The 104,434-nt window shown below is 53.6% G+C and carries 100 protein-coding genes, 5 tRNA genes and 3 riboswitches (1 of these 108 running past the window's edge); of the genes, 15 read left to right on the forward strand and 90 right to left on the reverse strand.

Features of this window, described 5'->3' with window-relative positions:
* From FGQ86_RS00260 to FGQ86_RS00295, 8 genes are all read right to left on the reverse strand, one after another.
* Window positions 1-1,496 carry the 5' portion of a response regulator gene (locus FGQ86_RS00260; RefSeq protein ID WP_033124513.1) on the reverse strand. The gene continues 109 nt to the left of window position 1, outside the view, so the window shows 1,496 of its 1,605 coding nt (coding positions 1-1,496); it begins with the start codon at window positions 1,494-1,496; its stop codon lies off the left edge, out of view.
* A gap of 73 nt (window positions 1,497-1,569) precedes the next feature.
* Window positions 1,570-2,490, reverse strand: coding sequence for a homoserine O-succinyltransferase (gene metA, locus FGQ86_RS00265; RefSeq protein ID WP_138302687.1), 921 nt, complete (start codon window positions 2,488-2,490; stop codon window positions 1,570-1,572).
* Between the two features lie 75 nt (window positions 2,491-2,565).
* Window positions 2,566-3,921 (reverse strand): AI-2E family transporter, encoded by a 1,356-nt coding sequence (locus FGQ86_RS00270; RefSeq protein WP_138302688.1) that lies wholly within the window; start codon window positions 3,919-3,921, stop codon window positions 2,566-2,568.
* 211 nt (window positions 3,922-4,132) lie between these two features.
* On the reverse strand, window positions 4,133-4,513 hold the full coding sequence (locus FGQ86_RS00275; RefSeq protein ID WP_138302689.1) for a DUF1540 domain-containing protein: 381 nt from the start codon (window positions 4,511-4,513) through the stop codon (window positions 4,133-4,135).
* A 69-nt stretch (window positions 4,514-4,582) separates the two neighbouring features.
* Window positions 4,583-5,026 (reverse strand): thioesterase family protein, encoded by a 444-nt coding sequence (locus FGQ86_RS00280; protein WP_138302690.1) that lies wholly within the window; start codon window positions 5,024-5,026, stop codon window positions 4,583-4,585.
* On the reverse strand, window positions 5,023-5,886 hold the full coding sequence (locus FGQ86_RS00285) for an aldo/keto reductase (RefSeq protein ID WP_033124630.1): 864 nt from the start codon (window positions 5,884-5,886) through the stop codon (window positions 5,023-5,025). The genes FGQ86_RS00280 and FGQ86_RS00285 overlap by 4 nt, the downstream gene beginning before the upstream one ends.
* Window positions 5,887-5,897: 11 nt before the next feature.
* Window positions 5,898-6,611 (reverse strand): YdcF family protein, encoded by a 714-nt coding sequence (locus FGQ86_RS00290; RefSeq protein WP_138302691.1) that lies wholly within the window; start codon window positions 6,609-6,611, stop codon window positions 5,898-5,900.
* 1 nt (window position 6,612) lies between these two features.
* The gene (locus tag FGQ86_RS00295) at window positions 6,613-7,116 is read right to left on the reverse strand and encodes an SEC-C metal-binding domain-containing protein (protein WP_033124508.1); all 504 of its coding nucleotides are present in this window, start codon (window positions 7,114-7,116) and stop codon (window positions 6,613-6,615) included.
* Between the two features lie 199 nt (window positions 7,117-7,315).
* On the opposite strand from FGQ86_RS00295, the gene FGQ86_RS00300 reads away from it, so the two are divergent.
* The gene (locus tag FGQ86_RS00300; protein WP_138302692.1) at window positions 7,316-7,594 is read left to right on the forward strand and encodes a hypothetical protein; all 279 of its coding nucleotides are present in this window, start codon (window positions 7,316-7,318) and stop codon (window positions 7,592-7,594) included.
* Here FGQ86_RS00300 and FGQ86_RS16175 read toward each other — a convergent pair.
* From FGQ86_RS16175 to cls, 4 genes are all read right to left on the reverse strand, one after another.
* A complete protein-coding gene (locus FGQ86_RS16175) occupies window positions 7,585-7,740 on the reverse strand; it encodes a hypothetical protein (protein ID WP_171031481.1) in 156 nt (51 codons plus the stop codon). The two genes, FGQ86_RS00300 and FGQ86_RS16175, sit on opposite strands and share 10 nt — an antisense overlap.
* A 182-nt stretch (window positions 7,741-7,922) precedes the next feature.
* A complete protein-coding gene (locus FGQ86_RS00305) occupies window positions 7,923-9,452 on the reverse strand; it encodes a sodium/solute symporter (RefSeq protein ID WP_033124507.1) in 1,530 nt (509 codons plus the stop codon).
* A 179-nt stretch (window positions 9,453-9,631) separates the two neighbouring features.
* A complete protein-coding gene (locus FGQ86_RS00310) occupies window positions 9,632-10,912 on the reverse strand; it encodes an adenylosuccinate synthase (RefSeq protein ID WP_033124506.1) in 1,281 nt (426 codons plus the stop codon).
* A gap of 115 nt (window positions 10,913-11,027) precedes the next feature.
* On the reverse strand, window positions 11,028-12,587 hold the full coding sequence (gene cls, locus FGQ86_RS00315) for a cardiolipin synthase (RefSeq protein WP_033124505.1): 1,560 nt from the start codon (window positions 12,585-12,587) through the stop codon (window positions 11,028-11,030).
* Window positions 12,588-12,762: 175 nt separating this feature from the next.
* On the opposite strand from cls, the gene FGQ86_RS00320 reads away from it, so the two are divergent.
* A complete protein-coding gene (locus FGQ86_RS00320) occupies window positions 12,763-13,041 on the forward strand; it encodes a hypothetical protein (RefSeq protein ID WP_243127113.1) in 279 nt (92 codons plus the stop codon).
* Window positions 13,042-13,158: 117 nt separating this feature from the next.
* Here the strand turns inward: FGQ86_RS00320 and FGQ86_RS00325 are convergent, their stop codons facing one another.
* From FGQ86_RS00325 to FGQ86_RS00430, 22 genes are all read right to left on the reverse strand, one after another.
* A complete protein-coding gene (locus tag FGQ86_RS00325; RefSeq protein WP_033124503.1) occupies window positions 13,159-14,568 on the reverse strand; it encodes a PLP-dependent aminotransferase family protein in 1,410 nt (469 codons plus the stop codon).
* Window positions 14,569-14,575: 7 nt separating this feature from the next.
* The gene (locus FGQ86_RS00330; protein ID WP_033124502.1) at window positions 14,576-16,243 is read right to left on the reverse strand and encodes a glutamine--tRNA ligase/YqeY domain fusion protein; all 1,668 of its coding nucleotides are present in this window, start codon (window positions 16,241-16,243) and stop codon (window positions 14,576-14,578) included.
* Window positions 16,244-16,346: 103 nt separating this feature from the next.
* The gene (locus FGQ86_RS00335) at window positions 16,347-17,840 is read right to left on the reverse strand and encodes a polysaccharide deacetylase family protein (RefSeq protein ID WP_243127114.1); all 1,494 of its coding nucleotides are present in this window, start codon (window positions 17,838-17,840) and stop codon (window positions 16,347-16,349) included.
* A gap of 128 nt (window positions 17,841-17,968) precedes the next feature.
* A tRNA-Ala gene (locus FGQ86_RS00340) sits at window positions 17,969-18,041 on the reverse strand.
* Between the two features lie 33 nt (window positions 18,042-18,074).
* Window positions 18,075-18,147 (reverse strand) — tRNA-Thr (locus FGQ86_RS00345).
* Complete coding sequence (locus FGQ86_RS00350) at window positions 18,130-18,312, reverse strand: hypothetical protein (RefSeq protein ID WP_081957931.1); 183 nt, start codon at window positions 18,310-18,312, stop codon at window positions 18,130-18,132. Before FGQ86_RS00350 ends, FGQ86_RS00345 begins: the two co-directional genes overlap by 18 nt.
* Window positions 18,313-18,316: 4 nt before the next feature.
* Entirely contained in the window at window positions 18,317-19,642 is a 1,326-nt protein-coding gene (locus FGQ86_RS00355; RefSeq protein WP_138302694.1) for a hemolysin family protein, read from the reverse strand.
* A gap of 325 nt (window positions 19,643-19,967) precedes the next feature.
* Window positions 19,968-20,594 carry a sigma-70 family RNA polymerase sigma factor gene (locus FGQ86_RS00360; protein WP_033124500.1) on the reverse strand — a complete coding sequence of 209 codons (627 nt, stop codon included), beginning with the start codon at window positions 20,592-20,594 and terminating at the stop codon, window positions 19,968-19,970.
* 47 nt (window positions 20,595-20,641) lie between these two features.
* Window positions 20,642-21,397, reverse strand: coding sequence for a 23S rRNA (guanosine(2251)-2'-O)-methyltransferase RlmB (gene rlmB, locus FGQ86_RS00365; protein WP_138302695.1), 756 nt, complete (start codon window positions 21,395-21,397; stop codon window positions 20,642-20,644).
* Window positions 21,394-21,954, reverse strand: a complete 561-nt coding sequence (locus tag FGQ86_RS00370) for a ribonuclease III domain-containing protein (RefSeq protein ID WP_138302696.1) — start codon at window positions 21,952-21,954, stop codon at window positions 21,394-21,396. Before FGQ86_RS00370 ends, rlmB begins: the two co-directional genes overlap by 4 nt.
* The gene (cysS, locus tag FGQ86_RS00375) at window positions 21,939-23,345 is read right to left on the reverse strand and encodes a cysteine--tRNA ligase (RefSeq protein WP_138302697.1); all 1,407 of its coding nucleotides are present in this window, start codon (window positions 23,343-23,345) and stop codon (window positions 21,939-21,941) included. Before cysS ends, FGQ86_RS00370 begins: the two co-directional genes overlap by 16 nt.
* The gene (gene epsC, locus FGQ86_RS00380) at window positions 23,332-24,042 is read right to left on the reverse strand and encodes a serine O-acetyltransferase EpsC (RefSeq protein WP_033124497.1); all 711 of its coding nucleotides are present in this window, start codon (window positions 24,040-24,042) and stop codon (window positions 23,332-23,334) included. The genes cysS and epsC overlap by 14 nt, the downstream gene beginning before the upstream one ends.
* Before the next feature lie 460 nt (window positions 24,043-24,502).
* Window positions 24,503-25,501 carry a GNAT family N-acetyltransferase gene (locus FGQ86_RS00385; protein ID WP_138302698.1) on the reverse strand — a complete coding sequence of 333 codons (999 nt, stop codon included), beginning with the start codon at window positions 25,499-25,501 and terminating at the stop codon, window positions 24,503-24,505.
* Window positions 25,502-25,507: 6 nt separating this feature from the next.
* Complete coding sequence (ispF, locus tag FGQ86_RS00390) at window positions 25,508-26,089, reverse strand: 2-C-methyl-D-erythritol 2,4-cyclodiphosphate synthase (protein ID WP_138302699.1); 582 nt, start codon at window positions 26,087-26,089, stop codon at window positions 25,508-25,510.
* 3 nt (window positions 26,090-26,092) lie between these two features.
* Window positions 26,093-26,437, reverse strand: coding sequence for a hypothetical protein (locus FGQ86_RS00395; protein WP_138302700.1), 345 nt, complete (start codon window positions 26,435-26,437; stop codon window positions 26,093-26,095).
* 132 nt (window positions 26,438-26,569) lie between these two features.
* A tRNA-Met gene (locus tag FGQ86_RS00400) sits at window positions 26,570-26,643 on the reverse strand.
* Between the two features lie 8 nt (window positions 26,644-26,651).
* Window positions 26,652-26,724, reverse strand: a tRNA-Val gene (locus FGQ86_RS00405).
* A 148-nt stretch (window positions 26,725-26,872) separates the two neighbouring features.
* Entirely contained in the window at window positions 26,873-27,490 is a 618-nt protein-coding gene (locus FGQ86_RS00410) for a sugar O-acetyltransferase (RefSeq protein ID WP_138302701.1), read from the reverse strand.
* A 75-nt stretch (window positions 27,491-27,565) separates the two neighbouring features.
* On the reverse strand, window positions 27,566-28,174 hold the full coding sequence (locus tag FGQ86_RS00415) for a LysE family transporter (RefSeq protein ID WP_033124492.1): 609 nt from the start codon (window positions 28,172-28,174) through the stop codon (window positions 27,566-27,568).
* Between the two features lie 114 nt (window positions 28,175-28,288).
* On the reverse strand, window positions 28,289-29,623 hold the full coding sequence (gene gdhA / locus FGQ86_RS00420) for an NADP-specific glutamate dehydrogenase (protein WP_033124491.1): 1,335 nt from the start codon (window positions 29,621-29,623) through the stop codon (window positions 28,289-28,291).
* Between the two features lie 255 nt (window positions 29,624-29,878).
* Window positions 29,879-33,679, reverse strand: a complete 3,801-nt coding sequence (locus tag FGQ86_RS00425) for a phosphoribosylformylglycinamidine synthase (RefSeq protein ID WP_138302702.1) — start codon at window positions 33,677-33,679, stop codon at window positions 29,879-29,881.
* A 114-nt stretch (window positions 33,680-33,793) separates the two neighbouring features.
* On the reverse strand, window positions 33,794-34,513 hold the full coding sequence (locus FGQ86_RS00430; RefSeq protein WP_033124489.1) for a TIGR01906 family membrane protein: 720 nt from the start codon (window positions 34,511-34,513) through the stop codon (window positions 33,794-33,796).
* Between the two features lie 94 nt (window positions 34,514-34,607).
* Between FGQ86_RS00430 and FGQ86_RS00435 the strand changes: the two genes are divergently transcribed.
* The gene (locus FGQ86_RS00435; protein WP_138302703.1) at window positions 34,608-35,489 is read left to right on the forward strand and encodes a LysR family transcriptional regulator; all 882 of its coding nucleotides are present in this window, start codon (window positions 34,608-34,610) and stop codon (window positions 35,487-35,489) included.
* Here FGQ86_RS00435 and FGQ86_RS00440 read toward each other — a convergent pair.
* The 10 genes from FGQ86_RS00440 to FGQ86_RS00485 form a co-directional block, all read right to left on the reverse strand.
* Window positions 35,471-37,888 carry an ATP-dependent DNA helicase gene (locus FGQ86_RS00440; RefSeq protein WP_138302704.1) on the reverse strand — a complete coding sequence of 806 codons (2,418 nt, stop codon included), beginning with the start codon at window positions 37,886-37,888 and terminating at the stop codon, window positions 35,471-35,473. The genes FGQ86_RS00435 and FGQ86_RS00440 overlap by 19 nt on opposite strands.
* Before the next feature lie 127 nt (window positions 37,889-38,015).
* Entirely contained in the window at window positions 38,016-38,789 is a 774-nt protein-coding gene (locus tag FGQ86_RS00445) for a TIGR03915 family putative DNA repair protein (protein WP_138302705.1), read from the reverse strand.
* Window positions 38,786-40,111, reverse strand: coding sequence for a putative DNA modification/repair radical SAM protein (locus FGQ86_RS00450; RefSeq protein ID WP_195639062.1), 1,326 nt, complete (start codon window positions 40,109-40,111; stop codon window positions 38,786-38,788). Before FGQ86_RS00450 ends, FGQ86_RS00445 begins: the two co-directional genes overlap by 4 nt.
* A 247-nt stretch (window positions 40,112-40,358) precedes the next feature.
* Window positions 40,359-41,189: an Mrp/NBP35 family ATP-binding protein gene (locus FGQ86_RS00455; RefSeq protein ID WP_033124485.1), complete on the reverse strand. Its 831-nt coding sequence runs from the start codon at window positions 41,187-41,189 to the stop codon at window positions 40,359-40,361.
* A 49-nt stretch (window positions 41,190-41,238) separates the two neighbouring features.
* Window positions 41,239-41,616 (reverse strand): Rid family detoxifying hydrolase, encoded by a 378-nt coding sequence (locus tag FGQ86_RS00460; RefSeq protein ID WP_033124484.1) that lies wholly within the window; start codon window positions 41,614-41,616, stop codon window positions 41,239-41,241.
* Window positions 41,617-41,619: 3 nt separating this feature from the next.
* A complete protein-coding gene (locus tag FGQ86_RS00465) occupies window positions 41,620-42,570 on the reverse strand; it encodes an ornithine cyclodeaminase family protein (RefSeq protein WP_033124483.1) in 951 nt (316 codons plus the stop codon).
* Between the two features lie 24 nt (window positions 42,571-42,594).
* Window positions 42,595-43,779, reverse strand: a complete 1,185-nt coding sequence (locus tag FGQ86_RS00470; protein WP_033124482.1) for an iron-containing alcohol dehydrogenase — start codon at window positions 43,777-43,779, stop codon at window positions 42,595-42,597.
* A gap of 63 nt (window positions 43,780-43,842) precedes the next feature.
* Window positions 43,843-44,997 (reverse strand): ABC transporter permease, encoded by a 1,155-nt coding sequence (locus FGQ86_RS00475; protein WP_033124481.1) that lies wholly within the window; start codon window positions 44,995-44,997, stop codon window positions 43,843-43,845.
* Window positions 44,984-46,117 carry an ABC transporter permease gene (locus FGQ86_RS00480; protein ID WP_033124480.1) on the reverse strand — a complete coding sequence of 378 codons (1,134 nt, stop codon included), beginning with the start codon at window positions 46,115-46,117 and terminating at the stop codon, window positions 44,984-44,986. Before FGQ86_RS00480 ends, FGQ86_RS00475 begins: the two co-directional genes overlap by 14 nt.
* Before the next feature lies 1 nt (window position 46,118).
* Entirely contained in the window at window positions 46,119-47,084 is a 966-nt protein-coding gene (locus FGQ86_RS00485; RefSeq protein WP_207742229.1) for an ABC transporter ATP-binding protein, read from the reverse strand.
* 132 nt (window positions 47,085-47,216) lie between these two features.
* Here FGQ86_RS00485 and FGQ86_RS00490 point away from each other — a divergent pair, with 132 nt between their 5' ends.
* Genes FGQ86_RS00490 through FGQ86_RS00500 form a run of 3 tightly spaced genes read left to right on the forward strand, consistent with a single transcriptional unit; the run spans window position 47,217 to window position 51,073 of the window.
* Entirely contained in the window at window positions 47,217-48,311 is a 1,095-nt protein-coding gene (locus FGQ86_RS00490; protein WP_138302706.1) for a histidine kinase, read from the forward strand.
* The gene (locus tag FGQ86_RS00495; protein WP_033124479.1) at window positions 48,308-48,931 is read left to right on the forward strand and encodes a response regulator transcription factor; all 624 of its coding nucleotides are present in this window, start codon (window positions 48,308-48,310) and stop codon (window positions 48,929-48,931) included. Before FGQ86_RS00490 ends, FGQ86_RS00495 begins: the two co-directional genes overlap by 4 nt.
* Before the next feature lie 60 nt (window positions 48,932-48,991).
* Window positions 48,992-51,073: an alpha-amylase family glycosyl hydrolase gene (locus FGQ86_RS00500; RefSeq protein WP_033124478.1), complete on the forward strand. Its 2,082-nt coding sequence runs from the start codon at window positions 48,992-48,994 to the stop codon at window positions 51,071-51,073.
* 73 nt (window positions 51,074-51,146) lie between these two features.
* Here FGQ86_RS00500 and FGQ86_RS00505 read toward each other — a convergent pair whose 3' ends face one another.
* From FGQ86_RS00505 to FGQ86_RS00540, 8 genes are all read right to left on the reverse strand, one after another.
* Entirely contained in the window at window positions 51,147-51,485 is a 339-nt protein-coding gene (locus FGQ86_RS00505) for a hypothetical protein (RefSeq protein ID WP_033124477.1), read from the reverse strand.
* Window positions 51,486-51,767: 282 nt separating this feature from the next.
* A complete protein-coding gene (locus FGQ86_RS00510) occupies window positions 51,768-52,733 on the reverse strand; it encodes a PfkB family carbohydrate kinase (RefSeq protein WP_138302707.1) in 966 nt (321 codons plus the stop codon).
* A 25-nt stretch (window positions 52,734-52,758) separates the two neighbouring features.
* Window positions 52,759-54,252, reverse strand: coding sequence for a glycoside hydrolase family 32 protein (locus FGQ86_RS00515; protein ID WP_138302708.1), 1,494 nt, complete (start codon window positions 54,250-54,252; stop codon window positions 52,759-52,761).
* Between the two features lie 64 nt (window positions 54,253-54,316).
* Window positions 54,317-55,426 carry a glycoside hydrolase family 172 protein gene (locus FGQ86_RS00520; RefSeq protein ID WP_347562458.1) on the reverse strand — a complete coding sequence of 370 codons (1,110 nt, stop codon included), beginning with the start codon at window positions 55,424-55,426 and terminating at the stop codon, window positions 54,317-54,319.
* A 13-nt stretch (window positions 55,427-55,439) separates the two neighbouring features.
* Window positions 55,440-56,267, reverse strand: coding sequence for a carbohydrate ABC transporter permease (locus FGQ86_RS00525; protein WP_138302709.1), 828 nt, complete (start codon window positions 56,265-56,267; stop codon window positions 55,440-55,442).
* A complete protein-coding gene (locus FGQ86_RS00530) occupies window positions 56,264-57,187 on the reverse strand; it encodes a sugar ABC transporter permease (RefSeq protein ID WP_138302710.1) in 924 nt (307 codons plus the stop codon). Before FGQ86_RS00530 ends, FGQ86_RS00525 begins: the two co-directional genes overlap by 4 nt.
* Before the next feature lie 9 nt (window positions 57,188-57,196).
* The gene (locus tag FGQ86_RS00535) at window positions 57,197-58,489 is read right to left on the reverse strand and encodes an ABC transporter substrate-binding protein (RefSeq protein ID WP_138302711.1); all 1,293 of its coding nucleotides are present in this window, start codon (window positions 58,487-58,489) and stop codon (window positions 57,197-57,199) included.
* A 10-nt stretch (window positions 58,490-58,499) separates the two neighbouring features.
* Entirely contained in the window at window positions 58,500-59,948 is a 1,449-nt protein-coding gene (locus FGQ86_RS00540) for a DUF4975 domain-containing protein (RefSeq protein ID WP_138302712.1), read from the reverse strand.
* Between the two features lie 280 nt (window positions 59,949-60,228).
* Here FGQ86_RS00540 and FGQ86_RS16380 point away from each other — a divergent pair, with 280 nt between their 5' ends.
* From FGQ86_RS16380 to FGQ86_RS00550, 3 genes are read left to right on the forward strand one after another with little or no spacing between them, the layout of a single operon-like run.
* Window positions 60,229-60,501: a LacI family DNA-binding transcriptional regulator gene (locus FGQ86_RS16380; RefSeq protein ID WP_243127115.1), complete on the forward strand. Its 273-nt coding sequence runs from the start codon at window positions 60,229-60,231 to the stop codon at window positions 60,499-60,501.
* Window positions 60,502-60,515: 14 nt separating this feature from the next.
* Window positions 60,516-61,283 carry a substrate-binding domain-containing protein gene (locus FGQ86_RS00545; protein WP_243127117.1) on the forward strand — a complete coding sequence of 256 codons (768 nt, stop codon included), beginning with the start codon at window positions 60,516-60,518 and terminating at the stop codon, window positions 61,281-61,283.
* Between the two features lie 18 nt (window positions 61,284-61,301).
* Entirely contained in the window at window positions 61,302-61,934 is a 633-nt protein-coding gene (locus FGQ86_RS00550) for a DUF624 domain-containing protein (RefSeq protein ID WP_138302713.1), read from the forward strand.
* A gap of 93 nt (window positions 61,935-62,027) precedes the next feature.
* Here the strand turns inward: FGQ86_RS00550 and FGQ86_RS00555 are convergent, their stop codons facing one another.
* Genes FGQ86_RS00555 through FGQ86_RS00575 form a run of 5 tightly spaced genes read right to left on the reverse strand, consistent with a single transcriptional unit; the run spans window position 62,028 to window position 67,563 of the window.
* The gene (locus FGQ86_RS00555) at window positions 62,028-63,356 is read right to left on the reverse strand and encodes a glycoside hydrolase family 32 protein (protein ID WP_138302714.1); all 1,329 of its coding nucleotides are present in this window, start codon (window positions 63,354-63,356) and stop codon (window positions 62,028-62,030) included.
* Window positions 63,357-63,404: 48 nt separating this feature from the next.
* The gene (gene ugpC / locus FGQ86_RS00560) at window positions 63,405-64,508 is read right to left on the reverse strand and encodes a sn-glycerol-3-phosphate ABC transporter ATP-binding protein UgpC (RefSeq protein WP_138302715.1); all 1,104 of its coding nucleotides are present in this window, start codon (window positions 64,506-64,508) and stop codon (window positions 63,405-63,407) included.
* A 6-nt stretch (window positions 64,509-64,514) separates the two neighbouring features.
* Window positions 64,515-65,366: a carbohydrate ABC transporter permease gene (locus tag FGQ86_RS00565; protein ID WP_033126583.1), complete on the reverse strand. Its 852-nt coding sequence runs from the start codon at window positions 65,364-65,366 to the stop codon at window positions 64,515-64,517.
* Complete coding sequence (locus FGQ86_RS00570; protein WP_033126584.1) at window positions 65,338-66,237, reverse strand: sugar ABC transporter permease; 900 nt, start codon at window positions 66,235-66,237, stop codon at window positions 65,338-65,340. Before FGQ86_RS00570 ends, FGQ86_RS00565 begins: the two co-directional genes overlap by 29 nt.
* A 3-nt stretch (window positions 66,238-66,240) precedes the next feature.
* Window positions 66,241-67,563 (reverse strand): sugar ABC transporter substrate-binding protein, encoded by a 1,323-nt coding sequence (locus FGQ86_RS00575; protein ID WP_138302716.1) that lies wholly within the window; start codon window positions 67,561-67,563, stop codon window positions 66,241-66,243.
* Between the two features lie 285 nt (window positions 67,564-67,848).
* Here FGQ86_RS00575 and FGQ86_RS00580 point away from each other — a divergent pair, with 285 nt between their 5' ends.
* The gene (locus FGQ86_RS00580; protein ID WP_033126586.1) at window positions 67,849-68,874 is read left to right on the forward strand and encodes a LacI family DNA-binding transcriptional regulator; all 1,026 of its coding nucleotides are present in this window, start codon (window positions 67,849-67,851) and stop codon (window positions 68,872-68,874) included.
* 19 nt (window positions 68,875-68,893) lie between these two features.
* On the opposite strand, the gene dnaJ is transcribed toward FGQ86_RS00580, so the two are convergent.
* From dnaJ to hrcA, 4 genes are all read right to left on the reverse strand, one after another.
* Window positions 68,894-70,078: a molecular chaperone DnaJ gene (dnaJ, locus tag FGQ86_RS00585; protein WP_033126587.1), complete on the reverse strand. Its 1,185-nt coding sequence runs from the start codon at window positions 70,076-70,078 to the stop codon at window positions 68,894-68,896.
* Window positions 70,079-70,274: 196 nt separating this feature from the next.
* The gene (gene dnaK, locus FGQ86_RS00590) at window positions 70,275-72,164 is read right to left on the reverse strand and encodes a molecular chaperone DnaK (RefSeq protein WP_033126588.1); all 1,890 of its coding nucleotides are present in this window, start codon (window positions 72,162-72,164) and stop codon (window positions 70,275-70,277) included.
* 45 nt (window positions 72,165-72,209) lie between these two features.
* Window positions 72,210-72,896 (reverse strand): nucleotide exchange factor GrpE, encoded by a 687-nt coding sequence (gene grpE, locus FGQ86_RS00595; RefSeq protein ID WP_347562459.1) that lies wholly within the window; start codon window positions 72,894-72,896, stop codon window positions 72,210-72,212.
* A 17-nt stretch (window positions 72,897-72,913) separates the two neighbouring features.
* Window positions 72,914-73,957 (reverse strand): heat-inducible transcriptional repressor HrcA, encoded by a 1,044-nt coding sequence (gene hrcA, locus FGQ86_RS00600; protein WP_033126589.1) that lies wholly within the window; start codon window positions 73,955-73,957, stop codon window positions 72,914-72,916.
* A gap of 260 nt (window positions 73,958-74,217) precedes the next feature.
* Between hrcA and FGQ86_RS00605 the strand changes: the two genes are divergently transcribed.
* Window positions 74,218-75,135: an RluA family pseudouridine synthase gene (locus FGQ86_RS00605; RefSeq protein ID WP_138302717.1), complete on the forward strand. Its 918-nt coding sequence runs from the start codon at window positions 74,218-74,220 to the stop codon at window positions 75,133-75,135.
* Between the two features lie 73 nt (window positions 75,136-75,208).
* Here FGQ86_RS00605 and FGQ86_RS00610 read toward each other — a convergent pair whose 3' ends face one another.
* From FGQ86_RS00610 to FGQ86_RS00685, 16 genes are all read right to left on the reverse strand, one after another.
* Window positions 75,209-75,502 carry a hypothetical protein gene (locus FGQ86_RS00610; RefSeq protein ID WP_033126591.1) on the reverse strand — a complete coding sequence of 98 codons (294 nt, stop codon included), beginning with the start codon at window positions 75,500-75,502 and terminating at the stop codon, window positions 75,209-75,211.
* 74 nt (window positions 75,503-75,576) lie between these two features.
* Window positions 75,577-76,512, reverse strand: a complete 936-nt coding sequence (locus FGQ86_RS00615) for an MOSC domain-containing protein (protein WP_138302718.1) — start codon at window positions 76,510-76,512, stop codon at window positions 75,577-75,579.
* A gap of 9 nt (window positions 76,513-76,521) precedes the next feature.
* Window positions 76,522-77,241: a HesA/MoeB/ThiF family protein gene (locus FGQ86_RS00620; protein ID WP_033126593.1), complete on the reverse strand. Its 720-nt coding sequence runs from the start codon at window positions 77,239-77,241 to the stop codon at window positions 76,522-76,524.
* 18 nt (window positions 77,242-77,259) lie between these two features.
* A complete protein-coding gene (locus tag FGQ86_RS00625; protein WP_033126594.1) occupies window positions 77,260-79,167 on the reverse strand; it encodes a molybdopterin biosynthesis protein in 1,908 nt (635 codons plus the stop codon).
* A 20-nt stretch (window positions 79,168-79,187) separates the two neighbouring features.
* A complete protein-coding gene (glp, locus tag FGQ86_RS00630) occupies window positions 79,188-80,420 on the reverse strand; it encodes a gephyrin-like molybdotransferase Glp (RefSeq protein ID WP_138302719.1) in 1,233 nt (410 codons plus the stop codon).
* Window positions 80,350-81,021 (reverse strand): ABC transporter ATP-binding protein, encoded by a 672-nt coding sequence (locus FGQ86_RS00635; RefSeq protein ID WP_081958080.1) that lies wholly within the window; start codon window positions 81,019-81,021, stop codon window positions 80,350-80,352. The genes glp and FGQ86_RS00635 overlap by 71 nt, the downstream gene beginning before the upstream one ends.
* Entirely contained in the window at window positions 81,008-81,691 is a 684-nt protein-coding gene (locus FGQ86_RS00640) for an ABC transporter permease (protein WP_138302720.1), read from the reverse strand. Before FGQ86_RS00640 ends, FGQ86_RS00635 begins: the two co-directional genes overlap by 14 nt.
* A gap of 16 nt (window positions 81,692-81,707) precedes the next feature.
* Window positions 81,708-82,610: a substrate-binding domain-containing protein gene (locus FGQ86_RS00645; RefSeq protein ID WP_033126597.1), complete on the reverse strand. Its 903-nt coding sequence runs from the start codon at window positions 82,608-82,610 to the stop codon at window positions 81,708-81,710.
* Window positions 82,611-82,704: 94 nt separating this feature from the next.
* Window positions 82,705-82,826: riboswitch (molybdenum cofactor riboswitch) on the reverse strand.
* A gap of 68 nt (window positions 82,827-82,894) precedes the next feature.
* A complete protein-coding gene (gene moaA, locus FGQ86_RS00650) occupies window positions 82,895-83,872 on the reverse strand; it encodes a GTP 3',8-cyclase MoaA (RefSeq protein ID WP_138302721.1) in 978 nt (325 codons plus the stop codon).
* Between the two features lie 40 nt (window positions 83,873-83,912).
* Window positions 83,913-84,659: a 2Fe-2S iron-sulfur cluster-binding protein gene (locus tag FGQ86_RS00655; protein WP_138302722.1), complete on the reverse strand. Its 747-nt coding sequence runs from the start codon at window positions 84,657-84,659 to the stop codon at window positions 83,913-83,915.
* A complete protein-coding gene (locus tag FGQ86_RS00660; RefSeq protein WP_138302723.1) occupies window positions 84,656-86,458 on the reverse strand; it encodes an NADH-ubiquinone oxidoreductase-F iron-sulfur binding region domain-containing protein in 1,803 nt (600 codons plus the stop codon). The genes FGQ86_RS00655 and FGQ86_RS00660 overlap by 4 nt, the downstream gene beginning before the upstream one ends.
* A 4-nt stretch (window positions 86,459-86,462) precedes the next feature.
* Window positions 86,463-86,933 (reverse strand): NADH-quinone oxidoreductase subunit NuoE, encoded by a 471-nt coding sequence (gene nuoE / locus FGQ86_RS00665; RefSeq protein ID WP_033126602.1) that lies wholly within the window; start codon window positions 86,931-86,933, stop codon window positions 86,463-86,465.
* A gap of 20 nt (window positions 86,934-86,953) precedes the next feature.
* A complete protein-coding gene (locus FGQ86_RS00670) occupies window positions 86,954-87,229 on the reverse strand; it encodes a MoaD family protein (RefSeq protein WP_138302724.1) in 276 nt (91 codons plus the stop codon).
* A 48-nt stretch (window positions 87,230-87,277) separates the two neighbouring features.
* The gene (locus FGQ86_RS00675; RefSeq protein WP_138302725.1) at window positions 87,278-89,080 is read right to left on the reverse strand and encodes an aldehyde ferredoxin oxidoreductase family protein; all 1,803 of its coding nucleotides are present in this window, start codon (window positions 89,078-89,080) and stop codon (window positions 87,278-87,280) included.
* Window positions 89,077-89,556, reverse strand: coding sequence for a 4Fe-4S dicluster domain-containing protein (locus FGQ86_RS00680; protein WP_033126605.1), 480 nt, complete (start codon window positions 89,554-89,556; stop codon window positions 89,077-89,079). The genes FGQ86_RS00675 and FGQ86_RS00680 overlap by 4 nt, the downstream gene beginning before the upstream one ends.
* A gap of 44 nt (window positions 89,557-89,600) precedes the next feature.
* Window positions 89,601-89,732, reverse strand: a riboswitch (molybdenum cofactor riboswitch).
* A 74-nt stretch (window positions 89,733-89,806) separates the two neighbouring features.
* Window positions 89,807-90,274 (reverse strand): hypothetical protein, encoded by a 468-nt coding sequence (locus tag FGQ86_RS00685; protein WP_033126606.1) that lies wholly within the window; start codon window positions 90,272-90,274, stop codon window positions 89,807-89,809.
* A 196-nt stretch (window positions 90,275-90,470) separates the two neighbouring features.
* On the opposite strand from FGQ86_RS00685, the gene FGQ86_RS00690 reads away from it, so the two are divergent.
* Window positions 90,471-91,211 carry an ABC transporter ATP-binding protein gene (locus tag FGQ86_RS00690; protein ID WP_033126607.1) on the forward strand — a complete coding sequence of 247 codons (741 nt, stop codon included), beginning with the start codon at window positions 90,471-90,473 and terminating at the stop codon, window positions 91,209-91,211.
* The gene (locus FGQ86_RS00695; protein ID WP_033126608.1) at window positions 91,205-92,050 is read left to right on the forward strand and encodes an ABC transporter permease subunit; all 846 of its coding nucleotides are present in this window, start codon (window positions 91,205-91,207) and stop codon (window positions 92,048-92,050) included. Before FGQ86_RS00690 ends, FGQ86_RS00695 begins: the two co-directional genes overlap by 7 nt.
* 91 nt (window positions 92,051-92,141) lie before the next feature.
* On the opposite strand, the gene FGQ86_RS00700 is transcribed toward FGQ86_RS00695, so the two are convergent.
* From FGQ86_RS00700 to ilvB, 3 genes are all read right to left on the reverse strand, one after another.
* Window positions 92,142-93,167, reverse strand: coding sequence for a branched-chain amino acid aminotransferase (locus FGQ86_RS00700; protein WP_033126609.1), 1,026 nt, complete (start codon window positions 93,165-93,167; stop codon window positions 92,142-92,144).
* A 156-nt stretch (window positions 93,168-93,323) separates the two neighbouring features.
* The gene (ilvN, locus tag FGQ86_RS00705; RefSeq protein ID WP_033126610.1) at window positions 93,324-93,833 is read right to left on the reverse strand and encodes an acetolactate synthase small subunit; all 510 of its coding nucleotides are present in this window, start codon (window positions 93,831-93,833) and stop codon (window positions 93,324-93,326) included.
* 16 nt (window positions 93,834-93,849) lie between these two features.
* Window positions 93,850-95,571 carry a biosynthetic-type acetolactate synthase large subunit gene (ilvB, locus tag FGQ86_RS00710; protein WP_138302726.1) on the reverse strand — a complete coding sequence of 574 codons (1,722 nt, stop codon included), beginning with the start codon at window positions 95,569-95,571 and terminating at the stop codon, window positions 93,850-93,852.
* Between the two features lie 598 nt (window positions 95,572-96,169).
* Here ilvB and FGQ86_RS00715 point away from each other — a divergent pair.
* A complete protein-coding gene (locus FGQ86_RS00715) occupies window positions 96,170-96,553 on the forward strand; it encodes a hypothetical protein (RefSeq protein ID WP_138302727.1) in 384 nt (127 codons plus the stop codon).
* A 39-nt stretch (window positions 96,554-96,592) separates the two neighbouring features.
* Here the strand turns inward: FGQ86_RS00715 and FGQ86_RS00720 are convergent, their stop codons facing one another.
* From FGQ86_RS00720 to FGQ86_RS00765, 10 genes are all read right to left on the reverse strand, one after another.
* Window positions 96,593-97,276, reverse strand: coding sequence for a PHP domain-containing protein (locus FGQ86_RS00720; protein WP_138302728.1), 684 nt, complete (start codon window positions 97,274-97,276; stop codon window positions 96,593-96,595).
* A gap of 41 nt (window positions 97,277-97,317) precedes the next feature.
* Window positions 97,318-98,529 carry a glycosyltransferase family 4 protein gene (locus FGQ86_RS00725; RefSeq protein WP_138302729.1) on the reverse strand — a complete coding sequence of 404 codons (1,212 nt, stop codon included), beginning with the start codon at window positions 98,527-98,529 and terminating at the stop codon, window positions 97,318-97,320.
* A complete protein-coding gene (locus tag FGQ86_RS00730; protein ID WP_138302730.1) occupies window positions 98,526-99,026 on the reverse strand; it encodes a dihydrofolate reductase in 501 nt (166 codons plus the stop codon). Before FGQ86_RS00730 ends, FGQ86_RS00725 begins: the two co-directional genes overlap by 4 nt.
* A 27-nt stretch (window positions 99,027-99,053) precedes the next feature.
* Window positions 99,054-99,902 (reverse strand): thymidylate synthase, encoded by an 849-nt coding sequence (thyA, locus tag FGQ86_RS00735; protein WP_033126641.1) that lies wholly within the window; start codon window positions 99,900-99,902, stop codon window positions 99,054-99,056.
* Window positions 99,903-100,092: 190 nt separating this feature from the next.
* The gene (locus FGQ86_RS00740; RefSeq protein ID WP_033126616.1) at window positions 100,093-100,374 is read right to left on the reverse strand and encodes a DUF2325 domain-containing protein; all 282 of its coding nucleotides are present in this window, start codon (window positions 100,372-100,374) and stop codon (window positions 100,093-100,095) included.
* 36 nt (window positions 100,375-100,410) lie between these two features.
* Window positions 100,411-100,845, reverse strand: coding sequence for a flavodoxin (locus FGQ86_RS00745; protein WP_138302731.1), 435 nt, complete (start codon window positions 100,843-100,845; stop codon window positions 100,411-100,413).
* Between the two features lie 34 nt (window positions 100,846-100,879).
* Window positions 100,880-101,476 carry a DUF3793 family protein gene (locus tag FGQ86_RS00750; RefSeq protein WP_033126618.1) on the reverse strand — a complete coding sequence of 199 codons (597 nt, stop codon included), beginning with the start codon at window positions 101,474-101,476 and terminating at the stop codon, window positions 100,880-100,882.
* Between the two features lie 134 nt (window positions 101,477-101,610).
* Window positions 101,611-102,042, reverse strand: a complete 432-nt coding sequence (locus FGQ86_RS00755; protein WP_033126619.1) for a MarR family transcriptional regulator — start codon at window positions 102,040-102,042, stop codon at window positions 101,611-101,613.
* 15 nt (window positions 102,043-102,057) lie between these two features.
* On the reverse strand, window positions 102,058-102,621 hold the full coding sequence (locus tag FGQ86_RS00760) for a folate family ECF transporter S component (RefSeq protein WP_033126620.1): 564 nt from the start codon (window positions 102,619-102,621) through the stop codon (window positions 102,058-102,060).
* A 66-nt stretch (window positions 102,622-102,687) separates the two neighbouring features.
* Window positions 102,688-102,788: riboswitch (THF riboswitch) on the reverse strand.
* Between the two features lie 135 nt (window positions 102,789-102,923).
* Window positions 102,924-104,210, reverse strand: a complete 1,287-nt coding sequence (locus FGQ86_RS00765; protein ID WP_033126621.1) for a homoserine dehydrogenase — start codon at window positions 104,208-104,210, stop codon at window positions 102,924-102,926.
* 148 nt (window positions 104,211-104,358) lie between these two features.
* Between FGQ86_RS00765 and FGQ86_RS00770 the strand changes: the two genes are divergently transcribed.
* Window positions 104,359-104,431: transfer RNA gene (locus FGQ86_RS00770), tRNA-Gly, on the forward strand.
* Window positions 104,432-104,434 lie beyond the last annotated feature (3 nt).

The raw sequence follows: 104,434 nt of genomic DNA on the forward strand, positions 1-104,434 counted from the left end.
ATCGTCTCATTTGTATCGCAGATCATTTCCTTGGCTTTCTCCATGCGGATATTGACAAGATATGCGCTGAAATTGATTCCTGTCTCTTTTTTGAAAAGTACGCTGAAATACACTGGATTAAGCCCGACAATATCAGCCAGGTCTTCCAGTACAATCTTCTCTCCGTAGTGCTCATCCACATACTGTTGTGCCTGTCTGATCGGTTTTGCAGACTCTGCTTCCATAGCCTCCCGGCTTGCGTCCAGGTACCCTCCAAGGCTCTCCTTCAGAAGACTTTTTAACGCCGGAATCGTATAGCAGTGCTGGCAGTTGGACTTCAGTCCTTTTCTGACACTTCTGGACTCATCGTGCTGCATATCGATATGTTCAAAGAAAAGAGTGATCAGAGCTTCAGCCAACTCATAGCATACGGAAAAATCCAGATCGTCTCTCAACATAAATTCACTGTACATCTGATTAATGCACTGTTCCAATTTCTCCCGGGAATAACTCTCGATACTTGTCAGTATATCATTTCTGTATCTGTCAATAAAATCAGCGGAATCTGTCTTTCGTCCGCGGGTAATGGACTCTGCGTAAATGATTCTGCCAACTCCCAGCTTGATCCTGTTTCCGACAGCCTGGTTCGCCTCACGTATAGAAAACCGGATCTCACTGAACTCCGTTCTCTCAGTTCCTACTCCTATCGTCACCTCATACTGTTCAAATCCCATCAGATATTCCTTAACGGATGAGAGGATATCGCTGATCCTGTTCCTGATCTCTTTTGTTTTGCTGCAGTCGTAGTTAAACAGACAGTAGATATGCAGATTTTCCTTCTCGCAGATCAGCACTTCCTCCGCCTCTGTCTGAAGGATACTTTCCACCGAAGAGGTGATTCTCTCAACAGTCAGTTTATCCTGCTTTTTATCATGCTTATTGTAATCCACGTAGTCCAGCTTAATATCAATCCCCCTGTAGATCTCTCCCTCCAGAGGCACCCGCATATCTTCCGGCTGGATTTCGTCTTCCTGCTCAATAATATTTTTCAGGAAATCTCTCTTAATGATCTGACGGCTCTCAGAAACCGCTTCCCTCATCTCCATCTGTTCTATGGACTGCTGATATTTCTCCATAAGCTCTGTGTGAAGCTTTTTCATCACCTTATTGAGCTCGTTCTCATTGATCGGCTTCAACAGATAATCGTCTACGCCATACTGAAGTGCGCGATGCGCATACTCAAATTCCTTGTACCCGCTGATCACAATAAACTTCATCTCTTCATGCAGCTCTCTTGCCTTGCTGATCAGGTCAAGCCCATTCATTTTAGGCATACGGATGTCAGTGATGACAATATCAAGAGGCACTCTCTGTATGAGCTCAAAAGCGCTCTCACCGTTATCCACTACATCCACGCACTCCATATTGAATTCATCCCAGCGAATCAGATGCTTGATCAGCATCCCTATCCGAAATTCATCCTCAACAATTAAAACCTGCCATTTCCTCTTCTGCATTTTTTCTTCCTTCTCAATCGCAAAGATGTATCAGTTACGTTATCATCTGCTGGCCAACACCAAAAGTCTTCTCTTAAAACGGTGTCCCGATCATGTTGTAGGGCGTCACCTGATACACGTAATAATTCAGCCAGTTGGTGTACAGGTTGTTCCCGTGGGCCCGCCAGGTCAGGAGAGGCTTTTTCTGCGGGTCATCATCCGGATAGTAGTTCTCCGGCATCTCAATGGGCAGCCCCTTGGCCAGGTCTCTTTTATACTCCCCGTCCAGGGTGACCCTGTCGTACTCCGGGTGCCCCATGACGAAGATCTGGCGTCCGTCCCCGGCCATGGACAGGAAAGCCCCCGCCTTCTCTGACTCCGCCAGGATGGTGATCCTGCCGTCCGCGCGGATCCTGTCCGCCGGCACGTCGGTGTGTCTGGAGTGGGGTGCCAGGAACACATCGTCAAATCCACGCACAAGGGGGATCTTCCGGTTCAGCACCCTGTGGCTGAAGACGCCGAACAGCTTCTTCTCCAGAGGCACCTTGTCGATCCCGTAGTGGTAGTAGAGGGCCGCCTGGGCTCCCCAGCACAGGTGGAGGGTGGAGGTCACATTAGTCTTGGTCCACTCCATGATCTCGGTCAGCTCCTCCCAGTAGTCCACCTCCTCAAAGGGCATCTGCTCCACCGGGGCGCCGGTGATGATAAAGCCGTCGAATTTCTGATCCTTTACCTCCTTAAAGGGCAGATAAAACTTGTTCAGATGGCTGGTGGACGTGTTCTTGGACTCATGGCTGGACACATTGATGAACACCACATCAATCTGAAGGGGTGTGTTGGACATGGACCGCAGGATCTGCAGCTCCGTGTCCTCCTTCAGCGGCATCAGGTTCAGAAGCCCGATGCGGATGGGCCGGATGTCCTGATGGGTAGCCCGGTGCTCATCCATCACAAAGATATTCTCCTGCTCCAGTATCTCTTTTACCGGAAGATCGTTCTGTACTCGAATTGGCATAGTCTTTTCTCCTTTATCCTCTCTGAATTCTTCTATATATTCACTCTGTTATCTCGCTGTCCTGGCTCTGTTGCCTCACTTCTGGTCCTGCCTGCCGTTTTCCGCCTCGCTGCCCTGCCCGTCGCGGGTATCGCCGGCATCTCCGCCGCCCACGTAGGAGCCGCTGTCATCCACATAGCTCAGCTCGTCATAAAAGTCCGACTGAGTAGGGAGATTTTTATTCTCCAGCCGTCTGTTGACGATTGTCTGGACAATATAGTAGATCACCGCAAAGGTGGGCACCCCCATGAGCATCCCCAGGAACCCGAAAAGCCCTCCTCCCAGGAGGATGGAAAAGATAACCCAGAAGGCGGAAAGCCCTGTGCTGTTTCCGAGGATCTTAGGCCCGATGAAATTGCCGTCCAGCTGCTGCAGGAGGAAGATAAAAATAACAAAGTATACGCCCTTCAGCGGATCGGCCAGCATGATCAGGATAGCCGAGGGGATCGCCCCTATGTAGGGTCCGAAGAAGGGGATCACATTGGTCACTCCCACGATCACGCTGACCAGCATGACGTAGGGCATCCTCAGTATGGAAATGCCGATAAAACAGAGCACGCCGATAATGGCGGAGTCGATGATCTTTCCGATGATAAAGCCGCCGAATATCTCGTTGCTCTTCCTGGTCAGATGGAGGATGGCGTTGGCGTTCCTGGTGGAAAACACCGCGTAGACTGTCTTCTTTGTCTGGGAGACAAACTTCTCCTTGCTGAACAGCACATACACGGACACGATGACGCCGATCAGAGCGTTGAACACCTCGCTGAGGAAGCTGATCACGCCCTCCGTCAGGCTGGCCATCAGGTCGTTGATCCGGGCCAGCAGATCCGTGCGAAGCCAGTTCTGCAGCATATCCGTCCCCTCGCTGAGAGCCCGCTTTACGATATCGCCTATGGCAGAGTCATTCGCGTAGAACCTGTTGAACTCCCGCCCTAGGCTGTTCAGCTGCCCCGGCAGCGTCATCACCAGATCCCGGATACTCTTGTACAGCTCCGGTATCAGCATGTTGATCAGGGCAGTGATCAGGAAGAAGAGGAACACGACAGCCAGGGCGATCCCGGCCGCCCGTGAGAGCTTCTTTGCCTTTGTCTCGTTTTTCATCTTCTTTTTCAGCGCCGGTCCGAGATGCCGGTCCACCTGCTTCACAATGGGGTTCAGCAGGTAGGCGATGATAAGCCCGTACAAAATGGGCTTCAGCACATCCACCACAGTCCAGAGCACATCTGTCAGATTGGTGGCCCGCAGCAGGGCAAAATAAAACATAATTCCTGCTGCCACCACAATAAAATATGTAAGTCCCCGGCCAAACTGCTGGCGGATCCAGGAGGTTCCTCTCCCGCTCCTTGGCCTGTCCTTATTCTCTTTTTTTGTTTCCCTCTCCGTCTCGGTCATATCTATCATTTCCTTTTCATTCTGCGCATATAAACTATTATAGCAATGCCCATCTGAAAAAGCAACGCAGAAAGGAACAGCAGGCATGCGAAGGACATACAGAGAGGAAGGACAGCGCATATGCCAATACATATGCCGTCCTTCCTCTCTTTTTCATGATAGGAAGATTATTCCGTGCTCTCCAGCCGCTCTCGCGCTGCCCGCTCTAGTCTCAGCAGGTAAATGTGGTGCACTCTGTCTGGCTGCTCTGACAGGCATTTCCGCCCTCCACACTGATCTTTCCCGCGTTGCAGTGACAGTTGTCATTGTACTTGCACTGGACTGCCTGACAGTCCACACAGCTGCAGGCGGATGCGCTGCCTGTGCTGTTTCCCATTCCCATGCCGGCGGCGCCGCTGTAGGAATTACTCTGGGAATTGCTGTAGGAGCCTCCGAAGGAGTTGGTCTGGGCGCCTCCTCTTTCCTGGAAGCTGTCGCAGCTTGTCTCCTCCGCTCTCTGGGCAGAATTGCCTCCCACCTGGATCTTGTCCAGCGTACAGTAATAGTTCTGGTTGTGCATGCAGGTCTGTACAGTACATTTTAATTCTGGCATTGATACTACCTCCTTTATCTGTTTATCAGAGATAGTATCTGCACTTTTTTTGAAAAATATTCTTCTTTTTTACTCTGGCTTCTGCTTCCCCTGCTCCATCATCTCCACAAAGAGAGCGTGGATATCCGGGTAATCCTTTTTCAGGGACACGGGACGCCCCTTCTCATTTAGAAAGCAGTGCTTTGTCAGCCCCCGGCAGTGGACCATGCCGGTCTTCTCATCTGTCACCTCGTACTCCAGCGTCAGCTTGATGCCGTTGTACTCCTTCATCCTGGTCTGTATGGACACGATGTCCCCGAAGTGGACCATCCGCAGATAGTCCGCCTCCACTCCCAGGACCGGACTTCCTATGCCCAGGGCCTCCATTCTGTCATATCCCATCCCCATCTGCTCCAGAAGGTCTGTCCTGGCCTCCTCGAACCAGCGAATGTAGTTGGAGTGGTGGACGATCCCCATCTGGTCTGTCTCGTAATACTGCACTTTGTGTCTGTATTCCTGTATCTCTCTCATCATTTTTCCGGCCTCCTCACAGATCCGGCGTCCGGGTGCAGTCCCGACCAGCCGGTCTGGGGCATAGTCCCCAGCCTGTACATGTCTTCTTCCGTGATCTCAAATCCGAACACATCCTGGTTCTGCTTCATCCTCTCCATGGCGGAGGACTTGGGAAGGGGCACGATCCCCCGCTGGATAGCGTAGCGGATACACAGCTGGGCCACGGACACGCCGTACTGCCCGGCCATTTCCTGGAGCATCTCATTATCCAGGAGGGCCCGCCTGCCGATGGGGCTCCAGGCCTGCACCAGAATGTCCTTCTCCTGGCAGTACCTGACTGTCATCTCCTGGGTGTAGCCGGGATGGAACTCGATCTGGTCCACCGCCGGGCGGACGCGGCAGTCCTCCAGCAGATTTTCAATGTGATGGGGGAGGAAATTGCTGACGCCGATTGCCTTCACCTTTCCCTCCTCGTACAGCTCCTCCAGCCCCCTCCATGTCTCTTTGTCCAGCTGTTTCCAGTTACTGTAGCCCTCCTCCGGCAGGGGCCAGTGGATCAGGTAGAGATCCAGGTAATCGGTCTTAAGCGCCTCCAGAGACTGCCGGAAGGCCTCCTTTACATTTTCGTAACCCATCTGGGTCTTCCAGGCCTTGGACGTGATGAAGAACTCTTCTCTTGGGACGCCGCTTCTGCGTATAGCCTCCGCCAGATACTCCTCTGTCCCGTAGAAGGAGGCCGTGTCAAAATACCGGTATCCCGCCTCGATGGCCATCTGGATGATGTCTGCGCTCTTTCCGTCCGCCGCCTTGTAGGTGCCGTAACCAAGGCAGGGATTTTTCACTCCATTGTTCAAAGTGTAGCAGTCGTACATATTTTTCATATTTTTCTCCTTTATCTGCAAATCCACATTTTCCAGACCGCGAAAAATTCTCTTGTCATGTAGTTCAAAAACAGCACCGGGCCGCTGGGCGCCGGTATGGCCCGTGGATTTTGGTATCCTGTTCTCCTGGCATACTCCTTTGCCCTGTACATGTGAAAGCTGTTGGTCACGATCCCCACCGGCGCTGTCCGGTCCGGTATGAGCGGGCTGGAAAAGGCAAAATTCTCCCTGGTGGACGTGGAGCGCTCCTCCAGAATGAGCCTTGCCTGGCTGATCCCCCTTGCCCGCATGTACTCTCCCATGGCTCTGGCCTCGCTGACAGCCTCCTCCCTGCCCTGTCCGCCGGACAGGACAGCCATCGTCCCCGGATGCTCCTTCAGGTAGGAAATGGCTGTATCCAGGCGCCGGCGCAGGGAGACAGTCACCTCTGTCCCCCGGATCTGGGCGCCCAGGACAATGATAAAGGGGCAGTCCGTCTCCCGGTCCGGGCGCATCCCCCGGAGGATCCTGATTTCCACCAGCACAAATACAAAAAGGGCAATGGAAAAAGAACTCTCCACTGCCAGTCTAAGCCAGCGGGGGCCTGCAATGACGGCCGCATGCCCGAGAAGGCACGCCGCCCCGGCCCCGGGCCAGAACCCGGCAAAGGTAGAATTCCATTTTCCCATCGCCTTACAGATGATCAGATAATAGGCCAGACAGAAAACCGCTGCTGCCAGTATCATCTTATCTTCCGCAGCAGTGCTTGTATTTCTTTCCGCTTCCGCAGGGGCAGGGATCGTTGCGCCCTATCTTCTTCGGCTTGCGGATCGTGCCTGACTCCTTCTGCTCCTTGTAGAGGGCCTTTCTCTCCTCCTCAGTGAAAATATTGTCCCACTGGGGAAGATTGTAAAGCCAGTCAGCCTTGGCAGCCACCATGTTCTTATATAACAGGGCTTTATCATACACAAGGTTTACCTGTGTGTCCTCATCCATGGTTTCAATAGGGTTCGGCACCTTCAGGCTCTCGTCAATGCCGTCCAGAAAGCCTACCATAGTCATGACGCTGTGTCCAAATCTCTCCGCCAGCTCCTTGACCGTGCCGCGGACCTCCTCGTCCGGATTGGAGAGCAGCTTCTCATAGATTTCCTTCTCAATCTGGAAATAGGAAGCCCAGAACTTCTGAAGCTGGCCTCTGTCTGCCTTCTCATTGTAAGCGGTAGCCCGCCACTGTTCCAGTAATGTACTCATTTTTATACTCCTTTGTGCTCCTGCCTGTGCAGGTTTTTTTCTGTGCAAGCCCTATTATATACTATTTTCCCCGATTTTCAAAGAGGATGGGTTTGATTTTTTAGCTGTTTCCCGATATAATGATGCCAGGATTGTGAAAGCCCGCAGCACGGAACAATCCGTGGACATCGTAAATATGTTTCTGAAAGGAGCCCCTTCCATGGAAAAGATCAGACGGATCCTGGCGGCCTGCGCAGCCCTGCTGCTCCTCGTCATGTACGGCAGCACCCTGTTCTTCGCAGTCACTGACCATTCACAGACAATGGGCCTTCTGAAAGCCTCCATCGTCTGCACCTTTGTCATCCCCGTCCTTCTGTACGCCTACACTCTAGTGTACAAAAATATCCAAAACAGCCGCCCGCCCTCCGACGAGGAGAGCTCCCCCGAAAATGCGGGGAAGGCTGCAGAAGCGTCTGACCCCGGACAGGATCAGACGTAGAGTCCGGCCCACATCCAGGCCGGGCTTTTTTCCTTCTCCCGGCTCCGTCTGCGCTGCTGTGCCTCCTTTATCTTCTGTCTCTTACTCAAGTATTCTTCCATGGAAATCGCTTCCTGGCTGATGTCTTTTCTCTCGCTGTTTCTCATGATGCATACCTCCACTTCTACTTATTTATACTCCATACTCCGTTTTCCCGGCTTTATTATTATATTGCCGGCTTTCTGTTTTTATGACTTTTTTCTTCTATGCTGCTACTATACTCCGCAAATGTGTCTTCTGTATGGAGAGAACCTAAAATAAAAGTAAGGAATTTCTTAAAAAAGTATTGTCACTGCTCCTCCAGGGAATGCTTTTTCCTGATCACTACCGTCTCATCGTAGCAGGCAAATATCTTCTCAATATGCTCCTTTTCAGGTGCCGGCGTCAGAAGGCTCACAATTGGCACGATGATCATTCCCGCCACCATGGCCAGAGCGCCTGCGTTGATGGGGGAGGCGATATATCCTATGAACATGTTGGACACGGTGATGCCCACGCCGGCGATGAAGCTGGCCCACACGGCCGCCCTTGTGGTCCGCTTCCAGTACAGGCCGTACAGGAAGGGAGCCAGGAATGCCCCTGCCAGAGCGCCCCAGGAAATGCCCATAAGCTGCGCGATGAAGGCCGGCGGGTCCAGAGCCAGCACAACAGACAGGAGGATAAAGAACACGATCAGCAGCTGCATCACAATGATCTGCTTTTTCTCGCTCATCTTCTTCATCACTGTATCCTTCAGGAAATCCAGCGTCAGGGTGGAGCTGGATGTGAGGACAAGGGAGGACAGGGTTGACATGGACGCCGACAGCACCAGGATCACCACAATGCCCACCAGAATGTCCGGAAGTCCCGACAGCATAAAGGGAATGATGCTGTCGTACACCACGGATCCGTCCGCCCCGTAAATCTCCGGGGAGTCAAAGAGTCTGCCAAAGCCGCCCAGGAAGTAGCATCCTCCGGACACCACAATGGCAAACACAGTGGAGATGATGGTTCCCGTCTGAACCGACTTCTCATCCCGGATGGTGTAGAATTTGTGGATCATCTGGGGCAGTCCCCAGGTTCCAAGGGAAGTCAGGATGATCACTCCCAGCAGGTTTAAGGGATCCGGGCCGAAGAAGGATGTGAAGGCTCCGGGCTGCCCCATTGTCACCTCCACGTCGCTGGGGATCCGGGCCATCTTACCTACGGCCTCCATGAAGCCTCCCTGGCCTGAGAGAACCGCCGCGATGACCGCCACAATGCCCGCCAGCATGATGATGCCCTGGATAAAATCATTGATGGCTGTGGCCATGTATCCGCCCAGTATCACGTACACGGCCGTGATCACCGCCATGAGGATCACGCACCACTCATAGGGAATGTTGAAGGCCATCCCGAAGAGCCTGGAAAGTCCGTTGTAGATGGACGCTGTGTAGGGCACAAGGAAAATGAACACGATGGCTGACGCCGCGATCTTCAGCCACCGGCTTCCATACCTCTCCCCGAAGAAATCAGGCATGGTCCTGGAGCTCAGGTGCTGGCTCATGACGCGGGTTCTCCTTCCAAGGACAACCCAGGCGAGAAGACTGCCGATAACCGCGTTCCCAATTCCAATCCAGGTGGAGGCAAGGCCGTATTTCCACCCGAACTGCCCAGCATATCCCACAAAGACGACCGCTGAGAAATAGGAGGTTCCGTAGGCGAATGCTGTCAGCCACGGCCCCACTGACCGTCCTCCCAGCACAAATCCGTCTACACTGCCCGCATGTCTCCTGGCATAGATCCCCACTGCCACCATGACAATAAAAAATAACAGCAGGATCGTAAGCTTGATGATCATTTTTGTTTCCTCCTTTTCTCCGCTTTTTCTTCGTCGCTTTAAACCGCAACGCTTTAACGTGTTAAATTATTTCTCTAAAAGAATACCACAGCCCGGGCTGTCCTGTCAACACAAAATGTACAACGAAAACAGGCGGCATGGCCTGTCAGCCATGCCGCCCGAAGGGGATCAAGATCAAACTATTTATTTCTGTAGATAATGTCTCTTCTTCCCGGTCCGTTGGAGATCATTGTGATGGGGTAGCCGATCTCCCTCTCGATGAACTCAATGTAGTTCCTGCAGTTCTCCGGAAGGTCCTCGTACTTCTTAATGCCCCGGATATCGCACTTCCAGCCGGGGAGAGTCTTGAGGACCGGCTTTGCCTTCTCCAAAAGATGGGTGGTGGGGAACTCTGTCGTCACTTCCCCGTCGATCTCGTAGCCCACACAGACAGGGATCTCATCCAGATAACCAAGCACATCCAGCACTGTGAAGGCCACGTCTGTAGTTCCCTGCAGTCTGCAGCCATACTTGGAGGCTACACAGTCGAACCAGCCCATACGTCTCGGGCGTCCTGTGGTGGCGCCGAACTCGCCGCCGTCTCCTCCCCTGCGCCTCAGCTCGTCCGCCTCCTCGCCGAAGATCTCGCTGACAAAGGCGCCGGCGCCGACAGCGCTGGAGTAGGCCTTGCAGACAGTGATGATCTGCTTGATCTCATAGGGCGGGATACCGGCCCCGATGGCGCCGTAGCCTGCCAGAGTGGAGGAGGATGTGACCATGGGGTAAATGCCGTGGTCCGGATCCTTCAGGGAGCCGAGCTGGCCCTCCAGCAGGATCTCCTTGCCCTCCTTGAGAGCGTTGTAAAGGTAGAGTGATACATTGCACACATAGGGCTCGATCATCTCTTTGTACTCTTTCAGTTCTCTATAAAGGTCAGCAGGATCGATCAATGGTTTATGGTACAGATGCTCCAGCAGCACGTTCTTCTGCTCTGCCACCCGGACAGTCTTCTCCTTGAGCAGCTCATCGTCAAAGAGCTCGCTTACCTGGAAGCCGATCTTTGCGTATTTGTCTGAGTAGAAGGGCGCGATACCGGATTTCGTGGACCCGAAGGACTTTCCTCCCAGTCTCTCCTCCTCGTAGGCGTCAAAATTCTTGTGGTAGGACATCACGATCTGCGCTCTGTCTGACACAAGGATCTTCGGCATGGGCACCCCTTTCTCCACGATGGACTGGATCTCTCCGAAAAGTCTGGGAATATCCAGCGCAACCCCGTTGCCGATAATACTTGTGGTGTGACTGTAAAACACGCCGGAAGGCAGTGTGTGAAGTGCAAATTTACCGTAATCATTTATGATGGTGTGTCCCGCGTTGGCACCGCCCTGGAAACGGACGATTATATCCGCGTTCTCCCCCAGCATGTCGGTAATCTTGCCCTTACCTTCATCGCCCCAGTTCGCACCTACTACTGCTTTTACCATTATCCATTCCTCCTGTGTATCATTTACATTCATGGCTCACAAACAGCCATATGCATTATACTATATTTTTCTCCTGTTGTACAACACTTATTTCCCAACGGGCCTGCTTTGCCGGCTACATGAGAGGAGCAACCAGTCTGAGCACCTGCCCTGCTATCTTGGAGAACAGGCTCCTGTTTCTCAGCTCCACAAGACTGACCTTGTGGCACTTCATGAGTGTCTCCTGAAAATCTCTCTCCACCCGGTCCACCACGGAATTGTTGTATATGAACACGCCGCACTCAAAATGCAGGTAGAGACTCCTGTAGTCCAGGTTGATGGTACCCACCGTGGCCGTGTCATCGTCTGACACAAAGACCTTGGCGTGGACAAAGCCCGGCTTGTACTCGTAGATCTGGACCCCCGCCCGGATGAGCTCCCTGTAGTAGGTCTTGGCCACCACAAAGGCGTACCACTTGTCCGGAATGTGAGGCATGATGATGATGACCTCGATGCCGCTCTTGGCCGCCCTTGTCAGGGTAGTGATCATCTCATTGTCCAGTATGAGGTAGGGGGTCATAATGTGCACGTACTTCTTCGCATGGTTCAGGATGTGGAAGTACACCTCCTCCCCCACATTTTCATCGTCAAACGGGCTGTCCCCGTAGGGGAGCACGTACCCCAGCTCTCTTCGCAGCCCCTGCCGCCTTGGAGTCAGGTAATGCCCGTAGTGCTCCTCCTCCTTCTCGTCCACGTTCCACATCTGGAGGAACAGCATGGTCAGGCTCTGGACCGCGTCCCCCTTCAGCATGACAGCCGTGTCCTTCCAGTGGCCGAACCGCTCCTTCCGGTTGATGTACTCGTCCCCCAGATTGATGCCTCCCGTAAAGCCCACCCGGCCGTCAATGACGCAGATCTTCCGGTGGTCCCTGTTGTTCTGCACGGTGGACAAAAAGGGCTTGATAGGGTTCATCATCTTGCACCGGATGCCCTTTCGCTCCAGCTCCTGGGGATAGTCGTAGGGCAGGTTGGAGATGGCGCAGGTGCCGTCGTACATGAAGCGCACCTCCACCCCCTCCCTTGCCTTCTGCACAAGGATCTTAAGGATGGTGTCCCACATGTAGCCCTTCTCCACGATAAAATATTCCATGAAAATGTATTTGCGGGCTTTTTTCAGCTCAGGGACAAGGGCCTCAAATTTGTCCTCCCCCAGCGGAAAGTAGGTCACCTCCGTGTTCCGGTATGTGGGAAATCCCATGTGATGGGCCAGGTAGTAGGCCAGATTCGCATTGGACGGCTTGCTGGCCCGCAGCGCGTCCACCACGTCCATGTCCTGCATCATGTAGGGATCTGTCTCTATCTTCAGGGTGGCCAGCCGCTTTCCCATCCACCGGGCGCCCACCTGTGTCTTTACATATATATAGAACAGTGTGCCCACCGCGGGAAACGCCATGACGCAGAGCATCCACGTCATCTTAAAGGCAGGGTTTCCCTCCGCGTTGATAATATAGATCAGCACGACAACACCCATTACTCTGAGAATTCCGTTTATAAAAAGCGCGTACGACTGCAGCAGATTTGTTGTCACCACAAAAATTCCAAGCTGTATCAGGATCAGAAGAAGAATAAATCCTGTACGGCTGAATATGATCCTGGAAAGCCCTGACCGCGCCTTTCCCGGTTCGTTTTTTCCCATAAAGTCCTCCTTATCTTGTCTGACGCAATATAGTGTAACACACTTTCCCGGCCTCTACAACCGGACCTGTGCCCGGAATTTCGCCAGTATTTGCATGTTTCCCCTTTCTTTTTTTGTTCAAAAGTATTACAATGTATCATAACATACACGCAGTCTGCAGAAAGGAGTCATGAATATGTCTAAATGGATAAAACGCGTGCTCGGTCTGGCCGCTGTGGGAAGCGCCGCTGCCGGACTTTACTATTATCTGAAAAAATCTTCTTCAGATACCACGGATGACGATATGGATGAGTTTGAGGATGAGGATTTTGACCTTGACAACGACCTGAAGCCGGTAGGCGACCGGGAGTACGTTCCCCTCAACACCCCTCCCAGGGAGGACAGCGAAGAGGATGCGCAGGAGCCTGCCGATAAAAAAGAAGAGGCCGGCAGCGAGGACAAAAAGGACGCATAAAAATCACGTGAAAATGAAGTCATGTAAAAAGCGGGAGCCTTCCCGGTGATCTGCAAGGATCATCCAGGGAGAGCTCCCGCTTTTATGTTTCATTTTCGGTTCGCGCTTCCCTTCTGTTCACACGTCCCGCTTCCATATCCCGCAGAGAATGTCGCAGGCCTCCTTGATCCGCTCCTCAGGCATGTTGGCATAGCCCAGAAGGATGACCGCCTCTCTGCCCGGCTCGCCCACGATGTAGTCTGACATGCCGTACACCCGGATCCCCCGGGCGGCCGCCTTCTCTATCAGCTCTCTCTCCGTCCTGCCGTCGTCAAAGTGAAGGAGAAGGTGTACTCCCGCGTTCTCCCCGGATATCCGGCATGTGTCCGCCAGGGGCTTCAGTCCCGCTATGAGCTGGTCGTGCCTGCCCCTGTACAGGGACCGTGTCTTGTTGAGATGGCGCTCATAGTACCCCTCCTCCAGGAAGCGGCACATGATGAGCTGATCCACCTTGGACACAGTGGAATTGATAAACCCCAGCTTTCTTTCGTACTCCACGCACAGGACTTCCGGGAGCACCATGTAGCTGAGACGGATGGCAGGGGCAATGGACTTGGAAAAGGTACCCAGGTATATGACCTTCCCCCTGGCGTCATAGCCCTGGAGCGCCGGAATCGGCTTCCCCTTGTAGCGGAATTCACTGTCATAGTCGTCCTCCACAATATATCTGCCTCTTTTCGCCTCCGCCCAGGCCAGCAGCTCCATCCGCCGGCGGATAGGCATGACGATCCCGGTGGGATACTGGTGGGAGGGCGTCACGTAGGCGATGTCCGCCCCCGACTCCTCCAGCAGCCGGGTGTCCATTCCCCGCCTGTCCATGCGGATGGGACAAACCCTGTAGGACTGGCTCCGGAAGAGCCGGTAGGCCTGCATGTAGGTAGGGTTCTCCACGGCGATGACATGATCTCTCCCAAGCAGGGAGCAAAGGAGCATGAGGAGGTAGTCGCTCCCGGCCCCCACGACCACCTGCCGGGGTGAGCAGTTCACTCCCCTGGCCTGGTAGAGATAGCTGCAGATCGCTCTGCGGAACTCGTACTCCCCCTGTGGCTCACCCAGCCGGAAGAGCTCTGTCCTGTCATCCAGCAGCACCTCCCTGGACAGCTTCCGCCAGATGTTGTAGGGAAAGCTGTTCAGATCTACCCCGTTGGGCGTAAAGTCAAAGCGGTATCTGAAAGACGGCTTCTTTTCCTCCCGCTTTTTTTCATCCCTGGCCGGGGCCGGCTCCAGATGCCACAGCTCCTCCACCTCTGCCACGAAGTATCCCCTGTATGGGACAGCCTCGATGTAGCCCTCTGAAAGAAGCTGCTCGTAGGCCATCTCCACTGTGCTCCTGCTGACCTCCAGGTGGCTGCACAGAGCCCGGGTGGAGGGCAGCTTCTCCCCACAGGAGATCCTGCCTGTCCTTATATTTTCTTTTATATACCTGTAAATCTGCTCGTACAGCGGCGTGCCGCTGTGAGGCGCAAGATGGATCGTCAGCTCGTTCATGGCACGGCTATTTAGGCAGCTTAAAGGAGCTCTTCAGGGACACGATCCTGTTGAACACGAGGGCATCCGGCCTTGAGTCCCTGGCATCAATGCAGAAATAGCCGTTTCTGACGAACTGGAAGCTGTCGTAGGCCTTTGCATCCTGGAAGCTGGGCTCCACAAAGCAGTTCTTCCGGATCTCCAGAGAGTTGGGGTTCAGGTTCAAAGAGCCGTCCTCCTTATTGTACACACCCTTCTCCTCATCGATCAGGTTCTCGTAGAGACGGATCTCTGCCTTCTGGGCACAGGAGACCGGAACCCAGTGAATGGTTCCCTTGACTTTCCTTCCTGTAAAGCCGGAGCCCGCCTTTGTCTCCGGGTCGTAGGTGGCATGTACCACGGTCACATTGCCCTCCTCGTCGGTCTCGTAGCCCACGCACTTCACAAAGTAGGCGTGCATCAGGCGCACCTCATTTCCCGGAAAGAGGCGGAAATATTTCTTCGGAGGCTCGATCATGAAATCATCCCGCTCAATGTACAGCTCTCTCTCAAAGGGAAGCTGTCTCATTCCCAGCTCCTCGTTCTCCAGGTTGTTAGCCACATCCAGGTATTCCTTCTCTCCCTCCGGGTAGTTGTCGATCACCAGCTTGATGGGATCCAGGACTGCCATCATGCGGGGGCGCTTCATCTTCAGGTCCTCCCGGATGCAGTACTCCAGCATGGCGTAATCCACAGAGCTCTGGCTCTTGGACACACCGCACATCTCCACGAACATCTTGATGGACTCGGGCGTAAAGCCTCTCCTTCTCAGAGCCGCGATGGACACAAGGCGGGGGTCATCCCAGCCGTCCACAATGCCCTCCTGCACCAGCTTCTTGATATAGCGCTTGCCTGTCACCACGTTGGTCAGGTACAGCTTGGCGAACTCGATCTGGCGGGGAGCCGGATCGAATTCACATTCCCTCACCACCCAGTCGTAGAGAGGCCTGTGATCCTCAAACTCCAGTGTGCAGATAGAGTGGGTAATCTTCTCCACCGCGTCCTCGATGGGGTGGGCAAAATCATACATGGGGTAAATGCACCATTTATCTCCCGTATTGTGGTGAGTCATATGGGCCACCCGGTAGATGATGGGATCCCGCATGTTGATATTGGGGGAGGCCATATCAATCTTGGCCCGCAGCACCTTCTCCCCGTCCTTGTACTCCCCGTTTTTCATAGCCTCGAAGAGGGCCAGGTTCTCCTCAACGGAGCGATCCCTGTAGGGACTGTTCTTGCCGGGCTCTGTGAGAGTTCCTCTGTATTCCCGTATCTCCTCCGGGCTCAGGTCGCAGACGTAGGCCTTTCCCTTCTTGATCAGCTTCACCGCGCACTCGTACATGATATCAAAATAGTCGGAGGCAAAATACAGATGCTCTCCGTAGTCAGCGCCCAGCCACTGCACATCCTCCTTGATGGACTCCACGAACTCCATATCCTCCTTGGTGGGGTTGGTATCGTCAAACCGCAGGTGGAAGGTGCCGCCGTACTTCTGCGCCAGCCCGTAGTTTAAGAGGATGGACTTGGCATGTCCGATGTGGAGGTACCCGTTCGGCTCCGGCGGGAACCTGGTACACACATTGTCGTACACTCCCTCTCTGAGATCTTTATCTATCTCCTGCTCAATAAAATTTTTGGAAACCACTTCTTCTCCCATGTCAACCTCCTGATAACAATAATTGATCTGGTCATGAAGAATATCTTACCATACTTCCCGGCAATCCACAAGCACAAGCCGCAAGGTCTGGCGGGAAACCAGGCTAAAAATCCGTGTAGCTCTTTCCGGACAGCAGAGCTGTGTTCTTTGCCGCCGCCATCTCTGACACGGTCACAAGCTGATAGCCCGCCTCCTGGAGCTTTGGTATAAGCTCCAGGGCCGCGTCCACAGACTCTGTATGTATGTCGTGCATCAGGATGATGTCGCCGTCATCCACAGAGCTCATGACCGTGTCTATCGTCTTCCTGGCGTCCCTTGTCTTCCAGTCCAGCGTGTCGATGTTCCACAGGATCATGGGCATCCCCACGTTCCCGGACACGGTGCTGTTGATGGCTCCGTAGGGAGGGCGCATGACCGTGGCCTGGGAGCCGGCGGCCGCCTGGATGTTGTCGTTTGTCCGCCGGATCTGGGAGGACACGCCCCTTTCGTCCAGCTTAGTCAGGTCCGGGTGGTCATAGGAGTGGTTCCCCAGCTCGCAGCCTGTGTCCTTCATCTGCTTTACCAGCTCCGGGTAAGAGGAGACCTTCTCCCCCAGCATGAAGAATGTGGCGTGGGCGCCGTACTTTTTCAGCTGATCCAGTATCTCCCCTGTCCTCTTCCCGGGGCCGTCGTCAAAGGTGAGGGCCACCATAGGACGGGACGGGTCCACCTGGCTCTCCTTCACGGAGAGAAATTTCCCGTCCCCGTCAAAGGAATAGAGGGAGAGGCCCATGTAGACGTCCCCCACAGCCATCTTCCCCTTCTGGTCAAAATAGTACCGGCTCCCCTCTATCTCCTGCCAGCCGGTGAGGGCCCGTCCGTCCGCCCCAAGGTAATACCTGCCGTCCTCCCCGTCCTTCCACTGGCCGGCCTCCATGGCGCCGCTGTCGTCAAAGAAATACCTGCCTCCGCCGATCTCCTGCCAGCCGGTTGCCATGTCCCCGGCAGAGTTAAAATAGTAGCTCTTCTTCTGCCAGGTGACAAAGCTGTCTGTGACCCATGAGCCGTCATACCGCTGAAATTTTCCGTCCTTCCACTGACCCACAGGGTTTTTGACCGTCAAGGTGCCGTCTTTTAGCTGGATCTGCACCTTCTTTTCCCAGTCTCCTCCCAGCTTTTTCTTCAGCTTCCCGCCAAGCTCGATCCGCACGGGGTAAGTCCCCTCCATGGACAGGTCCGCGTCGCACACAAGGGAAAAACCCTCTCCTCTCTCCAGCTGGCGCATCAGCTCCTCTGCCGTCCATTTCTTCTGTTTGTCCAGTCGGATCCTCTTATTGTACTTTTCCGTATCCGAAGTCACCTTTGCAAACAGAGGCGGCTGCTCCTCCCCCACATAGACCTCCTGGTCCGGGGCGGCGATCTGTATCCGGGCCTGCCGCCCAAAGCCGGACAGGACAAGGAGCGTTCCCGCGGCTCCGGCGCAGACAAGCAGGATGGCTGCGGCCACCAGCAGCCTGGCTGTGAGCCGTTTTCTCCTTCTTCTGCGCATCCGCTCCCCTGCCCCGGGTCTGCCATGTATCCGCCCTCTTGTCTCTCTGCTTTTCCCCTTCCTGTTCATTGTCCCTCTTCATCCTCCCCAGACATACTCTTTTCGACAGAGTATAACCTAATCCGACAGGATCCACAAGAAGGGCAATGAATACTTAAGAAATGTAAAGAAATTCTTAAATTTTCGCACAAAAAAAATGGAGCATACGGGACTTGAACCCGTGACCTCCACACTGCCAGTGTGGCGCGCTCCCAACTGCGCTAATGCCCCATTCAACAATATGAGTTCCATTATAAATGGAAAAGCTGCCTAGCGGACTTGAACCGCCGACCTCCGCCTTACCAAGGCGACGCTCTACCTACTGAGCCAAGGCAGCATATATTTCGTAAGCAACATGAACAATATACAATATAAAGCCGGACTTGTCAATGACTTTTTTGAAAATCTCTTTTTCTGTTTTCAGGCCCACGGGAGCATCTGCGGCTTTGCAGACGCTCCCGCGCTCCTGTCCCGTCTTCTCACCGGTCCTCTTTTCAGGCATCAGGCTATTTTCTCTCCTGCGTCTCCTCCTCCGGCTTTTCCTTTTTCCACACAATGGCTTCCTTGATGCGGTGGTTTTCCACGGCCAGAACCCGGATCTCCAGGTCGTCAGTGCCGCAGACAAAGGTCTCCCCGTTCTCCGGGATGCGGTCTATGACGCCGCAGACGTAGCCGCCAAAGGTGTCATAGTCCTGGGCGGGGAGTTCTACCTTCAGCTCCTCAGCCACATCCTCCACGTCCGCGCCTCCCTGGATGCGCCACTGGCCGTCGGCGATCTTCACGATGTCCTCCGGCTCCTCCTCGTCGTCCGGGTCATAGAGATCCCCCACCAGGGACTCCATCAGGTCGTGGAGGGTGATGATGCCGCTGACACCGCCGTACTCATCCACAAGCACAGCAAAATAGATGCGCTTCTTCTTCATGTTCTGGAACAGGGTGTTGGCCTTCATGGTCTCCGGCACAAAGTAGGCCTTCTCCACCGCATTTGCCATGACATTGTCCCTGCTCTTGTCCTCCAGGCGGAAATAGTCCTTCGTGTCCAGCACGCCCACTATGTCCTCCTGGTTCTCGTTGCAGACCGGATAGTGGGTGTGTCTGGTAGAGTGGATGAGGGTCTCCCACTCCTTCATGTCCTCGTCCAGGTACAGGCAGTCCATGTCCACCCTGTGGGTACAGATCTGCTCCACGGAGATGTCGTCAAACTCAAACACGTTGCGGATCATCTCGCTCTCCTCGCTGTCAATATTTCCCTGGGCATTTCCCTCCATGAGGAGCATCCGGATCTCCTCCTCCGTCACCTGCTCCTCCTCTTCCTCCGGGTTGATGTGCAGAAGCCGCAGCATGCCGTTGGTGGATTTGGTCAGCAGGAACACGATGGGCGCAAATACCTTGGACACCCCGTACAGAAGGCCGGACAGCAGAAGGGAGAGCTGCTCCGACTTCTTCATGGCAATCCGCTTGGGCACCAGCTCGCCGAACACGAGGCTGAAGTAGGCCAGTATGACTGTAATGACCACAAGGGCCACCGTTCTCACCACCCGCTCCGGCACAGCCACTCCCATGCTGATGATCCAGTCCGAGAGAGGGCCGGAAAAGCTGTCCGCCGCGAAGGCACTTCCCAGCTGTCCTGCCAGGGTGATGGCCACCTGGATGGTGGACAGGAACTTGGCGGGCTGCTCTGTCAGCGTGTACAGATGGCGTGCCCGGCGGTCTCCGTCCTCCGCCATTTTTTTCAGTTTCGTCTCGTTCATGGAGATCACGGCGATCTCCGCGCTTGCAAAGATCGCGTTCAGCGCGATCAGTACAACCTGTAAAATTAATGGTCCAACCATTTCTTTCTTAATCCTCCCGATCGATCATTAATGTAATGAATGTAATGTCATAAGTAATATCGCAAAAGGGTATAACCCACAGGCCCCGCGTCGTACCGGCGCGCGCCTGCAGGCTATACCCTTATCTATTCATGATATCACATGGATCATTCTCTTCCTGTGCCCACAAATCTGCCGCACACACTGTCATCTGAAAGCATGCACAGCTCTCAGTGTCACTGTCATCGTCCATGTATGTAATCACACCTTTCTTTTCTGCTTGTTCCCGGCATTTGTCAGATTTATACCGGATTGATAAATAAAATATCACACTTCCGGCTGTCTGTCAATCTTTCCCGTCTTCACTGCGCAGGATCTTCTGAGTTTTGGCCTTGATTCTCTGGAGGGCATTGTCCACAGTCTTGGGACTTTTGTCCAGCAGCCCCGCTATGGTCCGGTAGTCTGTCCCCAGAAGATGGAGGTAGAGCACCCTCCTCTCCAGGTCACTTAAAGCTCCCTCCAGCTCCTCCTCGATCCTCCTGGCATTGTCCTTGCTGAGGAAGGCCTGCTCCGGGTCGCTCTCCGTGCCGGCCTGGATGGTGTCCATCAGCTTGGCTCCCTCCCCCTCCTCCGGGTTCTCCCTCTCGTAGAGGGAGATGTAGGAATTTAAGGGGGTGTGCTTCTTCCTCCTGGACGCCTCTATGGCACTGTAGAGCTGCCTTCTGACACAGAGCCTGGCAAAGCTGTAAAAGGATGCCTCCTGGGTCGTGTCGTAGTCCTGGACGGCCTTGAAAAGGCCAATCATCCCCTCCTGGATGAGGTCATCGTTCTCTCCTCCCAGAAGGTACATGGCCTTGGCCTCCTTTTTGACCAGTCCCTTATATTTTTCCATCAGATAGTCCGTGATCGCCCGGTCCCCCTCCCGGAGCCTGCGTATCAGCTGCTCATCTGTCATCTGTTCATACTGAGGCATACTACCTTCCTTTCCGTCCCGCCAAAGCCTCCGGCCCTCTTCGCGCTCTAGCTCATCCTCTGGCGGACGATCTCGTAGGCCAAAACTCCCGCCGCCACCGACGCGTTCAGGGAGTCAATGTCCCCCTTCATGGGGATGGTTGCCGTAAAGTCACAGCTTTCCTTCACAAGGCGTCCCACGCCCTCCCCCTCGTTTCCGATGACAAGGCCGATGGGCCCCTTCAGATCCAGGTCATACATGAGCTCCCCGCCCATGTCGGCGCACACAAACCAGAGGCCTTCCTTCTTCAGCTCCTCCATGGTGCGGACCAGGTTGGTGACCTTGGCCACCGGCGTGTAGTTAATGGCTCCGGCGGAGGTGCGGGCCACTGTGGCCGTCAGCCCCACTGCCCGGCGCTTCGGGATAATGACCCCGTGGGCCCCGGCCAGGTTGGCTGTCCGGATGATGGCCCCCAGATTGTGGGGATCCTCCACATTGTCCAGGAGGATGAGGAAGGGGGCTTCCCCCCTGCTCCTTGCCAGCTTCAGCATATCCTCCACGCTGGCGTACTCCCATGCCGCGGCCTGGGCGATCACGCCCTGGTGATGTCCTGTCCCGGAGAGCTGGCCCAGTCTCTCCTTTGACACAAACTGGACGATAGTGTCGTGCTTTCTCGCCTCCCGCAGAATGGTCTGCACAGGGCCGTCCTTGCAGCCGTCCTGGACAAACAGCTTGTCAATGGTCTTCCCGGAGCGGAAGGCCTCAAGGACAGCGTTCCGCCCTTCGATCACAGTACTGTTTTTTTCTATCTCTCTGTCACTCATAGTTCATCCTCTTTATGGTTTTCGCGGACTTTGTCTTTACCGGGTACATCTTTACCGGGCACCTCTGCGCTTGGCACGTCTCCGCCGGCTTTGCCTGCCTCTTCCCCGGCCTCCAGGCTGTCAAGCCCGGCGCGGATCAGGGTGAGCATCCTCGCCCAGTCCCTTTTCAGGTAGAGATACCCCATAAGGGCCTCAAAGCCGGTGGCCCGCCTGTAATCTGTCACAGACTGGTTCTTGGCGGGGGACACGCTCTTGGCGTTCCTCCCCCTCTTGTAGACCCCGTGCTCCTCCTCTGTCAGGATCCCCTGCAGGGTGCGCATCATCCGGGACTGTGCGGACGCCTGCACAAGGGAGCTGGTCATCCTGTGGAGCTGGTTCACAGGGCGGTTCCCTTTGCTGACCACCAGCGTCTTGATGACCAGGTCATAGATGCTGTCGCCGATGTAGGCCAGGGTGAGAGGCGAATACTCCCGGATATCCGCCTCCTCCATCTGGAAGATCTCCCGCATATAGTCCTCAAACTTCCACTGTATCTTCTGTTCTACGCTCTTTTCCATTTTACTCCTTCACGTGTATCCTCAAGGATAATGCCCCTGGCTGCCAGCTCGTCTCTGATCTCATCCGCCCGGGCGAAATCCTTTGCCTTTCTGGCCGCCTGGCGCTCCTCGATGAGAGCCTCGATGTCCTCGTCCAGCATCTCTGTCTCCTTCACTACGATCAGCCCCAGCACATTGCAGAGCTTCTCCAGCACCTCCAGCAGCCCTTTCGCGTAAGCGGCGGAGCTGTCCTCGCCGGCAGTGGTATTGCAGTATTTCACAAGGTCAAAGACGGCGGCAATGGCGTCCGCCGTGTTGAAATCGTCGTCCATGGCGGTCTCAAAGGCTTTTACATACTCCTCTGTCTTCGCCAGCGCCTCCTTCTCCTCCGGGGACATGTCGGCGGTCTTTGCGTTTTCACTCAGATACTTCAGGTTCTCCGCCGCGTTCACGATCCTGTCCAAACCATTCTTGGAGGCCTCCATCAGATCCGCGCTGAAGTTTAAGGGGCTCCTGTAGTGGGCGCTTAGCATGAAGAACCGGAGCACCTGCAGGTCGTACTGCTCGCTGATCTCCCGGACTGTGCGGAAGTTGCCAAGGGACTTGCTCATCTTGTGGTTGTCGATATTTAAGAACGCGTTGTGCATCCAGTATTTTGCGAATTCCTTTCCGTTTGCCGCCTCGCTCTGGGCGATCTCGTTCTCGTGATGGGGGAACACCAGATCCTCCCCGCCCGCGTGAATGTCGATCTGCTCTCCAAGGTATTTCTTTGACATGACAGAGCACTCAATGTGCCAGCCCGGGCGGCCGTCGCTCCAGGGTGACTCCCAGGAGGGCTCTCCCTCCTTCTTGGGCTTCCAGAGCACGAAATCCAGCGGGTCCTCCTTCTCGTCCTCGCCGCTCACCAGCAGGGTTCTGTTGCCGGAGCGCAGGTCGTCCAGATTTTTGTGGGACAGCTTGCCGTAGTCCTTGAACTGTCTTGTGCGGAAATAGACTGTTCCGTTCTTCTCGTAGGCATACCCCTTGTCGATGAGCTGCTGGATCATCTCCACCATGCCGCAGATCTCCTCTGTGGCCAGGGGATTTTTTGTGGCGGGCTCAATGTTCATGCCCTCCATGTCCTTCTTGCACTCGGCGATGTATCTCTTGGAGATCTCGTCCGCGGACACCCCCTCCTCGATGGCCTTCTTGATGATCTTGTCGTCCACGTCCGTGAAATTGGAGACAAAATTCACATCGTAGCCCTTGTACTCAAAATATCTCCTGACCGTGTCAAACACGATCATAGGCCTGGCGTTGCCGATATGGATCAGATTGTACACCGTAGGGCCGCAGACGTACATCTTGACCTTGCCCTCCTCCAGGGGTACAAACTCTTCCTTTTTCCTTGTCATTGTGTTAAACAGCTTCATGTTGCTCCTCCTTATCTTCTTCCATCTCTATGGAATTGTCTTTCATGCATTTCATGTGCTTTTCCAGCTCTCTTAATTCCTTCTTCAGGCGGATATTATCCTGCTGGAGCTCACGGATGTCGTTGCTCACCGGGTCAGGCAGATGCACCTGATCCATATCCTCCCTGGGAATTTTCTGGTCTCCCATCTTCACGATGCGTCCCGGGACTCCCACCACAGTGCAGTTAGGCGGCACCTCCTTGAGCACCACCGCCCCGGCGCCGATCTTGGAGTTCTCCCCGATGGTAAATGACCCCAGTATCTTGGCCCCGGCGCTGACCATCACATTGTCCTTCAGGGTGGGGTGTCTTTTCCCCTTCTCCTTGCCTGTGCCCCCCAGGGTCACACCCTGGTAGAGGGTCACGTTGTTTCCGATGATGGTGGTCTCGCCAATGATAACGCCTGTCCCGTGGTCGATAAAGAGCCCCCTGCCGATCCTGGCGCCGGGGTGGATCTCGATTCCCGTCTTCCTGGCCGCCCGCTGGGACACCCATCTGGCGAGAAAGTAATGCTTCTTCCGGTACAGCCTGTGGGCCACCCGGTAGCTTAAAATCACCTTAAAGCTCGGGTAGAGAAACACTTCCCAGTTGGACTTGATGGCCGGGTCTCTCTCCCGGATCACCTGTATCTCTTCCCGAATATATTTTACAAGTCCCATATCCTTCCTCCCTTTTCTGGTCTTTCCATGTCAGGGGCGCGCCGCCATGCCGCGGATCGGCCGGGGAGTCCAAAGGGACTTTCCAGGAGAATAAAAAAGTCTCTTACAATACATGTAAGAGACGAATGATGATCCGTGGTTCCACTCCTTTTGAAAGCACCCGCCTGCCTTGCGCACGCAGCTGCTCCCCGCTTTCCGGCTGATAACGCCCGCCCTCGCGTACCCGGCTAGTCAGCGCCGCACTCTTCTGAGCGCCCTCCTTTCGCCGGATCAACTCCCGGATGCACTTCATACGGATCTCGCCCGGAGCTGCTTTCAGCCGGTGACAGCTCCTCTCTGGTGGCTCCCTTCCATATTACTCTTTCCGTTCTCCGTTTTTACCGCTATAGCTACTATAGTATGTGAAAAGCCGGAATTTGTCAACCTCCGCCAGGCAGAGTTTTCTCTTTTTCCGGTTCGGTCATACTACCTCGTTCAAATAAACAGGAGACAGCGGAACGATTTTTTTCAGCTCCTCCTTCATCCTCTCCGTCACCGTGACTCCCTTTTCCTTTTCAATATGGTCCGGTGAAATCCTTCCAAAGACAAGCTTTGTGAGCGCCTCCACAGTCAAAGTGCCCTCGCTGTTCTCCGGCTTTCCCTCCATCAGCATGACTCCGGAAAACTCCGTCCCCGTCATCATGAACACCTGGTTGTTCTCAGGGATGATGGGATCTGTCACCTGAAAGCACACAGCTGTCAGATAGTTCAGCTCCAGAAGAAGGAGCAGCCTTTTCACATTCACCGGGCGGACCATGATCTTTGGTCTCTCCTCCGGCAGTTCCTCCACCGCAGGCAGGCAGTCCACAATCCGGCCCTCCTGCTCGCAGACCATCAGGCACCCCCCATCGCTTTCATATTCCCGGATGAGCCGCTCGTAGTAGGCCTGATCCCGCTTCGCATAGACCTTATACCGGCCCTTCAGCTCACTTTCGGCCATATCCGCAATGTCCGCCGCATCCGCCGAAAGGGCCTTTCTTGCGCTCCAGCCATCGGGAAGCTCCTCCTCCCCCCGGAAGTATCTTCGCTCCTGTTCATATACTGTGGAAAAGCCGTGAGGCAGATAGATCCCCTCCGCCGCCGGCATGAGGAAGGTAAAGGGCTCTCCTGCCCGGTACATATCCCGGAGGGCCGTCTTTAAGAGAGCCGCCATATACCCTCTCTTCCGGTAGGCCTCCTCCGTGGCCACCGCCACGATATAGTGAGAGGGCTCCTCCCTTCCGTTTACCATCAGGGTGTAGGGGTTGAGGTGGAGCATAGCCCGCATGCCGCCCTCCTCCTCCACTACATAGATGGTGTTGTCCTTCGTCTTTTCTGTATAGTAATAATCCACAAAGGAGGGGCTGTCCTCGGAGAAGATCTCCTCATACAATCTCCGGGTGCCGCCCTTCTCCCCGTCTTTCAGTTTTCTGATCCGCATCCTCTCTCACCTGTCCTTCCGCTGCCCGGACTGTCTGGGGCAGCCGCTGCAGGAGGCGCACCCTGCCTCCTCGCTTTGACCCTCCTGCTCCAGCCGGGGCTCATAGCTGTAGTTGGCGATGGTCTCCAGGCAGGCCGCCGCCTGAGCCGCGATCCCCTGACCGCTGCCAGTAAAGCCAAGGCCTTCCTCTGTGGTAGCCTTGATATTGACCTGATCCTTCCGGATACCCAGGGCCCTGGCCACATTATCCCGCATCTCCCCGATATAGGGGGCCAGCTTCGGGCGCTGGGCGATGACAGTGGCGTCAATGTTCCCGATGACGTAGAGCTCCTGGGCCACCAGCTCTCCCACGCGCTCCAGCAGCTTCATGCTGGAAGCGCCCCTGTAGGCCTCGTCCGTGTCGGGGAAATGCCGCCCGATATCTCCCAGAGCCGCTGCCCCCAGGAGGGCGTCCATGATGGCGTGGAGGAGCACGTCCGCGTCAGAGTGCCCCAAAAGTCCCTTCTCGTAGGGAATCTCCACGCCGCCCAGGATCAGCTTCCTGTCCTCTGTCAGTCTGTGCACGTCGTAGCCTGTTCCAATCCTCATCTTCTATTCCCCGCTTTCCTCTTCGTCCTGGGACTGCACCCCGGTCAGCCCCGCGCTTTGTGTCCCGGTCTGCCCTGCGTCCTGCGCCTCGATCTCATCAATCTCCTGCTGCATGTCCTCGTCAGAGGAAAGCTCCTCATCCAGCTCTTCCTCTACCGGCTTGGTCATATTCCGGATAGCATAGACGATCAGCCCGATGCCGAACACAGCAAACAGCACGCCCGCCACCACAAATCCTATATATCCCTCCGGCTTCTGGTTCATGACATCCATGACAAGCTGTACGCCTGTGTAGGTGAGGTATCCTCCCACAATGATCCAGAGCCAGTCTCTCGTTTTTCCATTCATAGTATGCGCTCCTCCATTTTTTCATATGTAGTACAAGTATATAATTTCCACCGGGATCTTGTCAATGAGCGGCACCGCCCGCAGACAAAAAAATACGGCACCGGATGATCTCCGATGCCGTATCTCTGGGAGTAGCGGGAACTGGATTCGAACCAGCGACACTACGGGTATGAACCGTATGCTCTAGCCAACTGAGCTATCCCGCCATAGTATATGGGGCCTATAGGGCTCGAACCTATGACCCTCTGCTTGTAAGGCAGATGCTCTCCCAGCTGAGCTAAGACCCCATATTTTCTGGTCTCGCGGGCTGCTTTCCCGCAACCCGCTTTGCTATTATACTATTGATTTCGAGCAAATGTCAACACTTTTTTTACATTTTTTCTCATTTTTTTCGAGAGTCCCTCAAAGGCCGGTTTTTCGGCATTTTCCGCCCCATCAGAGAAGTCCCGGGTCGATCCGGCGGTCCCGGAAGTAAAATTCCCTGTCCCGTTCGCCGATGGGCCTCATCACCCGGCAGGGGTTCCCGGCCGCCACCACATCCGCCGGGATGTCCTTTGTCACCACGCTGCCGGCCCCGATGACCGTGTTGTCCCCCACAGTCACGCCGGGCAGGAGGATGGCCCCCGCGCCGATCCAGCAGTTTTTCCCCACATGGACCGGCATATTGAACTGGTACTCCTGTTCCCTGAGTGAGGGGAACACAGGATGGCTTCCCGCGGCAATGATGACGTTAGGTCCGATCATGGTGTGGTCGCCCACATAAATATGGGTGTCGTCCACCATCGTCAGATTAAAGTTGGCATAGATGTGGCTGCCAAAGTGGACATGCCTTCCGCCCCAGTTGGCGTAGAAGGGCGTCTCAATATAGCACCCCTCCCCGATCTGCGCAAACATCTTCTCCAGCAGCGCCCTCTTCTCCTCTCCCCTGGACGGCTTCAGATGATTGTACTCATAGAGAAGATCCAGGCAGGCCGCCTGCTCCTCAAGAAGATCCCCGTCCGTGGGCAGATAGAGCGCGCCTCCGTGCATTTTCTTTTCTGCTTCCCTGTCCATATCTCGTCCCTCCGCTTGCGAATTCTCATGATGCTTTCATTATAGCAGAAAAATCTGCCTGGGACGACCTGTTTGTCAGATGAGCGCAAAGAAGCTAACCAGCAGCCTGCACCCGTAAAAGAGGATGACGACGCCGCAGACAATGTTGATGGCCCGCAGCACCCTGGCGTTAAACCGGCTGCTGAAGGCGGAGATCACCAGCGTCAGCCCTGTAAACCACAGGCAGGAGGCTGTCCCCACACCGCAGATAAAGGGGATGGACCGGGATGCCGGCAGCGTCACCCGGAAGGCACCCAGCATCATCGTCCCGTCCACGATAGCCTGGGGATTACACCAGGTCACAACGCAGGCGGAATAGACTGTTTTCCCAAGTGACATGGTCTCCCCGGAACGGTCTATGTCCTGCGTCTTTGCCCGCAGCAGGCCTGCCCCTATGAAAATAACGACAATGCTCCCCGCCAGCAGAACGACCATCTGCAGCCATTTCCACCGCTGCATCACAGCGCCGATGCCGAAAAAGCAGGCCAGAGCCAGCGTCACGTCAAAAAAGATGACGATCAGCGCTGTCGCCAGGGCACGGCGGCGCGTGTGGGTCAGAGCCCCGTTGATGACGAAAAGATTTTGCAGCCCAATGGGCGCAACATAGGCAAGCCCTATGGACAGCCCCTGAAGGAAAAATCCCATAGCCTCCTCCTCATACTGTGCCAAAAATATTTCTGTAGCAAAAAACGGCGCAGCCGCGCCGTTTTTTTATATACTCCGGGCCAAAGCCGGAACCATGCGCTCTGAAGGCAGCTCCTAGACGATGCCCTGAGCCTCCATTGCGTTTACAACCTTCTCGAAGCCCGCGATGTTTGCTCCCATCACGTAGTTTCCTTCATGGCCGTATCTCTTGGCAGCATCAGCCATGTTGTGGCAGATGTTGACCATGATGTTCTTAAGCTTGCTGTCCACTTCCTCAAATGTCCAGCTCAGGCGCTCGCTGTTCTGGGACATTTCCAGAGCAGATGTGGCAACGCCGCCGGCGTTTGCAGCCTTTCCAGGCGCGAAGAGCACGCCGTTCTCCTGCAGGTACTCAGTAGCCTCCAGAGTGGTGGGCATATTGGCACCCTCTGCAACCGCGATGCATCCGTTGGCAACGAGAGCCTTGGCATCCTCAAGGTGCAGCTCGTTCTGTGTCGCGCAGGGAAGAGCGATGTCAACCTTCACGCCCCACACGCCTCTGCCCTCGTGGTACTCAGCGTTCGGGCGATACTTTGTGTACTCGGAAAGTCTTGCTCTGTTGACTTCCTTGATCTCCTTTACTGCCGCAAGGTCAATGCCCTCAGCGTCGTATACCCAGCCTGTGGAGTCGCTCATTGTGACAACCTTGGCGCCCATCTGCTGCGCTTTCTCTGTAGCGTAGATGGCAACGTTTCCGGAACCGGACACTGCGATGGTCTTGCCCGCGATGTCCTTTCCGTTCATCTTGAGCATCTCCTCTGTCAGGTACAGAAGGCCGTAGCCTGTAGCCTCTGTTCTAACCAGGGATCCGCCGTATGTCAGTCCCTTTCCTGTCAGAACGCCCTCGTACAGTCCGCGGATGCGCTTGTACTGTCCGAACATGTAGCCGATCTCTCTTGCGCCTGTTCCGATATCTCCGGCCGGAACATCTGTGTCAGCGCCGATATATTTGCATAACTCTGTCATAAAGCTCTGGCAGAATGCCATCACTTCTCTGTCTGATTTGCCCTTGGGATCGAAGTCAGATCCGCCCTTGCCGCCGCCGATCGGCAGTCCTGTAAGGGAATTCTTGAAAATCTGCTCAAATCCGAGGAATTTGATAATACCAAGGTTTACAGAGGGATGAAGACGAAGTCCGCCCTTGTATGGTCCGATCGCGCTGTTAAACTGTACGCGGTATCCTGTGTTTACCTGGACCTGTCCATTGTCGTCTACCCACGGCACACGAAATTTGAACTGTCTCTCCGGCTCAGTCAGTCTCTCAAGAAGCGCTTCCTTTCTGTATTTCTCCTCATTTGCCTCGATTACAGGTCTTAAGGACTCAAGCACTTCCTTGACAGCCTGATGGAACTCCGGCTCCGCCGGGTTCTTGGCCACAACTCTTTCAATCACTTCATCAACATATGACATTGTTTTCTTCCTCCTTGATCTTCTTATCAGGCGGAAGCCATAAAAAAGAGCAGGCATAAGCCTGCTCTTCACTAGACCTCTTTGCCTCTTTAACAGAATAAAATATTCCGGGGCAAAACACAAGTATTTTTTGCATTTTTTATGATTTTTCTGCAACTTTATACTTTCATTCCTGCATTTCAAGCTGTGTTTAGTACTTTTTTACAGAAACTTTGCAACATTGCACTTGTGAAAATGCATTTTTATCCATGTGTTCTATTTAAAGTACTCCACGCCGGACTCAAAGATCTTCAGATCCTGTTCTCCGTAAATGTTGATCGCAACGCTCCGGCCCCGGCGCTCCACATGGGCCATCTTGCCCAGTACTCTTCCGTCCGGGCTTGTGATGCCCTCGATGGCAAAGTAGGAGCCGTTCACGTTCCACTCCTCGTCGTTTGAGATGTTTCCTTCCGGATCACAGTACCGGGTAGCCACCTGGCCGTTTGCGAAAAGCCGGGCAATGGTCTTGGCAGGCGCCACAAAGCGTCCCTCTCCGTGGGAAGCCGGAGTGACATAGACGCCGCCAAGCCGGGCATTCGCGAGCCAGGGCGACTTGTCTGTCACCACCTTTGTGTACACCATCTTGGAAATGTGGCGCCCGATGGTATTGTAGGTCAGTGTAGGCGAGTTGTCTGTCTGCCCTGTAATCTTTCCGTTTGGCACCAGTCCCAGCTTGATGAGGGCCTGGAAGCCGTTGCAGATGCCGAGGGCAAGGCCGTCCCGCTCATTTAAGAGCTTCTCCACCGCCTCCTTCAGCTTGGCGTTCTGGAAGGCAGTGGCGAAGAACTTGGCGGAGCCGTCGGGCTCGTCGCCCGCGCTGAAGCCGCCCGGGAACATGATGATCTGGGCCTGGCTGATAGCTTTCTCAAACACGTCCACAGAGTCCACGATGTCCGCTGCGTCCATGTTCCTGAACACCTTGGTGATCACCTTTGCCCCGGCATTCTCAAATGCCTTCGCACTGTCGTACTCACAGTTGGTGCCCGGGAAGACAGGAATGAACACAGTGGGCTGCGCGATCTTGTGGCTGCAGATATGCACCCTGGAGGCGTGGAAGCAGCCGTCCTCCTTAAGCTCTCCGTCCTCTTTCTTCTCAGACTTTACAAACCAGCTGGTGGGGCCATCCTGGGCGCCGGACCGGGTGGCGAACACCTTCTCCAGGGTGCCTGTCCATGCGCTCTCCGCCTCGTCCAGGCCGATGACCGCGTCGCCGTAGGAGAAGGCCCTGTCGCCTGTCACCTCGCCGATGACCGTGTAGGTGATCTGCAGCTCTCCCACTTTGCCATCCGGCACCTCAGCCACCAGATCTCCGAAGGCGGGGGCAAAGAGCTCTCTTGGATCCATGCTGTGCTCGATCTTCACGCCCATGCCGTTTCCAAAGGCCATCTTGCTGACAGCGGCGATGACGCCGTGGCGGTCCGGCACGTAGGCCGAGAGGATCCTTCCGGCTTTGATGTCCTCCGCAAATTTTCCGTACTGCTCCATCACCTTCTCATAGACGGGCAGGTCGTACTCATCCTTGGGGATGCGCAGCCACACAAGCCTGCTTCCCGCTTTTTTCAGCTCAGGGGTGATGATGTCCTTCTCCTTTGCCACATCCACGGCAAAGGACACAAGTGTGGGCGGCACGTCGATGTCCTCAAAGGTTCCTGACATGCTGTCCTTTCCTCCGATGGAGGGCAGACCGAAGCCCAGCTGAGCCGCGTAGGCTCCAAGAAGAGCCGCGAAGGGCTGGCTCCAGCGGTGTGGATCCTCTGTCATGCGGCGGAAGTACTCCTGGAATGTGAAGCGGATCTTCCGGTAGTCGCCGCCTGCTGCCACGATCTTGGCCACCGACTCTGTCACAGCGTAGACAGCTCCGTGGTAGGGGCTCCAGCTTGACAGGTAGGGGTCAAACCCGTAGCTCATCATAGTCACTGTATCGCAGTCTCCCTTTGCCACAGGCAGCTTTGCCACCATAGCCTGGGTCTCTGTCATCTGATATTTTCCGCCGTGGGGCATGAACACGGAGCCGGCTCCGATGGAGCCGTCGAACATCTCCACAAGCCCCTTCTGGGAGCACACGTTCAGGTCCGCCAGCGTCTCCAGCCATTTGGCCCTCACATCTCCCACTTCCACCTGGTCCGTCAGCACCTTGTCCGCACGGTCCGGGATGTCCACAGCCACGCTGGTCTCCTGGTGGGCGCCGTTTGTGTCCAGGAAGGCTCTGGAGATGTTCACGATCTCCTTGCCTCTCCACACAAGGACAAGCCTTGGCTCCTCTGTCACCACAGCCACCTGCACGGCCTCCAGATTCTCCTCTTTGGCGTAGCCCATAAAGGTCTCCACATCAGCCGGGTCAAGGACCACAGCCATGCGCTCCTGGGACTCGGAGATGGCGATCTCTGTCCCGTCCAGTCCCGCGTATTTCTTGGGCACCTTGTCCAGGTCCACCCGCAGTCCGTCTGCCAGCTCTCCGATAGCCACGGACACGCCGCCCGCTCCAAAGTCGTTGCACTTCTTGATGAGGCGGCTCACTTCCTCCCTGCGGAAGAGGCGCTGGATCTTTCTCTCTGTGGGCGGATTTCCCTTCTGCACTTCCGCGCCGCAGGTCTCGATGGACTCTTCTGTGTGCACCTTGGAGGAACCTGTTGCGCCGCCGCAGCCGTCCCGGCCGGTGCGCCCGCCAAGAAGGATGATGATGTCTCCCGGATCAGAGGTCTCACGGATCACGGCGCGTCTGGGAGCCGCTCCCATGACAGCCCCGATCTCCATTCTCTTGGCCACATAGCCGGGGTGGTAGATCTCCTTTACAGCGCCGGTGGCAAGTCCGATCTGATTGCCGTAGGAGCTGTAGCCGTGGGCCGCCTCGCGGACAAGCTTCTTCTGGGGAAGCTTCCCTTTCATCGTGTCCTTCACGGAGACAGTGGGGTCTGCCGCTCCCGTGACACGCATGGCCTGGTACACGTAGGTACGTCCTGAGAGGGGATCCCGGATGGCACCGCCAAGACAGGTGGCAGCTCCTCCGAAGGGCTCGATCTCTGTGGGGTGGTTGTGGGTCTCATTCTTGAAGTTCACAAGCCACTCCTCCTCCACGCCGTCCACGGTCACCGGCACAACGATGCTGCAGGCGTTGATCTCATCGGACTCCTCCTGATCCTCAAGCTTTCCTTCCCTCTTCAGCTTGCGCATGGCCATGAGAGCCAGGTCCATCAGACAGATAAACTTGTCGTCTCTGCCCTTGAAGATCTCCTCATGGTCCGCCGCATACTGGCGGTAGGTGTCCTCGATCGGCTTTCTGTAATCTCCCTCTCCGAAGGTGATGTCTTTCAGCTCTGTGGAGAAGGTAGTGTGGCGGCAGTGATCGGACCAGTAGGTATCCAGCACCCGGATCTCCGTCATGGAGGGGTCTCTGTCCTCCTCCCCCTTGAAATAGTTCTGGATATGCTGGAAGTCCTTGAAGGTCATAGCAAGCCCGAGAGAGTCGTAGAGCTCCCGCAGCTTCTCCTCCTCCAGATCCTTAAAGCCGTCAAATATGATGACATCGGCCGGCTCGTCAAACTTTGTCACCAGCGTCTCCGGCTTCTCCATGCCTGTCTCTCTTGAGTCCACCGGGTTGATGCAGTGGTGCTTGACAGCCTCAAACTGCTCGTCCGTCAGCTGTCCCTCGATCACATAGGTGGTGGCGGTGCGGATCACCGGCTTCTCATCCTCTTTTATAAACTGCACGCACTGCACGGCAGAGTCCGCTCTCTGGTCAAACTGGCCGGGAAGGAACTCCACGGAGAAGATCCTGGCCCCCTCCGCTGCCGGAAAGGTCTCTTTATACAGAATATCTACCGGAGGCTCCGCAAAGACGCCTCTGCAGGCCTTCTCAAAGGTCTCCTCCGAGATGTTCTCCACGTCGTAGCGGATCAGCACCCGCACACCCGTAAGAGCGCTTATGCCCAGATAGCTCTTAATCTCGTGGAAGAGATCCTTTGCCTGAACCGCATACTCCGGTTTTTTCTCCACATATACTCGTTTTACATTGCCCATAAAATTTCCTCCATTTTATATATGTTGATTTTATGATACGCTGGTTTTATCATAACATGAGGTTTCTTATTAGTAAAGTTAATAAAATTAAAGATTTTTATAAGTATTTCTTATCTATTTTCCCTGTCTGTCCTCATCCTGCTGCCCTCTGCCCAAAAAATGCCGCCACACGAGGAAAATCGCAAGAAAGGCCGCAAGAAAGCCCAGGAAAAATCCTCCGATCCTCATCACCATATCGTAGAAAAATCCCTCCGGCAGCATCCGGATCATGTAGTCTGTAGCCGGGTCAAAAATCCACAGGTCATTGGTGAAAAAGATCTCGTGAAAGATGGTGAAATATTTTGTAAAATCCGAGGCAAAAAGAACTCCCAGCAGGACTGTCGCCGCCAGGAAGATACCAAGGGCGATAAAGTAGGCCCTGGGGATGATACGCCTCCAGTCCCCCTTCAGAATTACGAGCAGAGCAATGAACACAGCCGCAGTAATAAGGAGCACCCAGCGCAGGGTCAGCCCGCCCAGGAACAGGTTCTTCACATCCGCCATGTGGAGCCGGTCCTGCTCGTTAAAGAAATCCTGTGTCTGCCCGTCCACGTCCGTGATCACGGAGAGCTCCGGCCTCTTGCCGATGAGGTAATCCATCATTTTCTCCGTCACGTCCATGACATCCCCCATCTCCATGTCCAGGCTTTCCGCCACATGGTATTTCTCGTATTCTCTCTCGTAAAACCCGTAGCCTGGGTCGCCGTATATGGCCAGCTGGAAGCTGGTGATCAGAAGGGCCACAACAAGCAGGAGCATAGCTGCCACGGCCAGTACATGATGCAGTTTTTTCATAAAGCAATCCCTCTTTTTTGTTGTCTCATTTTTTGATTGTAATTTCCCTGATTTTCCCCTATAATACAAATGATTTTTATTAGGAGGACTTATCATGGATATTAACTATGAATTATATAAAGTGTTTTACTATGTGGCCTCGACCCTGAGCTTTTCCGAGGCCTCCAAGCAGCTCTTCATCTCTCAGTCAGCGGTGAGCCAGTCCATCAAGACGCTGGAGAGAAAGCTGGACCAGGTGCTCTTCATCCGGAGCACAAAGAGGGTCCAGCTGACGCCGGAGGGGGAGATCCTGCTGCGCCACGTGGAGCCGGCCATGAACCTGATCCAGCGGGGGGAGGCCCAGCTCATGGAGTCCGCCTCCACCGGGGGACAGATCCGCATCGGCGCCAGCGACACCATCTGCCGGTATTTTCTCGTGCCCTACATCAAGCGGTTCCACGAGGCATTTCCCAGGGCCCACATCAAGGTGACCAACGCCACCTCCATCCAGAGCGTGGAGCTCCTGAAATCAGGGCAGGTGGACTTCATCGTGGTCAACTCGCCCAACGCCTACCTGGGGAGCGCCGCCACCGTAAAGCGGATCAAGCTGTTCCGGGACGTCTTTCTTGCCAACCGGGATTTCGCGGACCTGAAGGGCCGCCGCCTCTCCTTTTCGGAGCTTTTGGAGTACCCCATCCTGATGCTGGACAAGAAGAGCACCACAAGCGAGTTTCTCCACAGCCAGTTCCAGCAGCACCACCTGGACCTTGTGCCGGAGGTGGAGCTGAGCAGTAACGACCTGCTTATCGACCTGGCCAGGATCGGCCTGGGCATCGCCTTTCTTCCGGACTACTGCATCCCCCGGGAGGACGACAATCTCTTTGTCGTGCACACCAAGGAGGAGCTGCCCCCGCGGGAGCTGCTGGCTGTCCGGGGCACCCGCATCCCTCTTTCCAGGGCCGCTGCCGCCTTTCTCGATTACTTCGAGGAGGTCTGATCCCAGAAGGCCCGCATCTTCGCGCCGGCATTTTTCACATTGCAGAGTTCCAGACCTTCCCACTCCCTGGGGAAGGTCTCTTTGTATCTGGGCTCCCGGAAACGGTCGTCCAGAAGGAGGATCACACCTCTGTCCTCCTCCGTGCGGATGACCCGCCCCGCGGACTGGAGGACTTTGTTCATGCCCGGGTAGACGTAGGCATAGTCAAAGCCCCGGAGGCCCTTTTTGTCAAAGTATTCCCTCAAAAGCTCCCGCTCCCGGCACACCTGGGGCAGGCCGGTGCCCACCACGGCGGCGCCGATGAGACGGTCTCTGGACAGGTCGATGCCCTCGGAGAAGATGCCCCCCATGACGCAGAAGCCAAGGAGGCTCTCCTCCCTCTCCTCCTCGAATTCCTCCAGAAAGATCTCTCTTGCCTCCTCCGACATGTAGGGGGCCTGGATCACGCACTGGGCGCTGCTCCCCTCCTTTTCGGCCAGGAGGAGGAACTGGTCGTAGACCTCCTCCATGAACTTGTAGGAGGGAAAAAAGGCCATGTAGTTTCCCTTTTTCCCCTGCACCATCTCCAGCAGATAGGAGGCGTATTTCCGGTAGGTGGCCTCCCCTCTCGCGGTGTACCGGGTGCTCACGTCATTTCCAAGGAGAAGGAGCCGGTTCTCCCTGGCAAAGGTAGACTGGGCGTAGACCGCGTAGTCGTCCGTCTTTGTGCTGAGGAGCTGTCTGTAATAGCGGATGGGAAGGAGGGTGGCGGAGAAAAAGATGGTGCTCACCCCTTTTTCCAGAGCTTCGTTCAGATTGACCGCCGGGTTGACGCAGAACAGGCGGACAAAGAATTTTCCCTCCCCGTCAATTTCGGAATAGATCATGTAGTTCTCGTCCAGCTTTTCATAGATGGTCTCAAACATCCGCACTTCAAAGTAGAGGCTCAACACCTCCTCCCGGACGTCCTCCTCCTTGCACTCCTCCAGATACCGCTCCATCTCAGCCATGACAGACAGAAGCTTCAGGTAGATGCCCCCGGCGCTCTCCAGCACCTGGCAGCCGTCGCACTCCCGTTTCAGGGCCAGCATCTGGCGGTTGCAGTCCTCCAGCTGCCGGGCAAGCCGGACGTCCCTCGTCTTCACAAGGCGGCGGACCTTCATCACGTCCTCCTTGCAGAGGCTGGCGCTGAACATCTCCCGCCCCCGCTCCACCAGGTTGTGGGCCTCGTCAATGAGGAAGATGTAGTCCCCCTTCACCCCCTCGCCGAAAAACCGCTTCAGCTTCGCGTTGGGGTCAAAGACATAGTTGTAGTCGCAGATGACTGCGTCCGCCCACAGGGACAGGTCCAGACCCAGCTCGAAGGGGCACACCTGCCATTTCTTCGCCTGCTCCTCCACCGCCTGACGGCTCATGTCGTCAGAGGTGGTGATCATGTCATAGACCGCATCGTTGATACGGTCAAAATGTCCCTTGGCGTAAGGACAGTAGTCCGGATTGCACTCCGGCTTCTCGCAGAAGCATATCTTCTCCTTTGCCGTCAGGGTGATGACCTTGTACTGGAGAGCCGTATCCCCCTCCTCCACTGCAGCGGGCCCCACTGCGGCGGGCCCATCCGGGCCGGGCTGCTTCAGTATGTCAAAGGCCTGCTGGGCCACAGTCCTGGTGATGGTCTTGGCGGTCAGGTAGAAGAGCTTGTCCACCAGTCCCTCCCCCACTGCCTTCACAGCCGGAAAGACAGTGGCCATAGTTTTTCCCACCCCTGTGGGAGCCTGGATGAACAGCTTTTTCTGTCTCTCAATGGTCCTGTAGACAGCGGCCGCCAGCTTCTTCTGCCCGTCCCGGTACTGGTAGGGAAATTCCACCTTTTTTATGGAAGCGTTCCGCTTCTCCTTCCACTCCACCTGGAAGAGAGCCCACTTTTCGTAGGCGTCCGTGATGCCGTAAAACCACTCTCTCAGCTCCTCTGTGGTGTACTCCTGCCGGAAACGACGGATTTCCTCAGTCTCCAGATGACAGTAGGTCATCTGCACGCCCATCTTCTCCTGCTCATGCTGGTCCCCGTAGATAAAGGCGTAGCATTTGGCCTGGGCCAGGTGCACCGGCACCGGCTCCTCCAGGGCGTTCACATCCCGGAATATCCCCTTGATCTCGTCGATGACCAGCCCCTCCTCCGTGTCCATGACGCCGTCCGCCCGCCCCTCCACCTGGAGGATGAACTTCTCGTAGGGCACCTGGCATTTCATGGACACCTCCGGCGTGTACATGCTCCCCATCTGCCGCTGGATCTTCCGGTGGAGTCGGGCCCCCATCTGCATGGCCTCCTTGTCCGCCGAGGCAGTTCGATTGTCAAGATCCCCGCTCTGGAGGATGAACTCCACCAGGGCCCGGACCGAAATTTTGATCAGTTGCTTTTCCATAGGTCTATTATAAGTGGGGACGTAATACTTTTCAATAATGTTACGTCCGAAATAAAACCAACTGGCGGGGTATTGTGTATGGCGCGGAAATATTATCTGACTATTTTGCAAAATTGTCTGCCTCACACTATCCTGCAAATTCTGTCATGTTGGGCCGGAAGCGGAGCGGCAGGTGGGTTCTCTGGCATCTGGGATTTTCACGCTCCCTGATGGCAATGGTGTCGCAGAACTCCCGCCACAACACCTGCATCGTTTCCTCCTGATCGGAGAGACGTAAAAAGCCCTCATCCCCCCTCACTCCCGGATCCTCCTGTACAAGAACCCACCGCTTTCCCGCCTCGTGGACGACGAACATGCCGCGGTTTTTATCCCGGATCATCCAGTTCTCCATGGGAAAGCGCTCCTGAAAATGAGCCCCCAGGCAGGGAAGAACCCGGTTTTTCGGTGTGATGTCTGAAAAGAGTATCCCGTTCTCCAGCTCCCGAAAGCGGACAAATCCCGTCAGCAGGTGTGCCTCATTCCCCACGCTACGGCTCAGCTCAAACACCTTTTCCACGGCAGGGCTCCCCAAATGTTCCATAATCCTTCGAGGCTGCCTGAGCTTCCGGGCCGCCAGCAGCGTCCCCAGGATTGCCTCTCCTTTCTCTTCATCCCTGGAAAGCGCCGCATAATAAATATGACGGTAGACATTCCTTCCAAGGTTGGTGAGTATCATCCTCTCCACCGCCTCCACCTTGCTCTCATTTTCCCCTATCTCCCTGTACTCACAGAACAGCTCCGGCTCCACGCTGCCCCGGATGGCGATGCCGCTGGCCCCCTCCCGGCGCCGGTCCTTCCACGCCTCGTGCACAGCAGAGAAAATTCCTGTAATGCTGTCCGTACAGATGTAAATGGTTTTCATATAGTGCCTCCTTTCTCTGCCATGACGCCAAATCTCACATCGTCAAAAAGAGAGAGCTGTCTGTAGGTCATGCCGTCCGCCCCCTCAGGCAGTCTCTCCTTCTCGTCCAGAAGGTTCCGCGTAATGTAATCCTCCTCAATCTTTACCGGATACATCATCTTCCCGCTGCAGGTCAAGAAGTACAGCGCCCGTTTAAGAACCACCCCCATTTTCTTTAAATCCCCAAAGTCCAGCTTCCCATACCGCCTGGCCTTCACGATCCTGGCCGCCGATCTGTATCCAATGCCCGGCACCCGCAGCAGAAGCTCATATTTCGCCGTGTTGGCCTCCACAGGGAAAACATCCAGATGCCGCAGAGCCCAGTTGCACTTTGGGTCGAGAAACACATTAAAATTAGGGTCTTTCTCCGTCAGGAGCTCCCCTGCCTGAAAATGATAGTATCGGAGCAGAAAATCTGCCTGATACAGCCGGTGCTCCCGAAGGAGCGGGGGCCCCTGCCCCGTCCTGGCAGGCAGGGATGCGTCCTCGTTTACATGGACAAATGCGGAATAGAACACTCTCTTCAGCCCGAACTTTTTGTACAGGGCCTCCGCCACATGGATAATCTGAAAATCCGTCTCCGGCGTGGCGCCTATGATCATCTGGGTGCTCTGACCGGCAGTTACAAACCTCTTTGCGTTCCGGTAGAGCTGTATCTCCTGCCTGTTCTCCTCCATCCTGTTCTGCACAAGCCGCATGGGCGCAAGGATCCTCTCTCTCGTCTTGTGGGGCGCAAGGAGACGCAGTCCCTCTGCCGTGGGCAGCTCCAGGTTAACACTCATCCTGTCCGCCAGAAATCCCAGCCTCTCCAGCAGCTCCTGGCTTGTGCCGGGGATGGCCTTCACATGGATATACCCCTGAAAGCGGTGTTCTGTCCGCAGCTTGTACAGGGCCGCATAGATCAGCTCCATCGTATAGTCCGGGCTTTTGAGCACGCCGGAACTCAAAAAAAGTCCCTCTATATAATTGCGCCTGTAAAACTCCATTGTCAGCGTACAGATCTCGTCCGGCGTAAAAGAGGCCCTGGGCACATCGTTGTCCCTCCGGTTGATGCAGTATTTGCAGTCATAGATGCACTCATTTGTAAACAGGATCTTCAGCAGGGAGATACATCTCCCGTCCGCGGAGAAGCTGTGGCAGATCCCCGCCTGCGCGCAGCTTCCTATACCGGTGCCGTCATTGCTGCGCTGGGTTCCGCTGGACGTGCACGCCACGTCGTATTTTGCCGCGTCTGTCAGTATTTTCAGTTTTTCAGCTATGGACATAGACTGCTGGATTTCCACATCTATTCCTCCCCTCTCCAAAAATAAGAACATATGTTTGTTTTTAGTATACAAACATATGTTCTACCTGTCAAGTGCCTGCTTATTTCCTTCGTCCGCCTTTAGGGGATCCCTTTCCTCATGTTACACACAATTATGCACCAGTTTGATCATTTTTCCCCAGATCCTGATACACAATTATGCACCAATAAACGTAAATGCAGACGTAATACTTTTGAAAAGTATTACGTCTGCATTTACGAATTGACTATAATTTATTCACCGCGTCCGCCAGATACTGGTTGTCCGCCTCATAGAATTTCTCTTCTTCCACAGCCTCCGCCAGCCTGGGGTCAATGGGCATTTTGCCGAGAACCGGCACGCCAAGCTGCCGGGCGGTCTCCTCGATGTGGCTCTCGCCGAACACAGAGATCTTCTTCCCGCAGTCCGGGCAGACGAGATAGCTGTAGTTCTCCACAATGCCAAGCACCGGGATATTCATCTGCCGGGCCATGTTGCAGGCCTTGTCCACGATCATCTGCACCAGATCCTGAGGGGAGGTGACGATGACGATGCCGTCCACCGGAAGGGACTGGAACACAGTGAGGGGCACGTCCCCTGTTCCCGGAGGCATATCCACGAAGAGGTAATCCAGCTCTCCCCACATGACATCGGTCCAGAACTGCTTTACCACTCCCGCAATGATGGGGCCTCTCCAGATCACCGGGTCAGACTCATGCTCCAGGAGGAGATTGACGGACATGATCTTCGTGCCGTCCTTTGCCTCGCTGGGGAAGATACCCGCGTCGCTCCCCTTTGCTGTCTCATGGATACCGTACATCTTCGGGATGGAGGGTCCGGTGATATCTGCGTCCAGAATTCCCACGGAAAAGCCCTGCTCCCGCATGATCCTTGCCAGGGAGGCCGTCACCATGGACTTGCCCACGCCGCCCTTTCCGCTGACAACGGCGATCACTTTATTTACATGGGAAAACGGGTTCGCCGGCTCCCTCATATCCTGGGGCTTGCTGCCACAGGAGTCTGCATGGGCGCACCCCGCACAGTCGGAGGGGGAGCACCCGTTTTGCTGCTCTGCCATTTTTACTCTACCTCTTTTCTATTGGTCTCCTCAGCTGAAACCGCTTCTTCTACTCTTCCACTGCTGCGATGACTTCGATCTCGCACAGCATGTTCTTCGGAAGGGTCTTCACAGCCACGCAGCTTCTGGCCGGCTTGGATGTAAAATATTTTGCGTACACCTCGTTAAATGCGCCAAAATCTCCCATGTCTGCCAGGAAGCAGGTTGTCTTGATGACCTTGTCGTAGGTTGTTCCTGCTGCCGCAAGAAGCTCGCCGATGTTCTTGCACACCTGCTCTGTCTGTCCCTCGATGGTGTCCGCCTCAACCGCGTCTGTAGCCGGGTTGATGGCGATCTGTCCCGCCGCGTAGAATACGCCGTTGTAAATATATCCCTGTGAATAGGGTCCCAGTGCCTTTGGTGCCTTCTCTGTCGCTACTAATTTCATTTCTTATCTCTCCTTTGCCTTCTCCAATAATTTCTGTGCCACGCACACGTCAAAAAGACCCATGCCCACAGATTTAAAATACGTGGTCTTCCCCGCGATCTCATCTTCGTCCGCCCCGGACGCCAGGAACTTGTCCATAAGAACAACCCGGTCCATGGTGAGCCGTCCCTCTGCCAGGGGCTGGCTTAGATCCCCGCTCTCCTCGCAGGCGTAGGGCAGCTCGATGTACACCTTGTCCACCAGATCCCAGATCACGTCAGGTATCTCCCGCATCTTGGGAGTGTAGGATCCGATGGCAATGATGCACTTGCCCTCCAGCAGCTCCCTGTCATTGGGGAGCACAGGCTCCTCAGAGGGGGTGGCGGTGCAGATGATATCGCTGGCTTTCACAAGCTCTTCCACTGTCTTACATTGTACTACTTTCACCGCCGGGTCCGCAATAGTCTTCTTCAGCCTGTCCATAAAATCCGTCAGGTCCCGGTCGCTGTGGTTCCAGATGTACACGGTCTCAATATTTCTGGCCGCGCAGGCGTACACGGCCTGGTGGAAGCCCTGTGCTCCGGCCCCCACGATGCCCACTGTACGGGCGTCCCTTCTGGACAGATGGCGGATCCCCACGCCGCCCACGGCTCCTGTCCTCCAGGCGGTGACAGCCTGGCCGTCCATGATAGCCAGGGGCGCTCCTGTGGTCCTGTCGTTCAGGATCACAAGCCCGTCCAGGGAGGGAAGTCCCAGCTTCGCATTTTCCGGGAAAATGGTCAGCATCTTTGTGCCGATGACATTCTCCGTAAAGCAGGGCATGTAGATGAGCGTCTTGTTCTCGTGCTCGATCACCGGTCGGGGCGGCATGTAGTAGGCGTCCGCCCCGAAAATCCGGTAGGCCTCCTCAATCTGGTCCATGATCTCATTTGGATCTACCAGCTTCTCAATCTCTTCTTTCCCTAAAAAAATCATACCGTTTTACCTCTCTTGTCTTTATCAGTCGTGGTTGGCAGCCTTGTAAATCTGGTAGGCGTCCTCGGCGTCTATCTTTTTAAAGGAGCCCAGCTGGATGGTATTCCCCTTTGTGGCGCTGTCCGCCAGCTTCCGCAGCACCTCGTCGGGCTGCACGCCGATCTCCAGCTCTCCGATGCATGTGGGCATGTGAAGGGACCGGAAAAAGTCCTCCGTCGCCCCGATGGCCGCCAGAGCCGCCTTCTCATCATCCTCCTCTTTGAGGCCCCACACCTTTTCTCCATAGCGGGCAAATCTGGACGGATCGATCCTGTACACATATCTGGCCCAGCTTCCCCAGATAGCCGACAGAGTCGCCCCGTGCGCCACGTCGAACATGCCTCCGATCTCATGACCCAGCTTGTGGCAGAGGAAATCCTTGGGACGACCAAGTCCTGTCAGATTGTTGTGGGAAATGCTGCCGCACCACATGATCTCGCTCATGGCATCGTAGTCTGTCTGGTCTTCATATGCCTTTTTCCCACAGGTGATCATGGTCCTTAAGAGTCCCTCTGCGATCTCATCGGTCAGCATGTTGCCGTCCACCGGCGTGAAATACCGCTCCAGCGTGTGCATCATGATATCCACGATGCCGCAGGTGAGCTGGTATTTCGGCAGGGTGTATGTAAGCTCCGGGTTCATGATGGCAAACTTCGGTCTGTTAAAATCCGTGTTGATTCCCGCCTTCTTGCCGGTCTCCTCGTTGGTGATGACAGCGGAGTCACTTGTCTCGCTGCCCGCTGCGGAGATGGTGAGGATGACACCCACCGGCAGAGCCGCCTGCACCTGTCTCTCCCCGGCCCAGTAACTCCACACGTCCACAGAAGGATCCGCGGCACCGATGGCCACAGCCTTAGCCGTGTCAATAACACTGCCTCCGCCCACAGCAAGGATCAGGTCCGCCCCGAGATCCACCGCCATCTTCACGCCCTCCCGGACAAGGCCCAGGCGTGGGTTTGGCTTCACACCGCCCAGCTCCTGGAAGGCCACACCTGCGTCCGCAAGCTCCGCCTTTACCCGGTCCAGGAGACCGCTCTTTTTCACACTTCCTCCCCCGTAGACGATGAGGACCTTATCCCCGCCCCACTTCCTGGCAAGCCGCCCGGCTTCCTTCTCCGCATCCTTTCCAAATACGATCTCCGTGGGTGCGTACTGCACAAAATTTTTCATAATAAAAGACCTCCTTACGCTCCAATCGTACTCTAAAGATTGTAACATAAGGAGGCCTCAAATTCAATCGGTCTCCCGGTATCTGCTCACCGCCATCCCCACGCCGAAGATGGCCGCCGCAAAGAGAAGCTGGAGCCCCAGTCCCTGCAGCACCTCCGCCCTCTGGCCGGCCGTGAGGGAGGCGTGGTCCGACAGGATCCCGTTCACAGTCTCGTACCAGTACACAGGCAGGAATGACGCCGCCCGCCTCACCCCCTCGGCCAGGACATCCATAGACACGAAGACACCGCAGAGGAAGCACATGCCCAGGGTCACCACATTGACCACACCGTTCACTATGTCCGCGTTTTTCACCAGCATGCCGATCACATAGGCGATGGAGAGGCTGACCAGGACCAGGGCGGTCACATTTGCCATATAATAGGGAAGATTTCCGTCTGACAGGAAGTCACCTCTGTAGAGGGTGACCGGCAGGATCAGGGAGATCACCCACACAGCCGCCCCCAGGACCAGATATCCGGCCATCAGCTCCAGGTTCTGACGCAGCCTGGGCACAGGGGATACAAGGAGCCTTCGCCTCACCTCCTCCTTCCTGAAGGCGATCATGATAAAGGCCGCCCCGTAGCACAGGATCGAGAGGACCATGTAGGGCAGATACTGAAAGAGAAAGGCGTGGGGCGCCGGCTCTCCCCCGTACCCGCTCTCGTCCAGCATCCGGACAGAGCCGGCCCCGCTCTGGGCCTGTAGCACAAGGGCGCAGGCCTCCTGGGTCCCGTATCCCGCTGCCAGCATGGCCTTCATCTCCCGAAGCCAGGCGCTGATCTGGCTGTCCACATAGTAAGCGCTGGTCGTCCCCGGGATTTTGGTCACCTCCAGCTTCTCCTGCCCCGCAAGGCAGGCAGCCTCAAAGTTCTCCGGTATCCTCACCAAATAGTAGATGTCCCTGTAAAACATTTTTTCCTGCAGACCCGTCAGGTCCCCCTCCCACTCCGTCACACGGTGGATCTGTCCCAGGTATTCCTTCAGCCCCTCTGCCGCCGCTCCCCCGTCCCGGTCCTCCACGGCCACAGGCAGGGAGGTCATCTCAAAGGTATCCGTCCCCTCCTCTCTCAGGGAGAGCTGGACAATAACAGCTATAGTCACAAAGACAGCCACATACAGGAGCAGCATGTGGAGCTGACGGAGCGCCAGCTTGATAAATCCTCTAAATACTGTCATACTGTTCCCTCCTCACTGCGGCGAAGGCCAGGAGGATGCAGAGGATGCTCATGCCTCCCAGGATCGCCATATCCTCCAGCAGTCTGTCATAGTCCTCGTACACCGCCAGGCAGTAGAAGGCGTCGCTCAGCACTGCCGCAGGGTTGATCCGGTCAAGGACCGGGCAGCGGGTCTCTATGACATATTTCATGTCCCCGAACATAAGCCCTGCCAGGAAGGAGGGAAACAGGGTCGCACAGACACAAAGCCCCATCTTGATGGAGAAGGAAAAACGGCTGATGCTCCCTGTCAGGATGCCAATGCCCACCCCGATCAGGGTCCCCGCAAGGTCCACAAGAAGGACCCATCCCGGGCTGCTGCCAAGGTCCACTCCCAGCACGAGCCATATAAATCCGGTCAGCACCAGCACATTTGCATAGTGGAGAAGGATCAGCACGGCAAAATCCGCCAGGATCCCCTTCAGCTTGTGCATGGGAGAGACGCTCCGGCGGGCTCCCAGGGCAGACAGGTTGGCCTGCCCGTCGCAGCACGTCTTGATGCCAAGATAGGCGCCGGACAGGCAGGAGAAGGCGATGAGGGCAAAGAAATACTGCACCCCTGTATTGGTGGTCCTTCCTCCAAGGCTCACCTCCCGCACCCCGCTCTCCTCGGACGCTTCCAGTGCGGCCGCGGCAGCTCGTTCCACTCCCTCCGGGTGGTCTTTGGCTGCCCGGGCAAGGAGATACGCCTGCTGCTCGTACCCCTCCATGAGTTCCCCAAGGATACTCTGTGCAAGCCCGGAGCCGTCCACTGTCAGCTCCGGCTCTTCCTTTACGGTGAAGACGCCTGTCACATCTCCTTCCCGCAGCGCGGCGAAAGCCTCCTGGCTGTCTTCATACTCTTTTATTTCTATCACGTCCCCGTCCAGGGCTTCGAGGAAGGCAGAGAAAGGAGGGTTTTCCTCCGTGACCACCACGCCGGCCGGCACAGACTGCATCTTCTCTCCCATGCCATCCCCTGCCGGATTGCCGAAGGACACGTAGAAGAGGACTGCCAGGATCAGCGGAAAGGCAAGGGCCCAGAACATAAAGGACTTCTCCCGCACAAGGGTGAGAAATCTGTATTTCAGATAGGTTCCCATTTTATCCCTCCTCCTCTTCCTTTCTGTCCCTGAGCCTCTTTCCCGTGATCTCCAGGAACACATCGTTCAGCGTGGGGGGCTGGGACCAGACCCTTCCGAAGGGAATGTCCGCCTCCTCCAGCCTGTGCAGAAGCCCTGTCAGGTTGCCCGCCCCCTGGGTGCACTGCACCCGCAGGACTCCCTCCTGGCAGTCTGCCGACACCACGCCCGGGAGCAGCCTGACCTCCTCCACCTGCTCTCCTGTCATTCCGCCTGTCTCCACCGTGATGGTCTCCCCGGTGCCGATCATGGCCTTCAGCTCCTCCTTTGTGCCTGTGGCCAGAATGCGGCCCCGGTCCATGATGGATATCCTGGTGCAGATCTTCTCCACCTCCTCCATGTAATGGGATGTGTAGATGATGGTGGAGCCCTGCTCATTGAGCTTTTTTATCCCCTCCAGGATGTGATTGCGGCTCTGGGGGTCTACCGCCACCGTGGGCTCATCCATGAGGATCAGCTCCGGCCGGTGCGCGATGCCACAGGCGATGTTCAGCCTGCGCAGAAGTCCCCCGGAAAGCTTTTTGGGATATTTTTTCAGATGGTCCTCCAGCCCGGTAAAGCGGACCGCCTCCTCCACAAGCTGCCTGCGCCGCTTTTTGTCCTTCACATACAGGCTGCAGAAATAGTCGATGTTCTCCCGCACGGTCAGCTCCTCGAAGACGGCCACATTCTGCATGACCACGCCGATCCTCCTCTTGCTCTCATAGCTGTCCGGCTCCATCTTTTCTCCGAAGACCCGGATGCTCCCTTTGTCATATCCAAGGAGAGCCAGCAGGCAGTTGATGGCCGTGGTCTTCCCCGACCCGTTTGGCCCCAAAAGGCCGTATATCTCCCCTCTCTTTATTTCCAGATCCAGATGGTCAAGAGCCAGCACATCCCCGTATCTCTTCACCAGATTGTGTATACTGACAATGGTTTTCTCCTCCATACTGACCTCCCTCTCTCATTTTTGATTTCACTTGTAGTATAAAAGTTTCCGTCCTATAATGATAGTGTCACCTGTCAGCAGACCGAATGACAATTGTCATTTTTTATCCATCCCAAAGAAAGGAGGCCCCTGATGAAACGACTGAGCGACTGCCTTCTCCTGTTTGTCTGTTCCCTGTCCCTGACCCTCTTCTGTCAGGACCTGACCTGGGCCGTCACCGGCTTCCTGGTAACCCTGATCTGCCTTTCCGCCGTCCTCCTCTTTCCGCGGAAATCCGTATATATCCCCGCCTTTCTCTGCTGGACTATTTCCGCTCTCCTTACGCCCTGGCAGCTTATCTTCCTGCCCCCTGTGCTGTACACCGTCTGCACCTGCAAAAGCCCCCTTCTCTTTGCCCTGTGCCTCCTGCCCGCAGCCTTCCACGTCCCCGCTGCCAGCCCCAGGCCCGCCGCTTTTCTTTTGTGCTTCTGCCTGGCCGCCCTGCTCCTTGCCAGGCGGACGCAGGAGGGCCTGCGCCTGGAAAAAGAGGTCCATGCGGCCAGGGACACAGGCATGGAGAGAAATCTTCTCCTGGAAGAAAAAAACAGGGCCCTGCTGGAAAACCAGGACTACCAGGTGTACACCGCGACCCTGAAAGAGCGGAACCGGATCGCCAGGGAGATCCACGACAATGTGGGACATATGCTCTCCCGCTCCATCCTCATGACAGGGGCTATCCGCACGGTTAGCCAGGACAGGGCTCTGGACAGACCGCTGGAGGAGTTGGAGGACACCCTCCACACCGCCATGACAAGCATCCGGCGCAGCGTCCACGACCTGCGGGATGACTCTGTCAGCCTGAAGGAGGCGATGGAGGACCTGATCCGGGATTTTCAGTTCTGCAGCGCCTCCCTCTCCTACGAGGCAGGGCTGTCCATCCCGAGGGAGGTAAAATACAGTGTGATCATGATCTGCAAGGAGGCCCTGAGCAATGTGATACGCCACAGCGATGCCTCCAGGGTCACCGTCTCCTTCCGGGAGCACCCCGGCTTCTACCGGCTGTGCATCCAGGACAACGGCACCTCCGCCCCTCTGTCTCTCACGGACGGCATGGGGCTCTCAAACATGAAGGAGCGGATCCGCTGCCTGGGCGGCGTCATCCAGTTTAACACAGAGCAGGGATTTTCCATCCACGCCTCTGTCCCAAAGGCAGCGGCAAAAGACATGACAGAAAGGAAATCTATATGAATATAGTGATCATTGACGACGACGCGCTCGTGACCACAGCGCTGAAGACCATACTGGAGGCAGACCCGCATGTCACGGTCACAGGGACAGGGAGCGACGGCCGGGAGGCCCTCTCCCTCTACAGAGCCCTGCGGCCGGACGTGCTCCTCATGGATATCCGCATGGAGGGCATGAGCGGCCTGGAGGCCTCAAAGGCTGTCCTCGCGGAGGATCCGGGAGCCCGCATCCTCCTTCTCACCACATTTTCAGACGACGAGTACATCATCCAGGCCCTCCGCTGCGGGGTCAAAGGATATCTCCTGAAAGCCGACTACAGCAGTATCCTGCCCGCCCTGCGGGCCGTGCAGACAGGCCAGACCGTGTTCGGCACGGAGATCATGTCCCGCATCCCGGGGCTTCTCCAGAAAGAGAAAGCTTTTCCGCGTGAGGAGTACGGTCTCACAGACAGGGAGTATCAGCTCATCAGTCTGGTGGCGGAGGGACACAGCAACAGGGAGATCGCTTCCCGCATGTTCCTGGGGGAGGGAACCGTGAGGAACTACCTGAGCAGCCTGCTGGAAAAGCTCTCCCTCAGAGACCGCACCCAGCTGGCCGTCTTTTTTTACCAGCACCTGCAGTAACCCGTCCACTCCACACACCCGACAACACAACAGACAACACAGCAGACAAAGGAGGCAGCTATGATCAAAGAAACCTTACCAGCCCACATGGAACCGCTTGCAACTATCAATGGATTTCGCGTCCGCCCGGGCCTCTACCAGTATTTCGGAGCCTGGGCCATCCCGTCGGGAGTCAGCTTCACGGTCCACTCCCAAAGCGCCACCTCCTGCGAGATCCTCCTCTACCATCGGGAGGCGGAGGAGCCCTACGCCGTCCTCCCTATCCCGGAGAACTACAAGATAGGAAATGTCTTCTCCATGATCGTCTTCGGCCTGGACGTGGAGGAATTCGAGTACGCCTTCCGCCTGGACGGTCCCTGGGCCCCCGAGAAGGGCCTTCTGTTCAGCAAGAAAAACATCCTCATCGACCCCTACGCCAAGGCCATCACCGGCCAGAGCACCTGGGGGAAGAAGGTGCTGGAGAAGGGCTACCGGGCCAGGGTGGTAAAAAACAACTTCTACTGGGGCGTGGCGCCCCAGCTGTGCACCCCCATAGAGGACCTGGTCATCTACGAGCTCCACGTGCGCGGCTTCACAAAGATGGCAAAGGATGTGTCCGCCCCCGGCACCTTCCTGGGCGTAAAAGAAAAAATCCCCTACCTGAAGGCCCTGGGCGTCAATGCGGTGGAGCTGATGCCTGTCTTCGAGTTCGACGAGCTCATGGACAAGCGCACCTACAACGGGAAAGAGCTCCTCAACTACTGGGGCTACAGCACGGTCAGCTTCTTTGCCCCCAACACCAGCTACGCCGCTGACGTGGAGTACAACCGGGAGGGGCTGGAGCTGAAAGAGCTGGTAAAGGAGCTCCACGACAACGGCATTGAGATCATCCTGGACGTGGTCTTCAACCACACGGCGGAGGGAAACGAGAACGGTCCCATTTTCTCCTTTAAAGGCTTTGACAACAACGTGTACTACCTCCTCACCCCGGAGGGCTGCTACTACAACTTCAGCGGCTGCGGCAACACCATGAACTGCAACCACCCGGTGGTGCAGCAGCTGATCCTGGACTGCCTGCGCTACTGGGTCACCTCCTACAGGATAGACGGCTTCCGTTTTGACCTTGCCTCCATCCTGGGGCGCAACGAGGACGGCTCACCCATGGAGCACCCTCCGCTCCTCAAGAGTCTGGCCTTTGACCCGCTCCTGGGAAACACAAAGCTGATCGCGGAGGCATGGGATGCAGGCGGTCTCTACCAGGTGGGCAACTTCCCCTCCTTCAACCGCTGGAGCGAGTGGAACGGAAAATACCGGGATGACATGAGAGATTTCCTGAAAGGAGGCATCTCCCACACCTCCGCGGCCCTGCAGCGGATCAGCGGCTCCCCGGACATCTACGACCCCAAGATACGGGGCACCCACGCCTCCGTCAACTTCCTCACCTGCCACGACGGCTTCACCCTCTACGACCTGTACTCCTACAACGAGAAGCACAACGAGGCAAACGGCTGGGACAACACAGACGGTGCGGGTGACAACCGGAGCTGGAACTGCGGGGCTGAGGGCGAGACAGACGACCCGGAGGTCCTCTCCCTGCGCATGAGGATGATACGCAACGCCTGCGCTGTCCTCCTGTGCAGCCGGGGCACGCCCATGTTCTTTGCGGGAGACGAATTCTGCAACACCCAGTTCGGGAACAACAACCCCTACTGCCAGGACAACGAGATTTCCTGGCTGGACTGGTCCCTTTTGGAAAAGCACCAGGACATCTTCCGCTTCTTCCAGTACATGATCCACTTCCGCAGGGAGCACCCGGTGCTGCGGGGATCTGCCAGGAGCTGCCGCTACACCCTGCCGGACATCAGCTATCACTCGGAGGAGCCCTGGGAAGCGCCCCGGGATGACGGAAACGGGGTGGCCGGCGTCCTCTTTGCGGGCTACGATTCGTCCAAGTCCAGGGACGACATTGTCTATCTGGCGATCAATGTGCACTGGGAGGCCCACAGCATGACCCTGCCCCACCTCCCCGGCGGCCTCCACTGGCACATCGCGGTCAACACCGGAGACGAGGAGCATATCCTCTTTGAGGACCCCCTCCCTGTGCTGGCAGGGGACAGTCTGCTCATCGGAGCGCGGTCTGTCATTGTCCTTGTAGGCCGATGATCACACCAGAAAAAGCCCACACAGGCTGCTGTGTGGGCAAAATATCGTTTCAAATATACATGCAGACCGTCTATTACGGTTTCTTCACTTCCTCTGTCTCTTTTTTGGCAAGGACTGCGTAGATCTGGTCTGCGTCATAGTCCGGGGCAAACCGGCGGGCCGTCTCGCAGATAAGACTTATCTTCTCCTCCGGCTCTTCAAGCTCTTCCGCTATGACTGATACTGCCTTGTTTTTCCTGATTTTCTTGCAGACCAGTGATATAAGCTTTGTCTCCTCCCCCTGCTCCTTCCCCTTTTCTTTTCCTCTCTCCTCCGACTCCTGCAGCTCATCTGCAAACAACTCTCTCAACGCCTCGCACATTTCCTTCTCCTCCTTCATCCTGTCCCAGTTGGCCCGCACGATCAGGTCCATCCCTCTCCTCCTTGTCAGTATAATACAGTTTCTTCCCTCCGTGCAACTTTTACATAAATTTTTCATCATTTCCGGGTAATCCGGCAGATATGCCCGATACGTCAGATATGAATGGGAACCGCTTTTGAACGATGCGGTTCAAGAAATGTTTCCTCAAAAAAGAAGATACTCCAAGCTTACATCAGCTTATGTCTTCTGTCAACAAAAAACAGCGTAGCTGCACGCCTTTCCTCTATTTAGGCACGCATCCTGCGCTGTTCTTATTTCATTTTAAGTCCGGTCTTATCTCTCCCGGATAACCTTCTCGATCTCCTCTTTCTCCGGCATAACCTTCAGGGCTCCCTTTCTCGTGGTGATGATGGAAGCGCCCGCGTTGGCAAAGGTGAGCATCTCCTTTAAGTTCTCCTCTGTCAGATCCTCCAGGCCGTGCTGCAGGATGTAGTTCAGGGTGCAGGCCTCAAAGGTGTCCCCCGCTCCTGTCGTCTCGATGGTGTCCTCCCTCACAAAGGGGGCCGCCTCCACGATCATATCCTTGTAGAAGGCGCGGCTTCCCTCTCTTCCGAGAGTGACACAGATAAGGGGGATGTCAAACTGCTCCCGCAGCATCTCCACGCCTTTATTGTAGTCTGTCGTTCCGGTCATGAACTCCATCTCGTTGTCCGAGATCTTCAGGATGTCACACTTGGACATGCCGTACAGGATCTCCTCTTTCGCCTGGTCCAGGCTTTCCCAAAGGGGCTCCCGCAGGTTCGGGTCAAAGGAGACGAGAAGGCCGTTCTCCTTCGCCACGTCAATAGCATAGCGTGTGGCCTCCCTCACGCCTGCATGGGTGGAGGAAAGAGTTCCGAAGTGGAAGATCCTGGCCTTTTTGATCAGCTCCGGGTCAACCTCCTCCTTTGTCAGCATCATATCAGCGCCCGGATTCCGATAGAAGGAAAATTCCCTGTCCCCGTCCGGAAATGTGTGCACAAATGCCAGTGTCGTGTGTACCTGTTCATCCATGGCAAGGCCTGACACGTCCGTACCGCTTTCCTCCACCACTTCCTTCAGCATCTTTCCGAACTGGTCATTTCCTACCTTGCCGATAAAGGCTGTCTTTTTCCCCAGCCTGTTCAGCATGGCCAGCACATTGCAGGGAGCTCCCCCGGGATTCGCCTCCAGCAGAGGGTTGCCCTGGCCGCTCAGGCCATTCTCTGTAAAGTCGATCAAAAGTTCTCCGAGCGCCACCACATCGTATCTTGTCTCCATTCTCGTTCCTCCTGTTCTGCATGTATCAGCAGTCCATCGTCTTTTTGAGGGACCATGTCTGCATTGAGCGTATTTTTAATTTTCCGGCAGGAACGGACAGAAAATTTTTATCCTGGCTCCGGTCAGCGAAAACATTACAGCTGTGGTTGGTCCTGTAATCCTCCGCAAACACTTCAATGGAACTGGTGTCCACAAATATGTGGACAGAGAACACCCCCGGCTCCTTCAGTCTGAGAGGGCTGTGGCTGACACCTCTGCTCCAGCCATCCGCTTTGTTTCTGTCAAAATACATGTGCTGTCCCTTCAGGTCAAAGGTAATCTTTGTCTGCCTGGTCCTGTCCTGATCACAGCGCAGCAAAAGAGAAAATGCGCTGGCTGTCGTCTCTTTCAGGTCCACTTCCATTTTCAGCTCATAGGCGTATCCGTCCTGCAGCGGGATATCCTCTCTCCCGCCTTCCACAAGCACATTCTCCTGCACAGTTTCCTCTCCGCGAAGCACCTCCAGTTCCTCCACAGGCTCAAAGCTGAGGGTATGGTCTGCGTTCATTTTGACCTGCCGCGGCACGGCAAAGGATCCGCACCACCCTTCCCTGTAGGCCGGACCCCAGTCCTTCCAGAAGGGCATCCAGTCCCAGGCATTGGCCCACCCTATGACAAGGCGCCGCCCCTTCCCGTCCACAAAGGACTGAGGCGCGTAGAAATCAAATCCCCAGTCAGCCTCTCCCGAGACATCCCAGACAAACTTCCCTGTCTCATAGCTGAAATCTCCAACCATGTACACACAGGTCCGCTCTCCCGCACCCATAGGTGACACAAGGAGCACATATTTGTCTCCAAGAGGAAAGAAATCCGGGCACTCCCACATGTATCCCCATTCACCCCTGCTCTGGGCAAGGACACTGAAAAATTCCCAGTGGAGCATGTCTTCAGACACATATAAAAGAGCCTGCGCAAGATTATTTTTGCTTGCTCCACATATCATATAATATTTCCCGTCATTTTTCCATACTTTTGGATCCCTAAATAAATGTTTTGGCACTCCCTCCGGGGCTGTGAGAACCGGATTTCCCTCATATTTCTCAAAATGGATGCCGTCTTCACTGAAGGCGATACACTGGGTCTGCTCAAAACCGCTGCCATTGTTCGTACATCCCGTGTACATAAGGAACAGCTTTCCGTCGTGCTCGATAGCGCTCCCCGAAAAGCAGCCTCCCCGGTAGTGGTCATCATATGTCTCGCTGGGCGCCAGCGCAAGGGGAAGATGCTCCCAGTGGACAAGATCCTCACTGACGGCATGGCCCCAGTGCATATAATCCCAGTGTCCGTAGTAGGGGTTATACTGATAAAAAATGTGGTATTTCCCCTTGTAGAAAATGAGCCCGTTAGGGTCATTGATCCATCCGGTCTGGGCCATAAAATGATAGTCCTGGCGCATCCGCCCCTGTTTTACACTCTCCTTGTTCTGGTCGATATACGCCTGGGCGCAGGCTATGTTTTTCTGCATGATTTCTCTTGACATTCTCTTTTGCTCCTATAGCTAATCCCATTTCATAAAGCCGCAGTTTTTTCGTCATTTATCCGCCTCATCTCGGTTTTCTTTTTTCTCTATCCGGAATTTCCTCAAAACTTTTATGAGGTTCTGACTGATACCAGTATGCCACACTTGACAAATCGTCCTGACGTTCAAACAGTCCGCCCGGTCCTGAACCGATCTGCTGCAACGTAACTTTTAAATTCTCGTCAAAAAAGATAGGATCCAACACATGCCATCTGTAAAGCCCCCGCATAGGCGGACAGTCATCATTATAATATGGACTTTTAGAGAAATCATCCTGATTCGAATAATAGGGATATCCCAGATACGACGTACTATACGTTTTTTCCACAGTCTTTCCATTCTCCTGTACGGCAAAACTCCATGAACCACCAAAATAGTCTTCCATCCCGGTTCCACAAACAGTCGGATACCTGTCATCCCCGTCTATATAAAATTTCACCTCGCCTTCTCCCCACCAATATCTCTGCAGAACTGACAGAGCAATATACGTACCTATATACCATCCCTGGCCTGTTATGCGGTCTGCGATCACGTAATCTTCACCTGTTCTGGAAATCGCTTCCCGTCTCCAGCTTGCATGAAAATATTTCGTCTGCAGCGGAAGGGTATCATAAAGCACATAATCTATCTGATAAAAAAATTCCGGAATTACATTAGCATGTTGACTTTCTATGGTAATCTTTGCTTTTTTCCTGAATGGCATCTGAAAATATGAATTCAATCCGCGGGCAGGTGCCACAATGATCGCCGATGAATCGATCAAGCATTCTCTTCCAAAACCACAACAAAAAAAATCTCCCAGCGGAACCTCCACAGATGGGCTTGCTTCCTCATCCCAATACATTCTCAAAATCAGATCCCTCAGAACAAAGCACTCTGACGGAGATGTCTTCTGATCTACAGTGATCCAGATATGTGTTATAACACCCGGTCCTTCCATCTCTCCTAGGATAACCTCTTCATAGGGCCTTATGTTTTTCAAACAGGGGCTCCCCTTTCTGGACGGTCCCAGCACACTTTCCCTCATCCCGCCTCTTCCCTTTTCTCCTGTAGGATTCTCAGCGTTCACTGCTCTGCTTCTTCCCTGCGAAAGATAAGGCAGCATTCCCATGCTGCCTGGTAACCACATTTTCATATTTCTCCTCCTTCTATCCTTTAGTAGCACCTGCGGTCATACCTGCAGTCACCCATTTATTTAGGGCAAAATAGATAATAAGCGGTGGAAGTATAGAAATTGCGATTGCCGCAAATGTAGCTCCCCAATCTACATTTCCAAATGCCCCTACGTAATCTTTCAATCCCATGGCCACTGTTTTGGCGGAATTTTCACTGACAAATGTATTGGCAAATATAAAATCATTCCATATCAATATACTGTACATTGATGCAATGGTAATCACAGTGTTTCTCGCCAGCGGAAATACAATCTGGATAAAAGTCCGGAACGGTGAGCACCCGTCTACAATAGCAGCTTCAATCAGTTCATCTGGCACAAACTCATAGAAACTTACAAACATCATGACTGAAAGCGGTAACGCAAACCCCACCTGTGGCAGAATAAGTGCAAAGCTCGTGTTCAATATTCCCATTTTGCTATAAAAAATAAACAGCGGAATAAGCGTGATCTGCACCGGAATCATAATGCCAAAAGTAAAGAAAGAATAAATCTTTTCTCTTCCCCGTACCCTGAACTTAGAAAGAGCATATCCGGCTGTTGCACTCAGAGCAATAATAAGGAGAAGAGAAATTCCTGTCACTTTTAAGCTATTCCACATGTAAGTCCCAATGTTTCCATCTCCGAGTACTTTGGCAAAATTCTCAAAAGTAATAGTTTGCGGCAGAGCAAACGGCTGGCTCGAAAGCTCAACAGTCGGTTTTATGCTAGCAATAAACAGCCAAATAACCGGATAGATCTGGACGATCAAGAAAGCCAGGATCACCAGGACAAACGCTATCTTCAGCACTTTCTTTTTCATTGAGCCCTCCTCCTTTTCTTCTCTCTTTTCATCCTCCTGGCCTCTTTTTCCTCTTCTGTCATAAAAATCTTACGAAGGATAAACACTACCAGAATACTTTCCACTATTATGAATACTGCCAGAGCACTTCCATAGCCATATTGATTGCTTGAAAACGCTTTTTTGTACATATAGGTTGACATCAGTTCGCTGGCGTTTCCAGGTCCACCATTTGTCAGCAGATAGGGTATATCAAATCCTCTCAGAGCTCCTGTCAGACACATAGTTAATGTCAGCAGGATAATATCCTTGATCAACGGCAGTTTGATGCGGAAAAAAATCTGGAATTCCGTAGCCCCATCTACTTTAGCCGCCTCATACACTGACGGATCCAGCGAGACAAGCGCCGCGTAAAAAATGACCATATACATCCCGGTAAATCTCCATCCTTCCGGTATGGAGACTGCCGCCAATGCTGTACTCACATTTGCCAGCCAGGATGTAACCAGATTCTCCAGGCCAATAGCCTGGAGAAATTGGTTTATAAGTCCCATAGGTTCCGTGGAATACATACTTCTGAAAAGCTGACCGATGGCTACAGTCGTAACAATACACGGCACATAATACAATGTCTTGATCAGCGTCACGTGTTTGGTCATGTAGGTAAGCATAACGGCAAACAAAAGGCCGATTCCAAGCTGCATAGCCACAACAATCACGAGATAGATCAGATTATTTAAAAATGCTGTGTAAAACACTTTATCATGGAACATCTGAATATAGTTATCCAGTCCGACAAAGGTTTTCTCGCCGACACCGCCCCACTCCATAAAGCTTAACCGGATAGATTCTTCTATTGGATAGAAAACTGCAAAAATATAGAACAGCAGCCCCGGCAGCAAAAATGCCAAAAAAGCTTTTCTGTTTCTTATGACGCCCATCTTTCCCTCCTATTTTGCATTTTGCGCAATCGAATCATCAATCATAGTACAGAAGTCATCCACAGACATATCGCCCGAAGCTAACAAAAGAAGATTGTCCTGCATAACTGTATTCGTATCCGAATCCAGATAAGTATCCCATGGCTTCAAAAAGTTTTCTCCCGTGTTCTCCATATCGTCCCTGATACGCAGGTAGAGATCTGAAAATTCCACATCATCAGGCAAATCTGTTTTGATAGGTGACATCTGCTGCTTTCCAGCATAGAGTTTTCCATAATTATCAATCACATACAGGATAAAATCTTTTGTTTTCTCATCAAAGGTTTCTGCATTAAAAGCCATTCCAATTCCGGAATTCACACAAAACTCATTCTCTTTAGTCGTTGCATCATCAGTCATAGGCAGATAGAAGTAGTCAATTTTCCCCTGCTCATATGCCTTCTGCATAGCCGCAATCTCCCAATCACCTATATAGTACATAGCTGATTTTCCATCCAAGAACATTGACTGAGCTGTTGCATAGTCTGTGGCTCCAAATCCTTCATTAAAATACTGTCCCATCTCCTGAACGAACTCCGCAGCTTTTTTCCCGGTCTCGCTGCTCATTTTCTCTTTTCCATCTCTCAGGTCAATGATAAACTCATTTCCTGTCTCACGGAAAGGAAGCATTGCAAGATATCTCTGTACCGGCCATCTATCCACTCCATCTACAGATATAGGAGTAATTCCATTCTCGCTCAGTGTTCTGCACACCTGCAGCCACTCATCCATTGTTTTGGGCGGTGTAAGGTTATACTGATCAAAGATTTCCTTATTGTACCATGTCATTTCCACATGATACTCTAATGGAAGCGTATACATAGATCCATCTGTAAACTCCTGATATTTCAGTGCAGTAGGATAATAATCATCGTATTTGCCATTATCTTCAAGGAATTTCTTCACATCCACCAGCATCCCCTGGTCTACAAGCTCCTGACAGTAAGGATCTGCATCGATGTCTATGATGTCCGGCATATTGTCTCCAGCTATTAGAGTACGCAGTTTTTGAAGGTAAGATGGGCGATCTGCAGTTGTCTCAATATTTATCTTCCATTTTCCGCCCTGCTCCTCACTGTAGTCATCTGCAATCTGTCTCATCACCTGATCGATCGCTCCATCTACCGGTCTGGAAGTCATCCATGTGACTGTTGTAACACCATCCTCTTCAGCACTGTTTTCCTCTTTTGTTGAGCCACATCCTGCCGCCAAACCTGTCACCATTCCGAGCACCAATACTATACTTACAAGTCTCTTTTTCATTCTTCTCCTCCTATCTTTTTAACAAATGAAAATTTTTCACCTTTACTTCGCCCTGGATAACATATACTCCAATATTTCCACCTTTGTGGTCATACATTCTCCAGGAAAGTGCCGTCTCCTCATTGATGTAGACTATACATATATCTTTATATTTCAGAAGCTGGATATGATATATATCATTATGTGGGATTTTTCTTTCTGTCTCGATCTGGCAGGGAACATCTCCTTTTATCTGCCATTGGTAAAATCCTTTTTCGGACCTGGGCCACATATCCCATGCAGCTGTACCCTTCTGAGGATCCATTCTGAGAAAATACCCTTTTTCCATCATCTCGTCTACATGCACTAAAATCCCGAATTCTGATGCTTTCCGGACCTCCACATCAAATTCTGCCAGAAAGCACTCCGATGACAGCGGATACATGGCCGCCCCCAGCGTTCTGCCGGCAAGACAAATTCCATCCTGCTCTTGTCTGATCTCTCCCTGATAGTTTTTTATCTGCAGATCCTTCTCTTCATTTGGGAATGACTCTTGTATCCCTTTGATCATCTTTGTCTTAAGCCGCCCCGTTGTCGGATCCTGTATAAGCTCGTGAAAAACCATCGTTCCTCCCCATTCCCATGGGCCGAAATCCCGATTTTCATATTTGCTTGCTATCCATCCAAAAGCATATCTTTTTTTTCCATCAGAGGCGGTCTTTATGGCATAGTTCGCACGCGTATCAAACAAGTCTTCTTCCGGGATCTCCCACTCTCCGTTCAATCTGCTGCTAACACGGTAATGTGTGGCAAACCGATCCGAAAATGTTGAAAAGACAAGATACCAGTAACTTCCCATCTTAAAAACTTCCGGGCACTCCATTGTGATATACATTCCCGGTGCGTAGAAAGGTTTTTCATAACTCCAGTGCATAAGATCCTTTGACCTGCACAGCGCCACACATCCTCCTCTCCGTTCACCTGCTCCCTTTATCCGTGCTGCCAGAAGCATATCATAACAGTTTTCATCCTCATTCCAGAAGACATATGGATCTCTCCAGTCAAACTCTTCGTACAGTTCCCCATCTGCTGTAAAAATAAAATCTTCAACAGTTTCCAGATGTTCGGGATCCGGGCCTGTCGCCTGCATGACAGACTGAATACTCTTTCCATTTATCATCACACGACTGTTATATGCCGTGTAAAATGCATGATATATTCCGTCCCTGTCCTTTATGACAGACCCCGTATAAATATTATAATTCGGATCTTTCTCTCCTCCTCTCTTTATCGCCTCACCCTTATACTCCAGATTCACAAAATCCTTTGTCTTCACAAGATGCCACGTCGTCTCCTCTGCATATTCTTTAGGATTTTTTCTCGGATCATGCAGATAAAACGCATAGAACATTCCACCGTCATAATAGGGTATAAGGTCTCCTACCCAGGCGTCCTTTGGTTGATAGAGCAACTCTTCCATATTCACTCCTTTCTCAAAATGCACATTTTGAACTACTATTTTTGTGCATCTTGTTTTTCTTTCTGTGCATTTATATTACCATATGCACCATTAATTTTCAATTATCTGTCGCTTTTTTCCCTTTTTCCTCCCTTTTACATATAAAAAAAGTCTTTGTTTTGTATATTTTCTATAATTTTCCTCACTATTTTTATGCATTTTGTGCATTTTTATTTTTTACCTCAAACTTCTCTTTCTTTACTCCAAAATTCATGCTAGAATATGCACAGGAGGTGAACGCATGAAATGCACAATTAAGCAATTAGCAGAAGAACTCGGTCTTTCAAGAAACACCGTTGCAAAAGCATTAAAAAACAGCAGCGATGTTTCTGCCAAGACAAAACAGATTGTTTTAGCCAAAGCAAAAGAACTAAATTACAAAAAACTTGATCCGGACACCCTAAGTCAATTGCCAAAGCAAGAGGAGGTTTCCGACTCTCCGGTAACAAATGGATCCATCCTTTTTTCACAAGAACATATGCAACCGATTCCGAATTCTGGACAACTGTCCTGACCGGCATAGAGTCAATCCTTTCAGCTGCTCATTACCATCTGGTAATTGGAATTATGTCTGAAAGTGACCTGAAAAAACTGGAATTTCCGAACGCAATAGAAGATCCTTCTATCAAAGGTATTATTATAGTGGAGATTTGTGATGAGACCGTCTGCAATGCACTGTTAAAATATAACCTTCCTATTGTGACAGTTGATATGCCAAAGAAATATACAAGTGCTATGGAACATATTGACGTGATCACGATGGAAAATAAAAGAAATGTATATACGATCGTCAGTCAGATGATTGAAAAAGGTGCCAAAAAATTTGCCTTTATCGGGGATCTATATTCAACAAACGTAGGGCGGGGATTTCAAGAAAGATACGAAGCTCTCTGCGGATGCCTGTCAGACCACCACCTGGAGATCGATCAGGCCTGTTGTCTTTTACATGAGACATCCGAAGATTTCAGAGATTTTCAGTTTGTCATCAAAAAAATACAGGATATGCCTTATCTGCCGGATGTCTTCATCTGCGGCAATGACTGGACAGCTATTCAGCTGATATATGCGCTCCAGGCATTGGGCTATCAGATCCCCAGAGATGTAAGTATAGTAGGTTTTGATGGTATTCCCGCATCCGAGCGCATTGTTCCTTCACTGACCACTATTTATACTCCAAAAAAATATCTGGGCATAGCTGCTGCACGTCAGATGCTTGAGCGCATCCAATATCCTGATTCGCCAAAAGTATATTCGGAATACAGCACCCAACTGATCATACGCGACTCTACAAAATAGGAATGAGGAGGGATCCTAATGGAACACATTTTTGATATAAACGGGAAATTTTTTTCTGCCTTCACCCGGCTGGCAGATATAATCCTGCTGAATATTTTATTTATCATCGTCTGCCTTCCGATCGTCACCGTGGGGACAGCCCTTTGCGCTCTTTATCAGACTGCCATGCAGATAGCTGAACATACAGACTCGTATATACACCGGGATTTTTTTCGCAATCTGAAGCAGGGGCTGCACCTCAATGGGCTCGCTGGACTTCTCTCAGCAGGATGTGTCTGTATATGCGTTCTTAATCTCAGAACACTTCCTTTTTTGCATAAGGGCTCTTCCGGCATAGTCCTTTTCTGGCTGCAGCTGTTATTCCTGTTTTGTCTGTATGTTTTTTTACTTTATATCAGCATCCTTCCGAAGCCATACAGAAGGACACTGAAAAATGCTTTACACAATGTTTTCTATTTGGCATTTAAGCATCTCCCCATCAGCTTGATTTGCTTGTGCATCTCCCTACTCCCCGTCGGATGCTTTCTACTGTTTCCAGGGAAAATAAAATGGATCCTCTCATTCCTTCTGACAGTAGGATTTTCATTAATTTCTCTCGCCCATTCCTTCCTGCTGCTGAAGGTCTTAAAGCAAGAGAATATTGAACTGTAAACGCGTATGTCAAAAGTTTTCTGCAACAAAAAGCCCCTGATAAACAGCTCTAGCGGCGCTTCGCCGTATCTGTTTAGCAGGGGCAGTCTTTCATCAGCTCTCTCTTCCGGTGTAAATCCTCATCTTCTTCCCCTCACCGCTGTACCCTACCTGGTCCTCCAGGCCGTACACAGCGTTGCTGATCACGTACTCTCCGTCGTTCACGAAGACCTCAACCAGGTTCTTGTCCACCACCACATCCAGGTGGAAGCCCCCCTTCAGGGCCGGCGTCTCCGAGCGGATGTGAGCTCCCGGTGCGGAAGGGAATACGTCGCTCCGGTCCGTGCAGATCCGGTCACCCTCCCGGCGGATGACAAATCCGCCTACATCAAGCTCCTCCTCGTCCTCCAGGTCAAGGGACACCAGATAGCCATCCGCCGCCCGCTGGCAGCCGGCTGGTATCTCCTCCGAGTAGGCGGCTCGCACATTGGGGTGCATGCGGAAGAAAATGTGTCCGTCCTTCATCTCCACCACCCGGGGGGTCGAGAACATGCCGATCCAGCCCTCGTCTGTGACCTTGGGCATCCTGACCCAGGCGGAGAGGACGCGCCTTCCCTCCCTGTCCAGTGTGGTCTGAGGGGCGTACAGATCCATGCCGTAGTCCAGGAACTGGTACGTATCCGGTATCTCCATCCGACAGGAGGACTGGTCAAACTCCACATGAAAGCAGATAGACTGGTTTTTCTCCTTCTCCCCGTTCTTAAGGAAGCCCATGGCGGAGAGGATCAGCACCTTGCCTCCCTCTGTCTCAAAGTAGTCCGGACACTCCCACATCCAGCCAAACTCAGGGCCCTTGAAGGCCTTGTCCACGTAGGTCCATGTGTGGAGATCGTCGCTCCGGTAGAAGAGCACCTCCCCGTACTTCTCCTCCACAGTGCTTCCAAGGACGAGGTACCAGTGGTCCCCGCTCTTCCATACCTTGGGATCCCTCGTGTGGGTCCGGTCCCCGATGGCCGGGTCCGTGATGGGCGGGATGATCACCTTTTTCCCGTTCTCATTGTCAAAGTGAAAGCCGTCCTCAGAGGAGATCATGAGCTGTGCGGACTCAAACTGCTCGTTCAGGCATGTATGGGGGTCCTCCGGGTTCACCACCTCGTACCGGACACCGGTGTAGACGAGGTACAGCTTTCCGTCCTCCTCCACCGCGCTTCCGGAGAAGCAGCCGTTCTGGTCCTCCCGCATGGTGGGATACAGAGCCATATCCTTGTGCTCCCAGTTCACCAGATCCCTGCTCACCGCATGCCCCCAGTGCATGGTCCCCCACCGGGGACCATAGGGGAAATACTGATAAAACAGATGGTAGTATCCTTTGTAGTATATAAAGCCGTTGGGGTCGTTTACCCAGTTGTCCGGCGCCTTCAAGTGTAATCTCTGCGTTTTCATACTGCCTCCGTAATAAATGGTAGTTTTTCTTTTTTTCTGTCAGCCCTTCTACTGCATCTCCGTGTAGTTCACACCTGTCTCTCTGTCAAAGAAATGCATCTTGGAGGGCATAAACACGAAATCAATTTTGTCGCCGATCTGGCTGATCTCGTACTTGGACACTCTGGCCACTGCCTGGGCTCCGCCAAAGCCAAAATACAGGTTGTTCTCATTTCCCATAACCTCTGTGTCCGTGATGACTGCGTGAAGTCTGTTCTCGCCGTTGATCTCCATATTCTGGGCGTCCATCTTGATGTCCTCTCCGCGGATACCGAGAATCATCTCTCCCTGTCGGCCGTTCAGCTTCCTTACCGTTCCCTCGGAGAGGGTGATGGTATTGCCGTCGCTGAATTTCACAGTATCATTTTCCACTGTCACGTCAAAGAAGTTCATCTGAGGAGATCCGATAAAGCCGGCCACAAACTGATTGACCGGATGGTCGTAAAGCTCCATGGGCTTTCCTACCTGCTGGATGACGCCCTCCTTCATGATGACAATGCGGTCCGCCATAGTCATGGCCTCCACCTGGTCGTGAGTGACGTAGATGGTGGTGGCTCCCAGCTGTCTGTGGATCTTGCTGATCTCCGTCCTCATGCTGACACGGAGCTTGGCGTCCAGGTTGGAGAGAGGCTCATCCATGAGGAACAGCTTCTGGTTCTTTACGATGGCGCGCCCCAGGGCAACCCTCTGGCGCTGGCCGCCGGAGAGGTTCTTTGGCTTCCGATAGCGGTACTCCTCCAGTCCCAGCATCTCAATGGCCCAGTCCACCTTCTTCTTGATCTCATCAGCCGGCATCTTCATGTTCTTCAGGCCGTAGCCAATATTCTTCTCCACAGTCATGTGGGGATAGAGAGCATAGTTCTGGAACACCATAGCGATGCCTCTGTCTCTGGGCGCCACCTCGTTCACCTTTTTTCCGTCTATAAAGAGCTCTCCCCCTGTGATCTCCTCAAAGCCGGCGATCATGCGCAGGGTGGTGGATTTTCCACATCCGGAGGGACCTACGAAGGCGATAAACTCCTTCTCCTCGATATTGAGATTTAAATTGTCCACTGTATTTTTATCTGATCCGGGATACCTTTTACATACATTTTTAAATTCTATAAAACTCATCTTCTCTTATCCTTCCTTTGAACCTGTTGATGTCACACCCTCCACGATCTGCTTGGAGAACAGAGAGTAGATGATGATGACAGGGATTGTTACAAGCGTGATGACCGCCAGGGTCTGGCCCATGGTAGTATTTTCATTTGACGTGATGGAGTTCAGACCGATCTGGGCTGTCAGCATATCGCTGGATGTAAATACAAGTGCCGGCCACAGGTAGTCGTTCCACACATTCAGGAATGTAAATACGCTGACTGTCGCCACCACAGTCTTGGACATCGGGATGACCATGGTGAAGAAATATTTCACAGGTCCGCAGAAGTCCAGCTGGGCCGCCTCGTACACGTCGTCCGGAAGGCTTACGAACACCTGCCGGAACAGGAAGATGTTGAAGGGGTTGACGATGGACGGCAGTATATAGCCCAGGATGGTGTTCAAAAGTCCCGCCTTGGCGATGATCAGGAAATGGATCGTGATGACTGTCTCTGTGGGCACGATGAGCAGCATCATGATGATCAGCAGCCACTGCTCCCGGAAGGGAAAGTCGATCTTCGCCAGGGCATATCCCGCAAGGCCGTTCACGATGATACCGAGCACGATCAGGATAGCCGCGTAGAGAAGGGTGTTCCCCATATATCTCAGAAAGCTTGTGTTTGTAATGATCTCAATGTAGTTGTCAAAGAAGCTTCCGTCCAGCGCCGGCGGGATAAAGGCCGCGATGGAGTTCATGTCCGCCGTGATGGCCGCGTCCGGCTTGAAGGAGTTGGCCAGCATCCAGATCACCGGGAACAGGAAGAAGATGGAAAGCACCAGCAGCACAGCTACCAGGATCCAGTTAATTCGCTTTTGCTTTTTTGATACCATGCTTTTTCTCCTCCTTGTCCTTAGTCAGTACATTCTGGATGATTGTCAGAATGACTACGAATACAGTAAATACAATGGCCATTGTGGACGCCAGTCCCATCTCCCAGTTCACGGTGCCGGTCTCGTAAATGTCGTACACGATGGTGTAGGTGGAGTGGTCCGGTCCGCCTCCGGTCATGACCATGGGCTGTACCAGCATGCGGAACGCGCCGATGGTGACTGTGATGAACACGAACACACACAGGGGCTTCAGCTCCGGCAGAGTGATGTCCTTGAATTTCTGCCAGGCGCTGGCGTGATCCATCTCCGCCGCCTCGTAGAGGGCCGGGTTGATGTTCTGCAGCCCTCCCAGGAAAATGATCATCTGGTATCCCACTCCCTGCCATACGCTCATGATGGCGATGGAGGGCAGCGCCTGGCTGGCGCTGTGGATAAAGGGCTGGGCGTCAATGCCAAAGTTTGCCAGCAGCGTGTTCAGGATACCCTCCGGGCTGTAGATCTGCATCCACAGGGTGGAGACAACAGCCAGGGACATGACTACCGGCACGAAAAATGCCACCTTAAAGTATTTCTTGCAGTGTGCCGCCTTGTTGATAGCCAGCGCCAGCACGAGGGCGCCGATGCACTGGCAGGGCACGATGATGATGACAAATTTGACTGTGTTTAAAAATGACTGTACAAAAAGCTCGTCCTTAAAAATATTAAAATAGTTTTCCAGTCCCACAAAGTGGGTCAGCTCCGGGTTCAGAGCGAAGTAGTCGGTAAAGCTGAACACGAATGTGAGCACCATTGGCAGAAAGAGAAATATGGTGAGCAGCACAAGCGCGGGGCCGAAAAACGCCATTCCCAAAATTGAATTTTTCTTTTTCATCCTTTACTCCCTTGTATAACGTTCCAGTTTCTGATCGATCCGTTCCACCTGCTTATCCAGCTCGGTCTGGGCGTCCTTGCCTCCCAGAGCCACACTCTCCAGCACCTCCTGGAAGCATGTGCTCACCTGGGGGTAAACCGGCGTCTTCGGTCTCGGGTGTCCGTAGTTGGTGAGCTGCTGATACAGGGCGCTGTAATTTTCGTCTGTCTGGAACACGTCGATGTTTTCAAATGCTTCGTATGTAGACGGGAAGTTCTTTGTCATATCCCAGATGCGGATCCCGCTGTCCACACCGCTCATCCATTTGACAAGCTCTGTGGCCGCATCGATGTCCTTCGCCTCAGAAGAGGCTGCAAACGCCCAGGAGCCTGTGGGGGTGTAGGTGCCGCCGTCCCAGTTATCACTTACAACGTAGGGCGCCACACCGAGATTGAAATCCGGGTAGCTTGTGTAGATGGTGTTGACCTCCCACGCCCCGTCGAACTTGAAGGCAGCCCGTCCGCTCTCAAAGAGCTTGTCAATGGGAGCCTCGGACATATATCCATTTTCTACGACAGTCCGGAAGAACTCCATGGCCTCCTTAGTCTGGTCTGAATTAAAATATCCGTCCACTGTCAGCCCGTCGTCGCTGACCAGCTCTCCGCCGCCTGACCAGACAAACGGGGCATAGTAATAGATACTTGTCTCGCCTACCGGGAATGTCATATCCAGCGGATAGCCGTCCTTCTCGTCCATGAGGGGCTTCAGCTCCTCCAGAATATCCATGAACTGGGACCAGGTCCAGGGATGGTCTGCATCAGGTATCTCGATGCCCGCCTCCTCGATGATGTCCTTGTTGTAGTAGAAGCCCACACTGGACTCCATGACTCCCAGGGCATACAGCTCATCGTTTACTGTCCCCTGCTCGATGATGGAGGGCAGATACGCGCTCTCCTCCTCCTCGGTCAGGTCCGCCAGGGGCTGGATGATCCCGTTGGCCGCGTAGGCTGAAATGTTGGGCCCATCCACAGTGAGCACGTCCGGCAGTCCCCCCGACATGACTGAGGCGTTGACCTTGTCTGAATAGCCGCCTCCGCTGTCGTTTCTGGGCACGAACTCAATGTCCGCGAAATACTTTCCGTCGTAGGCCTCGTTGAAGCTGTCCACAGACTCCTTGTAGGCCTGTCCCTCTTCTGTGTCCTCGATGGAGTGGACCCAAATGGAGAGGTACTCCTCTCCCTCGTCATAGCCTGCCACTTCCCCCGGCTCCGGATCCTTCTGCTGACAGCCGGTGAGACAGGCCGCCGCCAGGACCACGCCGGTCAGGCACAGCCTCCATTTCTTCATTACATCTCCTCCTTTATAAAATGATCTCTAGTATAACCGTTTCAGTTACCGGTTAAGTTACCGGTTCCTTTAATGCAATCATATCTCTCACGGAACGGGATGTCAACAGAAAAATAGACTTTCGTCGCTTCTGACATTTTTTCCCTTCTCTTTTTGTACACCTTTCACAAAACCGGTTTTGTTACCGGTTACTTTATTGATAATGCGCCCTTTTTTCTGTTATACTACAAGCAGTATTTAACCTTCTCCCTCTTGGGAGCCAAAGAAAAGAGGATTTGAAATTATATGAAGGCAAAGAAAGTGACATTTGCAGACATAGCCGCCTACACCGGCTTTTCCAAGACCACTATCTCCCGGTACTTCAACAATCCGGACTCTCTCACTTTAGAGAACCAGCAGAAGATCGCGGACGCCCTGGTGGAGCTTGACTATAAGGAGAACAAGGTGGGGCGTATCCTGGCCAGCGGCCAGACGGAGTTTGTGGGCATCATCATCCCCAACCTGTACATGCACTACTACTCGGAGATGCTCAGCCAGATCCTGGCCACCTATGAGACATACGGCTACAAGTTTCTCGTCTTCTCGGGAAACGCCAGGGCTGACGTGGAGCGCAAATACATTGAGGAGCTGCTGGCCTACAATATAGAGGGCATGATCATCTTAAGCCCCACCATCTCCTCCCAGGAGCTGGCCTCCTATCACGTCCCGGTGGTGGGGATCGAGAGGGAGGACGCGTTCATTTCCAGCGTCAACACAGACAACTACATGGGCGGCGTCCAGGCTGCCGGCCTTCTTCGAAAAAGCGGCTGCGACATCCTGATCCACGTGAACGCGCAAATGCCAGACACTGTCCCGGCCTCCGGCCGTGTCCACGGCTTCGAGGACACCTGCCGGGAAAACCAGGTCCCCTACGAGCTCATCCTGACCCACATGGGGGATACCTTTGATGAGAACAAAGCAAAGGTGCTGGAGCTGATCGACTATATGGAGGAGAAATATCCCACACAGAAAAAGGGAGTCTTCATGCCCAACGACACCCACGCCAACGTGCTCCTCAACACCCTCATGCAGAAATACGGGCGGCTGCCGGACACCTACCAGATCATCGGCTTTGACAACTCTCCCATCTCCCGTGAGGCGGTCATCCCCATCAGCACCGTGGGACAGCAGGTCTCTGTCATCGCGGACCAGGCCATGAAGCTTCTGTCTGAGCAGATGGCTGAGCGGAAAAAGAGAAGACCGGCCCCCCAGAGGGAACCGGTCCACAGAGTCATCCCGCCGGTGCTGATCCGGAGGGACACGACCATATAAAAAGGGGAGGCCCTGATGACTAATCATCAAGAGCCTCCTTTACTTTATCCATAAAGCCTTTTTTCTTTTTCTTGTGCTTCTCCAGCTCCTCCGGCGTCTGGTTCAATGTGTTGCCGGAGAGGGCGTCAAACTGCCGCAGGGCTTCCTTTGCCTCAGCGCTCAGGTGCTCAGGCGTCTGGATGACCAGCGTCACATAGTGGTCGCCCCTCACCTGGGAATTGCGCACAGAGGGAACGCCCTTGCCCCGCAGGCGAACCTTTGTGTCTGTCTTTGTGCCCGGCTTTACATTGTACACCACATCGCCGTCCACGGTCTTGATGCGGATGTCTCCGCCCAGAGCGGCCTGGGCAAAGGAGATGGGCACTGTGGAGAAGATATTCATATCCTGCCGCATAAAGATGGGGTGACGAGACACTGCCACCTCCACAAGCAGATCTCCTCTCGGGCCGCCGTTTACGCCCGGCTCTCCCTTCTCGCGGATGCGGACGCTCTGTCCGTTGTCAATACCCGCCGGGATGGACACAGCGATCTTCTTCTTGCTGGAAATATAGCCGGTTCCGCCGCAGTCCGGGCACTTGTCCTTGATGATCTGTCCGCTGCCGTGGCAGTCCGGACATGTCTGTACGTTCTGCACTGTGCCGAAGAAGGACTGCTGGGTGTAGACAACCTGGCCCTTGCCGCCGCATTTTGGACAGGTCTGGGGGGATGTACCCGGCTTGGCCCCTGTCCCGTTGCACTTCGGACAGGGATCCTTGAGGACAACCTCAATCTCCTTCTCGCAGCCAAACACAGCCTCCTCAAATGTGATGCGGACGCTCTTGCGGATGTTCATCCCCTTCATGGGACCCTGATTTGTCCTTCCTCCGCGCCGGCCTCCGCCGAACAGATCGCCGAAAATGTCTCCGAAGATGTCACTGAAATCAGCGCCGCTGAAATCAAATCCTCCGAAGCCTCCGGCTCCGCCGGCGCCGCCCTCAAAGGCAGCATGGCCGAACTGGTCATACTGACGGCGCTTCTCCGGATCGCTCAGGACCGCGTAGGCCTCCGACGCCTCTTTAAATTTCTGCTCCGCCTCTTTATCTCCGGGATTCATATCAGGATGGTACTTTTTTGCCACCTTCCTGTATGCCTTTTTCAGAGTTGCCTCGTCCGCGTCCCTGCTGACGCCCAGCACCTCGTAGTAATCTCTCTTTGACTCTGCCATTCTCTATCAACCTTTCGTTTTATTCAGGGAAATGCCGTACATGCCCTCCACACGGGTGCAGTACATGCAGACAAAGTTCTGCGGGATCCGCAGGAAGTGGAACCCTCCACCCTTCGAATTCCGCAGAACGATTTTCCTTTGAAGTCTTACAAGGTTTTATCCTGGTTCAGGCCTGCCTGACAGCTCCGCCTGTCTCTTAGACTTCTTTGTAATCTCCGTCTACCACGTCATCGCTGCCGTAGCCCTCCGGGCCAGCTCCTGCTCCTGTGTCAGCGCCGGCTCCTGCTCCCGGGTTCGGGCCTGCGCCTGCGCCTGCATTTGCGCCTGCCTGCTCGTACATCTTGGCAAATACCTTCTGTGCGCTCTGCATCAGTTTGTCCTTGCCTGCCTTGATCTCAGCGATCTGCGCGTCGGATATATCTTCCATGTTTACTTTTTCCAGTAATTCCTTCAGAGCCTTGCAGTCAGCCTCAACAGCGGCCTTCTCGGAGGCGTCGATCTTGTCTCCCACTTCCTCGAGAGCCTTCTCTGTCTGGAATACAAAGGCGTCCGCATCATTCTTTGTGTCAATACCTTCTTTGCGCTTCTTGTCCTGTGCCTCGAAGGCAGCCGCCTCTTTCACAGCCTTGTCGATATCCTCCTCGGACATGTTGGATCCGGCTGTGATGGTGATGTGCTGCTCTTTTCCTGTTCCAAGATCCTTAGCGGAAACATTTACAATACCGTTTGCGTCGATGTCGAATGTAACCTCGATCTGCGGTATTCCACGGGGTGCCGGCGGGATGCCGTCCAGTCTGAACTGGCCGAGAGATTTGTTGTCCTTTGCGAACTGTCTCTCACCCTGTACTACGTTGATGTCAACGGCTGTCTGGTTGTCCGCAGCTGTGGAGAAGATCTGGCTCTTCTTTGTAGGAATAGTCGTGTTCCTCTCGATCAGCCTTGTAGCTACGCCGCCCATTGTCTCGATGGACAGTGACAGAGGTGTGACATCCAGAAGAAGGATATCGCCTGCGCCTGCGTCGCCTGCCAGCTTGCCGCCCTGGATGGAAGCCCCAAGTGCCACGCACTCGTCCGGGTTCAGGGATTTGCTGGGCTCCTTGCCTGTCAGCTGTTTTACCTTATCCTGTACAGCCGGGATACGTGTGGAACCGCCTACCAGCAGTACCTGGCCAAGCTCGGATGCTGTGATGCCCGCGTCAGAGAGAGCTCTCTGTACAGGCTCTGCTGTCTTCTCTACCAGGTCGTGTGTCAGCTCGTCGAATTTTGCCCTTGTCAGGTTCATATCAAAGTGCTTCGGTCCCTCTGCTGTTGCAGTGATGAACGGAAGGTTGATGTTTGTCGTTGTAGCGGAAGAAAGCTCCTTCTTAGCCTTCTCAGCAGCTTCCTTCAGTCTCTGGAGAGCCATCTTGTCTGTGGACAGATCCACGCCCTCCATCTTCTTGAACTCGGAGATCATGTAGTCTGTAACCTTCTGGTCAAAGTCATCGCCGCCCAGCCTGTTGTTTCCGGCTGTGGAGAGAACCTCGATAACGCCGTCGCCGATCTCGATGATAGACACATCGAAGGTACCGCCGCCCAGGTCGTATACCATGATCTTCTGCTCTTTCTCATTGTCAAGGCCGTATGCCAGCGCTGCCGCTGTAGGCTCGTTGATGATACGCTTTACATCAAGGCCGGCGATCTTTCCGGCATCCTTTGTGGCCTGACGCTGTGCGTCGTTGAAGTAAGCGGGAACTGTGATGACAGCCTCAGACACCTTCTCGCCAAGGTAGCCCTCTGCGTCCGCTTTCAGCTTCTGCAGGATCATGGCTGAAATCTCCTGGGGAGAATATTTCTTGCCGTCGATCTCTACCTTGTAGTCTGTTCCCATCTCTCTCTTGATGGAGGAGATCGTTCTCTCAGCGTTTGTGACTGCCTGACGCTTTGCGGGCTCACCCACAAGACGCTCACCTGTCTTTGTAAAGGCAACTACAGAGGGTGTGGTTCTCGCGCCTTCTGTATTCGCGATAACTACCGGCTGTCCGCCTTCCATGACGGCTACACAGCTGTTTGTTGTACCTAAGTCAATACCTATGATTTTTCCCATGATGTAATTCCTCCTGTTATATTTTGATTTTTGATTGTTAGCTCTTTAGTTGGCCACCTTCACCATACTGTGCCTCACGACACTGTCACGGTACATGTAGCCCTTCTGGAATTCCTCGGCTACTATATTTTCGCCTAAGCTCTCATCCTCCACATGCATCACTGCGTTGTGGAAGGCGGGATCGAACTCCTTGCCCACCGCCTCGATCGGCGTCACGCCGATCTCCTTCAGTGTGGTCATCATCTGTTTGTACACCTTATCCATGCCCTGCATGAAGGGGTGCTCCTTCTCCTCCTCTTTGACCGCGTCCAGGCCTCTCTCGAAGCTGTCCACGATGGGGAGGATCTTTTCTATGATATCTTTCGCACCAACCTCGTACATCTGGGATTTCTCCCTCTCCGTGCGCTTGCGGAAGTTATCAAACTCAGCCATCTGTCTTGTGAGCTTATCTGTCAGCTCCTCGATCTTCTCATCTTTTTTATCTTTCTTCTTTCTTCCAAAGAGCTTCTTTCCCTCGGCCTTGTCTTCCTCCGGGGAAGCCTCCTCAGACTCCTCCTGGCCGTCTGCTCCGGCCTTCTCCTCCTTCTCCCCGTCCTCAACGGGAATCTCGCCGTCACCAGGATCCCCCTGGGCGGAGGCGGTCTTCTTAGCCTCTTCCACGGCCTCCTTTACCATCTCCTCCTGGCTTTTTTCCTGTTTTACTTCTTCCTGATTGTTTTTATTTTCTTCCAAGGGTCCATCCACCTTTCTTATTCTTTATTATGGAAAATCGCATCCAGCTCGCCCTGCAGGTGCTTCAGCGATTTCAGTACATGCTCGTAATCCATCCGCTTCGGCCCGATGATACCTATCGTTCCCTTCATGCCGTCCCCCAATTCATAGGTGGCGGTGACGACACTGCAGTCCTTCATGGTCTGCACCGGCGTCTCGTCTCCGATATACACCTGGATGCCTGTGTTGTCCTCCTGGGAAAGGGTCTGCGTGACCAGCTCCGTGAGCTGCTGCTTCTCCTCAAAGGCACTGATGATCTCCTGTGCGCTCTTCTTGTCACTGAGCTCCGGATATTTGAAAATATTCGTGGCTCCGCTTGTGTAGATCTGCATATCCTCGTCCACCTGGATAGCGTCCGCCACTGCGTCGAGCACATCGCTGATCACCGCGCTGTGGATGCCCGCCTGCTCCTTCAGCCTTGCTATCAGTCCCAGGTTGATCTCCTCAATGGACATACCGTTCAACGTTGTGTTGAGCAGCATGTTCAGCTTCAGGAGATTTTCATTGCCAAGCGGCTCATCTACATTGATGATCTTGTTCTTGATAACATTTCCTCCAAGCACGATCACCGCAATGATCTGCTCATCGTCCACCTGGGAAAGCTGGATGAACTTCAGCTTGTTGGCGCTGTTCATGGGAGTGGAAACCATGGTCGCATAGTTGGTGTTTGCCGCCAGGACTCTTGCGGCCTGCTTCAGGAGCTGATCCATCTTGTCTGCCTTATCCAGCATCTGCTCCTGCATCTCATTTAGCTCCTGTTCCTTCTCCTCCATCAGCATATCCACATATAAGCGGTATCCCTTGTCGGAAGGGATCCTTCCCGCTGATGTATGGGGCTGCAGGATATATCCCAGCTCTTCCAGATCCGCCATCTCATTGCGGATCGTCGCAGAACTCAAATTCAGGTCCGTGTATTTGGAAATGGTCCTGGAGCCCACGGGCTCACCTGTTTCCAGATAGTTCTGGATGATCGCATGAAGGATTTTCAGTTTTCTTTCACCCAGTCCATCTTTGGCCTGCATCCTTACTGCCTCCTTTTTGTATTGTTAGCACTCATTTGGTACGAGTGCTAATCTCTACGGTTACTAATGTATCACTATGGTTTTTATTTGTCAACAGGATTTACAAATTTTTTATACTTTACAGGAAATTTGTGAAAATTCTTATTTTATATGCTATACTCAGATTCTGACCACGCCTTCCCGTGGCGCGCAGAGGACCGGAGCTGCAGACCGGGCCGAGAGAAAAACAGGAGGTCAGGACCGAGAAGGAGGACAAAAGGATGGACAGGACCATTTCATATATAATAGGGAATAAAGAGGACGGCCTTCGGGTGGAGCAGGTGCTCCGGCGGAAGGGCTACTCCCGCCAGAATCTTTCCTCCATAAAAAGGATGCCCGAGAGCATCCTTGTAAATGGTGTACCTTATTATATGCGCCGACAAGTCCAGGAGGGGGACACACTGACCGTGCGCATCCGCGAGGCCGGCGTCTCCGAAAAAATCCCGCCCATCCATCTGCCGCTGGATATCGTCTATGAGGACGAGGACATCATCGTCCTCAACAAGCCCGCCGGCATGCCCGTCCATCCCTCCATGAACAACTACACAAACACCCTGGCCAATGCCCTGGCCTGGTACTACAAAGAGCAGGAAAAGCCCTTCATCTTCCGCTGCTCCAACCGGCTGGACCGGGACACCTCCGGCCTCACGGTGGTGGCTAAGCACCTGGTCAGCGCCGGCATCCTCTCCACCATGACAGCAGAAAAGATCCTGGAGCGGGAGTATCTGGCCATTGTATCCGGGCACGTATCCCCCTCCGCCGGCACCATCTGTGCCCCTTTAGCCCGTAAGGGCACCTCCATCATCGAGCGGATGGTGGATCTTGAAAAGGGGGAGGAGGCAGTCACACACTACGAGACGCTGGGGCACTACGGACCCCACAGCCTTGTAAAACTGAAGCTGGAAACCGGCCGCACCCACCAGATTCGGGTCCACATGCAGTATCTGGGCTATCCTCTCATTGGAGACTACCTGTACAATCCGGATATGACGCACATCAGCCGGCAGGCACTCCACTCCCACCGGCTGTCCTTTTCCCATCCCATGACCGGGGAACCTATGGAATTCACTGCCCCTCTTCCGGAGGATATGCAGAGGGTGCTTAAGGTCACATCGTCCTCTCCTGCTTCAAAAGAGTAAAAAAAGAAGACCCCGGAACCATTTTCTCTTCTCCGGGATCTTCTCTTTGCACGTCCGCTTTCAGCACGCTCTTTTAGCTCAGTTCGATCTTTGCAGCCTCCTCAGGCTTAAAAGTATTGTCCAGATCATAGATATTGTGTCCGGTAGACTCTCCCAATACTCTTCCCTCCAGGGAATAGCAGCGGATAAAGCGCTTGGGGGCAATGCTGGACCAGTGCTCCACATCCCAGGTCATGTACCCGTCCTCATCCGACTTTTTCTCCTTCAGATACAGATCCACCTGGCGTCCATCCTGCATGATCTTGATAAGTTCCTTATAATCAGCAATCTCCACGTCTTCCTTTTTTACTGTGTCGTAAATCTTCATCTCTCTCTCCTCCTGCCCTGCCCGGGCTGTCGTTCTAGCATCAGTGTACGCTTTTCGCCGCTGTATGGCAAGCCTTATTTTCTCCCGCACTCGCCCGCTGTCCCCCGCAGGACCTCAAGCCCGTGGCCCAGCTGGGGCAGGAGGAACTCCAGGGCCTCACGCACCGCCTTGGGACTGCCGGGGAGGTTGACGATCAGAGTACCGCCCCGGATGCCGGAGACCGCCCGGCTGAACATGGCCCTGGGGGTAATGGACAGAGAGTGGCTGAGTATGGCCTGGGCAATACCATCGGCCATCCGGTCGCAGGCAACCCTGGTAGCCTCAGGCGTTAAGTCCCTGGGGGAAAATCCGGTACCGCCGGTGGTGAATATCACATCCATCTGCCGCTGGTCCGCCAGGCGGATGAGCTGGCTCTTTAACGGCTCGATGCCATCTGCAAGGAGCAGCTGCTCCTTCACCTCATAGCCCGCCTGCTCCAGCATCTGGGCCGCCAGAGGGCCGCTCTCATCCCTCCGCTCTCCCGCAGCCCCCTTGTCGCTTAAGGTGATGACCGACGCCGTAAAGGGGCGGTCTGATGCCGGAAGCTCCATCTCCACTTCATCCCCTCTGTGGATACGCCCGTCTTTCACAACCTCGGCAAACACGCCCTCTCTTGGCATGATGCAGTCCCCCATCTTCTTATATATTTCGCAGTGGCTGTGGCATTCCTTGCCGATCTGGGTCAGCTCAAGGACCGCCTCCCCGATGTGGAAGCGGGTGCCCACCGGCAGTTTTCTCAAGTTATATCCCTCCACGATCAAGTTCTCCCCGAAGGCTCCAAAGTCCACATCTGCGCCCTTGGCCCGGAAGTCTTCAATCTTTTCAAAAGACAAAAGGCTCACTTGGCGATGCCAGTTTCCTGCATGGGCGTCCCCCTCGATACCCCAGTTTTCCTTGAGTACAGCTTCCTCTACTTCCTTTTTCTGCGTACCCCTTCTCTCGCTGATACAGATTCCCAGCACTCTTCCCATCACATCCTCCTACTCTTCCCTACAGGACATATGCGCCCTGCATTTGGGATCCTTTTCTACCTCGATTTTGTCAAATTCGCAGCTTAATCCATCATACTGCAGTATAGTCCCCAGAAGAAGTCCCCTACCTCCCAGGATCCTTTTCACTGCTTCTACCGCCTGCAGGCATCCGATCACTCCCACCACAGCGCCAAGCGCCGGCACCAACGCAGGGCTTTTTCCAAGGTGATACCCGATACATTCCAGACAGGCCGTCTCCCGGGAAATATCCATCACATATCCGTAAAATCCATGCACAGCGCCTTCTACAAGAAAAATGTCCTGTGCAAGGCAATATCTTTCAACAAGAATCCGCGTCTCAACACTGTCTACACAGTCCACGACAATATCCGAACTGCCCAGAATCTGATCTACATTTTCTTCTGTCAAATAACATGAAAGGGCCTCCACACAAATCTGTGGATTCATCTTTTTCAGCTTTTTCGCTGCCAAGTCTGCTTTTTTCTTTCCGATATCTTCTTCCCAGTAAAGAAACTGTCGGTTCAGATTTGATTCAGAAACCATGTCTCCGTCCACCATGCGGATTGTTCCCACGCCGGCTTCAGCAAGATAGACAAGGGCTGGCGCCCCCAGGCCGCCGCATCCTACCACGGTCACCACAGAGTTTCCCAGCTTTTTCTGCCCTTCAATTCCAATCTCCGCCATCAGGATTTGCCTGTCATATCTCATACGCCTTCTCTCCTGTCTTTATATCAGAATAATCTTTCCGGTATTCTCCGTGCCGTATCCGCCGGCCTTCTTCACTCTTTCATGGAACTGTTCTGACCGGAGAGTGTGGATAAAATCCTGAATAAAAGGCAGTGCCAGATTCTTTCTATCTATGGCGAAATCATATTCTTCTTCCCCCACCTGGATAAATGAGAGATCCATGGTCTTTGCCGCCGCATAAATGCCCATGGCTGCATCAACACCTCCATCTTTCACCAAAGCCGCAGCCGCCATATGGGTCGCTGCCTCCAACTCATATCCCTCGATCTGTTCCGGACGGATACCCGCTTTTTTCAGCAGATAGTCCAAAAGCACACGGGTACCCGCTCCCCGCTGACGGTTAGCATACCTACATTCCGGAAGGTCTTCTATACCGCGTATTCCCTTCGGATTTCCCTTTTTTACCATCAGTCCCTGGATTCTGCTCACTCCTTTGATAAGAGCCATCTCCTGGTCCGGAAAGATGCGTTTCAGATAGGCAGTATTATAGACTCCAGTCTCCTCATCCAGAAGATGGGTGGGGGCAATGTGGGATTCGCCCCGTTTCAGCGCCATCAGTCCCGCCATACTGCCCACATGAGTACTGGACAGATGCATGCCGGGAAAAAGCGTCGGCAGAAGGTCGGCCAGAAAATCCATGATCATATCATGGCTTCCTACGGAAACAATGGTATGCCGGATTTCATCTCTGGGCCGCCACAGCTCAACCTGTACCGTCTCTCCTGCTTCGTATCCCTCCAGGTTCTGGTCTATAACACACACGCCATCTGCTTTTACCAGGCTGGTAGCTGCAGCCGCACCTCTTGCCAGAGGGGAGGCCACAAGCCTCCCGTTCACTTCCCCTACTTTAACACGCACATATTCTTTGTGCTTCAGTGATGAGACAAGACGTTTAGAGACCACTGCCTCCTCCATCGGTTGAGCATCGGAAACAGCACCAGTAAGCATTTCCATGACCGGCTTTACAAAGGTCGCAAAATCAATGTAGGCCGAAACAGGATATCCTGGAAGTCCGATTACCGGTTTATTGTCCGCAATCGCCAAAATCACCGGTTTCCCCGGCTTGATGGCAACACCGTGAATCAAAACGGTTCCCAGTTCCCGCATGACATGAACCGTATAATCCTCTGTACCAGCACTTGAGCCGGCGTTGACGATTACTATGTCATCTTTTTCCAGAGCCCTGCTGACTGCCCCTTTGATCTTCTCATAGTCATCTTCAATGATGGGGCTCACATCCGGCTCCCCGCCATACTGCTGCACAAGTGCGGCAAACATGCCGGAATTGGAATCGATGATTTCTCCTTCTCTGGGCGTCTGTCCCGGAGCTATCATCTCCGTGCCGGTAGGGATGATTCCTACTCGAGGACGGGCGGTCACCATAACCTTGCAAATCCCGCCCCCCAGCAGGACGCCGATATCCACCGGCCTGATCCTGTGATGTCCCGGCAGGAGCATTTCACCGGCCACAATATCCTCCCCAATCGGGCGGATATGACTCCAAGGTGAGACCGCAGCAATAATCTGAACCGTATCCTCGTCTACCTCCAGAAGATCTTCTGCCATGATGACTGCATTATAGGGCTCCCGGACCGGATCCCCAGTATCCACCACCTTAAAATCCTTCCCTCTCTTCAGCGTGAGGGGATGCTCCTCGCTGGCTCCTGCCGTGCGTGCTGCGTTCACCATAATTCCGTCCATTGCAGACGCATTGAAAAGCGGCGAACACAAGACGGCGTGAACCGCCTCCGCTGTAATCCGTCCCAGGCTGTCCTGTACAGGTACCTCCTCTTTTCGAACCGACACACACTTCTTAATTTCTTTATTATATAGTTCTTTTGCTTCATCCACCGGCGTGGTGTGCAGATACAAATTCCTTTTTTCCATATGTCTGCTCCGTCCTCCTTCTAAATCAGGAATACGTCCACTGTCTCTCCCTTTTTCAAGCCTTCCTGATTTTCCGGAATCATGATATATCCATCCGCTTTTGTCAGGATGCTTATCAAACCTGATCTTCCAAACACAGGCACTGCCTTTCTCCTGCCATCTTCATCTCTTACAAGCTGTACCGTCTGACAGACAGCCCGCCCCGGTGCTGCAGGGATATTCACTGTCAGTTCCGCAGGAATCGGCCAGGACTTTTTCTGACCGCTTCTGTCTTCCCAAAGCCAGCCGATCAAAAGCTGAAACACGATCATAGCCGCAGAAGGGTGACCCGGAAGTCCCAGAAGGATTGTCTCCGTCGACGCATCGTACCCCAGGATTGTGGGTTTTCCTGGCTTAAGGGCAAGTCCCTGGGTTAGAAGTTCCCCATCTGCAAGTTCGCCGATCACGGATGCCGTCTCATCTTTACGCCCCTTGGAACTCCCCCCAGACACCGCTACGATATCACTTTCCCTCATTGCTTCCCATATCGTTTCTTTCAGCAGATTCCTCTCGTCTTTCAGTACATGGCAGCCGCAGACCTCTAGTCCGGTCTTTTTCGCAACCGCCTGCAGGGCGTACGTATTGATATCCCGCACCTTTCCAGGGTTCATTTCCCCACCAGGCGGTATCAGTTCATCTCCTGTGGAGATGATGGTAATCTCCCAGGGCTTTACAACCTGGACCCTCTGTTTTCCCAGTGCCGCCAAAAGTCCGATTTCCTGGGGCCTCAGAACAGTCCCTTTCGCAAGGGCTACCCTGCCGGAGTGCAGGTCGTCACCTCTGTAGACAATATTTCCGCCGGAAGGCACGGATGCATACACTACTATCTCCATATCTGAAAAAAGTTCGCAGTATTCCACCATGACAACGGCATCAGCACCCGGGGGAAGCATGCCGCCAGTTGGAATATACATACATTCTCCCGGCCCGATGCCGTGCGTTGGTGCACAGCCCATCTCCACTTCCCCGGTAACCTGCAGGATTGTGGGAAGGTTTTCCGATGCACCAGATGTATCGGCGCTCCTCACAGCATAGCCATCTACCGTTGACCGATCAAATCCTGGCACATCCTCCTCTGCATGCACATCCTCCGCCATTACTTTTCCGAGGGCATCTTCCACAGGAAGCTCCTGCACTTTCACTTCAAGCCCCTGTATGGCCTTTTTCAATTTCTCTCTGGCCTGAGCCACGGTATCTACCTGCAATAGTTTCATTTTTTATCACGCTTCCTTTTTCCATGTAATGAATGGTCTCACATAGCTGATGCACTGCCTCCAGCTGGTGGCTCACAATAATCCAGGTGATAGGCTCCTTTTTCTGTATTTCCCTGATCATCTCTATAAAAAGAGTCTCACTCTCCGTATCTAAATTAGAAAATGTCTCATCGATCATGACCAGTTTCGGCTGGAAGATCACAGCCCTCAGAAATGAAAGCTTCTGTCTCTCCCCGCTGGACAGAGATCTGGCGTACTGCCTCTTCTGCCCCAGAAGCCCCGCCTTCCTAAGGAGTTCATCTGTCTTATTCTCATCAGGATGGATATGCCGTATCTGCAAAGGATAGATGAGGTTTTTGTACACAGATGCGTCCATCAGGTAAGGTCGCTGAGACAGCATGGTGATTTCCCGAAAGCCAATCCCTTCGTAATCAATAATGCCACTGTCAGGTGTATAGATGCCCGCCAAAATCTTAAGAAGGACTGTTTTCCCGCAGCCATTTGGTCCGATGATTCCATGTATTCGACCTGGTTCTATATCAAGATGATCGATCTGAAGGCAGAAATTTCCAATTTTCTTTTCCAGGTCAGTAATTTTCATTTTCACTTTCCTCTCTCTGCAATATGTCGCAAATCCACTGAAGGATAAAAGCCATTACAAGAAGCAATATGCCCAGCGCCACACCTTCTGTAAAGATTCCCTGGCTTTTCAGAAGGGAAATCGTTGTCGTCATGGTCCGGGTCCGGCCTCTGATGTTACCTCCCACGAGCATGACGGCCCCTACCTCACTAATGGAGCGACCGAACCCGGTCACCATGCAAAAATAGATTTCTCTTCTCAGCTCCCGGATAATAAGCCCGGTCGTCTGCCACCTTGTTGCTCCCATAGTCACCGCAAACTCACGGATGGAAGGGGCTGATCTTCTGAGGTAGGAGTAGATCATGCCACAGATGATCGGGGTGATGATCAGCGTCTGGGCAATCACCATTCCTTGTATCGTAAATAAAAGCGACAGAGAGCCAAGAGGCCCCCTGCGCATCAGTAACAGATATACGATCAAACCGACTACCACAGGCGGTGAACCCATAAGCGTGCGGTTAAATCGGATCATAATCTTTTTACCCGGGAACTGGAAACGTTCCAGCAAAAGACCAAATATGATTCCCAATATGGAAGCAATACCGGTGGAGCAGACTGCCATGGTAAACGTTACTCTCACAGCACTCAGTATATCCGGGTCAGAAACAACGCTTTTCAGCCACTCCAGCATCCTTCACTTCCTCCTTTTATGCGTCTGTCCCCGCATTCGGTGTAAACAGTGCCTGTCCATACTCTTCGACCCCGTATTCACCGATCAATTCCTGTACTTTGTCAGAACAGATCCATTCGATAAAGTCATCCGCGCCTTCCTTGTTGACTTCCGGATACTTTTCCGGATTGACAGCGATCACACCGTACTGGTTCAGCAGGCTGTCATCCCCCTCACAGATAATATCCAGCTGGTAATCCAGCGTTGCGTCCTGGCTCTGCTTCAGCCATGTACCACGATCTGTCAGGCAGTATGCCTGCTGCTCGTCCGCCATGGTGATAGTAGCTCCCATTCCCTGTCCGGATTCCACATAATTTGGATCTGTCGTCGGATCGATCCCCAACTCTTCCCAGATTCCTTTCTCCTTCTTATCTGTACCGGAGTCATCGCCTCTGGAAACAAACGGGAGTTGGTCATTGACAATCTGTGTAAATACTGCATTGATATCCTCTGTCTTTTCGATGGGCTCAGAAGGGCCTACCACGATAAAGTCATTATACATCACAGGGAACCTCTCAACCCCATATCCCTCTGCCACAAATTCTTCCTCGCTGGATTTCGCATGTACCAAAACAATATCCACGTCCCCGTTCTCGCCCATAGCAAGAGCCTCACCAGTTCCGACGGCCGTCCACTCCAGATCCCATCCCGTGTCCTCCTTAAACAGAGGCTGGAGATAGTCCAGAAGGCCGGTATCCTCTGTGCTGGTGGTAGTTGCCATCATCAGCGTACCCTTGTCTTCGGGCGCTGTCTCTTCCGTCTGCTCCTCGCTCTGAGCATCTGTTCCTTCACTTTCCGCAGGCTCCTCTGACTGCCCGCCGCAGGCTGTCAGCCCGATGCACATCACTGTCACAAGAAAAGCTGCTATTAACCTCTTCATAAAATCTCCTCCTTTTCAGTCAGGTATTTCTAAAATTGTTCCATTTTCACAAAAGAAAATGGTCTCTGAAAAAGAAGACCACACAAAAATAACCTGTTCTTTTTGCGGATGTTCTTTTCAAATACGGAAGGCATCCTCTTTTCAAAAGATACCCATTGGCCTGCTGCCCTGGTCCCCGTTGACTTTAGGCATACAGGCTCGAATTCCTGCAAACTATATAAAATTGTATATATTGCCTTCAAGCTGCCATCTCTTATTCTACCCTCCTTATTTATTCTTGACTCCTATCCACCGATCCGAAACATCTTTTTATGCTCGAATTCCGCTGAATCGTCCACTTCAAAATGATGGCATGCTGGTTTGTAATAAATAGTCCTATTTATCGCCCGGATCAGTTCTTCCTCCGAAGCACCGTTCCGTATCATCTCTCTTAAATCCTCTCCGGACGCATATTGGAGACAGGGCTTTAAAAAACCTTCTGCCGTCATACGAATCCGGTTGCATTCAGAGCAAAACTTGTGGGAAAGGGCGCTGATAAAACCAATCTTTCCCGCAAACCCGTTAAAGTGTACATATGTGGCAGGGCCATTTCCAAAATTTCCGTCAAGGTACTGTTCGGGGCCAAAGGTCTCCCGCAGTCGCTCTAATACTTCTTTCTGGGAGCTCCCCTGAAAATCTCTTCCAAGCCCCATCGGCATCATCTCGATAAACCGCACATCGATTGGTCTTTCTCTGGCTATCTGCGCCAGCCTGACCCACTCTTCCTCGTTCAGCCCCTTAAGTGGAACACAATTGATCTTTACTTTCAGTCCAGGGCAGGACACTGCAGCCTCCATGCCTTCCAAAACCGCAGCCAGCGCATCCTTTCTCGCTATGGACGCATACATGTCCGGATCCAGTGAATCCACACTGATATTAACGGCACTGATCCCAGCTTTTGCCAGCTTCCCGATCTGTTCTTTTAAAAGGACTCCGTTTGTTGTAACTGTTACTTCCTCGATTCCCGGAACTGCTCTTAAAGCTTCGACAAGTCCGGCCAGGTTCTTCCTGACAAGGGGTTCCCCCCCTGTCAGTTTGATTCTGGTGATTCCGACTTCTGCTGCTGCATTTACGATCTGCACGATTTCATCATAGGTGAGGATATCCTGATGGGACACCTGCTTAATGCCCTCCTCAGGCATACAGTATATGCAACGAAGGTTGCAACGATCCGTGACCGATACCCTCATGTAATTTATCTGTCTTCCGTATTGGTCTTTCATGAGCCGGTATACTTTCTCCTCCTTAAATCATATCTCTATTTTACACAATTCCATAGGTATGTGCCATTGTATCTGTCATTTTTTTCTTCCGGCATTCCGGACATAGTTCTTCCGTCTCTTCCCCTGCTCTTTTAGCTACAAGCTCCAGCTCCTCTTTTGTCCCGATAGGAGCGCCGCACTTACGGCAATGGGCGATTTCAAAGGTCCGTCCCCATACCTCCCGCGTCTGCCCGTCATCTTTATAAGAAATGGCATCAGTGGGACAAATACTGACACAACTTAAGCAGCCCACACAATCTTTGGACGGCTCATCGTAGGGCGTGGAAATCTTCTTTGAAGTCCCCCGCAGCACTGTTGAAATTGCTCCCGTCCCCATCTTTGCGCAGGCTCCTACACAAAGGCCGCACATGATACACTTTTCTCCGTCAATCTGTATAAACCTGCTACCATCCGCCGCGCCGTAAGCGCTACACAGCACATCGATCAAATCACTTTCCGGCGCCCTCTCCTTGAGTAGCATGAGCACCACCGCCCTGTCTTCCTTCACCCGTTCACTGTCGGTATAGACCTCGCAGGGACGTTCCACCGGATACACACAGGACACTACGATCTTGCTCCTGCCTTTTTCCACAACTTCCACAAGACAGACTCTGCAACAGGCCTGTCCGGGAATTGCGGGGTGATGGCAAAGTGTGGGAATGTAAAACCCGTTCCGCCTCGCTACATCCAGAAGATACTCTCCTTTTTCGCAGATACATGTTTTCCCGTTAATGGTGATCTCTATCATGCTTCCTGCCTCCTTCCCACTGCTTTTACCGCATCGAATCTGCATGCTTCTCTGCAGCTTCCGCAGGAAATGCATTTCGAAAAGTCGATCTTATGAGGCATTTTTTTGTCTCCGCTGATTGCTCCCACCGGACATCCTTTCGCACACATGTCGCAGCCGATACATTTTTCTCCATCAATCTCGAACCGGGTCAGATTCTTGCAGACGCCCGCCGGACATCTCTTTTCCCGGATATGAGCCTCATACTCATCCCTGAAATACTTGATCGTTGTGAGTATTGGGTTGGGTGCACTCTTTCCCAGGCTGCAGAGGGAAGAGTCCTGCACCGCATGGCCAATCCGCTCCAACAGTTCAATGTCTCCTTCTCTTCCCCTGCCCTCGCAGATATCTGTCAAGATTTCCAGCATACGCCGAAGGCCCTCCCTACAGGGCGTACACTTCCCGCAGCTCTCCTCACAAAGAAAATTTGTATAGTATCTGGCCACTTCTACCATGCAGCTTCTGTCATCCATGACAATCATGCCGCCGGATCCCATCATGGCGCCGTACTTTGCCAAAGAGTCAAAATCCACTCTCAGGTCCAGCATACTCTCTGGAATACAGCCTCCGGAAGGTCCACCTGTCTGTACCGCTTTAAAAGGCCTGTCGCCAATGATGCCGCCACCGATGTCAAAGATCAGATGCCTGAGAGATGCGCCCATAGGCACCTCCACAAGGCCGGTCCTTTTTACTTTACCCACAAGTGCAAACACCTTAGTCCCTGTACTCGTCTCCGTGCCAATCTGCGCGAATTTTTTCCCGCCGTCCCGGATGATCAGGGGGATATTGGCCAACGTCTCCACATTGTTCAGAACTGTAGGCTGATTCCAAAGTCCTTTCTGGACGGAGCGTATATATTTTGCCCGTGGTTCACCGACCCTTCCTTCAATCGAGGCCATCAGCGCAGTGGATTCCCCGCAGACAAAGGCACCGCCACCACGGACCACGGACATGTGAAGTTTCTTTGACGTACCCATGACAGAGTCACCGATGATTCCCCTCGCCTCTGCGTCTTCCAGGGCCTTTCTCACATGCTTGACCGCCAGATCATACTCATCACGTATGTAGAAAAATCCCTCCTCTGCTCCAATGGCGATAGCCGCGATGGCAAGTCCCTCGATTACTGCATGGGGATCTCCCTCCAGAATGGACCGGTCCATGAAAGCTCCCGGATCTCCCTCATCACCGTTGCACGACACATACTTCGGAAAAATGTCGTAGGAGGCTGCTGTCCTCCATTTCCTCCCTGTCGGGAACCCGGCACCGCCGCGTCCGCGAAGCCCCGACTCCTCCACTTCTGCGATCACTTCATCAGGCGTCATCTGCAGAGCTTTTCTGAGCGCCTCATAGCCGCCCTGTTCCAGATAGTCGTCAATATTTTCCGGATCGATCTTCCCGATATGGCGCAAAGTCAGCTTCTGCTGGTGAGCATAGAATGGATTCTCTTCCTGAGAGCGCACCCGGTTTCCCTCATTATCCTTATACATAAGGCGGGGAATCTCCTGGTCGCCCAGCACGCTTTTCTCCAAAATCTCCGACACATCCTTTGGCTTTACTCTGTAGTAGACCAGGTTGTCTGGCATGATCTTTACAATCGGCCCATTTTCACAGAATCCATTACACCCCGTTGTCTTAATCTGCGGAATCACATCCACGTCTGCCTGCTTATGTCCTATCTCCTCCCGGAAGGTTTCTACTAAATACATACTGCCATTTGCACGGCACCCGGTACCGCAGCAGATCAAAATCTGTTTTCTCATACTACTAAGCACCGCCTTCCCTGACTGCCTGGAGTATTTCTTTGAGTTTCTCCAATGTAACTTTTCCATAGTAGACGTCATCCACTACCAGAACCGGCGCCAGTGCGCAAGACCCAAGACAGTTGACTGTTTCCAATGAGAACATACCGTCCTGCGTTGTTTCCCCCGGGCCAATCTTAAGCTCTCTTTGAATCCCATCGATCAGCGTAGTTGCACCTCGGATATGACAGGCTGTCCCGTCACAGCATTTGATGATATGTTTTCCCTTCGGCACAAGACTTAGTGCTTTGTAAAAGGTCGCCATGGCATAGAGTGAAGCCACGGGGCAGCCAAGTTCTCCCGCAAGTGCCTCCATCCCCTCCCGGGGCACATACTGAAATTCCCGCTGCATATCCTGCATGATCGCAAGGGCATACCTTTGGTCTGGCTGATAGGAATGAATGATCTCCCCAATCCTTTTCTCGGATACTTCCATCGTCTTTCACCACCTTGTTGTTATCCGCCAGCCACCACAGGGAATATAGACACTGTATCTGTCGGGGACAGCCTTGTGGCAATCCCTCCAAGATGCTCCACATGCCGTCCGTTTACCAAGATAATGATTTCTTGTCCGAGCTCCGTTCCGTCCGGTGTCAGCAGCTTTTCGCGCAGTCTGTCCCCGTAGGTCTCGCTTAAGGCAATCGTCAGTTTCCGGACATCCTCCTGATAAGGAAAATCCACCGCCTTACATTTTGTATATTCTCTGAGGTAGGCAAAAAATTTCACTGTCATCTCTTACTCCCGGCAGGCGGACACAGCCGCCTGCCTTCCATATTGTCTTTATAATCCAAGTTCCCTGTCCTTCTCCGGTGTGGGGGTTCCTTCTGTATCCCAGCCTCTCACCTGATAGTACTCCTGTAGCATAATATGCAGTTCATTGACTTTTCCCTTCGCAGGCCCATCAGTCAGCTGTTCTCTTAAAAGTCTTGGCGGAAGCGTATCCTTCTCCACGCCTGCCGCAATGTTAAATTTCTTCTCCAAGTTCCAGATTCTCTCGCCTTTCAGAAGAATATCTGCATCGCTCTCATCGCTGCCTACTGCCTCCCGGTACTGGGAGGCGATTTCCGGCAATCCCAGTGCAAAGGATGTGAACAGGCACACGCCTGCTGAGTCGATAAGAGCCGTTAGATCCTGAAATGTCTTTAGCATGGATGCCTTCCCTTCGGTTACCAGCGGATCCATCTTCACAGGCAGACCCAGGACTTCCGGGGAGGTCATATATCCACGCACATGGCAGCCGCCCCGATTGGATGTAGCATATTCCAGTCCGATCCCTTGCAGGGCGCGGCCGTCGTAAGCCGGCATCTCCTGCTTTTTCACGGACATTGATAGCTCTGGATGTCCATACTTTTCCGCCAGCCGGTATGAACCCATTGCCAGCTGCTTCCCGAATCCCTCGTTCTTGCCTGTCATTTCCGCCAGTTTTACCATAGTCGCCGCATCTCCGAAACGCACCGGAATACCGCCCGTATCTTCCTCTGTTATGTACCCTGCCTCAAATAATTCCATAGCACATGCAATGGTCGCACCAAGAGTGATGGGATCGAAGCCATATTCGTTACAGATAAAGTTTGCCTTGCAGACAGCCTCCAGATCATCAATGCCACAGTCTGCGCCAAAGGACCATCCCGCCTCATATTCCGGCCCCTCTCCTCTGGACTTGAAGGGACCGTTTGGGATATCGACCACACGGCCACAGCCAATACAGCAGCCGAAACATCCCTTGTTCCTGATCAGATACTTTTCTGTCAGTGTCTCGCCGGAAATATTATCCGCCTTATCATATACAGCACCATCTCTTCCATTACGGAGCGGAAGTCCGCCGCTCTCATTGATAATATTTACCAGTATCTCCGTACCATAGGCTGCCAGTCCTGTCCCTGTTACCGGGTGTGCCTTCAGAATCGTTCTCGCATTCTCAATAGCCTCCAGAAACTTCTCCGGTCTTGCCACATAGATGGATTTCGTTCCCTTTACAGCTACTGCTTTCAGCTTCTTACTTCCCATCACGGCACCCAGGCCACCCCGCCCTGCTGCCCGGTGTTTGTCATTCATAACGCCGGCATACAAGCAGAGATTCTCACCGGTAGGTCCGATACAGGATACACGGAAAGACTGCCCACAGATCCGGTTCAATTCGTCTGTCGTTTCATAGACAGTTCTGCCCCACAGATTGGAGGCATCCCGCAGTTCCACTTCATCATCATTAATGTAGAGATACACCGGATGATCGCTTACCCCTTCAAAAATAATGCCGTCGTATCCAGCATACTTCAGTTCCGGCCCAAAATGTCCGCCGGAGTTAGCTGCTCCAATAGTCCCGGTCAGTGGTGCTTTTGCCACCACTTCGAATCTTCCGCTGCAAGCTGCCGCCGTGCCGGTCAGCGGTCCTGTCATAAATATTAAGTTATTGTCCGGCCCCAGTGGATCCACATTCGGATCCACCTCATCACAGAAATATTTGGTCCCCAGCCCTCTGGCTCCCACGAAATCCTTTGCAGACTGCATATTCAGGGGCTCTTTGCGAATTGTTCCTGACGAAAGATCAACACGAATGATTTGTCCCATATATCCGTTCATCATGCCTTTGCCTCCTCTCCGAATACGTCTTTAAATCGGTCGGCCACAGCGCGTTTTCTATCCATTCCTTCATCCGGGTCCTCATAAGTGATCGCTCCGGTCGGACAGAATTTTGCGCATTTGGGTTCACCACCGCACAGATCACATTTATGTACCTGCTTTTTTTCCTTATTGAAGCTGATATTCCCCAGCGGACAGGCATTCATGCACATCTTACATCCGATACATTTTGTATGGTCCATGACAACTGCACCAATTTCATCTCTGCTGATCGCTCCCACTGGGCATATCTCCAGACAGCAGGGTTCTTCACACTGCAGGCACATAACAGGAATATTGATCGCCGCTTCTTCGTATGCCATGACTGTCACATTGGCATTTCTCGGATTGAACGCCTGGTCATGACCAAACGAACAGACCAGTTCACAGGTTCTGCATCCGATACATTTTTCAGGCTTGATCATTAATTGTTTTCCCATTCCGTTCCAACCTCCTTTACATAAAAAAATCCATTATCATATCTTCCGATATAATAATGGCTCCTTCGCAATCAGGCAGGCAGCCTCGTTCCCAAGACTACCCATTGGTCCCGCCTTCCCGTAAACAAATCGGCACGCACACGTCGGAAGCACTGGACTCGGAGTTTATATCATGTTTCTTTTATTCATTATAATACAAATCACCTGATTATTCTATATTTTATTTCTTTTTTTCTAATAATTTATAGTTCTATTCGTTATTTTTTTGACGTATTTTTACTCGCTCACCCTCGCAAATGCTCCCACCTGATACACTCACGGCATACCAGCACCCTTCCCGGAGCAGACAGGGCAGGCCCCGCTTCACTCTCTCACATTCTGCAAAGCATCTTCCCTTCCCTTTTTTGATCTCAAGAACTATTCCCTTACATACCAGTTGCATCCCTTTTTTGATCGTTCCCAGTTCGTCCTTGGGAATATCAATCCACATATTGGCCTTAAAACGTCTGAAGCACAGTCCCTGCACGCTCTGTCGCAACATCCATTCTCCAGCGCTGACCGCAGCTATGCTCACTGGAGCATCCACATCTTCAAAGTGGAAATCTCCTCTGACACCTTTCCCTTCCACGATTTCTGCGGTTCTTATCCTCCTTCCTGGTTTCCCTTTCTCCTCGAATATATATAGGGCATCTACCCTGCCGCTGCACTCTCTGCTCATGCTTTCACTCCACTCCTCTTCATAACTCCATCTAAATTAGCGGCGGCCTGCCCTCTACAGAGCCGTCTTTATCCAGAACTAAGTTTAACTGCATACGAAAAAAAAGGCAAGCCATGCTTGACATTTCATTCGCCTTGTCATATTATTGTACTACGAAAGTAATACATTAATACAAATCTGCAAAGGAGGCACACACATGGAACAAGTGATCTTAAAGACAAACCACCTCACAAAACGCTACGGCCACCGAGCCGTTGTAGAAAATCTGTCCATGACCATATATAAGGGGGACATCTACGGATTTATCGGAAAAAACGGAGCCGGAAAGACAACTCTCATCCGCATGGTGACCGGCCTTGCCGCCCCCAGCGACGGCAGCATCCAGCTCTTCGGGAGCGGCAGTCTCCTGGAGGGGCGCCGCAGGATCGGCACAGTCATCGAGGCGCCGGCCTTCTATCCCGGCATGACCGCCCGGGAGAACATCGTCGCTTTCTCCAAACTCCAGGGGCTCCACGATTTCTCCCACACAGAGGACCTGCTCGAGCTGGTCGGTCTGACTCATACGGGGAAGAAAAAGTGCAGGAACTTCTCGCTCGGCATGAAACAGCGCCTGGCCATCGCCATCGCACTCATAGGGGACCCGGAGCTCCTCATCCTGGATGAGCCCACCAACGGCCTTGACCCGGAGGGCATGAAGGAGGTCCGGGACCTGATCTTGAAGCTGAACCAGGAAAAAGGCATCACAGTCCTCGTATCCAGCCACATCCTTGGAGAACTGTCCAAATTTGCCACCCGCTACGGCATCATCCACCACGGGAAGCTGATCGAGGAGTTCACAGAGGAGGATCTGTGGCGCAGGTGCGCGGGGACTGGCCGCCAGGACATTAATCTGGAAGACTACTTTTTAAGTAGGATCGGAGGGAAACAGGCATGTTAAATTTGATAAGAAGCGACATTTTTAAACTGAGAAAGGCAAAGTATTTCTGGATACTGCTGTTCATCAACATCCTCCTGGCTGTCGGCACTGTCTATCTGCTGGACTTCACCTACAAGCTGGCCGGGGACTCCATGGAAGCCCAGCTCACACAGGAGCAGGCCGCCCTGGACGACGCGGGCATGAATGTGTCCGTGGAGGGCATTCCCACAGGTCACGACCAGCTCAGCACCTCCGGCCAGCTGCTGACCTTCTTCGCCGGCAACACCACGCTGCTTATGGCTGTCCTCATCTCGCTCTTTGTCGGGAGCGAATTCAACAACGGGACTGTCAAGATCATCGCCTCCCGAAATTACAGCCGACTGAAGATCTATCTGTCCAAACTGTTTGTAGGCATCCTGGCCTCCGTCCTCTTCACCCTGGTGTTTGTCCTGGCTGCCACCATGACCGCCACCGCACTGTGGGGCTTTGGGGATGTATCCGGCTCCTACGCCTCCCAGCTGCTGCTGAAAGGAGCTCTGGAACTGCTTCTGGGCGCCTCCTACGTGTCCCTCTTTGTCATGTTCAGTTTTCTGATCCGGCAAAACGGGGGCTCTCTGGCTGCCAACATCTGCTTTCTGGAATTCACTTCCCTCGTGGTCACCTTAGGGGAGATGCTTATCCACCATTTTCTCGGCAGGACAGTCACCCTGTCAGACTACCTGCCGGACATGTGCATGACAGCCCTCACCCAGAATCCGGACAGGAATACGCTCCTGCGAGCCGCCCTGGTGGGAGTTTGCTTCCTTCTCGTACCTGCCGTACTGGGAGCCGCCAGCTTCCGGAAAAGGGATATCAAATAGCGGGACAGCCGTTCAATGCCTGCCGGGCGCACCACCAAAAAAAGACACTGCGGGGATCTTGTATCCTCACAGTGTCTTTCTGTCAGCTCTGTTAGCAGATCTTGTGGATCCATCCCTCCGGAGCCTCGATGTGGCCCATCTGGATGCCTGTCAGTGTGTCGTACAGCTTCTGGATGACCGGTCCCATCTTCTCCATACCGCTGGGGAAGCAGATCTCCCTGTCGTGGTCCACGATCTTTCCAACCGGTGAGATAACTGCCGCTGTGCCGCACAGACCGCACTCTGCAAAATCCTTGACCTCGTCCATATAGACCTCCCTCTCCTCTGTCTTCAGTCCCAGGTAGTGCTCTGCCACATAGAGGAGTGAACGTCTTGTGATAGAAGGCAGGATTGTGGGAGACTTTGGTGTGACAACTGTGTTGTCCTTTGTCACGAAGAGGAAGTTGGCTCCGCCGGTCTCCTCCACCTTGGTCCTTGTGGCTGAGTCAAGATACATGTTCTCGTCAAAGCCCTTCTCGTGAGCGTCAACAATAGCGTACAGGCTCATGGCATAGTTCAGGCCGGCCTTTACATGGCCTGTTCCGTGGGGAGCTGCTCTGTCGTAGTCACATACACGGATGGTGATGGGCTTTGCGCCGCCTTTGAAGTAGGGTCCTACCGGTGTGGTGAACACGCGGAACTGATACTCCTCTGCCGGCTTTACGCCAATGACAGAGTTGGAACCGAACATGTAGGGACGGATGTATAAGGTAGCGCCTGATCCGTAGGGCGGAACATAGGCTGCATTTGCCTCCACTACCTTGTGGACAGCCTCAACAAAGCGATCCTCCGGAAATACCGGCATCTCCAGCCTCTTTGCGGAGGATGCCATCCTCTGTGCGTTCAGATCCGGGCGGAAAGTAACGATATGTCCGTCCTCCGTTGTGTAAGCCTTCAGTCCCTCAAAGCATGTCTGCGCATACTGGAGGACGCAGGCACATTCGTTGAGCACAATATTCGCGTCGGATGTCAGTGTACCTTCATCCCAGGCTCCATCCTTGTAGTTGGAAACGTATCTCTTATCGGTCTGCATGTAGGCAAATCCGAGATTAGACCAGTCGATATTCTTTTTTTCCATGGATAATTCCCCCGTTCTGTATTTTATTGGTCAATGGTTATCTTCTTGATCTTTTCTCATTATAGTACGGTCATTAACAAAATTCAAGAGTGCGCTCTGTTTTTTTGCAATCAATTTCAGAGTCCGCTCTGCGGGCTCCGGACACCCCGGAAAATGCTACCTCTCCATCATGCTGATGGACTCGATGCCGACGCTTCCTCCCCGCACCACCTCAATGCTCCTGAACTCCTCCTTCATGAGCTTGATCACGGCGTCATTCTTGGTGGCTGTCTGCACAAACTCCAGGAGCAGGCTGTCCTTCCCGTAGTCGATGACCTTTGCCTTGAAGGTCTCCGCGATCTGGAAAGCCTCCACCTTATCCTCAGCGCTGCAGTTTTTCACTTTCACGTACAGGATCTCCTTCATCCGCACGAAAATGTCTGTAAAGTCAATGACCTTGATCACCTCCACCAGACGGTTGAGCTGTTTTTTGATCTGCTCAAAGGTCTCGTCGTCGCTGACCGTGGCGATGGTCATTCTGGACACTGTGGGATCCTCTGTAGTCCCCACAGTCAGGCTGTCCAGGTTGTAGGACTTTCCGGAGAAAAGTCCTGAGATTTTCGAGAGAACACCTACCTGATTCTCCACGTAAAGGGATATCCATCTTTTTTTCATTCCGTTGCTCATTCTACTCTTCTCCTTTCTAGCAGTCCATGATCATTTCCTTCAGTGTGCCGCCGGGCTGGATCATAGGATATACCAGATCCTCCGGGTCAATGAGGAACTCAATGATATAGGGGGTCTTTTTGCTCTTTGCAGCCTCCTCGAAGGCGGGACGGATCTCCTCCTTCTTTGTCACCCGGATACCCTTGGCTCCGTAGCTCTCTGCCAGCTTCACAAAGTCAGGCGTGTAGGGCGGGCACTCCACCTCGCCGCATTTTCCCCGGCAGGCTGCACCGGACCGAAGACAGGTCATGGAATAGCGCTTGCCGTAGAAAAGCTTCTGCCACTGGCGCACCATGCCCAGCACGCTGTTGTTGAAAATGCAATTTATAATAGGAAGCTCCTCCAGCACAGCCGTGGCCAGCTCCTGGATGTTCATCTGCATGCCGCCGTCCCCGGAGATGGAGATGACTGTCTTGTCCGGATTGCCGATCTTGGCACCGATGGCGCCTGGAAGGCCGTAGCCCATGGTTCCCAGTCCTCCGGACATGATGAGCTGCTTCTTCGGCGTCATCTCCAGGAACTGGGAGGTGAACATCTGATGCTGCCCCACGTCTGTCACCACAATGGCCTCCTCAAACATGTCGTTGATCACATCCAGAATGTCCTTGGGCGTCATGATGGGCCTCTTCTTCATGGTCAGAGGATGCTCCGCCTTCCAGCCCTTGATCTCCTCCTGCCACTCTTTCGTCTCGCATGGCTCCACGTACTCCAGCATCTTGTCGATGGCCTCTCCCGCGTCGGCCACAATGGGAATATCCACCTGCACATTCCTGGAGATGGCGGAGGTGTCGATGTCAATGTGGACGATCTTGGCCTTGGGTGCAAAGGAGTGGAGCTTTCCTGTGATCCTGTCGTTAAACCTTGTCCCGATGGAGAAGAGCAGGTCGCAGGAGTTCACCGCCATGTTGGCCGCGTAGGCGCCGTGCATACCCAGGTTTCCCACAAAGAGAGGATGCTGTGTGGGGAGGGCTCCCCTTCCCATAACCGTAGTCACCACGGGGACATTGGTCTTCTCCACCAGCTCTGTGAAGGCCTCCCCGGCGCGGGCGATATTCACGCCGCCGCCTGCCAGAAACAGAGGCTTCTCCGCTTTGGAGAGCATCTTGATCGCCCGCTTGAGCTGTCCGATATGTACGTGGGTGTTGGGCTTGTAGCCTCTTATATTGACCTCGGAGGGATAGTCGGCGCTCCCCAGCTCTCCCATCACGTCCTTGGGCAGGTCGATGAGCACCGGGCCGGGGCGTCCTGTCCTGGCAATGTAGAAGGCCTCCTTGATAATTCTTCCCAAGTCCTCCCTGTTGCGCACCGTGACGCCGTACTTTGTGATGCTCCTTGTGATCCCCACAATGTCCACCTCCTGGAAGGCGTCATTTCCTATAAGGTGCCTGGCCACCTGGCCTGTAAAGCACACAAGGGGAACGCTGTCATAGTTTGCCGTGGCAAGTCCTGTCACCAGGTTCGTGGCCCCGGGGCCGCTTGTCACCAGGCACACGCCCACCTTTCCCGTGGACCGGGCGTAGGCGTCTGCCTCGTGTACGAGAGCCACCTCCTGGCGGGGCAGGATCACCTTTGTGTAGTCCTGTTTGTAGAGTTCATCGCTGATGTCAATGGTACAGGCGCCGGGATAGCCGAAGATGGTGTCTACTCCCTCCTCCTTCAGCGCTTTTACAAGCAGTTTGTTTCCAGAAATCTTTTTCATACCTTACCTCCTTAATAACTACTATTCATACGGGACACGGAATAAAAAAGCCCTAAGCCTTTAGCTTAGGGCGAATATCCATCCGTGTTACCACCTAAATTCAGAGCTCCTTTGTCTCTGCTCTCTGCCAGTACGGGAGCTTCTGCACACTCATATGCGGCGGGCGCTCCGATACCGTTTCCCGTAACGGGGGAATGCCGTTGGAGTCTACTGCCAGGCTCAAATACGATCCGCATTGCTCAACAGATCCTGCTGCCCGGGTTCGGTCCACTGCTCGAAGGCTACTTCCATACATCCATCACGGAGATTTACACCACCCATCTCCTCTCTGCGCTTCCGGTACCTATGTACTCCTCCTTGTCACTGCATTTATTCAGATAATTTTTATTATTATAGTTGATATTCCTGTCAATTGTCAACTGACTTTTTTATCCTTTTTATCGGGCCTGCACACATTTTGATCGAAATCAGACATACCACTGTTGCGCCCGCAAATTTTTCGTGTTACAATATGGGAGTTTTTCGGACACCTGTTCTGTTGCTACAGTGCAGGTTCCAGGACTGGCCGTACAGACTTTTTAGGAAAGGAGAACATAAGATGAGTCAAAGCAACAATAAATATTCTAATTCCGGAACCCTGAAGATTTTCGGCGCAGTGGCCCTGCTTTTTGGTATCGTATATGCCATTCTGGGCACGCTGGCCCTGACCGGAGCTGTCAGCGGACTGCTGCCGGGACATGAGGCCCAGGAAGCTCTGGTAGTGGTACTGGCCTATGCCGTCGCTATCCTGGCAATTATCTGCGGCGCCGCATGTATAAAGGGCGTCTACAGCGTATGCAGAGCACTCGGTCTTGTATTCGCCGTGCTCGGACTGGTCTCACTGAGCTATCTTCAGATCACACAGGACAGCTTCAGCATCGCTGACTGCATCGCGCTGGTGCTTGGCGCAGCCATCTACGGAATTGCAAGAAAAGAGAACTGATCCCTGATCAGGAAAACAGGTATGAACGCCCGGCCATGTTCACAATGGCCGGGCGCTTTTTTTCATCCATACTTCATCCGGAAACTCTGACTCCGGCGCGTCGATGTCCACAATGTGGTAGGCGCCGTCCTCGTAGTAGGCCGGCTTCATGCCCCCGGTCTTAAAGGCCCTCACCAAATCCTCCTCGGACCGTATCTCCATGGGAAAATAGGTGGCGCAGACTCCCACCTTCTCCGGCACGTGGCAGTCGCTGGCCCCCACCGGTATCAGGTTCAGCTTCTTCGCATAGGCCGCCGCAGTCAGGCAGGCCTCCCGGTGGGTGCTGCCGTTAAGCACCTCAATGCCGGACAGCCCGGTCACCTCGTCCAGATGCTCCTCCATCCCCCTTCTGTTGTTGCGGAAGGGGTGGGCGCTGTAGCAGACGCCTCCCTGCTCCCTCACAAGGTTGATAAACGCCTGGGCGCTGATCCTCTCCCTGGGATACTCCCTGACACCGAAGGCAATGATGTCCCCCTGGAGGGAATAAAACTCAATCCCCACAAATATGGGAAAGCCCGTCTTCTCCGAATACTCCCGGGCAAATTCCCGTATATCCATGTTGTCATGGTCGGTAATACAGATAGCATCCAATCCTTTTTCCTTTGCAATCTCAACGATTTCCTCCAACGGAAGGAAACTGTCGCCGGAATTGCGCATCTCGTGCATATGCAGGTCGATAAACATACCCGTCCTCCTCTTCTCTGCTTCGTCCTTCTCCCCGGCTTCTATCCCGCACTTTTTACCGCTTCCAGTATCCTGCCGCAGACCGCCTTCCATGATATCCGTGCCAGGTCCGGACAGAGCATATGGCCGTCCCGGACGCGCCCGGCGCATACCTCTATCTTCTCCGCCAGCTCTCTTTCAAAGGCCGGCAGATCCTCCTCAAAGGGCTGATCCGTGTTCCTCATCCGGGGCGGCTTTACATAGAAGACAGGCGCGTGGGGCACGTAGGTCTCCATAAAGGGGCGTATACCCGGCAGGTCCGTGACCACCACCTGACAGCCGCAGGCAAGCGCCTCCATGACCGTCAGGGGAAGTCCCTCATAGAAGGAGGGCAGCACAAAAATATGGCTCTCATTGTACACATCCGCCAGCTTCTCCTGGGGAAGCCTGCCGGTAAATGCGACAGGCCAGGGGCAGGCGTCCGCCAGAGAGCGGATGCGCTCCATCTCCCGCTCGTCCCCGTTTCCCCCGGCCAGGGTAAGCTGCAGCCCTTTGCCCTCCGCCTTCACCCGCCCCAGGCTGCAAAGCAGGCTTGCCACTCCCTTCTCCTGGCTCACCTTTCCCGCAAAGACAAGGCGCACAGGATCCGCCGCCGGCTTTTCCCCCTTCCGGAAGAAAATCCGGTCATTGTATCCTGTCCCGGCAATGCGCACCCGGCTCTCCTCCACTGGGTACACCTTCAGGATCTCCTTTTTCTGCTCCTGGTGGAGGGCAAAAATGCCATCCAGCTTCCCGATGCGGCTGCAGATAAACTCTCGCTGGAGATCGTGCTTTCTCATCTGCCGCAGGTCCGTATTGTGGCAGAAGCCAAAGACAGGAATCTCCCTCACGCAGTCCCTTGTAAGGGCTGTCACAAGGTACAGGTGATGGCAGAGGATCAGGTCCGGCTGAAAGCTTTCCACCGCCTCCCGGATCTTTCTGCGGAAAGTCTTCATGTAGGTCTCTGTCATCCCCTCATCCATGGCGCTGTAGACCGTGCTCTCGTAGGGCATCCTGTCGGACATCCCGGGAATGGCAAAGGGCAGCTCCTCCGAGTGGAAAAAGACAGGGAAAAAGTCCACACCTGCGGGGAGGCGTACCTCGTCCTCCCGGTACACCCCGGCCAGGACTGCCTGCTCATGCCCCTGCCTGGAGAACTCCCTCACCACCTCCGTGAGGTAGACGCCGCTTCCGGTGCTGTCCGGCTTCTGCGCGGTAATGCTCAAAATCCTCATTTTCCCCCGGCAATCCTTTCATAGACAGTGAAATAATATTCCAGATCAAAATAGGTCTGCTCATCGCTTGTCTTTGTCATCTTCCACTCCGGGTCCGCGTCCAGGTCCGGGAACCAGGTGTCCGCGTCGTAGGCGTGATCTGTCCGCGTCACATAGGCCGTCCTGCACCAGGGGAGCAGGCTCCTGTAAATGCTCTCCCCTCCGATGACAAAGATGTCCTCCCGGGGATATTTTCTCAGCTCCTCCATGAGCTCCTCCATGGAGTGGACGATGACAGCCTCCCCCGCCTGGTAGTTCGGGTCTGAGGTGAGCACGATGTTGGTCCTCTTCTTCAGGGGCTGTCCGCCAGGGAAGCTCTCCAGCGTCTTTCTCCCCATAACCACCACTTTTCCCGTGGTGGTCTCACGGAAAAATTTCATATCCTGGGGAATACTGACAAGAAGCCTGTTGTCCTTGCCGATGGCCCAGTTCTTATCTGCGTTTACGATCAAATTCATAGCATCCTCCTTATTTTCTCCCCTGTTTTATATGGCTACCGGTATGTTCCTGATCTGCTCATGGGTATTGTAGTCGATGAGCTTCACATCATCCGGCGTGAAGTCATAGAAGTCCTTCACCTCCGGGTTGAGCCAGAACCGTGGGGCCGCTAACGGCTCCCTGGCGATCAGCTCCTCCACCATGGGGATGTGCCTGTCGTAGATGTGGGCGTCCGCGATCACGTGGACCAGCTCCCCTGCCTTCATGTCGCACACCTGGGCCAGCATGTGGAGCAGCACCGCGTACTGGCACACATTCCAGTTGTTTGCCGTCAGCACGTCCTGGGAGCGCTGGTTCAGGATGCCGTTCAGGGTGAGCCTGTCGCTGTCCTTCTCCTTGGTCACATTGAAGGTCATGCTGTAGGCGCAGGGATAAAGCCCCATCTCGTGGAGATCCTGGTGCACGTACATATTGGTCATGATGCGCCTGCTGTAGGGATTGTTCTTCAGGTCGTAGATGACCCGGTCCACCTGATCCATCATCCCCTCCTTATACTGGTGCTTTACCTGCATCTGATAGCCGTAGGCCTTCCCGATGGAGCCGTTCTCATCCGCCCAGCTGTCCCAGATGTGGGAGTGGAGATCGTGGATATTGTTGGATTTTCTCTGCCAGATCCATAAAAGCTCGTCCGTACAGCTCTTAATAGCCGTCCGGCGCAGGGTCAGGGCCGGAAATTCCTTTGACAGGTCGTACCTGTTCACCACCCCAAACTTCTTGATGGTGTAGGCGGGGGTGCCGTCCTCCCACACAGGGCGCACCTTCTCCCCCTCCGTGCTGGTGCCGTTGTCTATGATATCCCGGCACATATGGATAAATACTTGATCTGCGTAACTCATATTCTCCTCCGTTATCCTCCGCACGCTGTCTGGCTGCCTGTTCCGGCCGCAGACATTTTTTGCGGACACTATGAGTATTATAGCAGTTCAGGGCCTCTTCTTCAACCACTGACAGCAGCTCCCCTTCGGTTTCTGCAGACGAGAAAAAAGAGGGAAGCCTGGTTTCCCGGCTTCCCTCCTCCCGTTTGTGCTAACCGCAGCACTCCCTGAGAATTCCGTCCAGCGCACTGGCGCTGCTGCTGTGGGATCGCTCCACCCGCACGTCATGGCGCTCCGCTTCCCTGAGTGCGCAGTGGACCATCTTGTGGGCCACAGTGGATGTAAAAAGGATGATCAGATCCGGCTGTCCGATCTGTGTCTTCAGATTGCCGGCCATCCTCGTAAATACCTTTGCCTTACATTTATACTTTCTGCAGATTTCCTTGTACTGACATTCCATCCGCTCGTTTCCGCCTATGATGACAACGCTCATGTCCGCTCTCCTTTCTTCCGGGCTGTCTGCTGCCTGCTACTTGGCTGCTTTCGCCAGAGCCTCCCCGGCCTTCTCGCAGGCGTCCAGGGCCTCCTCGTCAGGCGCCTCGTTGGCGATCACGCCCTGTCCGCCGATGAGCGCAGCTCCGGCTCCCTTCATCCTGTCCTCCCAGGTGCGCATCCACTCTCCGTCGCCCCATCCGTAGGATCCAAAGAGAAGGATCCTCTTTCCGGAAGCCATGCCCTCCAGGGCCTGCACGAAGGGCTCCATCTCGGACTCCTCCAGCTCCTCCGCGCCCATGGATGGGCAGCCCAGGGCAAATACATCTCCGGCGGCGATCTTTGCCGGATCCGCCTGGCCCACAGGGAGAAGCTCCGCCTCCGCCCCGCCTTTCGCGATGCCCTTTGCAACCGCCTCTGCCATGGCCTGTGTATTTCCGGTTCCACTCCAATATACAACTGCTATGCTCATAGTTTCTGTATCCTCCTTGCCTTTTCAGAAATTGTCAGGCTGCCCGGACGGCGATCTCACTCATCCCTTTTCCCTGGAGAAGCTCTCTCACAGCGCAGTCCCTGGCCCTGTCATAGGCCCGGAACAGCTCTCTCGCCCCGTCCGGATCATGGTACACCTTCCAGTAGCCTGACAGCAGATAATCTCTCCCAGCATTCCGGATAAACCCTTCCACATCGGCCAGAGGGTAGTCCAGGAAAACGCCGATCTCATGGGGAAAGACCAGCTCCCGGCTGGCATACATGCCGATCCTGTCCGCCAGTCTCTCCAGCATTTCTTCGGCGGAGCCCTCGGTGTAGCCGAAACCCGCCAGAAATTCCACATTTTCCCGGCGGCTTATATGCCGCTCAAAGGTGATCCTTCTGTACAGGAATACAAGGCATCTTTTCTTTCTTACGGCCAGCACTCTGTAGGATATCCCTGTCCCGGCCAGCACCTTCTCAAGCATCTCTCCCGCCTGGGAGGGAAGATTGGTGATGGCGGCGGCCTTGATCCCCTTCAGGAAGGGGGCACACTGTAATACAAGCTGTGACCGGAGTCTTTGCTCCCGGTCCCGTTCGGACAGAAGATATGAGATCACTTCAACCGGCATAGGTTCCTCCAATATTTTGAAATTGATTATCATTTGCTTTTATTAATATATCATAAATGAAAATGGCTTTCAATATCTGTATCGATAAGTTTTATCAACACTGTTCCGCACAATAAAAAAAGTGGCCCATCCCGTCAGGGATCAGCCACATTGTACAGCACCTTGTCCAGCATTTTCCGCAATGCCTGCACTTCCTTTTTTGTCATACCGATGGTCAGCCTCTTGTCCACCTTTTTCCGGTCTGCCTCCATCCGCCTGCGGATGTCGTAGGCCTTCTCAGTCAGGTAAATATTTTTGCACCGCTTATCCTTTGTGCTGGGAACGATCAGGATATACCCCTTCTCGTCCAGCCGCTTCAAAAGCCCTGTCACCGTGGGGTTTTTGAGGCTGAGGGCCCGCTCCACATCCTTCTGGTTGATCTCCTCTTTCCGGCTGTGGAACAGATAGTCCAGCACCGCACACTGGGACGCCGTGATGCCCAGCGTGCGCAGGCTGTTGTTGACCTCTTTTTCGTATACATTGTTGATCTGCTTGAACAGAAAACCAAGGGGGAGTTTTTCCTGCATGTGATCACCCTTTCTCTATTTGGCCGCTCCCTGCAGACTGTGGAACACTCTGGCCCGCCCCAGCACTCTGGCAATCGTATAGTAGAGCAGAATGTCTATGGGCAGAAGAATGGCCTCCTTCAGCATCCTGGCCGGCAGGAGCGCTCCAAAGGCATTGCCGTAGAGCACAGTGAGCCAGTAGGTGTTGAGGAGCAGATTGACAAATACCGTCACCAATGCGTTTGCCACAATGACTCTCTTCAGGCTGAGTGGGCGCTTGTAGAGCACTGCTCCGTAGATCACGCCGCCCAGGAGAGCGCTCACTGTAAACCCGGGGAAAAACGCTCCCACCGGCTTTACCAGATATTTCACGATATCAGCCAGAGCCGCCAGAAGCCCCCCTGCCGCCGGTCCGAACAGCATGCCGGTCAGCTCATTTGGGATAAAGGCAAAGCCGATCTTCAGGAAATCCCCCACCTGCACAGTGGCGTAAAAGCCGAGGACCACTGCCAGGGCCAGCATCATGGCCATAACCGAGAGCTTCCTCACATCCTGCAGCTCCCCAAGAGAGTCCGCAAACAGCTGTCTCATTTTTTTCATAAAAAAATACCTCCTTTCGAAGTAGTCCTTAAAGCTACCCATAAGCAGGTATTTCTGTCTATGTGTAGCAGCGGGATGCGGAACATGCACCGCAAGCACTCTTGCTTTTCGTCCAGCTGGCAACTCCCCGTCCATCCGGCACTTAACGCACATCTTCCTACTCTGCTTCGTCTGTTTGATTGTTTACTGGGTCATTGTAGCACACTTTCCCCGCCAGGGCAATGCCGCGGGGAAAGATTGTCTTAATAAGCTGATCGCAGAGGCCTGTCTCGAAAGCCTGTCCTGCAATCCTGCCCCGAAATCTAGTAGCTTCGGATCACGCTGCTGATCTCCTGCACAGGCTCCAGCTCTTTCAGATCCTCCAGGGCCTCGCTCATGTGGTACTCCTTCACGTCCTCGGTAACGATGACCAGCTCCGCGCTTCCCTTTGTGATCACCTTCTGCACCACCTTGGAGATGCTCACCTTGTGCCTGCCAAGCTCACCGGCAATGGCCGCCAGCACACCGGGGCGGTTGATCACCTGCATGCGGATGAAAAACTTGTTTTTCACATCCCGGAACTGCTTCACCGGCACAGAGCGGTAGCAGCCGCAGCCGATCCTTCCCGTGCAGCCGTACTCCATATTCCGCATCACGTCGATGACATCCCCCACCACTGCGCTGGCCGTGGGGAACTCCCCTGCTCCCCGCCCGTAGAACATGACGTCGTCCACCGCGTCGCCGTGGACAAAGACCGCGTTGAAGGAGCCTCTGACCGTGGCCAGGGGATGGTCCGCCGGGAGCAGCATGGGGCACACATAGGCCTCGATCTGCTCCTGCCTCTCCCTGGCAATACCCAGGAGCTTGATCACACAGTCAAATTCCTTGGCGTATTTTATATCGCTGGAGGATATTTTTGTAATCCCCTCTGTGTACACATCGTCAAAGACCACCGGAGAGTGGAAGGCTGTGGATGCCAGGATTGCCACCTTCCGCCCCGCGTCCAGCCCTTCGATGTCCGCCGTGGGGTCCGCCTCCGCGTAGCCCAGCTCCTTGGCCTTCTCAAGTGCCGCGTCAAAGTCCATGTTCTCCTCAAACATCTTGGTCAGGATATAGTTCGTCGTGCCGTTGACGATGCCCACCACATCGGAGAGCTCGTTGCCGGCCAGGCACTGCTTTAAGGGCCTGATGATGGGGATACCCCCGGCCACAGCCGCCTCAAACAGAAGATCCACTTTGTTTTCCCTGGCTGCGCTCAGCAGCTCGCTTCCATGCACAGCGATCAGATCCTTGTTTGCCGTCACCACATTCTTCCCCGCCCGCAGAGAGCGCAGGATCATGGTCCTTGCTGGCTCTATGCCTCCCATGACCTCGATCACGATGTCAATGGAAGGGTCGTTCGCAATCCTCTCAAAATCGTCCGTCAGCAGGGACGGGTCCACGCCCTCCCGCTTTTTATTTACATTGTGGACAAGCACAGCGCTTATCTCGAGAGAGGCTCCCGCCTTGTCCGCCAGTTCCTCTTTTCTTCTGTCAAGGAGCTTGTACACGCCGCCTCCCACTGTTCCACATCCGAGGAGCGCCGCTCTGATTGTCTTTTGTGTCTTCATGCCTTTTCTCCCTTCTTCAGTATCATGGGGTAAAGTATAGCATAATTTGCCCCCGTGCTCCAGAAAAATAATTTTTTAAAAATGTTGTTGACATCCGTGCAAATGTATAGTATATTATTTTTTGTTCTGAGGAAAACAAATCAGAAATGCGACAGTGGCTCAGTTGGTAGAGTACGACCTTGCCAAGGTCGGGGTCGCGGGTTCGAGCCCCGTCTGTCGCTCTC

Source organism: Clostridium sp. BSD2780061688st1 H5 (genome assembly GCF_005845155.1).
GTDB classification, from domain to species: domain Bacteria; phylum Bacillota; class Clostridia; order Lachnospirales; family Lachnospiraceae; genus Claveliimonas; species Claveliimonas intestinigallinarum.

Bases quoted from the DNA above. Each gene is read 5' to 3' on its own strand.
- metA (WP_138302687.1), bottom strand. From the start codon at position 2,490: ATGCCAATTCGAGTACAGAACGATCTTCCGGTAAAAGAGATACTGGAG.
- FGQ86_RS00270 (WP_138302688.1), bottom strand. From the start codon at position 3,921: ATGACCGAGACGGAGAGGGAAACAAAAAAAGAGAATAAGGACAGGCCA.
- FGQ86_RS00275 (WP_138302689.1), bottom strand. From the start codon at position 4,513: ATGCCAGAATTAAAATGTACTGTACAGACCTGCATGCACAACCAGAAC.
- FGQ86_RS00280 (WP_138302690.1), bottom strand. From the start codon at position 5,026: ATGATGAGAGAGATACAGGAATACAGACACAAAGTGCAGTATTACGAG.
- FGQ86_RS00285 (WP_033124630.1), bottom strand. From the start codon at position 5,886: ATGAAAAATATGTACGACTGCTACACTTTGAACAATGGAGTGAAAAAT.
- FGQ86_RS00290 (WP_138302691.1), bottom strand. From the start codon at position 6,611: ATGATACTGGCAGCAGCGGTTTTCTGTCTGGCCTATTATCTGATCATC.
- FGQ86_RS00295 (WP_033124508.1), bottom strand. From the start codon at position 7,116: ATGAGTACATTACTGGAACAGTGGCGGGCTACCGCTTACAATGAGAAG.
- FGQ86_RS00300 (WP_138302692.1), top strand. From the start codon at position 7,316: ATGGAAAAGATCAGACGGATCCTGGCGGCCTGCGCAGCCCTGCTGCTC.
- FGQ86_RS16175 (WP_171031481.1), bottom strand. From the start codon at position 7,740: ATGAGAAACAGCGAGAGAAAAGACATCAGCCAGGAAGCGATTTCCATG.
- FGQ86_RS00305 (WP_033124507.1), bottom strand. From the start codon at position 9,452: ATGATCATCAAGCTTACGATCCTGCTGTTATTTTTTATTGTCATGGTG.
- FGQ86_RS00310 (WP_033124506.1), bottom strand. From the start codon at position 10,912: ATGGTAAAAGCAGTAGTAGGTGCGAACTGGGGCGATGAAGGTAAGGGC.
- cls (WP_033124505.1), bottom strand. From the start codon at position 12,587: ATGGGAAAAAACGAACCGGGAAAGGCGCGGTCAGGGCTTTCCAGGATC.
- FGQ86_RS00320 (WP_243127113.1), top strand. From the start codon at position 12,763: ATGTCTAAATGGATAAAACGCGTGCTCGGTCTGGCCGCTGTGGGAAGC.
- FGQ86_RS00325 (WP_033124503.1), bottom strand. From the start codon at position 14,568: ATGAACGAGCTGACGATCCATCTTGCGCCTCACAGCGGCACGCCGCTG.
- FGQ86_RS00330 (WP_033124502.1), bottom strand. From the start codon at position 16,243: ATGGGAGAAGAAGTGGTTTCCAAAAATTTTATTGAGCAGGAGATAGAT.
- FGQ86_RS00335 (WP_243127114.1), bottom strand. From the start codon at position 17,840: ATGAACAGGAAGGGGAAAAGCAGAGAGACAAGAGGGCGGATACATGGC.
- FGQ86_RS00350 (WP_081957931.1), bottom strand. From the start codon at position 18,312: ATGCCTGAAAAGAGGACCGGTGAGAAGACGGGACAGGAGCGCGGGAGC.
- FGQ86_RS00355 (WP_138302694.1), bottom strand. From the start codon at position 19,642: ATGGTTGGACCATTAATTTTACAGGTTGTACTGATCGCGCTGAACGCG.
- FGQ86_RS00360 (WP_033124500.1), bottom strand. From the start codon at position 20,594: ATGCCTCAGTATGAACAGATGACAGATGAGCAGCTGATACGCAGGCTC.
- rlmB (WP_138302695.1), bottom strand. From the start codon at position 21,397: ATGAGTGACAGAGAGATAGAAAAAAACAGTACTGTGATCGAAGGGCGG.
- FGQ86_RS00370 (WP_138302696.1), bottom strand. From the start codon at position 21,954: ATGGAAAAGAGCGTAGAACAGAAGATACAGTGGAAGTTTGAGGACTAT.
- cysS (WP_138302697.1), bottom strand. From the start codon at position 23,345: ATGAAGCTGTTTAACACAATGACAAGGAAAAAGGAAGAGTTTGTACCC.
- epsC (WP_033124497.1), bottom strand. From the start codon at position 24,042: ATGGGACTTGTAAAATATATTCGGGAAGAGATACAGGTGATCCGGGAG.
- FGQ86_RS00385 (WP_138302698.1), bottom strand. From the start codon at position 25,501: ATGCGGATCAGAAAACTGAAAGACGGGGAGAAGGGCGGCACCCGGAGA.
- ispF (WP_138302699.1), bottom strand. From the start codon at position 26,089: ATGAGGATTGGAACAGGCTACGACGTGCACAGACTGACAGAGGACAGG.
- FGQ86_RS00395 (WP_138302700.1), bottom strand. From the start codon at position 26,437: ATGAATGGAAAAACGAGAGACTGGCTCTGGATCATTGTGGGAGGATAC.
- FGQ86_RS00410 (WP_138302701.1), bottom strand. From the start codon at position 27,490: ATGGACAGGGAAGCAGAAAAGAAAATGCACGGAGGCGCGCTCTATCTG.
- FGQ86_RS00415 (WP_033124492.1), bottom strand. From the start codon at position 28,174: ATGGGATTTTTCCTTCAGGGGCTGTCCATAGGGCTTGCCTATGTTGCG.
- gdhA (WP_033124491.1), bottom strand. From the start codon at position 29,623: ATGTCATATGTTGATGAAGTGATTGAAAGAGTTGTGGCCAAGAACCCG.
- FGQ86_RS00425 (WP_138302702.1), bottom strand. From the start codon at position 33,679: ATGGGCAATGTAAAACGAGTATATGTGGAGAAAAAACCGGAGTATGCG.
- FGQ86_RS00430 (WP_033124489.1), bottom strand. From the start codon at position 34,513: ATGAAAAAACTGCATCATGTACTGGCCGTGGCAGCTATGCTCCTGCTT.
- FGQ86_RS00435 (WP_138302703.1), top strand. From the start codon at position 34,608: ATGGATATTAACTATGAATTATATAAAGTGTTTTACTATGTGGCCTCG.
- FGQ86_RS00440 (WP_138302704.1), bottom strand. From the start codon at position 37,888: ATGGAAAAGCAACTGATCAAAATTTCGGTCCGGGCCCTGGTGGAGTTC.
- FGQ86_RS00445 (WP_138302705.1), bottom strand. From the start codon at position 38,789: ATGAAAACCATTTACATCTGTACGGACAGCATTACAGGAATTTTCTCT.
- FGQ86_RS00455 (WP_033124485.1), bottom strand. From the start codon at position 41,189: ATGGCAGAGCAGCAAAACGGGTGCTCCCCCTCCGACTGTGCGGGGTGC.
- FGQ86_RS00460 (WP_033124484.1), bottom strand. From the start codon at position 41,616: ATGAAATTAGTAGCGACAGAGAAGGCACCAAAGGCACTGGGACCCTAT.
- FGQ86_RS00465 (WP_033124483.1), bottom strand. From the start codon at position 42,570: ATGATTTTTTTAGGGAAAGAAGAGATTGAGAAGCTGGTAGATCCAAAT.
- FGQ86_RS00470 (WP_033124482.1), bottom strand. From the start codon at position 43,779: ATGAAAAATTTTGTGCAGTACGCACCCACGGAGATCGTATTTGGAAAG.
- FGQ86_RS00475 (WP_033124481.1), bottom strand. From the start codon at position 44,997: ATGACAGTATTTAGAGGATTTATCAAGCTGGCGCTCCGTCAGCTCCAC.
- FGQ86_RS00480 (WP_033124480.1), bottom strand. From the start codon at position 46,117: ATGGGAACCTATCTGAAATACAGATTTCTCACCCTTGTGCGGGAGAAG.
- FGQ86_RS00485 (WP_207742229.1), bottom strand. From the start codon at position 47,084: ATGGAGGAGAAAACCATTGTCAGTATACACAATCTGGTGAAGAGATAC.
- FGQ86_RS00490 (WP_138302706.1), top strand. From the start codon at position 47,217: ATGAAACGACTGAGCGACTGCCTTCTCCTGTTTGTCTGTTCCCTGTCC.
- FGQ86_RS00495 (WP_033124479.1), top strand. From the start codon at position 48,308: ATGAATATAGTGATCATTGACGACGACGCGCTCGTGACCACAGCGCTG.
- FGQ86_RS00500 (WP_033124478.1), top strand. From the start codon at position 48,992: ATGATCAAAGAAACCTTACCAGCCCACATGGAACCGCTTGCAACTATC.
- FGQ86_RS00505 (WP_033124477.1), bottom strand. From the start codon at position 51,485: ATGGACCTGATCGTGCGGGCCAACTGGGACAGGATGAAGGAGGAGAAG.
- FGQ86_RS00510 (WP_138302707.1), bottom strand. From the start codon at position 52,733: ATGGAGACAAGATACGATGTGGTGGCGCTCGGAGAACTTTTGATCGAC.
- FGQ86_RS00515 (WP_138302708.1), bottom strand. From the start codon at position 54,252: ATGTCAAGAGAAATCATGCAGAAAAACATAGCCTGCGCCCAGGCGTAT.
- FGQ86_RS00520 (WP_347562458.1), bottom strand. From the start codon at position 55,426: ATGAAAATGTGGTTACCAGGCAGCATGGGAATGCTGCCTTATCTTTCG.
- FGQ86_RS00525 (WP_138302709.1), bottom strand. From the start codon at position 56,267: ATGAAAAAGAAAGTGCTGAAGATAGCGTTTGTCCTGGTGATCCTGGCT.
- FGQ86_RS00530 (WP_138302710.1), bottom strand. From the start codon at position 57,187: ATGGGCGTCATAAGAAACAGAAAAGCTTTTTTGGCATTTTTGCTGCCG.
- FGQ86_RS00535 (WP_138302711.1), bottom strand. From the start codon at position 58,489: ATGAAAAAGAGACTTGTAAGTATAGTATTGGTGCTCGGAATGGTGACA.
- FGQ86_RS00540 (WP_138302712.1), bottom strand. From the start codon at position 59,948: ATGGAAGAGTTGCTCTATCAACCAAAGGACGCCTGGGTAGGAGACCTT.
- FGQ86_RS16380 (WP_243127115.1), top strand. From the start codon at position 60,229: ATGAAATGCACAATTAAGCAATTAGCAGAAGAACTCGGTCTTTCAAGA.
- FGQ86_RS00550 (WP_138302713.1), top strand. From the start codon at position 61,302: ATGGAACACATTTTTGATATAAACGGGAAATTTTTTTCTGCCTTCACC.
- FGQ86_RS00555 (WP_138302714.1), bottom strand. From the start codon at position 63,356: ATGAAAACGCAGAGATTACACTTGAAGGCGCCGGACAACTGGGTAAAC.
- ugpC (WP_138302715.1), bottom strand. From the start codon at position 64,508: ATGAGTTTTATAGAATTTAAAAATGTATGTAAAAGGTATCCCGGATCA.
- FGQ86_RS00565 (WP_033126583.1), bottom strand. From the start codon at position 65,366: ATGGTATCAAAAAAGCAAAAGCGAATTAACTGGATCCTGGTAGCTGTG.
- FGQ86_RS00570 (WP_033126584.1), bottom strand. From the start codon at position 66,237: ATGAAAAAGAAAAATTCAATTTTGGGAATGGCGTTTTTCGGCCCCGCG.
- FGQ86_RS00575 (WP_138302716.1), bottom strand. From the start codon at position 67,563: ATGAAGAAATGGAGGCTGTGCCTGACCGGCGTGGTCCTGGCGGCGGCC.
- FGQ86_RS00580 (WP_033126586.1), top strand. From the start codon at position 67,849: ATGAAGGCAAAGAAAGTGACATTTGCAGACATAGCCGCCTACACCGGC.
- dnaJ (WP_033126587.1), bottom strand. From the start codon at position 70,078: ATGGCAGAGTCAAAGAGAGATTACTACGAGGTGCTGGGCGTCAGCAGG.
- dnaK (WP_033126588.1), bottom strand. From the start codon at position 72,164: ATGGGAAAAATCATAGGTATTGACTTAGGTACAACAAACAGCTGTGTA.
- hrcA (WP_033126589.1), bottom strand. From the start codon at position 73,957: ATGCAGGCCAAAGATGGACTGGGTGAAAGAAAACTGAAAATCCTTCAT.
- FGQ86_RS00605 (WP_138302717.1), top strand. From the start codon at position 74,218: ATGGACAGGACCATTTCATATATAATAGGGAATAAAGAGGACGGCCTT.
- FGQ86_RS00610 (WP_033126591.1), bottom strand. From the start codon at position 75,502: ATGAAGATTTACGACACAGTAAAAAAGGAAGACGTGGAGATTGCTGAT.
- FGQ86_RS00615 (WP_138302718.1), bottom strand. From the start codon at position 76,512: ATGGGAAGAGTGCTGGGAATCTGTATCAGCGAGAGAAGGGGTACGCAG.
- FGQ86_RS00620 (WP_033126593.1), bottom strand. From the start codon at position 77,241: ATGAGATATGACAGGCAAATCCTGATGGCGGAGATTGGAATTGAAGGG.
- FGQ86_RS00625 (WP_033126594.1), bottom strand. From the start codon at position 79,167: ATGGAAAAAAGGAATTTGTATCTGCACACCACGCCGGTGGATGAAGCA.
- glp (WP_138302719.1), bottom strand. From the start codon at position 80,420: ATGAAACTATTGCAGGTAGATACCGTGGCTCAGGCCAGAGAGAAATTG.
- FGQ86_RS00635 (WP_081958080.1), bottom strand. From the start codon at position 81,021: ATGAAAATTACTGACCTGGAAAAGAAAATTGGAAATTTCTGCCTTCAG.
- FGQ86_RS00640 (WP_138302720.1), bottom strand. From the start codon at position 81,691: ATGCTGGAGTGGCTGAAAAGCGTTGTTTCTGACCCGGATATACTGAGT.
- FGQ86_RS00645 (WP_033126597.1), bottom strand. From the start codon at position 82,610: ATGAAGAGGTTAATAGCAGCTTTTCTTGTGACAGTGATGTGCATCGGG.
- moaA (WP_138302721.1), bottom strand. From the start codon at position 83,872: ATGAAAGACCAATACGGAAGACAGATAAATTACATGAGGGTATCGGTC.
- FGQ86_RS00655 (WP_138302722.1), bottom strand. From the start codon at position 84,659: ATGATAGAGATCACCATTAACGGGAAAACATGTATCTGCGAAAAAGGA.
- FGQ86_RS00660 (WP_138302723.1), bottom strand. From the start codon at position 86,458: ATGAGAAAACAGATTTTGATCTGCTGCGGTACCGGGTGCCGTGCAAAT.
- nuoE (WP_033126602.1), bottom strand. From the start codon at position 86,933: ATGGAAGTATCCGAGAAAAGGATTGGGGAGATCATTCATTCCTATCAG.
- FGQ86_RS00670 (WP_138302724.1), bottom strand. From the start codon at position 87,229: ATGACAGTGAAATTTTTTGCCTACCTCAGAGAATATACAAAATGTAAG.
- FGQ86_RS00675 (WP_138302725.1), bottom strand. From the start codon at position 89,080: ATGATGAACGGATATATGGGACAAATCATTCGTGTTGATCTTTCGTCA.
- FGQ86_RS00680 (WP_033126605.1), bottom strand. From the start codon at position 89,556: ATGGGAAAACAATTAATGATCAAGCCTGAAAAATGTATCGGATGCAGA.
- FGQ86_RS00685 (WP_033126606.1), bottom strand. From the start codon at position 90,274: ATGAGCAGAGAGTGCAGCGGCAGGGTAGATGCCCTATATATATTCGAG.
- FGQ86_RS00690 (WP_033126607.1), top strand. From the start codon at position 90,471: ATGGAACAAGTGATCTTAAAGACAAACCACCTCACAAAACGCTACGGC.
- FGQ86_RS00695 (WP_033126608.1), top strand. From the start codon at position 91,205: ATGTTAAATTTGATAAGAAGCGACATTTTTAAACTGAGAAAGGCAAAG.
- FGQ86_RS00700 (WP_033126609.1), bottom strand. From the start codon at position 93,167: ATGGAAAAAAAGAATATCGACTGGTCTAATCTCGGATTTGCCTACATG.
- ilvN (WP_033126610.1), bottom strand. From the start codon at position 93,833: ATGAGCAACGGAATGAAAAAAAGATGGATATCCCTTTACGTGGAGAAT.
- ilvB (WP_138302726.1), bottom strand. From the start codon at position 95,571: ATGAAAAAGATTTCTGGAAACAAACTGCTTGTAAAAGCGCTGAAGGAG.
- FGQ86_RS00715 (WP_138302727.1), top strand. From the start codon at position 96,170: ATGAGTCAAAGCAACAATAAATATTCTAATTCCGGAACCCTGAAGATT.
- FGQ86_RS00720 (WP_138302728.1), bottom strand. From the start codon at position 97,276: ATGTTTATCGACCTGCATATGCACGAGATGCGCAATTCCGGCGACAGT.
- FGQ86_RS00725 (WP_138302729.1), bottom strand. From the start codon at position 98,529: ATGAGGATTTTGAGCATTACCGCGCAGAAGCCGGACAGCACCGGAAGC.
- FGQ86_RS00730 (WP_138302730.1), bottom strand. From the start codon at position 99,026: ATGAATTTGATCGTAAACGCAGATAAGAACTGGGCCATCGGCAAGGAC.
- thyA (WP_033126641.1), bottom strand. From the start codon at position 99,902: ATGAGTTACGCAGATCAAGTATTTATCCATATGTGCCGGGATATCATA.
- FGQ86_RS00740 (WP_033126616.1), bottom strand. From the start codon at position 100,374: ATGAGCGTTGTCATCATAGGCGGAAACGAGCGGATGGAATGTCAGTAC.
- FGQ86_RS00745 (WP_138302731.1), bottom strand. From the start codon at position 100,845: ATGAGCATAGCAGTTGTATATTGGAGTGGAACCGGAAATACACAGGCC.
- FGQ86_RS00750 (WP_033126618.1), bottom strand. From the start codon at position 101,476: ATGCCGGTTGAAGTGATCTCATATCTTCTGTCCGAACGGGACCGGGAG.
- FGQ86_RS00755 (WP_033126619.1), bottom strand. From the start codon at position 102,042: ATGCAGGAAAAACTCCCCCTTGGTTTTCTGTTCAAGCAGATCAACAAT.
- FGQ86_RS00760 (WP_033126620.1), bottom strand. From the start codon at position 102,621: ATGAAAAAAATGAGACAGCTGTTTGCGGACTCTCTTGGGGAGCTGCAG.
- FGQ86_RS00765 (WP_033126621.1), bottom strand. From the start codon at position 104,210: ATGAAGACACAAAAGACAATCAGAGCGGCGCTCCTCGGATGTGGAACA.